The sequence below is a fragment of the Snodgrassella sp. M0110 genome (genome assembly GCF_016101465.1).
In the GTDB taxonomy this organism is placed as follows: Bacteria; Pseudomonadota; Gammaproteobacteria; order Burkholderiales; family Neisseriaceae; genus Snodgrassella; species Snodgrassella alvi.
In genome coordinates this window covers 57672-173014 of sequence record NZ_JACFQM010000003.1, presented here as the reverse complement: position 1 = coordinate 173014, position 115343 = coordinate 57672, and the positions used below count along the sequence as shown (strand labels likewise).

The 115343-nt window shown below is 40.3% G+C and carries 107 protein-coding genes and 2 tRNA genes (1 of these 109 only partly in view); 65 read left to right on the top strand and 44 right to left on the bottom strand.

The genetic code is table 11. The annotated features are described in order from the left end of the window. Positions 1-279, bottom strand: the 5' end (the start) of a protein-coding gene (modA, locus tag H3T84_RS05735) for a molybdate ABC transporter substrate-binding protein (protein WP_198218508.1). Its footprint begins 489 nt before the window's first position; only the first 279 of its 768 coding nucleotides appear in the window; its start codon is at positions 277-279; the stop codon falls past the left edge of the window. Positions 280-743: 464 nt separating this feature from the next. Here modA and fdnG point away from each other — a divergent pair, with 464 nt between their 5' ends. The 7 genes from fdnG (at position 744) to H3T84_RS05700 (ending at position 9632) form a co-directional block, all read left to right on the top strand. Further along, complete coding sequence (gene fdnG, locus H3T84_RS05730) at positions 744-3851, top strand: formate dehydrogenase-N subunit alpha (RefSeq protein ID WP_198218507.1); 3108 nt, start codon at positions 744-746, stop codon at positions 3849-3851. A gap of 12 nt (positions 3852-3863) precedes the next feature. After that, a complete protein-coding gene (gene fdxH, locus H3T84_RS05725) occupies positions 3864-4778 on the top strand; it encodes a formate dehydrogenase subunit beta (protein WP_037476001.1) in 915 nt (304 codons plus the stop codon). Then, the gene (locus tag H3T84_RS05720) at positions 4778-5437 is read left to right on the top strand and encodes a formate dehydrogenase subunit gamma (protein WP_025330240.1); all 660 of its coding nucleotides are present in this window, start codon (positions 4778-4780) and stop codon (positions 5435-5437) included. The genes fdxH and H3T84_RS05720 overlap by 1 nt, the downstream gene beginning before the upstream one ends. Before the next feature lie 141 nt (positions 5438-5578). Beyond that, positions 5579-6379, top strand: coding sequence for a formate dehydrogenase accessory sulfurtransferase FdhD (gene fdhD / locus H3T84_RS05715; RefSeq protein ID WP_198218506.1), 801 nt, complete (start codon positions 5579-5581; stop codon positions 6377-6379). 100 nt (positions 6380-6479) lie between these two features. Next, a complete protein-coding gene (locus H3T84_RS05710) occupies positions 6480-7805 on the top strand; it encodes a cation:dicarboxylate symporter family transporter (protein WP_037393559.1) in 1326 nt (441 codons plus the stop codon). A gap of 245 nt (positions 7806-8050) precedes the next feature. Continuing rightward, positions 8051-8980, top strand: a complete 930-nt coding sequence (locus tag H3T84_RS05705; protein ID WP_198218505.1) for a formate dehydrogenase accessory protein FdhE — start codon at positions 8051-8053, stop codon at positions 8978-8980. Positions 8981-9068: 88 nt separating this feature from the next. Then, positions 9069-9632: a hypothetical protein gene (locus H3T84_RS05700; RefSeq protein WP_096765753.1), complete on the top strand. Its 564-nt coding sequence runs from the start codon at positions 9069-9071 to the stop codon at positions 9630-9632. Here H3T84_RS05700 and H3T84_RS05695 read toward each other — a convergent pair whose 3' ends face one another. After that, positions 9633-10181: a TetR/AcrR family transcriptional regulator gene (locus H3T84_RS05695; protein ID WP_198218504.1), complete on the bottom strand. Its 549-nt coding sequence runs from the start codon at positions 10179-10181 to the stop codon at positions 9633-9635. A gap of 262 nt (positions 10182-10443) precedes the next feature. Here H3T84_RS05695 and H3T84_RS05690 point away from each other — a divergent pair, with 262 nt between their 5' ends. Further along, a complete protein-coding gene (locus H3T84_RS05690) occupies positions 10444-10842 on the top strand; it encodes an HPP family protein (RefSeq protein ID WP_198209655.1) in 399 nt (132 codons plus the stop codon). Positions 10843-11111: 269 nt separating this feature from the next. On the opposite strand, the gene H3T84_RS05685 is transcribed toward H3T84_RS05690, so the two are convergent. Continuing rightward, the gene (locus tag H3T84_RS05685) at positions 11112-12179 is read right to left on the bottom strand and encodes a hypothetical protein (protein WP_198218503.1); all 1068 of its coding nucleotides are present in this window, start codon (positions 12177-12179) and stop codon (positions 11112-11114) included. 87 nt (positions 12180-12266) lie between these two features. Between H3T84_RS05685 and H3T84_RS05680 the strand changes: the two genes are divergently transcribed. Continuing rightward, entirely contained in the window at positions 12267-12836 is a 570-nt protein-coding gene (locus H3T84_RS05680) for a TetR/AcrR family transcriptional regulator (RefSeq protein ID WP_198218502.1), read from the top strand. A 204-nt stretch (positions 12837-13040) separates the two neighbouring features. On the opposite strand, the gene glp is transcribed toward H3T84_RS05680, so the two are convergent. From glp to H3T84_RS05660, 4 genes are read right to left on the bottom strand one after another with little or no spacing between them, the layout of a single operon-like run. Further along, positions 13041-14231: a gephyrin-like molybdotransferase Glp gene (glp, locus tag H3T84_RS05675; protein ID WP_198218501.1), complete on the bottom strand. Its 1191-nt coding sequence runs from the start codon at positions 14229-14231 to the stop codon at positions 13041-13043. Continuing rightward, complete coding sequence (locus H3T84_RS05670; protein ID WP_198218500.1) at positions 14228-14839, bottom strand: molybdenum cofactor guanylyltransferase; 612 nt, start codon at positions 14837-14839, stop codon at positions 14228-14230. The genes glp and H3T84_RS05670 overlap by 4 nt, the downstream gene beginning before the upstream one ends. Beyond that, positions 14830-15291 (bottom strand): molybdenum cofactor biosynthesis protein MoaE, encoded by a 462-nt coding sequence (locus tag H3T84_RS05665; protein ID WP_198218499.1) that lies wholly within the window; start codon positions 15289-15291, stop codon positions 14830-14832. The genes H3T84_RS05670 and H3T84_RS05665 overlap by 10 nt, the downstream gene beginning before the upstream one ends. 1 nt (position 15292) lies before the next feature. Continuing rightward, positions 15293-15541 carry a MoaD/ThiS family protein gene (locus H3T84_RS05660; protein ID WP_198218498.1) on the bottom strand — a complete coding sequence of 83 codons (249 nt, stop codon included), beginning with the start codon at positions 15539-15541 and terminating at the stop codon, positions 15293-15295. Between the two features lie 186 nt (positions 15542-15727). On the opposite strand from H3T84_RS05660, the gene moaA reads away from it, so the two are divergent. Beyond that, entirely contained in the window at positions 15728-16702 is a 975-nt protein-coding gene (gene moaA, locus H3T84_RS05655) for a GTP 3',8-cyclase MoaA (RefSeq protein WP_037393542.1), read from the top strand. Between the two features lie 71 nt (positions 16703-16773). Here moaA and H3T84_RS05650 read toward each other — a convergent pair whose 3' ends face one another. Beyond that, complete coding sequence (locus H3T84_RS05650) at positions 16774-18417, bottom strand: lactate permease LctP family transporter (RefSeq protein ID WP_198218497.1); 1644 nt, start codon at positions 18415-18417, stop codon at positions 16774-16776. A gap of 622 nt (positions 18418-19039) precedes the next feature. Between H3T84_RS05650 and H3T84_RS05645 the strand changes: the two genes are divergently transcribed. From H3T84_RS05645 to H3T84_RS05625, 5 genes are all read left to right on the top strand, one after another. After that, the gene (locus tag H3T84_RS05645) at positions 19040-20656 is read left to right on the top strand and encodes an inorganic phosphate transporter (RefSeq protein ID WP_198218496.1); all 1617 of its coding nucleotides are present in this window, start codon (positions 19040-19042) and stop codon (positions 20654-20656) included. Between the two features lie 176 nt (positions 20657-20832). Continuing rightward, on the top strand, positions 20833-21969 hold the full coding sequence (locus H3T84_RS05640) for a polyamine ABC transporter substrate-binding protein (RefSeq protein WP_198218495.1): 1137 nt from the start codon (positions 20833-20835) through the stop codon (positions 21967-21969). Positions 21970-22423: 454 nt separating this feature from the next. After that, positions 22424-23176 carry a 5'/3'-nucleotidase SurE gene (surE, locus tag H3T84_RS05635; RefSeq protein WP_037393579.1) on the top strand — a complete coding sequence of 251 codons (753 nt, stop codon included), beginning with the start codon at positions 22424-22426 and terminating at the stop codon, positions 23174-23176. Next, complete coding sequence (locus tag H3T84_RS05630) at positions 23170-23847, top strand: protein-L-isoaspartate(D-aspartate) O-methyltransferase (protein WP_025330257.1); 678 nt, start codon at positions 23170-23172, stop codon at positions 23845-23847. The genes surE and H3T84_RS05630 overlap by 7 nt, the downstream gene beginning before the upstream one ends. A gap of 456 nt (positions 23848-24303) precedes the next feature. Then, positions 24304-25347 carry a zinc-dependent alcohol dehydrogenase family protein gene (locus H3T84_RS05625; protein ID WP_198218494.1) on the top strand — a complete coding sequence of 348 codons (1044 nt, stop codon included), beginning with the start codon at positions 24304-24306 and terminating at the stop codon, positions 25345-25347. Positions 25348-25417: 70 nt separating this feature from the next. On the opposite strand, the gene H3T84_RS05620 is transcribed toward H3T84_RS05625, so the two are convergent. Both H3T84_RS05620 and H3T84_RS05615 read right to left on the bottom strand, forming a co-directional pair. Beyond that, the gene (locus tag H3T84_RS05620) at positions 25418-26428 is read right to left on the bottom strand and encodes an aldo/keto reductase (protein ID WP_198218493.1); all 1011 of its coding nucleotides are present in this window, start codon (positions 26426-26428) and stop codon (positions 25418-25420) included. Positions 26429-26619: 191 nt separating this feature from the next. Continuing rightward, positions 26620-27588 carry a LysR family transcriptional regulator gene (locus H3T84_RS05615; RefSeq protein WP_198218492.1) on the bottom strand — a complete coding sequence of 323 codons (969 nt, stop codon included), beginning with the start codon at positions 27586-27588 and terminating at the stop codon, positions 26620-26622. A 412-nt stretch (positions 27589-28000) separates the two neighbouring features. On the opposite strand from H3T84_RS05615, the gene H3T84_RS05610 reads away from it, so the two are divergent. Genes H3T84_RS05610 through H3T84_RS05600 form a run of 3 tightly spaced genes read left to right on the top strand, consistent with a single transcriptional unit; the run spans position 28001 to position 29570 of the window. Beyond that, positions 28001-28234: a hypothetical protein gene (locus H3T84_RS05610; RefSeq protein ID WP_198218491.1), complete on the top strand. Its 234-nt coding sequence runs from the start codon at positions 28001-28003 to the stop codon at positions 28232-28234. Positions 28235-28270: 36 nt separating this feature from the next. Next, positions 28271-28552 (top strand): helix-turn-helix domain-containing protein, encoded by a 282-nt coding sequence (locus H3T84_RS05605; RefSeq protein WP_084565432.1) that lies wholly within the window; start codon positions 28271-28273, stop codon positions 28550-28552. Continuing rightward, complete coding sequence (locus tag H3T84_RS05600) at positions 28545-29570, top strand: reverse transcriptase family protein (RefSeq protein WP_198218490.1); 1026 nt, start codon at positions 28545-28547, stop codon at positions 29568-29570. Before H3T84_RS05605 ends, H3T84_RS05600 begins: the two co-directional genes overlap by 8 nt. 262 nt (positions 29571-29832) lie before the next feature. On the opposite strand, the gene H3T84_RS05595 is transcribed toward H3T84_RS05600, so the two are convergent. The 8 genes from H3T84_RS05595 to tsaB form a co-directional block, all read right to left on the bottom strand. Next, positions 29833-30612, bottom strand: coding sequence for an ABC transporter permease (locus H3T84_RS05595; RefSeq protein ID WP_198218489.1), 780 nt, complete (start codon positions 30610-30612; stop codon positions 29833-29835). Further along, positions 30609-31553: an ABC transporter ATP-binding protein gene (locus H3T84_RS05590; protein WP_198218488.1), complete on the bottom strand. Its 945-nt coding sequence runs from the start codon at positions 31551-31553 to the stop codon at positions 30609-30611. The genes H3T84_RS05595 and H3T84_RS05590 overlap by 4 nt, the downstream gene beginning before the upstream one ends. A gap of 465 nt (positions 31554-32018) precedes the next feature. Further along, positions 32019-32095 (bottom strand) — tRNA-Asp (locus tag H3T84_RS05585). A 32-nt stretch (positions 32096-32127) separates the two neighbouring features. Further along, positions 32128-32203: transfer RNA gene (locus H3T84_RS05580), tRNA-Val, on the bottom strand. Between the two features lie 65 nt (positions 32204-32268). Then, positions 32269-34242 carry a monovalent cation:proton antiporter family protein gene (locus H3T84_RS05575; protein WP_174833047.1) on the bottom strand — a complete coding sequence of 658 codons (1974 nt, stop codon included), beginning with the start codon at positions 34240-34242 and terminating at the stop codon, positions 32269-32271. 100 nt (positions 34243-34342) lie between these two features. Next, positions 34343-35209 (bottom strand): uracil-DNA glycosylase family protein, encoded by an 867-nt coding sequence (locus H3T84_RS12425; RefSeq protein WP_037474313.1) that lies wholly within the window; start codon positions 35207-35209, stop codon positions 34343-34345. Continuing rightward, on the bottom strand, positions 35203-35634 hold the full coding sequence (gene rimI, locus H3T84_RS05565) for a ribosomal protein S18-alanine N-acetyltransferase (protein WP_198218487.1): 432 nt from the start codon (positions 35632-35634) through the stop codon (positions 35203-35205). The genes H3T84_RS12425 and rimI overlap by 7 nt, the downstream gene beginning before the upstream one ends. Beyond that, entirely contained in the window at positions 35631-36314 is a 684-nt protein-coding gene (gene tsaB, locus H3T84_RS05560; RefSeq protein ID WP_198218486.1) for a tRNA (adenosine(37)-N6)-threonylcarbamoyltransferase complex dimerization subunit type 1 TsaB, read from the bottom strand. Before tsaB ends, rimI begins: the two co-directional genes overlap by 4 nt. A 258-nt stretch (positions 36315-36572) precedes the next feature. Here tsaB and gluQRS point away from each other — a divergent pair, with 258 nt between their 5' ends. The 13 genes from gluQRS to H3T84_RS05495 all read left to right on the top strand — a co-directional run bounded on the left by gluQRS (position 36573) and on the right by H3T84_RS05495 (position 48976). Continuing rightward, complete coding sequence (gluQRS, locus tag H3T84_RS05555) at positions 36573-37466, top strand: tRNA glutamyl-Q(34) synthetase GluQRS (RefSeq protein ID WP_174833048.1); 894 nt, start codon at positions 36573-36575, stop codon at positions 37464-37466. A 38-nt stretch (positions 37467-37504) separates the two neighbouring features. Then, positions 37505-39208, top strand: coding sequence for a thiol reductant ABC exporter subunit CydD (cydD, locus tag H3T84_RS05550; protein WP_174833028.1), 1704 nt, complete (start codon positions 37505-37507; stop codon positions 39206-39208). Next, positions 39205-40857, top strand: coding sequence for an amino acid ABC transporter ATP-binding/permease protein (locus tag H3T84_RS05545; RefSeq protein ID WP_198218485.1), 1653 nt, complete (start codon positions 39205-39207; stop codon positions 40855-40857). Before cydD ends, H3T84_RS05545 begins: the two co-directional genes overlap by 4 nt. Positions 40858-41237: 380 nt before the next feature. Further along, on the top strand, positions 41238-42782 hold the full coding sequence (locus H3T84_RS05540; RefSeq protein WP_174833030.1) for a cytochrome ubiquinol oxidase subunit I: 1545 nt from the start codon (positions 41238-41240) through the stop codon (positions 42780-42782). A 9-nt stretch (positions 42783-42791) separates the two neighbouring features. Then, positions 42792-43940 carry a cytochrome d ubiquinol oxidase subunit II gene (gene cydB, locus H3T84_RS05535; protein WP_198218484.1) on the top strand — a complete coding sequence of 383 codons (1149 nt, stop codon included), beginning with the start codon at positions 42792-42794 and terminating at the stop codon, positions 43938-43940. Between the two features lie 61 nt (positions 43941-44001). Then, positions 44002-44121 (top strand): cytochrome bd-I oxidase subunit CydX, encoded by a 120-nt coding sequence (gene cydX / locus H3T84_RS05530; RefSeq protein ID WP_174833032.1) that lies wholly within the window; start codon positions 44002-44004, stop codon positions 44119-44121. Between the two features lie 354 nt (positions 44122-44475). Further along, positions 44476-44880 carry a hypothetical protein gene (locus H3T84_RS05525; RefSeq protein WP_198218483.1) on the top strand — a complete coding sequence of 135 codons (405 nt, stop codon included), beginning with the start codon at positions 44476-44478 and terminating at the stop codon, positions 44878-44880. Then, positions 44864-45571, top strand: a complete 708-nt coding sequence (locus H3T84_RS05520; protein WP_198218482.1) for a tetratricopeptide repeat protein — start codon at positions 44864-44866, stop codon at positions 45569-45571. Before H3T84_RS05525 ends, H3T84_RS05520 begins: the two co-directional genes overlap by 17 nt. 208 nt (positions 45572-45779) lie before the next feature. Beyond that, positions 45780-46322 (top strand): hypothetical protein, encoded by a 543-nt coding sequence (locus H3T84_RS05515; RefSeq protein ID WP_198218481.1) that lies wholly within the window; start codon positions 45780-45782, stop codon positions 46320-46322. Positions 46323-46476: 154 nt separating this feature from the next. Next, the gene (locus H3T84_RS05510; protein ID WP_198218480.1) at positions 46477-47244 is read left to right on the top strand and encodes a hypothetical protein; all 768 of its coding nucleotides are present in this window, start codon (positions 46477-46479) and stop codon (positions 47242-47244) included. A 209-nt stretch (positions 47245-47453) separates the two neighbouring features. Continuing rightward, complete coding sequence (locus tag H3T84_RS05505) at positions 47454-47735, top strand: hypothetical protein (RefSeq protein WP_174833037.1); 282 nt, start codon at positions 47454-47456, stop codon at positions 47733-47735. A 361-nt stretch (positions 47736-48096) separates the two neighbouring features. Further along, complete coding sequence (locus H3T84_RS05500; RefSeq protein ID WP_198218479.1) at positions 48097-48459, top strand: DUF423 domain-containing protein; 363 nt, start codon at positions 48097-48099, stop codon at positions 48457-48459. Positions 48460-48487: 28 nt separating this feature from the next. Then, a complete protein-coding gene (locus H3T84_RS05495; protein WP_198218478.1) occupies positions 48488-48976 on the top strand; it encodes a hypothetical protein in 489 nt (162 codons plus the stop codon). Positions 48977-49074: 98 nt separating this feature from the next. Here the strand turns inward: H3T84_RS05495 and H3T84_RS05490 are convergent, their stop codons facing one another. The 4 genes from H3T84_RS05490 to H3T84_RS05475 all read right to left on the bottom strand — a co-directional run bounded on the left by H3T84_RS05490 (position 49075) and on the right by H3T84_RS05475 (position 52883). After that, a complete protein-coding gene (locus tag H3T84_RS05490; RefSeq protein WP_198218477.1) occupies positions 49075-50445 on the bottom strand; it encodes an NAD-dependent succinate-semialdehyde dehydrogenase in 1371 nt (456 codons plus the stop codon). 169 nt (positions 50446-50614) lie between these two features. Next, a complete protein-coding gene (locus tag H3T84_RS05485) occupies positions 50615-51352 on the bottom strand; it encodes a hypothetical protein (RefSeq protein ID WP_198218476.1) in 738 nt (245 codons plus the stop codon). A gap of 401 nt (positions 51353-51753) precedes the next feature. Further along, the gene (locus H3T84_RS05480; protein WP_198218475.1) at positions 51754-52443 is read right to left on the bottom strand and encodes an LrgB family protein; all 690 of its coding nucleotides are present in this window, start codon (positions 52441-52443) and stop codon (positions 51754-51756) included. A gap of 35 nt (positions 52444-52478) precedes the next feature. After that, on the bottom strand, positions 52479-52883 hold the full coding sequence (locus H3T84_RS05475) for a CidA/LrgA family protein (protein ID WP_037474662.1): 405 nt from the start codon (positions 52881-52883) through the stop codon (positions 52479-52481). A 105-nt stretch (positions 52884-52988) separates the two neighbouring features. On the opposite strand from H3T84_RS05475, the gene H3T84_RS05470 reads away from it, so the two are divergent. Together H3T84_RS05470 and H3T84_RS05465 are read left to right on the top strand one after the other, a co-directional pair. Further along, the gene (locus tag H3T84_RS05470; protein WP_232346120.1) at positions 52989-53882 is read left to right on the top strand and encodes a LysR substrate-binding domain-containing protein; all 894 of its coding nucleotides are present in this window, start codon (positions 52989-52991) and stop codon (positions 53880-53882) included. 274 nt (positions 53883-54156) lie between these two features. Beyond that, positions 54157-54501, top strand: a complete 345-nt coding sequence (locus tag H3T84_RS05465) for an antibiotic biosynthesis monooxygenase (protein ID WP_198218474.1) — start codon at positions 54157-54159, stop codon at positions 54499-54501. Positions 54502-54621: 120 nt separating this feature from the next. On the opposite strand, the gene coaD is transcribed toward H3T84_RS05465, so the two are convergent. Further along, the gene (gene coaD, locus H3T84_RS05460; RefSeq protein WP_037474668.1) at positions 54622-55137 is read right to left on the bottom strand and encodes a pantetheine-phosphate adenylyltransferase; all 516 of its coding nucleotides are present in this window, start codon (positions 55135-55137) and stop codon (positions 54622-54624) included. A gap of 936 nt (positions 55138-56073) precedes the next feature. Between coaD and H3T84_RS05455 the strand changes: the two genes are divergently transcribed. The 11 genes from H3T84_RS05455 (at position 56074) to nagZ (ending at position 68248) form a co-directional block, all read left to right on the top strand. Continuing rightward, complete coding sequence (locus H3T84_RS05455; RefSeq protein ID WP_078474340.1) at positions 56074-57261, top strand: efflux RND transporter periplasmic adaptor subunit; 1188 nt, start codon at positions 56074-56076, stop codon at positions 57259-57261. A 3-nt stretch (positions 57262-57264) separates the two neighbouring features. After that, positions 57265-59202, top strand: a complete 1938-nt coding sequence (locus H3T84_RS05450; protein WP_198218473.1) for a MacB family efflux pump subunit — start codon at positions 57265-57267, stop codon at positions 59200-59202. A 102-nt stretch (positions 59203-59304) separates the two neighbouring features. Beyond that, complete coding sequence (locus tag H3T84_RS05445; protein WP_370524026.1) at positions 59305-60678, top strand: TolC family protein; 1374 nt, start codon at positions 59305-59307, stop codon at positions 60676-60678. Positions 60679-61280: 602 nt separating this feature from the next. Then, the gene (dnaQ, locus tag H3T84_RS05440; protein WP_198190189.1) at positions 61281-62021 is read left to right on the top strand and encodes a DNA polymerase III subunit epsilon; all 741 of its coding nucleotides are present in this window, start codon (positions 61281-61283) and stop codon (positions 62019-62021) included. Further along, positions 62018-62725: a 2-C-methyl-D-erythritol 4-phosphate cytidylyltransferase gene (ispD, locus tag H3T84_RS05435; protein ID WP_198218472.1), complete on the top strand. Its 708-nt coding sequence runs from the start codon at positions 62018-62020 to the stop codon at positions 62723-62725. The genes dnaQ and ispD overlap by 4 nt, the downstream gene beginning before the upstream one ends. Beyond that, positions 62722-63204 (top strand): 2-C-methyl-D-erythritol 2,4-cyclodiphosphate synthase, encoded by a 483-nt coding sequence (ispF, locus tag H3T84_RS05430; RefSeq protein ID WP_198218471.1) that lies wholly within the window; start codon positions 62722-62724, stop codon positions 63202-63204. The genes ispD and ispF overlap by 4 nt, the downstream gene beginning before the upstream one ends. A gap of 87 nt (positions 63205-63291) precedes the next feature. After that, positions 63292-63960: a ribose-5-phosphate isomerase RpiA gene (rpiA, locus tag H3T84_RS05425; protein ID WP_037393496.1), complete on the top strand. Its 669-nt coding sequence runs from the start codon at positions 63292-63294 to the stop codon at positions 63958-63960. Positions 63961-64122: 162 nt separating this feature from the next. Next, on the top strand, positions 64123-64773 hold the full coding sequence (locus H3T84_RS05420) for a thermonuclease family protein (RefSeq protein WP_025330291.1): 651 nt from the start codon (positions 64123-64125) through the stop codon (positions 64771-64773). A gap of 12 nt (positions 64774-64785) precedes the next feature. Beyond that, the gene (gene nth / locus H3T84_RS05415) at positions 64786-65427 is read left to right on the top strand and encodes an endonuclease III (RefSeq protein WP_198218470.1); all 642 of its coding nucleotides are present in this window, start codon (positions 64786-64788) and stop codon (positions 65425-65427) included. Between the two features lie 86 nt (positions 65428-65513). Continuing rightward, on the top strand, positions 65514-66983 hold the full coding sequence (locus H3T84_RS05410) for a DegQ family serine endoprotease (protein WP_198218606.1): 1470 nt from the start codon (positions 65514-65516) through the stop codon (positions 66981-66983). A 167-nt stretch (positions 66984-67150) separates the two neighbouring features. Then, positions 67151-68248: a beta-N-acetylhexosaminidase gene (gene nagZ, locus H3T84_RS05405; protein ID WP_232346118.1), complete on the top strand. Its 1098-nt coding sequence runs from the start codon at positions 67151-67153 to the stop codon at positions 68246-68248. A 65-nt stretch (positions 68249-68313) separates the two neighbouring features. Here nagZ and adhP read toward each other — a convergent pair whose 3' ends face one another. Next, positions 68314-69327 carry an alcohol dehydrogenase AdhP gene (gene adhP / locus H3T84_RS05400; RefSeq protein WP_025330295.1) on the bottom strand — a complete coding sequence of 338 codons (1014 nt, stop codon included), beginning with the start codon at positions 69325-69327 and terminating at the stop codon, positions 68314-68316. A gap of 814 nt (positions 69328-70141) precedes the next feature. On the opposite strand from adhP, the gene truB reads away from it, so the two are divergent. The 4 genes from truB (at position 70142) to H3T84_RS05380 (ending at position 72350) form a co-directional block, all read left to right on the top strand. Continuing rightward, complete coding sequence (gene truB / locus H3T84_RS05395; RefSeq protein WP_198218469.1) at positions 70142-71065, top strand: tRNA pseudouridine(55) synthase TruB; 924 nt, start codon at positions 70142-70144, stop codon at positions 71063-71065. An 87-nt stretch (positions 71066-71152) separates the two neighbouring features. After that, positions 71153-71419: a 30S ribosomal protein S15 gene (gene rpsO / locus H3T84_RS05390; RefSeq protein ID WP_025330297.1), complete on the top strand. Its 267-nt coding sequence runs from the start codon at positions 71153-71155 to the stop codon at positions 71417-71419. Positions 71420-71811: 392 nt separating this feature from the next. Then, a complete protein-coding gene (locus H3T84_RS05385; RefSeq protein ID WP_100126403.1) occupies positions 71812-72036 on the top strand; it encodes a hypothetical protein in 225 nt (74 codons plus the stop codon). Further along, positions 72036-72350 (top strand): hypothetical protein, encoded by a 315-nt coding sequence (locus tag H3T84_RS05380; RefSeq protein ID WP_041879136.1) that lies wholly within the window; start codon positions 72036-72038, stop codon positions 72348-72350. Before H3T84_RS05385 ends, H3T84_RS05380 begins: the two co-directional genes overlap by 1 nt. Before the next feature lie 294 nt (positions 72351-72644). Here H3T84_RS05380 and H3T84_RS12420 read toward each other — a convergent pair whose 3' ends face one another. Next, positions 72645-72752, bottom strand: coding sequence for a RepB family plasmid replication initiator protein (locus tag H3T84_RS12420; protein ID WP_110414477.1), 108 nt, complete (start codon positions 72750-72752; stop codon positions 72645-72647). 67 nt (positions 72753-72819) lie between these two features. Then, on the bottom strand, positions 72820-73395 hold the full coding sequence (locus tag H3T84_RS05370; RefSeq protein WP_198218468.1) for an acyl-CoA thioesterase: 576 nt from the start codon (positions 73393-73395) through the stop codon (positions 72820-72822). A gap of 429 nt (positions 73396-73824) precedes the next feature. On the opposite strand from H3T84_RS05370, the gene pnp reads away from it, so the two are divergent. Beyond that, a complete protein-coding gene (gene pnp / locus H3T84_RS05365) occupies positions 73825-75948 on the top strand; it encodes a polyribonucleotide nucleotidyltransferase (protein ID WP_198218467.1) in 2124 nt (707 codons plus the stop codon). Between the two features lie 125 nt (positions 75949-76073). On the opposite strand, the gene H3T84_RS05360 is transcribed toward pnp, so the two are convergent. Continuing rightward, the gene (locus H3T84_RS05360; RefSeq protein ID WP_198218466.1) at positions 76074-77132 is read right to left on the bottom strand and encodes an alpha/beta fold hydrolase; all 1059 of its coding nucleotides are present in this window, start codon (positions 77130-77132) and stop codon (positions 76074-76076) included. Positions 77133-78342: 1210 nt separating this feature from the next. On the opposite strand from H3T84_RS05360, the gene mpl reads away from it, so the two are divergent. Beyond that, on the top strand, positions 78343-79746 hold the full coding sequence (gene mpl, locus H3T84_RS05355) for a UDP-N-acetylmuramate:L-alanyl-gamma-D-glutamyl-meso-diaminopimelate ligase (RefSeq protein ID WP_198218465.1): 1404 nt from the start codon (positions 78343-78345) through the stop codon (positions 79744-79746). 193 nt (positions 79747-79939) lie between these two features. Here mpl and H3T84_RS05350 read toward each other — a convergent pair whose 3' ends face one another. Then, positions 79940-80215, bottom strand: a complete 276-nt coding sequence (locus tag H3T84_RS05350; protein ID WP_025330303.1) for a hypothetical protein — start codon at positions 80213-80215, stop codon at positions 79940-79942. A gap of 183 nt (positions 80216-80398) precedes the next feature. Here H3T84_RS05350 and H3T84_RS05345 point away from each other — a divergent pair, with 183 nt between their 5' ends. Then, on the top strand, positions 80399-81076 hold the full coding sequence (locus tag H3T84_RS05345; protein WP_025330304.1) for a helix-turn-helix transcriptional regulator: 678 nt from the start codon (positions 80399-80401) through the stop codon (positions 81074-81076). 163 nt (positions 81077-81239) lie between these two features. On the opposite strand, the gene clpX is transcribed toward H3T84_RS05345, so the two are convergent. Continuing rightward, complete coding sequence (gene clpX, locus H3T84_RS05340; protein WP_025330305.1) at positions 81240-82502, bottom strand: ATP-dependent Clp protease ATP-binding subunit ClpX; 1263 nt, start codon at positions 82500-82502, stop codon at positions 81240-81242. Positions 82503-82913: 411 nt separating this feature from the next. Here clpX and H3T84_RS05335 point away from each other — a divergent pair, with 411 nt between their 5' ends. The 7 genes from H3T84_RS05335 to H3T84_RS05305 all read left to right on the top strand — a co-directional run bounded on the left by H3T84_RS05335 (position 82914) and on the right by H3T84_RS05305 (position 91014). Beyond that, positions 82914-83864: a D-alanyl-D-alanine carboxypeptidase family protein gene (locus tag H3T84_RS05335; protein WP_025330307.1), complete on the top strand. Its 951-nt coding sequence runs from the start codon at positions 82914-82916 to the stop codon at positions 83862-83864. A 469-nt stretch (positions 83865-84333) separates the two neighbouring features. Further along, on the top strand, positions 84334-85086 hold the full coding sequence (locus H3T84_RS05330; protein WP_198218464.1) for an SDR family oxidoreductase: 753 nt from the start codon (positions 84334-84336) through the stop codon (positions 85084-85086). A gap of 10 nt (positions 85087-85096) precedes the next feature. Further along, positions 85097-85606 (top strand): Fur family transcriptional regulator, encoded by a 510-nt coding sequence (locus H3T84_RS05325; RefSeq protein ID WP_025330309.1) that lies wholly within the window; start codon positions 85097-85099, stop codon positions 85604-85606. 632 nt (positions 85607-86238) lie between these two features. After that, complete coding sequence (locus tag H3T84_RS05320; protein WP_198218463.1) at positions 86239-87363, top strand: sterol desaturase family protein; 1125 nt, start codon at positions 86239-86241, stop codon at positions 87361-87363. Positions 87364-87382: 19 nt separating this feature from the next. Further along, the gene (locus H3T84_RS05315; protein ID WP_025330313.1) at positions 87383-88483 is read left to right on the top strand and encodes an acyl-CoA desaturase; all 1101 of its coding nucleotides are present in this window, start codon (positions 87383-87385) and stop codon (positions 88481-88483) included. Between the two features lie 168 nt (positions 88484-88651). Continuing rightward, positions 88652-89455, top strand: coding sequence for a carbon-nitrogen hydrolase family protein (locus H3T84_RS05310; RefSeq protein ID WP_198218462.1), 804 nt, complete (start codon positions 88652-88654; stop codon positions 89453-89455). A gap of 197 nt (positions 89456-89652) precedes the next feature. Further along, entirely contained in the window at positions 89653-91014 is a 1362-nt protein-coding gene (locus H3T84_RS05305; RefSeq protein WP_041879162.1) for a sodium-dependent transporter, read from the top strand. Positions 91015-91284: 270 nt separating this feature from the next. Here the strand turns inward: H3T84_RS05305 and H3T84_RS05300 are convergent, their stop codons facing one another. Next, a complete protein-coding gene (locus H3T84_RS05300) occupies positions 91285-92127 on the bottom strand; it encodes a class II glutamine amidotransferase (protein ID WP_198218461.1) in 843 nt (280 codons plus the stop codon). A gap of 541 nt (positions 92128-92668) precedes the next feature. On the opposite strand from H3T84_RS05300, the gene H3T84_RS05295 reads away from it, so the two are divergent. Continuing rightward, the gene (locus tag H3T84_RS05295; protein WP_198218460.1) at positions 92669-93172 is read left to right on the top strand and encodes a DUF2778 domain-containing protein; all 504 of its coding nucleotides are present in this window, start codon (positions 92669-92671) and stop codon (positions 93170-93172) included. Continuing rightward, positions 93153-93425, top strand: coding sequence for a hypothetical protein (locus H3T84_RS05290; RefSeq protein WP_198218459.1), 273 nt, complete (start codon positions 93153-93155; stop codon positions 93423-93425). Before H3T84_RS05295 ends, H3T84_RS05290 begins: the two co-directional genes overlap by 20 nt. Positions 93426-93666: 241 nt before the next feature. Here H3T84_RS05290 and H3T84_RS05285 read toward each other — a convergent pair whose 3' ends face one another. Next, positions 93667-94368, bottom strand: a complete 702-nt coding sequence (locus H3T84_RS05285; protein WP_198218458.1) for a DUF3829 domain-containing protein — start codon at positions 94366-94368, stop codon at positions 93667-93669. An 867-nt stretch (positions 94369-95235) separates the two neighbouring features. On the opposite strand from H3T84_RS05285, the gene hslO reads away from it, so the two are divergent. Continuing rightward, a complete protein-coding gene (hslO, locus tag H3T84_RS05280) occupies positions 95236-96150 on the top strand; it encodes an Hsp33 family molecular chaperone HslO (RefSeq protein ID WP_198218604.1) in 915 nt (304 codons plus the stop codon). Between the two features lie 74 nt (positions 96151-96224). Here the strand turns inward: hslO and H3T84_RS05275 are convergent, their stop codons facing one another. From H3T84_RS05275 to H3T84_RS05250, 6 genes are all read right to left on the bottom strand, one after another. Further along, positions 96225-97541, bottom strand: a complete 1317-nt coding sequence (locus H3T84_RS05275; RefSeq protein ID WP_198218457.1) for an aminopeptidase P N-terminal domain-containing protein — start codon at positions 97539-97541, stop codon at positions 96225-96227. A gap of 1 nt (position 97542) precedes the next feature. Beyond that, complete coding sequence (locus H3T84_RS05270) at positions 97543-97911, bottom strand: VanZ family protein (RefSeq protein WP_198218456.1); 369 nt, start codon at positions 97909-97911, stop codon at positions 97543-97545. Between the two features lie 11 nt (positions 97912-97922). After that, complete coding sequence (locus tag H3T84_RS05265; protein WP_198218455.1) at positions 97923-98132, bottom strand: dioxygenase; 210 nt, start codon at positions 98130-98132, stop codon at positions 97923-97925. A 63-nt stretch (positions 98133-98195) separates the two neighbouring features. Continuing rightward, on the bottom strand, positions 98196-98924 hold the full coding sequence (locus H3T84_RS05260; protein ID WP_025330323.1) for a YebC/PmpR family DNA-binding transcriptional regulator: 729 nt from the start codon (positions 98922-98924) through the stop codon (positions 98196-98198). Between the two features lie 170 nt (positions 98925-99094). Next, positions 99095-99574: a low molecular weight protein-tyrosine-phosphatase gene (locus tag H3T84_RS05255; RefSeq protein WP_198218454.1), complete on the bottom strand. Its 480-nt coding sequence runs from the start codon at positions 99572-99574 to the stop codon at positions 99095-99097. Continuing rightward, positions 99574-100674, bottom strand: a complete 1101-nt coding sequence (locus H3T84_RS05250) for a conjugal transfer protein (RefSeq protein WP_198218453.1) — start codon at positions 100672-100674, stop codon at positions 99574-99576. Before H3T84_RS05250 ends, H3T84_RS05255 begins: the two co-directional genes overlap by 1 nt. 155 nt (positions 100675-100829) lie before the next feature. Here H3T84_RS05250 and H3T84_RS05245 point away from each other — a divergent pair, with 155 nt between their 5' ends. Together H3T84_RS05245 and H3T84_RS05240 are read left to right on the top strand one after the other, a co-directional pair. Continuing rightward, positions 100830-101348: a hypothetical protein gene (locus H3T84_RS05245; RefSeq protein ID WP_198218452.1), complete on the top strand. Its 519-nt coding sequence runs from the start codon at positions 100830-100832 to the stop codon at positions 101346-101348. Positions 101349-101358: 10 nt separating this feature from the next. Beyond that, positions 101359-102420, top strand: a complete 1062-nt coding sequence (locus H3T84_RS05240; RefSeq protein ID WP_198218451.1) for a T6SS immunity protein Tli4 family protein — start codon at positions 101359-101361, stop codon at positions 102418-102420. Positions 102421-102449: 29 nt separating this feature from the next. On the opposite strand, the gene H3T84_RS05235 is transcribed toward H3T84_RS05240, so the two are convergent. Beyond that, a complete protein-coding gene (locus tag H3T84_RS05235; protein WP_198218450.1) occupies positions 102450-102842 on the bottom strand; it encodes a helix-turn-helix domain-containing protein in 393 nt (130 codons plus the stop codon). Between the two features lie 104 nt (positions 102843-102946). Between H3T84_RS05235 and H3T84_RS05230 the strand changes: the two genes are divergently transcribed. Both H3T84_RS05230 and htpG read left to right on the top strand, forming a co-directional pair. Then, the gene (locus H3T84_RS05230) at positions 102947-103486 is read left to right on the top strand and encodes an NAD(P)H-dependent oxidoreductase (protein WP_198218449.1); all 540 of its coding nucleotides are present in this window, start codon (positions 102947-102949) and stop codon (positions 103484-103486) included. Between the two features lie 214 nt (positions 103487-103700). Further along, positions 103701-105599, top strand: a complete 1899-nt coding sequence (htpG, locus tag H3T84_RS05225) for a molecular chaperone HtpG (protein ID WP_198218448.1) — start codon at positions 103701-103703, stop codon at positions 105597-105599. 828 nt (positions 105600-106427) lie between these two features. Here htpG and H3T84_RS05220 read toward each other — a convergent pair. The 6 genes from H3T84_RS05220 to H3T84_RS05195 form a co-directional block, all read right to left on the bottom strand. Further along, positions 106428-107801 (bottom strand): amino acid permease, encoded by a 1374-nt coding sequence (locus H3T84_RS05220; protein WP_198218447.1) that lies wholly within the window; start codon positions 107799-107801, stop codon positions 106428-106430. A gap of 82 nt (positions 107802-107883) precedes the next feature. Continuing rightward, on the bottom strand, positions 107884-109134 hold the full coding sequence (kynU, locus tag H3T84_RS05215) for a kynureninase (protein WP_084549772.1): 1251 nt from the start codon (positions 109132-109134) through the stop codon (positions 107884-107886). A gap of 122 nt (positions 109135-109256) precedes the next feature. Further along, positions 109257-110642: an amino acid permease gene (locus H3T84_RS05210; RefSeq protein WP_025330330.1), complete on the bottom strand. Its 1386-nt coding sequence runs from the start codon at positions 110640-110642 to the stop codon at positions 109257-109259. A 161-nt stretch (positions 110643-110803) separates the two neighbouring features. Then, positions 110804-112261 carry an NAD-dependent succinate-semialdehyde dehydrogenase gene (locus H3T84_RS05205; RefSeq protein WP_078474311.1) on the bottom strand — a complete coding sequence of 486 codons (1458 nt, stop codon included), beginning with the start codon at positions 112259-112261 and terminating at the stop codon, positions 110804-110806. 82 nt (positions 112262-112343) lie between these two features. Beyond that, on the bottom strand, positions 112344-113618 hold the full coding sequence (gabT, locus tag H3T84_RS05200) for a 4-aminobutyrate--2-oxoglutarate transaminase (RefSeq protein WP_198218446.1): 1275 nt from the start codon (positions 113616-113618) through the stop codon (positions 112344-112346). A gap of 773 nt (positions 113619-114391) precedes the next feature. Beyond that, positions 114392-114871 carry a hypothetical protein gene (locus H3T84_RS05195; protein WP_198218445.1) on the bottom strand — a complete coding sequence of 160 codons (480 nt, stop codon included), beginning with the start codon at positions 114869-114871 and terminating at the stop codon, positions 114392-114394. Positions 114872-115343 lie beyond the last annotated feature (472 nt).

Below are 115343 nucleotides of genomic sequence, written 5' to 3'. Positions count from 1 at the left end.
GGTCTGAGCCTGATCCATAGTTTGCTGATCAGCAGAAGCAAATACATCTACAGGTGCACCGTTTTGCATCTGCTGAAGCAGCGAGCCTGAAGCTCCGAAATTAAGCAGTACTTTATCTTGAGGATATTGCTGCTGATATGCTTTGGCAATGTCATTAAATGCATTGGTCAGACTGGCAGCTGCTGAAACTGTGATATTGGCGGCAAGTGAAGTAGTGCTCATTACACTCAGGCTGATTGCAGTAACGATAGTAGTCAGACAAATGTGGTTAAAGCGCATATTTTTATCCTTATTTGAAATAAATTATTATCCGGCGCCGGGTCGGGCAATGCCGATTATAAAGGAAAATTATTGCGAAATATACATGGGTATATAGCGATAGACAGTCATAGAGATATGCAATACAACTTATATTTCATACCAAATAAATAATTTATAAATAAATCTGTATGCAAAATATTAATGACTAATAGAAATAATTTATTGGATAAATTATTTCTATTTATTGCCAATGTAATAAATTGTATTTTAATCTATATACTAGGTAAATCCAGCATTTGAATGAAAATCGTAATTATTTATTTACAGTAAAGAATACTGATAAAATTATATAATAATTTAAATAAAGTATTATAATAGGGTCAAATGTTAGTATTAATAAATTTTCTAGCATAATTAGTAAGCAGTGCAGGAGTTGCTTTTCTGCAAATAAATAAAAAAAATTTTATTAGGAACATACACACATGAACCTGACTCGACGCCAGTTTTTTAAGGTTACCGCAGCGGGTGCCGGCGCAACAGGATTAGCAGTCATGGGCATGGCTCCTGCCACAGCCTTTGCTGAAGTCCGCCAGTACAAATTGTTGAGGGCAACAGAAACACGCAATAACTGCACATATTGCTCAGTGGGTTGTGGTACGTTGTTATATAGTCTGGGTGACGGTGCTAAAAACGCCAAAAAGAAAATTTTTCACATAGAAGGTGATGCAGATCATCCGGTCAGTCGCGGCAGCTTATGTCCCAAAGGCGCTTCACTGATTGACTTCGTAAATAGTCCGAACCGTGTATTGCATCCGCAGATTCGCGAGGCTGGCAGCAGCGAATGGAAAGACATCAGCTGGGATGAGGCACTGGATCGTATTGCCCGCCTGATTAAAGATGAACGCGATGCCAATATTATTGAAAAAAATGCTGATGGTGTTACGGTTAACCGGTTGGAAAGTGTGGGTATGCTGTGTGCTTCTGCCAGCTCCAATGAAACCGGTATCCTGACCCAGAAATTCATCCGTTCGCTCGGATTGGTCGGGACAGATTCACAAGCCAGGGTTTGTCATGGTCCGACGGTATCTGCACTTGCTGCTACGTTTGGTCGTGGAGCCATGACCAATACCTGGACCGATATTCAGAACGCCGATTTCATTCTGGTTATGGGTGGTAATGCCGCTGAAGCACATCCGGTAGGGTTTAAATGGGTTATCGAAGCCAAAAAACAAAAAGGCACCAAACTAATTGTTTGTGACCCGCGTTTTAACCGTACTGCCTCTGTAGCCGATCATTACCTGCCAATTCGTTCCGGTACCGACATAGCTTTCCTCGGGGCAGTGATCAACTGGCTGATTAAAAATGATAAAGTACAATGGGATTATGTTAAAAACTATACCAATGCTGCTTTTATCGTAGCTGATGGTTATGGTTTTCATGAAGGTCTGTTTTCCGGACATGCCGATTATACGACTGAAGACGGCAGCGCGGCACCGGAAGCGGCTCCGAAAGGAGCCAAAGGCGGGGCTGTCTATAATAATGCCAGCTGGACATACGAGCTGGATGAAAACGGTTATGCTAAAGCGGATCCGACTTTGGAAAATCCGCGTTGCGTCTGGCAGATAATGAAAAAACATTATGCCCAGTACACCCCGGAAATGATGCACAAAATTACCGGTACCCCGATTAAAGATTTTCTGCTGGTGTGTGAAGCCCTGGGTGCAACCTCGGCAAAAAACAAAGCCGGTACAATTCTGTATGCACTGGGCTGGACTCAGCATACTTATGGTTCGCAGAATATCCGTACTATGGCTATGATTCAGCTGATTCTGGGTAATATCGGTATGCCCGGTGGAGGTGTGAATGCTTTACGCGGCCATTCCAATATTCAGGGTTTGTCTGATCTTGGTTTGCTGTCTACCAGTCTTCCGGGCTATCTGAGCCTGCCTAACGAAAAGAAAAATCCGACTTTTGCTGATTATCTGAAAGTTCAGACACCTACGGCCATGCGTCCGGGACAGCTAAATTACTGGAGCAATACGCCCAAATTTATGGTAAGTCTGCTCAAATGGTTTTTTGGTGATAAGGCTACCAAAGAAAATGACTGGGGCTATGACTGGCTGCCTAAGTGGGACAAAATGTATGATGTGCTGCAAATGACCGAAATGATGTATCAGGGTCAGATGCACGGTTTGCTGGTACAGGGTTTCAATGCCATGGGTTCCTTTCCGGATTCCAACCGTATCATCGAAGCATTTTCCCGCCTCAAGTGGATGGTAGTAATGGATCCGCTTAATACTGAAACGGCTACCTTCTGGGAAAATCATGGTGATGCGCATGACGTAGATTCCCGCTCTATCATGACGACAGTGTTCCGTCTGCCTGTCCCTTGTTTTGCAGAAGAAAATGGTTCGATTGTCAATTCTTCACGCTGGCTGCAATGGCATTATGCCGGAGCCGAAGCTCCGGAAGAAGCCAGAGCCGATCTTGAGATTCTGGCTGATTTGCATTTACGTATTAAAGCTCTGTATGAGAAAGAGGGCGGTAAAGTACCTGAGCCGATTTTGAACCTGAGCTGGCCGTATAAAGTACCGCATTCACCTACACCAGAAGAAATGGCACAGGAATCCAACGGTTGGGCACTGACGGATATTAAAGACGAGCAGGGTAATATTATCGTGCCTAAAGGCGGGCAACTGGATAGCTTTGCTCAGTTACGCGATGACGGAACAACGGCCTGCGCATGCTGGATTTTTGCCGGTTCCTGGACTAAAAACGGCAACCAGATGGCACGGCGTGATAACAGCAATACCGGACTGGGTAATACCCCGGGTTGGGCATGGGCCTGGCCGGCAAACCGCCGTATTCTGTATAACCGCGCTTCCTGCGATCCGTCCGGCAAAGCCTGGGATCCTGACAGAATATTAATTCACTGGGACGGCAGCAAATGGATTGGTGCGGATGTGGCTGACTACAAGGCAGATCAGGCACCTGACACCAATATGAATCCGTTTATTATGAATGAAGAGGGTGTTGGTCGTCTGTTCTGTACCAAAAAACTGGTAGATGGCCCGTTTCCGGCATTCTATGAGCCTACTGAATCACCAGTTGGTAAAAACCTGCTTTATCCTAAAGTGATGAATACACCCGCAGTGCGCTTGTTTGACAGCGTTAAAGGTCGTATCGGCAATAAAGATGAATTTCCTTGTGTCGGCACTACATATCGTCTGACAGAGCATTTTCAGTTCTGGACGAAATCCGTGAAATTGCTGATGATTGCTCAGCCCGAACAGTTTGTTGAAATCAGCGAAGAGCTGGCAGCACAAAAAAATATTGCTAAAGGCGATACGGTTAAAATCAGTACTAAGCGCGGCTGGGTAGAGGCTAAAGCCGTGGTAACCAAACGCCTGCGTCCGTTAGAAATTAACGGGCAGACCGTCCATCAGATAGGTATTCCCCTGCATGGTGGCTGGGTGAATGTTGGTGAGAAAAAACAGTTTCTCATTAACACACTCACACCATTTGTTGGTGACTGCAATACACAGACACCAGAATACAAAACTTTTTTATGCAATATCGAAAAAGCGTGAGGGGAATAAGTCATGGCTTTACAATCTTTGGATATAAAACGTCGTTCGGCTACTAATCAGCTCACGCCGCTACCACAGGCAAGAAAACCCATTGAAATTGCCAAACTGATCGATGTTTCTACCTGTATAGGCTGCAAAGCCTGTCAGGCAGCATGTTCGGAATGGAACGACATTCGCGATGAAGTTGGCACCAATCATGGTGTATACGATAACCCGATTGACCTGAGTGCCGATAGCTGGACGGTAATGCGGTTTTCTGAAACCGAGCAATACGGCAAGTTGGAGTGGTTGATTCGTAAGGACGGCTGTATGCACTGTTCTGACCCGGGCTGTCTGAAAGCCTGCCCGTCACCGGGTGCAATCATTCAGTATGAAAATGGTATCGTCGATTTCCATCAGGAAAACTGTATTGGTTGCGGTTACTGTATTTCCGGCTGCCCGTTTAATATTCCGCGTATTTCGAAAAAAGATAACCGCGCTTACAAATGTACCCTGTGTTCCGACCGTGTGGCCGTCGGGCAGGAACCGGCCTGTGTGAAAACTTGTCCTACCGGTGCTATTCATTTCGGCAGCAAAGAAGACATGAAGTCTTTGGCCGGGGAGCGTATAAAAGACTTAAAACAGCGCGGTTTTGAGCAGGCAGGACTCTACGACCCGCAGGGTGTGGGCGGTACCCATGTTATGTATGTACTGCATCATGCGGATAAACCCAGCTTGTACCATGGTCTGCCGGACAATCCGCGTATCAGTACCACCGTTAAATTATGGAAGAGTATGCTCAAACCGATAGCAGCATTTGGTATTGCTACCGCTGCTTTTGCCGGCTGGCTGCACTACATTACCATTGGTCCGAATCGCCCTGATGATGATGAAGAACAGGTTCTGAATCGCGAAGGCGAAATCCTCAAAGATAAAGGGGACGCATAATGAAAAGATTATTAATTCAGCGATATAAAAAATCCGAGCGGTTTAATCATTGGGTAGTAGCCGGCTGCTTTGTGCTGCTAGCTGTTTCCGGTCTGGGTTTTTTCTATCCGTCTTTTTTCTGGCTCACTGAAGTTTTCGGTTCTCCGCAATTGGCACGTATCCTGCATCCGTTCATCGGAGTAGTGATGTTTCTGGGCTTTTTTATCCAGTTTTTCCGCTATGTAAAATATAATTTTTTTGAGCGGGATGATATTAAATGGTTACTGGGAATTAAGCATATTCTGCTGGGAAGAGAAATTGGTGATACTGGCAAATATAATGCCGGACAAAAATGTATGTTTTGGCTGATGTCCATCAGTATGGCACTGCTGCTTATTAGCGGGCTGATTGCCTGGCGGCAGTTTTTTTCCGGATATTTTCCAATTTGGGTGGTACGTATCGCTTTGTTGGTGCATTCTGCCTCTGCTATCCTGCTGATTGTCGGTATTATTATTCATGTATATGCCGCATTGTGGATTAAAGGCACAATTCCGGCAATGGTGGAAGGGGTGGTTAGTCAGGAATGGGCGAAAAAGCACCATCCGCGCTGGTACCGCGAAATGATGGCAAAAAAAGAAGCCAAAGCGCAGCAAAATTCTACTTCACAGACAACTGAATAATTTAGATAATCATCATCAGTAGTACTGTCTGTATGACGTATTGTCTTACAGACAGTAATATTTTATCTTCTTGCATGACCCAGTTAATATGTCAGTACAAATTTTTTCCGACTGTTGCTGGCTCATAAATACAGAAACCTCATGAATTATACCCCCGCCCAAAATCGCACTGTCTGGGTGGCACAGGCTGGAGAATGCATTAGTACCAGTGATAATATCAGTGCCGAAATCCCGGTAGCACTTGTTTATAACGGTATCTCCCATGTCGTATTAATGGCTACGCCCGCTAATATTGCCGAACTGGCACTGGGTTTTAGCCTGAGTGAAGGCATCATTGAAAATGCAGAACAAATTTATGCGATTGAAGTTACTGAACATCTGCATGGAATTGTGGCTGAAATTGAGCTGGCCAGCGCAGCCTTTGCACGTTTGAAAAGTCGCCGTCGCCAGATAAGCGGACGCACCGGTTGCGGACTGTGCGGTATTGACAGTCTGGCAGCTGTTCAGCCAGAATTAAAACCGGTTTTACGCGATTGGCATGTAGAATTTAGCATAATCGGGCGTGCTTTGACCGATTTTAACCATCATCAGCAGCTGCGGGCGCAAACTGGTTCAGTTCACGGCGTGGCGTGGGCTGACAAGGCAGGTAAGATTGTAACCGTCCGTGAAGATATTGGCCGGCACAATGCTTTAGACAAGCTTATTGGCTGGGGATTGCATGCAAAAGTGGATTGGAAGCATGGTTTTGTGGTATTGTCCAGTCGCGCTAGTTTTGAAATGGTAATGAAATCAGCAATAACCGGTATCGGGTGTATCGTGGCCGTATCTGCGCCCACCACCTATGCCATTGATTTGGCTCACAAGGCTAATATCACGCTGGTGGGTTTTGCGCGTCATAATCGCCAAGTAATTTATACCCATCCTCAATTTTTTCATCCTTAACGCATGTTTAAAACAAAAAATAATAGAATATACTCTATTGTTTTTGTTTCGCTTTTTAGATTGAATAAGAACTATATTACCACTTACAGTAAGGACGACTATGTTATCGATTATCAAACGATATAGCCGTAATTTGGCCTGGCAAATTTTAATCGCACTGATTATGGGGGTAGCACTGGGATTATATCTGCATACTTTTTCAGATCCTTCTCATCCCTACTACAAAACCTATCAGTCGTGGGTAATCAATGTATTACAACCGATGGGGGATATTTTTATCCGCCTGATTAAAATGATTGTGCTGCCCATCATTCTCAGTACGCTGACATTGGGTATTGCCGGACTGGGTAACTCCAAAAGTCTGGGTCGACTGGGCGGTAAAACCATTCTGTATTTTGAAATTATCACTACTATCGCCATTGGTGTGGGTTTACTTTTCGGTAATCTGTTTCACCCGGGTAGCGGCATTGATATTTCCAATCTGCACCACAGCAATGTCAGTCAGTACGTACAAAAAAGTGAAGCACTGGCCGAGAAGCCTCATGGTCTGGTTATAATGATTCTGGACATGATTCCGCATAATATATTTGATTCGCTTAGCAGCGGTGAAATTCTGCCGGTAATCTTTTTCTGTGTGTTTTTTGGTCTGGGCTTAACTAAGCTACCTGATAATCAGCGCCTGTTCTTTTCAGATTTTCTGAAAGTGATTTCAGACGTAATGTTCAAAATCACCAATATGATTATGCGTTACGCACCTATCGGGGTATTTGGTCTGATGACTGTTACCATCAGTAAATTCGGTTTCGGTTCGCTGATTCCGCTGATGAAACTGATTTTAATAGTTTATCTGGCGATGATAGTATTTACTCTGGTGATTCTGGGTGGCGTGGCCTATTTCTGCCGCTTTAACATTTTCACTATTATCAAAATCCTGAAAGATGAGCTGATAGTGGCTTTCTCAACCTCCAGCTCAGAAACTGCGCTGCCAAAAATGATTGAGAAAATGGAAGCATATGGCGCGCCGAAATCTATTACCAGCTTTGTGATTCCTACCGGATATTCATTTAATCTGGATGGTTCTACGCTGTATCAGAGTATTGCAGTTATCTTTCTGGCACAGTTATACGGTATTTCTCTATCGGTTAGTGATCAGGTAATGATTGTGATTACGCTGATGGTGGCTTCTAAAGGTATTGCCGGTGTCCCGGGTGTATCGTTTCTGGTACTGTCTGCCACGCTGGCTACAACATCCATACCGTTAGAAGGTTTGGGCTTTATTCTGGGTATCGACCGTATTCTGGATATGGGACGTACAGTAGTTAATGTAATCGGTAATGCTCTGGCTTCACTGGTTATTTCGCGCTGGGAACATGATTTTGATGATGAAAAAGCGCGGGAATATGAGAAATCACTTGGTATTAAATAATTAGTTTTTAGTAATAAAAAAGGTTCAGAAATTTCTGAACCTTTTTTGTTATCCGATTCATCACATTTTGAAAAACAAATTGATAAGAGACATTATCTTTCTCTATCGATAAAATATAGAAAATCGTAGACAGTAAATCCAGACAGAATACCTATTTTTGGTTAAACTTGGTTATTTAATTTGTTGATAATGATAACGGTACTATTACCTGAACAAGTAATATCGTTATATAACCGCGTTGATACATGAAAACACAAGCAACACCAGAAACCATACAAGCACAGGAATTTTTTCACATCCCGTTCTGGCAGCAGCCTCCTGTTGATATTTTCAGCCGGCGCGCATTGCGGCTGAATGAATTGGCTGTAAAAGACAATAGTGACTGGCAACCATACTTACAGCTACTGGCTGTTATCAATAATGCTCAGCAAAATTTACTTGAGCAATATGCACAGGAAGCCTGGGTAATTCCTGATACTGATAAAGATGAAGTTCCGCTTACACTGACATTACTAAGTGCCAATAGAGGCCTGACAGAGCGTCTGTTTACCGATTTACATGCTTTATTGCAAGCAGATTTGTCACCAACTGCTCAGCAAGTATGGAAAGAGTTATTGCAGCTCGACAGTGAAAGCCGCAACCAGTTATGCCAGCATGCATTTAATCAGCAGCTCGGAATAGCTCAGCAGGATTATCAGGTCTGGGTAAATGCAGTGGTGCAGATTGTTTATACTCATGCAGCGTTAAATCTGGCGGCTACAACGGTAAAACCTTTGTCTGAACCGGGTTTTTGCCCCTGCTGTGGTACTGATGCTGTGGGTTCAGTAATAGTCGGTCTGGGTGAGCTTGAAGGGCTGCGCTATTTGTGTTGTGGTGTATGCAATAGTCGATGGCACAGTGTACGGGCACGCTGTAGTTTTTGTGATAATAGCCGTGATCTGGGCGTACACCGGATTGAACAGGTAAAAGAAGGTGTATTGGCTGGTGCAGAGGCGGAATGCTGCCCCAGCTGTCATGCTTACCGTAAACGTTATCGCCTGGCCAAGCAACAATATGCTGATCCGATTGCTGATGATTTGGCCTCTTTAGCTCTGGATATACTGTTGAATGAAGAGGGATGGCAGCGTGGCGGAGCTAATCCGTTTTTACTGATGGGAAAAATACCCAGACATTAAATTAAGCTAAAGCTGTTTGGCTTAAATAAATAATAAGGAGTCAAACAGCTTAAATAAGAAAATCGGATCTAACAGATGGATAATAAAGATGAAAAAAGCGGAGAAGTTTTTTTCCAGAGTAATTGGTCCTTTAATTATCGTATTGGGGATAATCTGTTTAGCTGAAAGTAAAAGCAATCACCAGCACTATTATCTTCCTTTGCAAAATAAAGCCAAATATCTTTTATCATTGAATTGTGCACCAAACCAATGCACTACACAGGGGAAGATGATATATAACCATTCGGAAAATATATCTGCTAAATCCATCAGTACACCAATTTATCATTTTCGCTATTATTTCCAGATAGCAGATAAAACCTATATTAATGATGATTTGCGTGTTTTTAGTGAAGGTTTTGGTTTTAACAAAGCGGGATTGCGCTATTTTCCTGCAGGTGGACTGAATTCAGCTGAATTTTTTTCAGAAGAAATCATTTTTGACCGGGATAATCCAAATATAAATTTACCCGTGACATATGCAAAAGTTCTTCATGAGATTCCCAGCCCTTATGGCTTTTTTGAAGGATTTTTTATTATTATTGGAGGAATTATTCTTACTCTAATCAGCTATTGGAATAAAATTTTTTTAAAAAGCAGGCTTGATAAATAATTAAAGAAGTATTTCTGATACCCAATTAAAACTATTTTTTATTATTTCATCGTAAAGTAATTTATTATCTTTATAAATAAGACTGATATTACTGAGACCTTCTAATATCACCATTAATTGATTGGTTATTGTCTCATTTTGTGGGTGTTGCCGGAGTTTATCGCGGATTAGATTTCGAATAAATTCTTTATGCTCCATAACCAGCTCTTTTATTGCATTGTCGTTATGGATTTCTTCTCTTGCTCTGACAAATAAGCAGCCATTAAAATCGTCTTGATTGTACCAGTCTAAATGCCATTTAAATATCTGAATAATGGACTGTTGCTGGTCAAGATCAGCTATTGCTTCGGTAAGTTCTTGTTTAAATCGCAAGTCTCTTAGTTTTAAAACTTCAAAGATTAAATTGTCTTTATTGCCAAAATGTTTATATAGCGTTGTTTTAGAGCAACCTGACTGGTCTCTTATTTCATCGACTCCTACATTGCCAAAACCCTTTTGATAAAAGAGTTGTTCTGCTGTATCAGCAATTAATCTGTATGTTTTTTTCATTTATTATCCAAAGTGTTTGATAAGTGGACAGATCTGTACTATTATAAAAATGAACAGATTTGTTCACTTTTGTGCTGGCACTAATTGCTAACACTCAAGCTAATCTTATAGGATATAAAGAATAATGAAACCATTTTTTTTCGGCAAGGAGAAACTGCCACCAAAGCCCACAAATAGTGAATTATTGCAAAGTCTGACCGGTGGTTTCGTAGCTATATTTTTTCTGATCTGGTTTAGTCAGGTCACCGGCTATACTTTAATAATGGCACCATTTGGAGCAAGTTGTGTGCTCTTGTTTGCTGTATCTCAGTCACCACTTGCGCAGCCAAGAAATGTCATTCTGGGACATTTAATTTCAGCTTTTTGCGGGTTACTGTTTTTAAAACTATTCGGTCATGATGTTATTATTATTGCCTTGGCTGTAGGCATAGCAATTATCGCTATGCAATATTTTCGGGCAGTGCATCCACCAGCCGGTGCTAATCCATTAGTCATTTTATTAACAGCAGATAAAATAGATTATGATTTTACTTTTCTGTTGTTTCCAGTTCTGTCCGGGTCAGTAATATTGGTAGCAATTGCTTATTTAGTTAATAATTTTTTTAATCAAACGCATTGGCCTGTCTATTGGCTGGCACTCTTTAAAGAAAAAGAAAAATAATAATAATAAACCTATCATGTTGTTATCAGTAAATTGAAAAAACTTTGTGATACTTTTTTGGCGCAGAAAATTGGTCAGAAGGGTAGGTAATCCAGTGTATATCAGCTTATGATAAGCTCGTACTATCCGCTGAATCAGCTGTTAAAAAAATCTTAGTTGAAATGATTTATTAATCATTTTATGTGCTGATTAATAAATCATATTTTTATTGTTTAAAAAAATATTTCAGAACTTATTGCCTGAAGACTTCGATAAACTTCAGATAAATATTAGTCGAAATCGATTTTCACGCCTTCTTTTTTAAGTATATTAATTGCAATATTCATATCCGGCAGTGTTTCGCCGAAGTAAACCCGATTAGATAATTGCTGAGTGAATATCGAATGTATCTGGTTAAATGCACCAATAGCGGTGAGATGGGACTGACCTTTAGGATCTGTAATGGATAAGACGGATTGAGCTGGTCGATTGGCCGAATCTGTGCCTGTGATATTGATTAAAATGCGGTGCTCATCACCTTTACCCGGATTGTATAGCAGTTTCTGGCGAAATGTTTTAAAACGTTGCGTTGAGATTAAACGCCAGAAGCCACTATGAATTAATACATAGAAAAGACGGTTGGTTATATTGCTGTTAAAACCAATTCGTGTGGATACTGATCTGGCTTGGGTTAACATTGGCAAGGTTAACTGATCAGGTGTATCGAAGCGATAAACCCGAAAACGTTTTTTATCTGTAAAGCTGACCAGCCTGCCATCTGAAAATGGCATACAGCTTTGAGTGTGTCCCTCGGCGATGACTTCAAAAGGAATCAGCATTCTGTCCATATAATCTACAGAATTGATTCCTGAGTTATCTTGCATAGAATAGAGAATATTAATATCTATACTGTTTATCTGCTTGAATTTAAGTGTGTGCCGGAGTATCAGGCTGGCAGCTACACCAGCCATCCATGTGGAAGAAAATACTATGGGAGCATGCAACTGGTCGAATGTATGGGTATAGGTAATCGCTGTTTTTAATTTATCCGTCCAGCGAGTAATATCAAGATAGGCAATCTGATTTTTGATAGCAAAATGCAGTACGCGGTTATCGGGATCATTGGCCAGGGTTACAATTAATTGGGGCCGGATATTGACTGGAAGCAGTGGAGCATTGATATCGAATTGTATTGCAGATGCTTTGGATAAGGTACTGGCAAATGCAGCTGCAGTATGTATATTGCGCCCGCCAATAATAATATGTACATCCGGATAATATTGATTTAACAGTGCCGCTACTTGTTTGCCTACTACACCATAGCCACCGATTAATAATACTGACAGCTGATTGTTCATGCAGACTTTCTATTTTAGGTTGATTGACCTAAAATAATATACTAAATAATTTATTTTTGGTCAATTGACCTATTTATAAAAATCATGATGGCTAAATTATCTCCAAAAAAACAACAAATACTGACTACTGCCGCGCGGTTGCTGGCGACACGGGGCGGGGTGAATTTCAGTATGCGGATAGTGGCAGATGAAATGGGAATACGGTTAAGTAATCTGCAATATTATTTCCCTACGCTGGAAAAACTCTTTAGCGCGCTGGTTGAAAATATGCTGCAACTGGTTGAGCGGAAAATAAATCTTGCGCTAAAAAGTGATGCTGAAACGATGAGTGTACTGATAGATATCATTTGCTCAGAACTTGATGATGTTTACAATTGTCAGTTAATGTGGGAAATCTGGGCACTATCTGAACGAACAAAAGAAGCTCATCATGCTATTGATTCGTTTTATCAGGAATATTTAAAAAAAATAGCTTGTTTCGTCCAATCACAGAATACTTTACTCAATAATGATGAAATACAGCGGCGTGCATTAATCATTGTTAGTTTGCTCGAAGGTATATGGGTGGTTGCGGGGAAAAAACGCTCAGGCATTGAGTTGGATAAAATTAAGGCAGATTTACTGCACACGATTAATCTGATTATCAGCAGCACCTGATCACGATGCGCAATATATTTATAAAAACAAATTGAGCAGTAATTTAAACCAAATATAGTCGGCCATTAGCAAATTGAAATTCTGCTCGGGTTATCAGATTATTTGGCTAATCAGATAATAAAATCAGAAAAATCCTGATTATATGAAAGCCGGAAAAAGCTCTCTTGCTTTTTCCGGCCTTATTTTTGCTGAATAATTTATTTTTTATATCGGATAAACTGTCAGCCACTGTCCCTGCTGAATATCAGTTTGTGCGGGAATATCGATTAATACCTGTGCATTCACGCAACCGGAAAGCATATGTGAACCCTGTTTATTTAATGGAATAACCTCCGGACCATTATTGGTAAAGCGTAAGCTTCCGCGCAGGAATTCGCGTCGTTTTTGCCGGTTCGGGATTATGCTGAAAGCAGCTTTGGCCTGATAGCATTCGGGTAGTGCTTGCAGAATATGACGCCCGGCGGCTGTTTGCAGTGCCGGTAGTCCAAGCAGTTTGAAGGTAACAAAGCTGGCTACCGGATTGCCGGGCAGAAGCATGACGCGACATTCACCGATACAGCCCCAGCCAAAGGGTTTACCCGGTTTTATCGCCAGTTTCCAGTGTTCTATACTGCCTAATTGTTGCAGTGCCGGTTTAACCAGATCACGATCACCTACAGAAGCACCACCGGAAATAATAATGCTGTGGCTGCTGGTGGCGGCTTTGGAAAGGGTTTCGGTGATGATATCGAGATTATCAGGCAGAATACCGCCGTCAATGATTTCAATAAATGTGTAAGTTTGAAGACAGGCCAGCAACATGGGGCGGTTACTATCATATATCTGATGTTGCTGTAACTGGCTATTGCCGCTTACCAGTTCATCACCGGTGGTAAATACGCTTACACGCAGTTTTTGGTAAACCTGTAGTTCGCTGAATCCCTGTGAGGCGGCCAGTCCGATTGCCTGAGCATTAAGTAATACACCTTTTTCCAGTAAAGTTGCCCCTTGTTTCAGCTCTTCGCCCTGACGGCGAATATTTTCATTGGCAACGGGTGTGCTGGTGCAGCTGAGGGTGAGTCCTTCAACGCAGGTGTTCTCCTGCATAATTACTGCATCAGTATTTACCGGAATTCCGGCACCAGTGTAGATACGCATAGCCTGACCGTGTTGCAGGGTTAGCTGTCGTGTATCTCCTGCTGCGGCTGTATCGGTTAGTTGCCATTCAGAGCAATCGAGTCCGCATATCGCATAGCCGTCCATAGCGCTGTTGTCGAATGCGGGAGAGTCTGTAGTAGCTATAATACTTTGGGCGAGAATACGCCCGGCAGCCTGATTAAGCGGTACGGTTTCAGTATCGACTATGCGGCTTGCCTGTTGTAACAGGGCTTCCTGCCCTTGATAAAAATCCATCATAAGGTTGTTTCTCCGCTGCGCATGCTGGTAAACATTGCGCTGCTGTTATAGTTGGTAAACGGAATACTGTCGGCAAAGGTAACGATAGCATGCCGGTATGGCAGAATGACGGAGCGGACACTGTGTTTGCCAGTGCTGTTAAGCTGTTGCCGGATATGCTGTAAGTGACGACGCCGCATCTGACAAACGACAGGGTGCAGAGTGAAAGAATCTGCGGCGCAAACAATATCAAGTTCAGGCTGGCCGGATAGTTTCTGATACAAACCGGCAATGATATCGGTGTTGAGTAATGGCAGGTCACACGGTACTATTTGCAGATATTCAATAGATTCCGGTAAATGTTGTGCAGCACTGATAATACCGGCAAGTGGACCCATTCCGCTATAGGCCGGCAGATCAGAATATACGGGATAGCCGTATTTTTCTATTCGGGCAATATCTCGGTTGGCACTGATAATAATGTGCTCGCTGCAGTGACCAAGCTGATGCAGAATATGTTCCAGCAATGGCTGACCATTTAGTGTCAGCAGGGCTTTATTGGCACCACCTACACGGGTACCGAGTCCGCCGGCCAGAATAATCAGCCCGAGATTTGCATTTATTCCCATGACTGTGTGCGCAGCTGGTCTGTATGTTTCATTTCTACCCAGTGCTGCTGACCATTGGCAAAACATTCTTTTTTCCAGAATGGTGCTTCGGTTTTGAGGTAGTCCATAATAAAATGATTGGCCTGATAAGCATGTTCGCGATGGCCGCTGGCAGTAAGTACCAGTACTATTTGTGCGCCTACTGGTAATTCACCCACACGATGAATGACGCAGGCGTAGGGTAAAGACCAGCGTTCGCTGGCACGGGTGATGATTTTGCTGATTTCCTGCTCGGTTACTTCCGACATATGAGTGAGATACAGATGACTCAGTGGTTGCTGCGGGTTATCGTTGCCGCGCACTTTACCAATAAAACTGACTACAGCTCCACAATTCGGAGCACTTTGTTCAGCCAGTGCCAGCTCATGACTGAGGTTGAAGTCTTCTGTCTGTATTTGTATGCGTGTCTGCATTTTAACCTCCGGTTACTGGTGGTAGCAGTGCGATGCTGTCTCCGTCTCTAATGGCTGTGTTGCCATGCTGAATAATATTATTTACAGCAATTTTATATACTTTTCCCTCGGCCAGTACCTCGGAGAACGGTATTCCGCGCTGCCGCAGATAGGCGAGCAGGGTATTGCTGTCATCAAAACTACATACAAGCTCTTCCTGTGCCATACCCAGTTCTTCGGCAAAGCGTGCCAGATAAATAACCGTAATCATGATAAAGACATAGTTAAACCAATAATCGTTTATTATGCCGTGTTTTTTCTTTTTGTGGCAGATAGCTGCTGCTAATGCTATTGGATTTAAGTAATAATTTAGGATAAAATGCCGTTCTTTTCTTAATTATTCCAATCATTTGCCTTACTCTGAAATTTTTTCTGATAACAGGCTTTTACCTATCTCATGCTGATTGACCGCTTCAACAGACGTATTGATTATTTACGAATTTCGGTAACGGATAAATGTGATTTGCGCTGTACTTATTGTATTCCGCAGGGATTCACAGAGTTTGAAAAACCGGTCAACTGGCTGTCGTTTGCTGAGATTGAGCGTGTTGCCGGCGCATTTGCCCGTATGGGTGTGTCACGTTTCCGTTTAACCGGCGGCGAACCGCTATTGCGCAAAAATCTGCCCGATCTGGTTGCACGGCTGGCGGCATTGCCCGGGGTTTCAGATTTGTCGTTAACCACCAATGGCACGCAACTGGACAGGTTTGCCTATGATTTACGCAAAGCGGGACTAAACCGGCTGAATGTGAGTCTGGATTCACTGCGGCGTGAATGTGTACAGGAGATTTCCGGTAAGGATAGCTTTGATAAGGTAATAAATAGTCTTCAGACGGCACGCGATGCAGGCTTTGAGCAGATTAAAATTAATATGGTGCCACTGCCGGGGGTTAATACCGGTGATATAGAGGATATGGTGGCGTTCTGTATTGCCAATGGTTTTATTCTGCGCCTGATTGAAGTAATGCCGATGGGGGTAAGCGCCCGCGGACTGGATTATTTTAATTTACTGGAACTGATTGAAAATCTGCGCCCGAAATATCAGTTGCATGAAAGTAAACGTGTCTATGGCGGCGGTCCGGCTAAATACTGGGAAAGTGCGGATGGCCGATTTACTTTAGGACTGATTACGCCACGTTCCCAGCATTTCTGTGCCACCTGTAACCGGGTACGTATGTCTGTTGATGGGACATTGTATTTGTGTCTGGGGCAGGAACAGAGTATGGCATTAAAACCTTTATTAATGGCAAATTGTTCTGATGCTCTGCTGGAGCAGGCAATTCAGCAGGCAGTGGATTTGAAACCGGAAAAACATGAATTCAATGAAAAACCGGATAAAATTGTGCGCATTATGGCCAAAACCGGTGGTTAGTATCCTGGTTATTGCTGTTACCGGAAACCAAAAGCCCGCTCAGGAGAGCGGGCTTTTGGTTTAGAAATAAATCAGAACAGGATGAGTGTCCACGGTAACAGATAAGTTTGTACGACGGTAAATAAGCCGGCGATTACACAGAAAAGCAGGCTATGACGTACGGTAAAGCGGAACAGATCTGATTCTTTACCGGCCAGACCCACAGCAGCGCAGGCAATGGCAATAGACTGCGGTGAAATCATTTTACCGGTTACACCACCTACTGAGTTAACTGCTACAGCCAGTACCGGATCCATACCTACCTGCATAGCAGTATTAGCCTGCAGGGCGCCAAACAGAGCATTGGCAGATGTGTCTGAACCAGTGAGGAAAACGCCTACCCAGCCAAGGAATGGTGAGAAAAACGGAAATGCTTTGCCGGTATCAGCCAGCGCCAGAGCCAGTGTGGAGGAAAGACCGGAATAATTAACCACGTATGCAAAAGCCAGTACCAATCCGATAGACAGTACGGGGTAGCGTAAGTCGTACAGAGTATGTTTGAATGTGTCGACAGCCAGACGTGGTTTTATTTTTAATAGCAATATGGAAATAATGGCAGCCAGCAGTATGGATGTGCCCACTGCTCCTAACAGATTAAGTTTAAATTCGGCTGCGATAGGAGTGTTTTCTGTTACGATAGGTGCGGTTTTAATCACCAGATTATTAAGCCACGGCCATTGAATTTTAATCAGGCTGAATGAGTTAAACCATTCTTGCAGCGGTTTGATTGTCCAGACCGCAACACAAACGGTCAGAATAATGAAAGGCGACCAGGCCAGGGCAATTTGTTTGGCGCAGTATTCTGAAGTACCGCGTTGTTTTTCAGGCTGCTGCATGCCGCTGAACGTAAATATCTGTTTCGGCTGCCAGACCCGAAGAAACAGTGCCAGACACACCATACTAACCAGGGCAGATGTAACATCCGGCAATTCAGGTCCGACAAAATTGGCTGTGATGAACTGGGTAGCGGCAAAAGAAACACCGGAAACCAGTAAAGCAGGCCATGTCTGACGAATACCGCGCATCCCGTCCATGATGAATATCAGATAAAACGGAATAACGACAGACATCATAGGTAACTGCCGGCCGGCAAGCTGGCCGATATGAAACGGATCAATACCTGATACTTGTCCGCCAACCAGAATCGGAATGCCCAGTGCGCCGAATGCTACTGGTGCGGTATCGGCAATCAGACACAGTCCGGCTGCATATAATGGTTTGAAACCAAGACCTACGAGTAGTGCTGCACTGATGGCAACAGGTGCACCAAATCCGGCTGCACCTTCCAGAAAAGAACCAAAGCAAAAACCAATCAGCAGCAATTGCAAACGCTGATCTTTAGTAATAGACAGAATAGATGAGCGAATGATGTCAAACTGCCCGCTTTTAACCGTAAGATTATAGAGAAAAACTGCGGTAATAATAATCCAGGCAATTGGCCACAGACCATAAAAGAAACCATACAAGGCAGAGGAAAGGGCGAGAGCAACCGGCATTTTATATGCGGCAACAGCCACGATAATTGACAGAATCAGCGTAATGGCTCCGGCAACGTGGCCTTTCATGCGAAAAACAGTGAGTGCTGCAAAAAAAAATATAATTGGTAAAAGGGCTGCCAGCAATGTGAGATAAATGCTGTTACCTAATGCCGAGTAACTTTGTACCCATTGGTGCATATATTTCTCCTCAATGTATGAGTCTGTGTGTGATAAGTTGATTGGTATGTGCGTTTTTGAAAATGCTGAGTACTATTAATTTTTTTAATGCTAACTAATGCATAATGCCTTGCAGGCTGTTACTTTAAAAAATAAAAATGTTAACGTCAATGTTTGTATTTTATATTTTAATCTTTGTAATTAAAGCCGATGCGGCTGAATAAGTCTTTTTTCTGGTCAATCAGAAGATAAATTTAGAATGATAATATATTAATTATTTATTTTGTTTGATTTTAGTATCTGAGAAAGCAGATTATTTTTGATTATTGCCTTGTTTGATCGGGTAATTTATAACTATATTGTTAATTTTATGTATGCTAGTGATAGCAGAGTTTAATTACTGTCTGTATACTGATACAGCAGAATAATAGATGTACAGTAATTGATTACTGTACGGCAAGAATAATATGAATGTTGTGCTGGCGCAGAAATGCAGCTGTTTGTATACAGATTGTCTTTTATCAGCCAAATTTGGGTCATAAGGAGAATTCCGGCATTGGCAATAATATTGTGTTTGTCACAAAGTTGTCATGTTGGTCTTTTACAATAAGTCAGGGTAATTCCTAACATTAGGGAGAAAGCTGTGTCTGCTTCGTCTGCGGCTTCGTCGTCTGGGGCAATTATGTCTGCATCTAGTAAAACCAGTAAAGTAAGTAAAATTTTATTCCTGCTGATACTAATGGGTGGTCTGGCCTATGCCGGCGTTTGTATTTATCATGATTTGCAGGGAATTCCCACTTCTTCATTGTTGGTATATGCCTTATTAACAGTAGCACTTCTGATTGCGCTGGCGTTTGAGTTTGTGAATGGTTTTCATGACACCGCCAATGCAGTGGCCAGTGTTATCTATACACGTTCGCTTAAACCCAATACTGCGGTAATCTGGTCTGGAACGTTCAATTTTCTCGGGGTGATGCTGTCTACCGGTGCCGTGGCTTATGGTGTGATTTCTTTACTGCCGGTGGAGCTGATTCTGCATATGGGCAGTGATGTTGGCTACGCGATGATTTTTGCTTTGCTCTCAGCAGCCATTATCTGGAATCTGAGCACTTGGTGGCTTGGCTTACCGGCTTCCAGCTCGCATACCCTGATTGGTTCAATCATCGGTGTAGGGGTGGCTAATCAGCTGATGTCGGCACATCAGGGAACCAGCGGTGTAAGCTGGAATCAGGTAATTAATGTTGGTGAATCGTTATTATTTTCGCCGTTACTCGGTTTTATTCTGGCTGCTTTGCTGTTAATTCTGTCTAAAAAATTATTGCGTATCCCTGCTTTATATAAAGCACCGGAAAATGATATGCCACCACCATGGCCGATTCGTCTGCTGCTGATTTTTACCTGTACTACAGTAAGTTTTGCCCATGGCTCAAATGACGGACAAAAGGGTATGGGTCTGATTATGCTGATTCTGATTGGTACCGTGCCCATGGCGTATGCTCTTAACCATACTGTACCCAAGGAAGAATGGGCAAAATTTTCAGCCCATTCAGTGGCTGCACAGAAAACCATCCATGATTTGCTGCCAGCGGGCTTTGTGTTGCAACAAGGGACAGATGTGCGGGCACAGGTCACGGCTTTAGTGGAAAATAAACAGGGTACGCCGGAACAACTGGACGCACTGGCACAGTTGGTAGAAATTGTGGCGCATGATGTGAGTAAAAGCGACAGTCTGCGTAATTTACCGCCTGAACAAGTAGGTAATATCCGCAACGATATGTATCTGGTGTCTGAATCAATGACCTTATTGCAAAAAAATGCCCTGGTTCATCAATACAGTCTTAATCCGATACAGATGGACAGTTTAAAGACATATCATACGTCAATTGATCATGCCACTAAGTATATTCCGGTTTGGGTAAAGGTACTGGTTGCACTGGCACTCGGACTGGGTACACTGGTTGGCTGGAAACGGATTGTGGTAACAGTGGGTGAAAAAATCGGCAAAACCCATTTGTCCTATGCGCAGGGGGCTTCTGCAGAACTGGTAACGGCCGCGCTGATTTTTGCTGCCGATCGCTTTGGTCTGCCAGTAAGCACAACACATGTACTGACTTCCGGTATAGCCGGTACGATGGCTGCCAATAAAAGTGGTCTGCAGAAATCCACAATTCGTAATCTGGTAATGGCATGGGTACTTACTCTGCCGGTTTCCATTCTGCTGGCCGGAGGCTTATTCTGGTTTTTTCGGATGATATTCTGAGTATGTATTACTATTTGTGTTCTGAGTGATTACAAACTCTGTAATAATTTGCCAAATGCACTTGCATGGTGCGGTATTTCACAGTTTAATGTCGGTTTAGTGGTGGCTGTGCTGGTGCACGTCATAGATACTTGCTTCCTCCCGTTATAACGGGGCATACAAATTGGAAATCGTGTATGAAAAAATTACTGGTATTGTCAGCTATCGTAAGCTTGCTGATAGTTGCCTGCTCGGATGCCGGTACAGCAAATAAAGATGCTGCTTCCAATAACGGAGTCATGAATCCGACTGACCAGCTTAATATCTATAACTGGTCTGATTATGTTGATCCCGATACAGTAAAAAGTTTTGAAAAAGAAAATAATATCAAGGTTCGTTACGATTATTATGATAGTAACGAAACATTGGAGGCCAAGATTCTGATTGGTCGTTCCGGCTATGATCTGGTTGTACCATCCATTGCCAATGTCGGCCGGGAAATTAAAGCCGGTGCTTACCGGCCGGTAGATAAAAGCCAGCTGTCCTATTACAATAATATCGATCCGAATCTGTTGAAAATGATGGATAAAGTAGATCCGGGTAATAAATATGCAGTGCCTTATTTCTGGGGTATTAATACTATCGGTATCAATACTGCTATGGTAGAGAAAGCACTTGATGGCAAATTACCGGATAATCTCTGGGATCTGGTATTTAATCCGGAATATACGCATAAACTGAAAAATTGCGGTATTTCTCTGTTTGACAGCCCTACAGAGCTGTATCCGCTGGCTTTGCATTATTTAGGTAAAGACCCGAACAGCAGTGAACCGGATGATATCCGTGCTGCAACCAATCTGATTAAATCCGTACGTAATGATGTGAAACGTTTTAGCTCATCAGGCTATATTGATGATATGGCTCGCGGTGATCTGTGTGTGGCTACCGGTTACGGTGGTGATTTAAACATCGCTAAAAAACGTGCTGAGGATGCTAAAAGTGGCGTGCATTTACAGGTGCTGGCACCGAAAGAAGGGGTTGGAATCTGGGTTGATTCGTTTATGATTCCTAAAGATGCCCAGAATGTAGCCAATGCTCTGAAATACATCAATTACACACTCGAACCTAAAGTTGCAGCGAAAAATGGTAATTATGTGACTTTTGCACCAGCCAGCAAACCGGCACGGGCACTGATGAGAAGTGAAATTGGTAGCGACCCCAGCATATTTCCCACTCAGGAAGTACTGGATAAGAGTTTTATCGTATCACCGAAATCACAGGATGCTGTGCGTCTGGCTGTGCGCCTGTTCCAGCAGGTAAAAGCAGGGCAGTAGTTGTTTGATATACGCACATGCAGATTTCAATAAAAAACGAATCGTTCCGGTTCGTTTTTTATTTAGGATGATTAGTTTATCTTGGAGAATCATCGGAACATAACACTCTTTGTAAGAGTGTAGTATGCTGGTAATGGCAGAATCGTTATAGATATTAGCTGTCAGAATATGGGTAAACACTTATAATCAGAGGCTACAGCGCCAGTTCTGATTGTTGAAGGTCAGACAAAATTTGAGAGTGAATATCAGCATATTTTCATATAGCAAATAGTAAATCAATGAAATTATCAGTCATTATCGGAAGTAATGGTTTTTTATTCATTTAAAATAAAAGTTTGTTCTGAAATTTTTACGTTTAACCTTTAGTCTGACTGGCTGCTCACGGCCGGATAAAAAGTGTAAAGGGCAGCAGAGTTAGCGGGATAAAGGTTTTAAAGTTTTAAATTGGATGGTTATGAAAATTTTAATTTGTAATGATGACGGTTATTTATCAGATGGGATCGCTTTACTGGCACAGGTAGCATCTAAATTTGCTGAAATAAGAGTTGTTGCTCCGGAAAGTGATCAGAGCGGCGTAAGCAATTCATTTACTCTGAACCGGCCTCTGTCGATTAAAAAAGCCGCAAACGGATTTTATTATGTTAATGGCACACCAACCGACTGTATCCATGTAGCTATGCATACCATGACTGACTTTAAACCTGATTTGGTTTTGTCCGGTATTAATCATGGTGCCAATATGGGTGATGATGTGCTGTATTCTGGTACAGTGGCTGCGGCTACTGAAGCTTTTCTGATGGGTATACCCGCACTGGCATTTTCAATTAATGATCGCAGCGGTGAGTACTGGGCAACGGCTGAAAAAGCCGTCATGACTATTCTGGAAAAAGTATGTGTACAGCCGCCGGCTGAACCGGTTTTATGGAATGTTAATATTCCGGCTGTAAAAGCAGAATCAGTGCAGGGCTATCGTGTGGCTAAACTGGGGCGCCGACACCATGACCAGTGTATTGTGCCGTATAGCAGTCCTCGCGGCGAAACCCTGTATTGGATTGGTGGCGTAGGTGCCGCTGATACTCGCTGGCAGGAAACTGATTTTAGTGATAACGAAGCAGGTTTTATTACCATTACGCCATTATCGCTGGACTTAACTAATTATCAGCAAATGGGTGCAGTCAGTACATTTTTACACGACATACAATGGTGACAGAAGTGGGACAGGGCGTAAGCTGGACCGGATATGAATTCCGGCGTGCACGAATGGTAGAGCGGCTGAAACAGATGGGTATTACCCGTGCTGAAGTATTGGCTGCTATGTCTGCTGTGCCGCGGCATGTATTCGTTGAAGAGGCTTTGCGCTCTCATGCTTATGATGATATGTCTCTGCCGCTGGGTTTAGGGCAAACTATTTCCCAGCCATATACGGTCGCAGTCATGACGCAGTTATTGTTTGCCAGACGGCCAATACAAAATAATCTGCGGATACTTGAAATTGGTACCGGTTGCGGTTATCAGACAGCTATTTTACAGGCACTGGGTTTACGTGAAATTTACTCAATAGAGCGTTTGCGTCCGTTGCATGAGCGTGCCAAACAGAATTTACGTGCAGTACGTTTACTGGCTCATGCACGGCTGGTCTGTGGAGATGGTTATCTGGGTTTGCCGCAGGAAGCACCTTTTGATGGCATTATACTGACAGCTGCGCCGAAAGAGGTGCCTTTGCCTTTATTACAGCAACTTTCAATTGGCGGGCGTATGGTTTTACCTCTGGATGAAGGCGGGGTGCAGTTTTTATGGGTAATCGACAAAACTGCTGAAGGTTTTCAGGAAACCTGTGTGCAACAGACTTTATTTGTACCATTGGTAAATGATAATTAAACCAAAGGCATTCTGTCATTTTATTTTGCCGGTTTACATAACCACTTGAATCCAGGCATAGATACAATGCCTGTCAAAATGACTGATCCCGTTTACTCTCAGAAGAGTCTGAAAGAGTAAACGGGATCACAGTATCAAATAACTGAAACCATTAAATGTATAAAAAATAGCTATCGTTATGAAATAACGAATAAATAATATGGGTTATGACGAAACCGGCTGCTACTGTGCATTGCTTGATGAAAAACTCAGTAAATAGCGTAAAATAATCTTGTCTTAATATTTTTTAATGAAAAAAATAATGATGGCAAAGAGTTATTGCTAAACAATACAGAAAAAGCCGGAAAAATTCTTTGGCTCCTTCCGGCTTAATCTGAATAGTACTGATTCACTATGTTATATAAAGTGATTTGGCTGTCAGAAACAGGTAAATCACAGTAATCTGGGAAAATAACTATGAAAGTAGCAGTATTCGTTGAACCCGGAAAAGTAGCTATACGGGAAATGGAAAAGCCGGTTATTCAGAAACCTACTGATGCCATTATTCGCATTGTTCGTGCCTGTGTTTGCGGTTCTGATTTATGGTGGTATCGCGGAATCAGTACCTGTGAGCCGGAACGAATTGTCGGCCATGAAGCTATTGGTGTTGTTGAAGCTACCGGCAGCGCAGTAACTCATGTCCGTAATGGTGATTTTGTTATTGTACCGTTTACGCATGGTTGTGGCCATTGTGCTGCCTGTAAGGCAGGTTTTGATGGTAATTGTCAGAATAAAGAAGATGAGCGCAATGGCGGGTATCAGGGTGAATATCTGCGCTTTACTAATGCAGACTGGGCTTTGGTGAAAATTCCCGGTCAGCCACAGGATTATTCAGATGCTGTTTTAAATTCGTTACTTACTTTGGCCGATGTTATGGCTACTGGTTATCATGCTGCTGCCAGTGCTGAAATAAAGTCAGAAGATACGGTAGTGGTGATGGGTGATGGAGCGGTAGGGCTGTGCGGAGTCATCGCGGCGAAACTGCGCGGCGCTGAACGAATTATTGCAATGAGCCGCCATCCTGACCGAGCAAAACTGGCAGAGGAGTTCGGAGCAACTGATATTGTGCCTGAGCGTGGCGATGAAGCGGTAGAAAAAGTGTTGTCGCTTACCCGGCAGGCTGGTGCTGATGCAGTATTGGAGTGTGTGGGAACTCAGCAATCACTGCAAACAGCAGTTGCAGTAGCCCGTCCCGGAGCAATTGTTGGTTGTGTTGGTATACAGCATGACACAGAAATTAAAACCAGCGATGTTTTCTGGCGGAATATCGGATTACGCGGCGGTATTGCCAGTGTCACCACTTATGATAAAAATTTATTACTGCAAGCTGTATTAAATGAAGAAATTCAGCCGGGGAAAGTATTTACCCATCGGTTTGATTTAACCGATATTCAGGCTGCCTATCAGGCTATGGATCAGCGTAAAGCAATTAAATCATTAGTTATTGTCAGCCATGAATAGATAACTCCCGCAGCTTAACAAGCTGCGGGAGTTATCTGTATGAACGGCAACGCTTATTCTATCTGTCTGATCAGAAAATTCCTTTCATGCCTTCCGGTGTATAGCGTTCTCCCTGAATATTGATATGATTTTTCAGCTCGTTCAATATCTGAATATCTGCTGTATCCAGTTTTAACTGGCAAGCCTGATTATTTTCATTCAGGTATTTTTCACTTTTGGTTCCCGGTATCGGTACAATATGTTCCCATTGAGCGAGCAGCCAGGCCAGTGCGATTTGACCCATAGTGCAATTATATTTAACAGTCATGGGTTCTAATGCCTGAAGCAAACGTTTGTTATGTTCCAGATTATCATCCTGAAAACGTGGGTTGGTACGGCGGAAATCATTTTCAGCCAATTCATTTTTATTCTGAATTTTACCGGTCAGAAAACCACGCCCGAGAGGTGAGTAGGGTACAAGACCGATATTCAATTCTTTTAGTAATGGCAGCACTGAATCATCTTCTATATGACGTGTCCACAGCGAATATTCTGTTTGCACCACATCAACCGGATGAACTGCATGGGCACGCTGCAAAACAGGGGCAGAAACTTCACATAAACCGACATGGGCTATTTTCCCTGCCTGTACCAGTTCTGCCAGAGTCTGCATCGTATCTTCAATTGCAGCATTAGGATCTAAACGATGAATATAAAATAAATCGATCTGTTCAATGCCAAGTCTGGCCAGAGAGTCATCGCAGCATTGTTTAATATATTCAGGGTGGTTATTAATGCTGCGGTTATAGCCGGAAGTATTGTTTCTATCAATACCGCATTTGGTTGCGATAGTAAGTTGTGCCCGTACTGAAGCAGGCAGAGTTTTCAATACTGCACCGATCAGTTTTTCGTTTTCACCCCGACCATACATATCTGCTGTGTCAATCAGCGTAACACCGCTATCAATAACTTTGTGCATCATTGTGCGGGCATGTGCTGTATCCATATCACCATAAAATTCGCTCAGACCCATTGCTCCATAGCCCATTGCAGATACGGTAATGTTTTGTCCAAGTTTTCGTTGTGGTAAAGAATGGCTCATTATTTTCTATCCTCAGATTAGTTATATCTGAAACGCTTAATCAAATAATGCTTTTATTCGACTGCGGTCAGATAATTGTTAATTACTGATAGTGATAGTAAATAATTAACCTTGCTAAGAGAAATATAAAATCATTGATATAAAAAATATATCAATGATTTGAATTTCACAACCTTCCGGAAATATACATGTCACAATTGGGTATCAACTGTATTATGGTGCTTAAAATACTCAATAATGGTTTGTGTCACAGTATTTTCAGCCTGCTGATGCCAGAGCAGATGTATATCGATTGATAGTTGCTGTTCATATTCAGTAGTTAATTTTTTATATACTACTCCCGGGATATGTGCCTGTGCCATAGAAGCCGGAAGTAATAACATGCCTCTGCCCATGGCAATTTCCATCAGCATGGTTAAAAAATTAGGTAATTTCGGTTGTAAAACTAGAGAAGCGGTTAAGTTGCTGATAACTTTTTGCAGTTGATCATACAATCCCGGATTCTGGTAACGTTTACACCAGTACAGAGGTAAGTCTGTTACCGTATTTAAATTTATTTCTTCCTGTGAACAGGCAGGGTGGTTTTCAGGTAAGGCCAGTACTAGTTTTTCCTGATAGACTAATAAACTATTTGCCTGATCATTATTTTTTTTATAATCTGAAATAATAATCAGATCAATATTGCTTTTATTAAATTCAGCCAATAGCTCTTTTGAAGAATAGTCCTGCTGCAAAAGATCGATGTTTGGCTGGAATTTACTAATAAATTCGCTGAATAGCGGAATAAAATTAAAACCCAGAATTTTAGTTATACCGACAGTTATTCTGTCTGTTGAATAATTATTAACATTGGTTATGGCCAGAGATAAACCTTCCAGCCAGTTTCTGGCTTTGTCTCTGAATTGTCTTCCCTGTTCAGTAAGCATTACATAACGGGTATTACGTACCAATAAAGTAGTTTGCAGCTTTTCTTCCAGCTCTTTGATTTGCATCGATAACGGGGGCTGACTAATACCCAGTCTGCTGGCAGCCTTGCGAAAATTGCCTTCTTCACATACTGCCAGAAAATATTGCAATTGTCGGACTGTTGGCAGATGCCGACTGTAAATGGCTGAGTTATCGAGATTATGTTCTGTCTGAGCAGGTAATTGATTATACATATTTCCCCTACTATATCTTATAAAGACTAAAATTAAAAAAAATATTACTAATAGTAAATAAATTTGACAAACATTATGAGTATGTGTATTATAACAATATAGATGGATGTACCGTCCATTTCGATCTTTAATTTTATTTTGTATTTCTTTAGTTCAAGTATTGTTGTAGAGAATTAACCCATTTGGGTGCCACATTGTGGAAATTTACTCTGTGTGAAAAGAGATGGCCAGAATCCCAAAATAAGTTGAGCGAAAAGCTAAGCAAATTGGAAAATGGAAATCGCTAGAACAGAAAAAATGACAGGTTGTTGTCGCGTGTAGGTGGGCTCTTGGTTGCTAATCGTACTAAACCGACAATAATACTTGAAATGACAGGGCAAGTTTTTTGCTCGGTTTAATTTAAGGAAATACTATGAAACAAAATGAAATTAAAGAACTTATTTGTTTAGTTGAATTAATTCTGGCAGATAAGACGAATACGATTAGCGACGATGCTCGAAAAAAGCTAGAAAAACTACTTTTAGAACTAAGAGAAGGTAAAAGTGAATTTTCATTACTATCCTATTTAGAAGTTATTTGCAGAGTAATGACGTTTATTGATCTAAGTTCTAGATTACTGGAGTTGCTGGAAAAGTATTTTAGCTAATTAGAGCGGGAGCCCTACATTCGATTTGGAAGAATAATGAATATCGGTAAAGCAATAAAATTTTGTAGAGTATCAAAAGATATTTCATTAGAAGAATTACAAAATCTGACTAATTTATCACAATCTTATCTCTCACTAATAGAAAATAATAAAAGAAAGCCTACCTTAGATACGATTGAAAAAATATCTAATTCTCTAAATGTCCCAATAGAAATTTTGGTATATTTAGCATCTGATAAAAGAGAATTAAATTTGTCACCAGATATTGTAAAACTTTTTGATGAACATATAATTAATTCTATCAAGCATAATGATTAAACCACAATTATTTTACTATCCTCTAGCTGGAATACAGTCAATTGAATCATTAGCTAAGCACCTTGATATTGATTTAGATAAATTAACATATTTATTAGAAAATATAAACTCTCAATATATAGGTCCTATTTTCATAAAAAAATCCAATGGTGGCTCACGACCAATTTATCGATGTAGACCACAATTAAAATATTTTCTTAAAAGATTAAATTCTAAAGTATTTAAACTTGTCCATTACCCTAATTTTTTATATGGTGCTCTTCCTAATAAAAGTATTTATACTAATGCATCTCAACATTTAAATGCAAAAGTAATGTGTAATTTTGATATCAAATCATATTTTACTACTATTACTTTTGATCATGTATTTGATATATTTAAAAATTTTTTTCATTTTTCAACAGAAGTTTCTAATATACTTGCAACTTTAACAACTATCAATAATCAAGTTCCACAAGGATCACCATGCAGTACTTATATTGCAAATTTGGTTTTTTATCGTTCTGAAGTTAATGTGGCAAATAAATTAAAAGATAAAAATTATGTTTATACTAGATTTATTGATGATATAACTGTTTCATCTCAATATAAAAAGACAAAAAAAGATATAGAGGAGGTACATACAATTGTAATAGGAATGATAAGAGCGTATAAATTTAGTTTACAAACTGAAAAAAGATCAATAGCACCTAGTCATAAATGCCAGATACTAACAGTAAATCAAATTAATATTGTTAAATCTAATTTATCAATTTCAAAGGAAAATAGAAAAAAGATAAGAGCTGCTGTGCATGAATTAAAATGTAATTTAAATGATAATAACATAGAATTTGTGGTTAAAAATTTTGAGAGCGTTTACGGAAGAGTACAATATTTAAAGAATATACATATAAAAGAAGCTCAAGGAATGCTTAAGCAATTAGAACAAATTCGAAGTAAGATTCTTAAACCATTGCAAATTTATAAATATAGAAAATTGAAAGAAGCTATTCGAAAAAAACAGGGATATAAATTATGAAAAATAAATCATATGGTTTATAGTTTTTAATAATTTTTGGTTATTTTATGTATATAAATGCATAATTGATAGTGATAAACTTAATATTATTAAATATTTTTAGTTTGTCAATTATATTTACATATATATGTTTTAATAAATTTCTAAATAAAGATTTTGAAGTCTTTATCAAAGACCAGATTTGAAAACCATTAGAATATAATTATCTAAATATATTTTGTAATCTGGTCCGTGTTCGTATTAAATATAGTAAAAATGAAAATTAATTTGATAATGAAATATCCCGCCGTCTGAATATCAATGTGGCTATCAGGAAAAAGATCAAGACATAAGCAATATTGGCTGCCAAGGTAATAGAAAATTCACTCTGTACGGGCTGGTCAAATGTATTATTAACTGTATTAGAAATTAACTTAATCAGATAGCTGTTTACATATAATGGATTTAATTTGTATATCCATTCGTCACCAGGTACATGAATATTATAATAATTGATCATTTCCCACAGACGGTCAGCAAAGAAACCATATACTATACAGAAACCGGTAACGAGCGGACTGCTGTTAAACATAGAAGAAAGCATCAGAGCAAAAGCAGTAAAAAAAATTATTGTAGCTAATATGCATAAGCTGTATATTCCAATATACTTTATTATGATGCTAAATTCCGGTATATGGTGAGTTGTCAGTATTTGTAATAATAAACAAATAATTACGGATATAATCAGAAAAACAGGCATTAATAAAGTAATCGCCGCGATTTTAGCCAGTAATATTTTGTAACGCTGATAAGGACGGGTCAGAATAAATTTAATTGTTCCTTTGGATATTTCAGAGCTTAAAATATTAGATGCATAAATAATAGAGATAAATTTAATAAATATGTAACAAATAATAATACTAAATGAAAATACTTCGTCACTGTCTTCTGAATCTAGAGAACTAAAATGAAATATTAGTACCAATAAAAATATTGTTGTTATGATACTGACACTTCGGGTATTTTTAATGTATTTACGCCATTCATTGATTAGTAATTTCATTTATTGCCCTTTTTTTGATTATCGTTTTTTATGGTTTGCAGAAAAGAATCTTCCAGAGAGTAATGAGTCAGCTTCAAACCGATTAAGGGAATATCATGTTGAACAAGAAGTCTGGCAATTTCTGCACGCGGATCGTGGTCAGTCGAATTAGTTGCAATTTCAAGATTATTGAGCTGACGGGTAACCTGATACCCGTTGTTTAGCAAAATTTTTTCTGCCGGTGCTAAATCTCCGTCTACTTCGATATGAATAATGTTATTGGATTTACCCAGAAAATCACTCATTGTTCCCGCATAGACCTGTCTGCCCTGATTAACGATAAAAATATCATTAACAATTTCCTGAAGCTCAGAAAGCAGGTGGCTGGAAATAATAATGCTGTTTCCATGCTGGACAAAATTTTTCATCAATGTACGAAAATCTTTCATTCCTTCCGGATCAAGACCATTCATGGGTTCATCCAGAATTAATACTTTAGGCTGATGAATAGTTGCGTTTGCGACGCCTAATCTTTGGCGCATACCCAGAGAATAGCTTTTGACTTTTTGGTGTTCTGCACCTTTAAGCCCGGTTCTAGTTAATGTTTGCATTAAATCATCTTTACTGATTGACTGACGGCTCATATCAGCAAAGATTTGCAGATTATTAAAACCGGACATGTAATTATAGAATTCCGGATTTTCAATGATGGTACCAAGATTAAAAGCTGCTTTTTCAAAGTCTTTTTGTATATTGTGCCCACAGATTTTAATGTCTCCGGAAGTGGGAAACATCAGACCTGTGAGTATTTTCAGCATAGTGGTTTTGCCGGCACCATTGGGGCCTAAAAAGCCCATAATCCGACCGGGTGCAATCTTGAAAGAAATGTTATCCAGAATCTTCCTGTTTTTAATTTTTTTGCTAACGTTTTTAACTTCAATGAGATAATTGATTTTTCCCACTCTAAACCTTTCTTGTTCAGGGAGTTAAATTTATTGACTTTGTCGATGTTATATGAGTAAAGCAATACCTGTCTTTATGGTATACGGAATTTTTATTTTCCTTATTTATAATAATGTATTATACATAATTTAACAATATTAAAATGTCTGGTTTATTGATGGTTTATTCAGTCCGGACATGCTGAATATAAATTGAGTGTTGTTTTTGAATTTTTTTATGTAATGAATCAGATAAATAGCTGAGCAGAAAAAATCTGACCGAAATAACTTATGCTGTAACCAGAATTGTTTAACAGAAAAAAATTCTGGTAATGATGATATATAAATGGTCTGATTAAAGGATATCTATTCTATAAAGATTATGTATTTGAATATTCAGGTTTGCCGTAATAGGTCGTTTGAAAAATGTTTGTATATAATGAATAATAAAAAAGCACAGCTTATGCTGTGCTTTTTTATTTTATTTGGCGCGGCGGACGGGGCTCGAACCCGCGACCCCCGGCGTGACAGGCCGGTACTCTAACCAACTGAGCTACCACCGCGCAAGTTTTATGCAATGCATAAAACAGAAAACTGGTGGGTGATGACGGAGTCGAACCGCCGACATTCTGCTTGTAAGGCAGACGCTCTACCAACTGAGCTAATCACCCCTGCTTGGGAAAGACGCTATTAAACCAGATATGCTGGTCTATGGCAAGTGTTAGTTATGAAAAAATTAGTTTGTACCTTGTAGTGACCAGTTTTCAAAGAGAATTACTTTGTCTCTAGGACCGAGCACAACGAGCGTATCTTCTTTTTTGAAACGGAATTCAGAGTTGAATTCACGTAACTGATGGGTATTACGGCGTACGGAAAGCAATTTGACCTTCAGTTTATCCAGTGGAAGATCATCCATGCTTTTTCCCACCAGAAAAGCGTCAGGAGGCAGAGTGAAAGCCTGACGGAAAAAATGGATATTTTCATCTGAGACAGTGTCGTCACTGCCGGCAAATAAGCCTTCTAATGCCTGGTAGCGGTTTTGGCGAATACGCTGCATGATTTGATAGACTTCATCAAACGGCTTGCCTGAGCTTAATAATGCCTGACTGGCGAGCGTAAGGCTGGATTCTTTCTCATCAGAAACGATATCGTCAGCCCCCATATTGGTCAGTACAGAAATATTGTCGTCGTTGGTAACGCGTACGATTACCGGCATGGTAGGAGCAATCAGCATAATATTATTGAGAATATGCTTGGTCTCTGTCATATTGTTGATGGTAATCAGTACGGTATTGGCACGTTTTAACCCGGCAGCCTGTAATACTTCCTGCCGTTTGGCATCGCCGAAGGTTACCGGCTCTCCGGCAGCTTTGGCTGTGGCAACCCGTTCAGCATCCAGATCAATGGCATAGTAGGGTGTCTCCTCCTGTTGCAGGATACGGGCAATGCTCTGACCACAGCGGCCGAAGCCGATAATGAGGATATGGTCAGATTTGCTCATGGTATCTACCAGTATGCTTTGTAAATCAACTGCCTGTTCGTCCCAGCTGCGTTTAACCAGCAGTTTGTTGATTTTATCTGCACTTCGCATAATAAAGGGTGCCAGTATCATGGAAAGCAAGATAGCGGCAATGGCTGCCTGTTGCAGCTCAAGAGAAATGAGTTTTAATGCGCCGCTAATGGCCAGCATAACAAAGCCGAATTCGCCGCCCTGTGCGAGATACAAAGCTGTTTTAATACTGTCGCCGGTATTTTCTTTCATGTAGCGGCTAATGCCAAATAGTACCGCTGCTTTAAGAATAATCAGCAATGCTCCCAGTATCAGTATCATTAACCAGCTTGATTGTAAAACTTGTATATTCAGTTTCATGCCGATGGTAATGAAGAAGAAGCCGAGCAGAATGTCCCGGAAAGGGCGAATGTCATCTTCCACCTGATAGCGGTATTCGGTTTCAGATATCAGCATGCCGGCAACAAATGCACCCAGGGCCAGTGACAGACCGGCCAGCTGTGTAAGATAAGCAACGCCAAGAGTGACCAGCAAAACGTTAATCATGAAGAGTTCACTGGATTTAGTGCGGGCAATCAGACGGAACCACGTTGGCATGATTTTGCTGCCGACTACCAGCAGCAGACCTAAGGCGAGTGCCATGGTAAGCAGGGCTTTGCCCATTTGCAGGACCAGACCGTCACTGCTGTGAGCCAGAGCAGGTAATAAAATCATCAAGGGAACCACGGCAATATCCTGCATTAGCAGTACGCCCATAATCATGTGGCCGTAATGCTGCCCCAGTTCATTTTTCTCTACCATGATACGGCTGACAATAGCTGTCGAAGACATAGTCATGGCTGCAGCAAGGGTAAACGCCCATGTCAGCTGAATGCGCATGGCCGCAAATATAATAAAAAGGATAAACAGAGTAAGTGCAACCTGTAAGCCGCCTAAGCCCAATACCAGTTTGCGCATGGCTTTAAGTTTGCCGATGGAAAACTCAAGCCCGATGCTGAACATAAGAAAAGTAATGCCGATTTCTCCGATAAATTCAGTAGCATGACTCTGATTAATTAAATGCAGCCAGCCGGGGCCGGCGATAAAGCCAACCACTAGGTAGCCCAGCATGGCGGGAATTTGCAAACGTCGGCAGATGATGGAGGCCAATACGGCTACCAATAGAATCATCACGACAGGGCCAAGAGAAATATGCATAATATATTGATTTTATTTAATTAAAATTTAATTATCATATTTTAACACAGATGTTTTGGCTTGTGCGGACTTGTATCTTATAAAGATGCATTTTTTTGACAGATTATTGTAAATAATTGCGCAATTGTTTAAGTGCAGTCCATGCAGTGGCTTTTAAATGGCTTTGGCGCAATAATCGTGCGGGATGAGGTGATATTACGTAAGGAATATTGTGCAGATTCTGTGCCAGTATTGTCTGGTCAAGCTGGCTGAATATCTGCCCGAGCAGCAGAATAGCCTGAGGCCGGATATGTTCGATCTGAGTACTCAGATAAGGCAAACAGGCCTGCAGATGCTCATCAGTAATACGCAGGCTGACATTAGGCGCACACTTTACCTGACTGGTAAAAAAAACTTCTTCAACAGTAATATTGATGGCTGCCAGCATATTGCTGAGCAATTTGCCAACTTCTCCGCTGAAAAGCTGTCTGCTGCTGTCGTCCGGCGGTGCAGGATTAGAGCTGATGACCAGAAGCCGCGCATTGCTTGCACCATATCCCGGTAGCGGGGTGCAGCGCTCCTGATGTAAATTACAGCGGGTGCATGCGGCCAGTGTTGCCGGAATGGATTCGAAGCTGATATTTAATTTATCATTTGTGGTAATGGGGCTGATTTTGCTAGTGTTATCTTCTTTAGCAGTCTGTTTTACAGGTTTAGTTGGCGGCTGATTAATAATTTGCCGGAGTGCGTCACGATGCCGGCTGGCTGGCTGAATTGCAGAAATATCAACCGGTGGACTCGAGTAAGAAGTTCTCACTGGTTGTGGACGAACAGAGCTGTCCGAAGCAGAACGCGCAACAGGCCGAGTATTGTTTTTTACTGGCGTATTTGTTTCCGAAACCTGGGAAGGTATCAGATAAGCAGTTTGTGATAACCACATGGGGCCGAGACCCAATGCTTCGTGCAGATAAAGATAGCGGCTGTCTAGCATGGTTTTTCCATTAATACAGCATCATCACCATTCTGGTAATAATTTTTACGTATGCCACAGGATACGAAACCATTGTTCGTATACAGTTGTAGTGCACCGGAATTGCCGGCACGCACTTCAAGCAATATCCGGCTCAGATGCTGTTGCTTTGCATGCTGGAATAAATGTTCCAGTAATTGTTGTGCATAACCCTGCCGTCTGAAATCAGGATGGGTCTCAAGCAAATGAATTTCGGCTTCCTCTGGCAGTTTTTGCCAGACCAGCATGCTGACAATTCCATGCACAGGCAGATCGATTACCCATACCGGCTGTGGTGCATAAACGGTATTGGCCAGTTGTGTTGCAGACCATGGTGCCGGATTACACTGTTGTTCAAGCTCGTGCAAAGCGGCGATATCGGCGAGAGTGGCGGCACGGATATTCATGCTATCTGACTCGCAGTTCGTCTGGCAGCCTGTTCGGCAGCTGTCAAGGCAATTTTATTACGGACATAATGCAGGCTGGCATGAGCAGCATCAGTTGCTTTGTAACGACCGGATAAGGCCAGTTGCACATACTCCTGAGCTCCGGGCATAAGATTCTGTCCTGATACAGGTAAAGTGATATTCAGCCCGTAAGCGTTACCGATACCTGTAGCCTGATGCTGACTGGCCGGCAGAAAGATGCTGTCGGCAGTACCCACCAGATAATCACTCAGTCGTTTATGATTATAGGTGTCATACCAGGCATAGAATAGTTCGTTCATACGTGCATCTGTTGCTGCCAGTACACAAGGCTGATCCGGTGCGAGAGCAGCTACAGCATCCAGACAGGGAATGCCAATCAGTGGCAGGCTGAATGGCAATGCCAGACCAGTGGCTACACCCAGACCGATGCGTAATCCGGTGAAAGCACCGGGACCCTGTGCGTATATGATGGCATCCAGCTGAGACAGTATCAGTCTGGATTCTGCCAGTAGCTGCTGTATACGCGGTAATATCAGTTCAGATTGTTTTGCACCTGCTGCTTCGCAGATGCTGTCAGTATGTCCGTTGTGATGCAGTCCCAGCGACAGATAACTGGTGCTGGTATCGATAACAAGCAGACGGGAATTGTTACTAATCATAATATGTTAATGTGTTCGGATAAATCGGATTATACCTTTTTATGCCTTTATTTTTTAGGATTAAGTATTGTGCCAGAGTAATGTCATAGTTAATGGCAATAAATACTGCTTTTGGGTAATTTTTTGCTAAATAACTGTTTATATTATAAATATGATTATTAAATATGGTAGTTGGTTTGTACTTTTTCAGAGGTGATGTTAAGTTATTCGCTGTACTGGCTAAAATTGATTTAAGAATGGATATCATTTGTGAATGAGTTGTACGTGGGCCGCTTTGCTCCCAGTCCTACGGGTTTGCTGCATATAGGTTCACTGCTGACTGCAGTAGCTTCTTATCTGGATGCACGCAGCCATAATGGGCAATGGCTGGTTCGAATGGAAGATCTGGATCCGCCCAGGGAAATGCCCGGTGCGGCAGCAGCTATTCTGTCCGCACTGGAAGCATTTGAACTGCACTGGGATGGTGAAGTAGTGTATCAAAGCCGGCGCCATCACCTTTATGCTGCAGCTCTGGCGCGATTGAAAGCTCAAGAACTGGTGTATCCGTGCTTTTGCAGCCGTAAAATGGTACAAGCTGAAACACAGGGAATAGGGGTGGATGGTATAATTTATGGCGGGCGCTGTGCATTTTTAAGCGCAAATATGCATTTGTGCACAGAGAAAACACCAGCCTGGCGTTTACGTACCAGTACAGATATAACTGGTTTTGTAGATGAAATACAAGGCAGTGAACAGCAGTGCCTGAGCAAAGATGTAGGTGATTTTATTTTGTTAAGAGCGGATGGTTTCTGGGCTTATCAGCTGGCGGTCGTAGTGGATGATGCAGAACAGGGAATCAATCATGTAGTACGCGGTCAGGATTTGTTATTATCTACCCCCCGTCAGATTTATTTACAGCAGTTACTGGGTTTTTCACAGCCGGCTTATGCTCATTTGCCGCTGCTGACTAATACACTGGGACAAAAATGGTCAAAACAGACGCAGGCTCCGTCATTGGATTTGCGCCAGCGTGAAGTTTTGCTACGACAGGTTCTTACTTATCTCGGGCAGCCGCCTGCTCCGGAAGTAGACAGCCTGTCTGATTTGCTGAGCTGGGCAGTGCGGCATTGGCAGTTGTCGCTTGTATCACCACAAGCGATTGCAACAACTTAATGCTGTTAAAGCCTTTTAGACAACAAGGGAGAACAAGATTGGCCATTAGAAATTTACATGCATCTGCTCCGCGATTTTATCTGCGTTTATGGCAAAAACAGCAACACCGTTCCTACCGTCTGGCTTGGGTGCTGATGATCACCGCAGCAGTACTGATTATTCTACAGAGCGCATTATTGGCTAATTTGTTTGCTCTTTGGCTTAACGGGGAAAATATAACTGCGACCTTATTCCAGTTTTTACCTTATCTGTTTATCTGCTGGTTATTACGGCCACTGCTGAATTATTTTAAAGAGCGTTTGCTGTTGCGGGCGAGTGTGTCAATCAGGCTGCAATTGCGCAGCCAGTTAATGAAAGCACTGGCTTTACTGGGACCTGAGCGCAGCCAGTATGGTAGTGATGGTGCACTGTCTGCAATTTTACTGGAGCAGGTGGATGCTCTGGATGGTTATTTCAGCCGTTATGTTCTGCAACAGCAGCTTGCAGCGCTGATGCCGGTACTGATTGCCGCGGCTACCTGTTTTTATAGCCCTTTTGCTGCTGCGCTCTTATTGCTGACTGCGCCACTGGTTCCGATTTTTATGATTTTGCTCGGACAGGCGGCAGCACGTAAAAATCGTGCGCAGTTTTCAGCACTGGCGGCTTTAAGCGGACGTTTTCTGGATTTGTTGCGGGGGCTGCCCACGTTACGTCGTTTAGGTGCTCAGTTGCAGGCACAGAAAACTATTGATGCCGCTGCTGAATCTTATCGGGTGCGAACAATGGCGGTATTACGGCTGGCATTTCTGTCTACAGCCGTTCTGGAACTGTTTGCTTCACTGGCAATCGCACTGGTGGCTGTTTATCTGGGTCTTGGATTGCTGGGCGTATTGCCCTGGGCAAACGGACAAATACCGGTACCTTATCAGGGTGCCTTATTTATTTTATTGCTGGCACCGGAATTTTATGCACCACTGCGTCAGCTGGGTGCTGATTATCATGATAAAGCTAAGGCTGAAGCAGCAGTAGAAGCATTAATACCACTATATAAAGTGGTTGAAGATATATCGGCTGCTCCTGAGGAAGTTGATTTTGTATTACAAACCCCGCCATATCTGCGTGCAGAGTATCTGGTGGTATACGGACGTGATGAACGTATCCGTTTGCCACAGTTCAGTTTTTGTGTAGAAGCTGGCGAACGTGTTCTGCTCAGAGGAGCAAGTGGCAGTGGTAAGTCCAGTCTGCTGCAGGCATTACTGGGATTTGCTCCTTACTCAGGTTCTTTATGGATAAATCAGCATAATTATGCTGATTTGAATCTGCCACTGTTGCGGCAGTCGATAGCTTATCTGGCACAGACACCACCGATATTGCCACTATCAATTGCAGAAAATTTGAGGCTGGCTAGTCCCGATGCTACAGATGAAGAATTGCAGCAGGTGTTGCAACAGGTCGGGCTGTGGGCATTAATACAACGTTTACCCGGTCAAATGGATACGCAATTGGGCGAGCGTGGGCGTGGAATGTCCGGCGGACAGTTGCAAAGACTGGCGCTGGCACAAATGCTATTGCGCAAGGCACCGTTATGGCTGCTGGATGAACCAACTGCTCATCTGGATGCACAGACAGCATCGGAAATTATGCAGTTACTGGCCATGCTGAGTATGGGTAAAACAGTGTTACTGGTTAGTCATGATATCAGTTTTGCAGGATGGGTAGACCGGGAAATTATGCTGACTGACCGGCAGGAGCAATTACGATGAAACGTTATCATTTGTTATGGTCACAACAGCAGTTGAAATTGTCCAATTTATTGCTCAGTCGCAAGAGTGCCTGGTTACTGGCGTGGCTTCTGGGCCAAGTAACGGCTATAGCCAGTATTGCTTTGCTGGCCCTGTCCGGCTGGTTTATTACTGCTGCCGGGCTGGCCGGAATAATAAGTCTGGCAACAGCTTATACCTTTAATTATTTTACACCGGCAGGGGTGATTCGTTTACTGGCGATTGTGCGTACTGCCGGGCGCTATGGTGAGCGTCTCGGATCACATGATGCAGTGCTGGGACTTCTGGCAGATTTACGCAGCGGGCTGTTTTCCCGACTGGCTGCAGGTAAGCAACAGCAACAAAATTCTATGCGGCAGATGCATTCTTTACTGAGTGATATTGAACTGTTAAATAACTGGCCGCTTAATGTTGTGTTGCCATGGTTATGGGCTTTAATCATGCTGCTATGTATTTTGTGCCTGGCCATAATAGTGGCTGACAGCAAACTGGCGCTATATCTGTCTATTCCTTTGTTACTGGCAACTGTCGTGATTCCCGCTGTGGCTGCTCTGTACGGACAAAGCTGGGGTAAACAGCAAACCGGACTTGCTGAAAAGCGGCGTACGGCCTTACTGCAACCGCTTGAAGCAATAACAGCTTTGCTGCAGTGGCAGCAATGGTCGCGTTTTGCAACGATTTTTCATGCCGAAGATGAATATTATGTCACTGGTCAGCTGCATCAGCAGCAACTGGCAGGAAGAGTAGTATTGTTGCAGCAGCTACTGCTGGCTGTAGCTGTAGCTGTTTTGTTGTGGCAGGGAAGTGAGCTTCTAGTGATTCAGAAGCTTTCGGCGGCCATGTTGCTGGCACTGGTTCTGGCAATATTCGGGTTTGCAGAACTGGTACTGGTACTGGGTATAAATATGATGACTTATGGTCTGTGTCAGGCTGCATGCGTCCGCCTTAATACAATTGTGCCGGAGCAGACGGTTGAAGTAACGGAAAAACAGACTTTACCTGCAAAACTGCATTTGCAGGCAGATGCTTTACAGGCACGCTGGCCGGATGCACTTAACGGAGCCGAAAATATCAGTTTTAATCTGGTGAATGGTGATATTCTACTGCTGCAAGGGGTTTCAGGGGTTGGAAAATCAACTCTGCTGGCAGTTTTAGCGGGAGAGCTGGAGCCGTCCGGCGGGCAGTTATATTGTAATCAGCAGCCTTTTTCAGTATGGCAGTGGCAGGGTGAAGTAGGTTATCTGGCTCAGCAGCTGGACATATTTGATTTAACTCTGGCTGAAAATTTGCGTTTGGGGAAAGCTGAAGCTAACGAAGATGAGCTTTGGTCAGTACTTTCCAGCGTCGGACTGACTGTGTGGGCTGAAAATCAGCCTCAGCTTCTGGATACACCTCTGGGTGAGTATGGAGCCGCTGTGTCTGGCGGACAGGCACGGCGTATTGCTCTGGCGCGTTTACTGCTGCGTCCTTATAAAATATTGATTCTGGATGAACCGTTTGCCGGTATTGATGAGCAGACCCAAACAAAGCTGGCTTTCATGTTGCAGCAACACCAGCAGCATGGCATTCTGATTGTAGCCAGCCATCAGGCTAATCCCTGGCCTGATGCGCAGATTTTGTCAATAAATTGAAATAATTCTGCATATAATTTGTAATTAAATTACTTTTCGAGCAGCCTTATCCGGCTGCTTTTTATTTGATTTAAATCAAATTAATTACTTAATAACAGATTCTAACAAAATACATTGAATTATAATTTTTTATTATATATTTTTATCATTTATAATGAGAAACTGAAATATATAATTATTTTTGATATTAGAAGTTTTGTTTATTTTGATATTTATATATTTGATGTAAATTTAAAGAACTATATTTATGTGTTAAATCTGCGTGTCAATTCATATTTACAATTTTTATAGAATATTTTATTCTATTTAATTGAAGTATTTATCAATGCCGGTTTGATGATGAATGTAATTTTATTAATATAAATAATGGGAACAAAGCCATGGATTTAGTGGAACTGTCAAGGCTGCAGTTTGCTCTGGTCGCGCTTTATCATTTTTTGTTTGTGCCGCTGACACTGGGGATAGTGTGGATTCTGGTAATAATGGAATCCACTTATGTGTTAACCGGTAAACAAGTATATAAAGATATGACGCGGTTCTGGGGTAAATTGTTCGGCATTAATTTTGCTCTGGGTGTGACTACCGGTATAACAATGGAATTCCAGTTTGGCACTAACTGGTCATATTATTCGCATTATGTGGGTGACATTTTTGGTGCGCCATTGGCTATTGAAGCGCTGATGGCTTTCTTTCTGGAGTCCACTTTTGTAGGCTTGTTCTTTTTCGGCTGGGATAGGCTGAGCCGGCAGGGCCATCTGTTTGTTACCGTGCTTATGGCACTAGGTTCCAATCTGTCTGCATTGTGGATTCTGGTGGCCAATGGCTGGATGCAGGATCCGGTAGGGGCGCATTTCAACTTTGAATCAATGCGTATGGAAATGACCAGTTTTACTGACATTTTCCTGAACGAAGTAGCGCAGAATAAATTTGTACATACCGTCTCTGCCGGTTATGTAACTGCAGCGGTTTTCGTGATGTCTATTTCTGCGTGGTATATGCTGAAACGTCAGGATGTCGAATTTGCCAAGAAAAGCTTTCGTATTGCCGTAGCTTTTGGTGTGGCTTCAATTCTGTCAGTTATTATCCTGGGTGATGAATCCGGTTATACCGTAGGAAAATCACAGCAAACCAAAATGGCGACACTGGAAGCCATGTGGGAAACAGAACCGGCTCCGGCTTCGTTTAATCTGATTGCCCTGCCAAATGAGGAGACAATGGAAAATGATTTCGCTGTCAAAATTCCATGGGTAATGGGTTTAATCGGTACCCGGTCACTGGATAAACAGATTCCGGGAATCAAGGAAATCATTGCTGAAAATATTGGACGTATTCGCAATGGCCGAGAAGCAGTGATTGCGCTGGAAACATTGCGTCAGGATCGTACAGATGCACAAGCACAGGCTGCCATGAAAAAATATGGTGATGATCTGGGCTTTGGTTTACTGCTTAAATCTTATGTGCCGGATGTGCGTAAAGCAACTGAAGAAGATATCGCGCATGCTGCGCGGGAAACTATTCCGCGTGTAACTCCGATGTTCTGGAGTTTCCGCATTATGGTATTCTGCGGTTGTATGCTGCTGTTACTGCTTGTTGTAGCATTTTATGCTTCGGTTAAAAATAATTTTGCAGAAAAACGCTGGCTGCTTAAATGGGTGTTCTGGAGTTTGCCATTGCCCTGGCTGGCCTGTGAGGCGGGGTGGTTTGTTGCAGAGTACGGACGCCAGCCATGGACAGTATATGGTGTGCTACCGACTAATCTTTCTGCCTCTTCGCTGACCGCTGCTAGTCTCTGGGGATCAATTTTCGGTTTTGTAACCCTGTATTCAATATTACTGACTATAGAAGTGTATCTGATGGTACGGTTTTCCCGTCAGGGCCCGGGTTCACTGGGTACAGGACGTTATGCTAATGAAGCAGAACATTAGGAGTAGACCATGGAATTCTTGGATTATTCGGTATTAAAATTCATTTGGTGGTTGTTGCTGGGTGTTCTGCTGATTGGCTTTGCCATTATGGACGGACAGGATATGGGGGCAGGGTGTCTGCTTCCGTTTGTCGGCAGAAACGATAACGAACGCCGTGTAGTCATTAATTCAATAGCTCCGCACTGGGATGGTAATCAGGTGTGGTTTCTTACAGGTGGCGGTGCTATTTTTGCGGCATGGCCGTATGCTTATGCAACAGCATTTTCCGGCTTTTACTGGGCAATGATGGCTGTGCTGTGGGCAATGTTTTTCCGTCCGGTAGGATTTGACTATCGCAGTAAAATCAATAATGCTCGCTGGCGCACAACTTGGGACTGGTTATTGTTTGTCGGCAGTTTTGTTCCGCCACTGATTTTCGGTGTGGCTTTCGGGAATCTGCTGCTGGGTGTGCCATTTCATTTTGATGATGATTTGCGTTCTTTCTACACAGGCTCATTCTGGGCTTTGCTCAATCCTTTCAGTTTGTTGTGTGGTGTGGTATCAGCTGCAATGATTACCTTTCATGGTGGGATTTATCTGGCTTTACGCACTGATGATCAGGTGAGAAAACGCGCACTGCGTGCCAGCACAATAGCTCTAATTGTTGTTGTAATCACATTCTCACTGGCCGGTATCTGGGTCAATATGGGGATTAATGGTTACAGCATGGTTGAGGGAAGTTATTTGCCGGGAGCTTCACCTGATCCGCTGAATAAACAGGTGGTCAGTGCTACTGGTGCATGGATGAATAACTACCAGAAATATCCGCTGCTGCTAGTGATACCGGTGCTGGCTTATGTTGGCTTTATAGTTGCATGGCTGCTGGCAAAGAGCGGTAAGAATTTTGTAGCATTCTGGTTTTCAGCATTGGGTCTTGGCGGCGTAATCAGTACAGCCGGTGTATCCATGTTCCCCTTTATTATGCCTTCAAACACTGATTTACGCTCCAGCCTGACGGTATGGGATGCCAGTTCGAGTGAATTTACTCTTAAAGTTATGCTGGTGGTAGCATTAATTTTCGTGCCGCTGATGTTGTTTTATACCAGCTGGTGTTATCGGGTGATGCGCGGTAAGGTAACTACCGACATGATTCGCAAGAACGATCATAGCCTGTATTAAATTTAGCTTTGTCTGCCGTGGTGTTATCCGGCAGACAGACTCGTAAAACAAGGAGTATTTTATGTGGTATTTTGCCTGGTGTTTAGGTATTGGTTTTGCCATATTACTAGGAGTAGTAAATGCATTATGGGGTGAGTATCAGCAAGACAGAGATACGCTGGATCAGCAGTCACAACAATGAAATAATTGCATATCAGTCTGATACACTCTGTGTCTGCAACAAAATTAATTAAATTAAAAAAGTTCCTTTGGTTTGCTGTATACCGGTTTACGGGTATACAGCTTTTTCTTTTTATGAATAATGCTACTAAAATTAAAGCATAATCTGCTGACTATGCTTTATCAGATGGTTATCAGTCCAGCCGTGATCTGAGTGGCCGCCTAGGTGAGGGTAAATCTAGTTTTGATAAATGGACATGGCCACTGGTACCAAGTAAAACGAGCCGTCGAGATTAGCAATTAAATACCGCCATACGTTAGTTTTTTCCAAAAATATTTAAATATTTTATAATGAAGAAATTAAGAAGCTTGCATAATGAAAAAAATAATTTTTTTATCGCTCATTCCACTATTCCTAGTTAATAATGTTTTTGCCAATAATCAAAAGGAATACATTGATATTACTGGAATATCGTCAGCTACTTTTAATAGTTCTTTTTGTTACTCTTTACGCATTGAATATTATCCAAATGGTCAAATTAAAGAACAAGGTTGCCAAGGGCATTATAATGCGGCAGGTATTTTTATAGGTAACTGGTATGAATATGATTTATCAGGTATGACTGTTCGCATGAATTATTATCATCCTGATGAGTTTGGCAAAGATTATAAGATCATTACAATCTACGATAAGCATGGTAAGGTTTTAACTAAGAAAATATATAATTATGATAATTTATATGAAACTGAGGAAGAAGAACTCAATGAAATACCTCAATAAAAAACTTATCAACGCAGTTTTATTTACTTGCATTTTCTGGGCAATATCTTTTGCAAAGGCTGCTAGCAGTAACGAAAATAATTTAATCATTAAAGCAGCAAATGGAGATAAAATTGCTCAGTATCATTTAGCAAATTTGTTGTTATCGAAAAACGTTGATGAAAAATATAATGATAAAATTTTTTATTGGTATCAGCAATCAGCAGAACAAGGATATGCAGAAGCTGAATTTGCTTTATCTGTTATTTATTCAGAGCGAGGTGACTCTCAACAATCGCTTATTTGGTTAGAAAAAGCCGCAAAACAAAATCATACAAAATCTCAATATAAATTAGGCATAGATTATCTATTTGGATTTGGTGTTGAAGTAGACAATTCAAAAGCATTATATTTTTTAGAAAAATCGGCTGAACAATATTATATACCCGCCCAAGTTGAATTAGGTAATTTATATTTAACAACTAGTGGATTGGGTTCAGATTTAGATAACTACAAAAAAGGGCTTTATTGGTATAAAAAAGCAGCAGAAAAGAATAATGGGTTTGCTCAACTTAACTTAGGTATTATTGAAATGGCCCAATCAAATTACCAGCAAGCATTATTGTGGCTTAATCAGGCTTGCAAAAATGATTTAACTGATGCTTGTCGACTTGCCTCTGAGATTATGACAAAAATAGCCTCTAAAAAATAAATAATTACCTATTAGATTTTTAGATAAGGTGAATATTTCTAGAAATTAATCTAACTTGAGAAAATAAAAAGTGCTTATAAATAAGTATTCACAATTTAATTATGAATGTTGTTGGTGACAGGGCTAAATCTAACATATTCTATGCAAGGATAAATAACCATATTCCTCTATTTTAGAAAGGAATTCTCATAAAAAATAAGGTAACTCTATGAAATTTTTAATTTTACTCTTATTGATTTTCCCTAAATTAATATTAGCTCAAGAGGTATTTATTGATTCTTCGAATAAAGAATATTTATATTTAGGAAGTACACAAAATAATAAACAGAGTTTTATGGATTTAAACACAGGAACGATAGATTGGATAAATAAAGCCAAAGTAGAACGAATGCAACAGATAGGTATGCTATCACCAGCACAATTTTGGAATAAAGTTACCAATAATTCAATCGGGTTTTATGCAAGTGGCTATGAACCATTTTGGAAAGCAAAAATAACTAAAAATAGATTACAGTTTTTTCATTTGAAAGAAGACAACATAGCAATAAAAATCGATATAAAAAACTCTAATTTAACATATGATTTTGTTGCTTTTTTTTACTCACAAAATGGTGTGATTGGATTAATCCGAAATCTTGATAAAAGATCTAAATGTGCTCTCAATATTGATGAACCTGATTCAATTTATGAAATTTTTATTAATTATAAAGGTGAAATTTTTGAAGGTTGTGCTTATTTAGATAAATTATAAAGAATATTTTAGATATTATCCTAACATTAATGAATAAAAATTTGAAATGAAAACAATTTTTTGTAATAGCGACATATAATTAATGTTTTAGAAAATAAATCTTCATACAAAGACAAATCAATATATGTCCGGCATGAATTTATTAGGAAAGAATATGTTTCGTTATTTTTATTTATTAATTTTTCTATTTTTATCATTTATCTCGTTTTTAACAAAAGCTGATCCTACTAAAACCTGGATTGTATCGAAGGTATACATTAGCGATACAATTCATACAAAAAAAGTAACTACAGATGATCCATTGTATCTTAATAGAATATTTGAATTAGATGATAATAGTATAAAAACTAATGTTTTTTCAGACAGTAATATTGAAAATTGCTTAAATTACAAGATTAATAAATTTAAGATTAATTTTGATGAATTACTTAATAATAATATGGCAAGAAATAAAGATGAAACTCTGACAGCAAAATCTTTTGATATTGAAATAGAGCAACCAATAAACCAAATAGATATTTTTTGTCCCAATATCAATGAAACCTGGACACTTTTTGAGAAAAAAAAGAATGAATATTTAATAATAAATACTTATGATTCAATCTTAGAGTTAAAAAGCATAGAAAAAAAGAATGTTAAACCTGGTTTTTCTTGTCATGATGCCAAAAAATTATCCGAAAAACTAATTTGTCAAAATATGTATCTTTCCGGATTAGATAAAAGTATTCATGATATCCTTTTGAATATAAGAAAGGATTATGTCTATAATGATGCTGTGGAATTGTTTGGTGAAATTTACAACAGACAGAAAGAATTTATCAAAAAAAGAGATTTATGTACTGACGAAAAATGTTTAATGGATATTATGTCTGAATACACTATTGAGTTACATAATGATATGCCTTTAATCATCCCTTATTAATAAACCCTGCTGGATGAGTTGTAGCATGGAGAGGCTATCGTATTATCATGGAGATGGGGTGAATTTAGATCATGATTCTGGCGATAGTATTCATTTAAATGATCTGCGCATTATGGTTTGGCACACAGTAAACTTACAGAAATATGCTGGAAAATCTTAATCTTTTGTATTAATATAAATATCTGAGGTAATCTTCGGAAAGGAATCCGATGAATAAATATATACGTAATAGCCTGATTTTTTCAATTGGCTTAGCTGTCGCAGCAAGTGTTAGTGCTAAGGAAATTAAAGTGGCTAGTAATAACACTGCATATACACCGGAAGATGTACAGAAACTGGCCAGTACTGCAGTAAAAATGGGGGTAAAAGAACCTCTGAATATGAATGTTGCTTCCGGTAATCTCATTGTTACCGGCAGTAGTGACACTAAATGTATTTTTAGAGTAGGTACAGCGAAATCGCCACAAATTAGTGGTATCAGCTGTAAATAATTAGAAAACAGCTATTACAATTAAAAGATGAAAAACTGACCTGTTTATAGTAACTGGTCAGTTTTTTATTTGTAATAGCATTATGCAAATTAGAAGAAAAAAGTGAAAAAATTAATGTATCTTGGAAAAAATTTTACTCATTCATTTTTTTATAAATTTATTTTCAGTAATAAAATTTTTTCTTTAGCTTTTATTTTGGTTTTTACTTGCATTAAGAACAGAAAACGTGAATTTGCCATGATTGTATTAGTGTAAGTAATTTGAGATTCAGTAAAGCGACCTTTATACTCCGATTATCTGAGTAGCTTGTCTGTAATCAGTCAGGCACATTTACGGTTTAATTGAATAATGGGGAATTGATATGTGGTTAGGTATTGCAGCGGTTAATCTGGCTTTGGCGGTAATGCTGGGTGCATTTGGTGCACACGGATTAAAACATATGGCCAGTGTGCAGCAACTGGAGTGGTGGCATACTGCAACACAGTATTTTTTCTGGCATGCACTGGGATTACTGGTATTAGGTGTGCTGGCAAAAGCGGCACCGGTATTTATGGTAAAAATGCCATTTTTTTTGCTACAGCTGGGATTGATTATTTTTTGTGGTTCACTGTATCTGATGGCTTTGGGTTTGCCTCGCTGGCTTGGTGCAATTACACCGATTGGCGGTGTTTTAATGATTGCCGGCTGGCTGACTCTGGCATGGCTGGCTTTTAAGCAGCAGTAAAATTTACGCAACCTGACAGGAGGTAGCTATGCGCGGTAACGTTTATTCAATGATAATGAGTTTCTTGCTGGCAGGCAGTCTGTGTGCTTGTAGCCATTCAGCAGCTGTCACAGCTAATGGTTCTGCTCAGGTTTTCAATCAATCAGTGACACCAGTTACTTATCAGCTGGCCAATAATTACTTTATTAAAAATAATGTAACCGGATTAGTACCAAGACACATTAGATCATCTGCTGAATTTACCCGTTATTTCGGTATGGCTGAGACTATGGGGAAAAACGGAAAACCAACTCCTATTGATTTTGCGTTTCAGGATGTAATCGTATACGATGCAGGAATTGTGCAAAAGCAATTGGAAATTACACCCTTAACATTAAATCATGCTCAGGATAAGCTGATATTAGATGTACGCATTCGTTCTGGAGCAAGACAGAGTTATCAGATGCATCCGTTTATACTATTGATTGTGCCTAAAAACTTACCTGATAAAGTGGAATTCAAATTAAAGCAACCATAAGCAGAAAAGATATGGATGGTGTTTTGTGGCCAGTAACTGGTTATTATCTAAAAAAAGCAGTCTGTATAAACAGACTGCTTTTTGCATAAATAGGCGGATTAGTCCTGTGCTAGTACCACAAGTTTGTGATTAACAAATTCTTTAATACCTAGATCACTAAGCTCGCGCCCATAGCCCGAATATTTAACTCCGCCAAATGGCAGTTCAGCTACGGAATCACCGAAACGGTTAATAAATACCATACCGGTTTCAATTCGCGAGGCCAGATTTTTGGCGCGTTCAATATCTTTACAGAAAACGGTTCCGCCCAGACCAAAATTAGAATCATTAGCCAATGTAATTGCTTCTTCATCATTTTTTACAACATACAACTGTGCTACAGGTCCGAAAAATTCTTCGAAATAGGCCGGATTATCCCGGCTAATATCCGTGATCAGTGTTGGGGTAAAGAAATTATCTTTAGCTGGCTGGTTACCGCATAATACTTTAGCACCATGAGCAATGGCTGCATCCAGCTGTTCTTGTAGTGTTTCTTTGCTTTTACGAGATGAAAGGGGTGCCAGGGTAGTCTTTTCATCCAGGGGATCGCCCATCACTACCTGGGCAAAATCTTCCTGAACAATCCGGGTGAATTGTTCAGCCACTTTTTCATGCACTATAAAACGTTTTGCTGCAATACATACCTGACCGGCGTTAAACAAGCGTCCTGCTACTGCGGTATGTGCGGCGGCTACTACATCTGCATCATCTGTGACAACGAATACATCATTACCGCCCAGTTCCATAGTAGATTTTTTCAGTTTACTGCCAGCCTGTCCGGCTACAATACTGCCGGCACCTTCTGAGCCTGTCAAAGCCACACCCTGTACGCGTTTGTCACCGATAATGGTTTCTATCTGCTCAGGGGTTACAAACAGATTGGTATAAGTACCGGCAGGTGCCTGAGCTTCATGCAGTAGATCTTCCACCAGTTGCGCGCATTGCGGAACATTACTGGCATGTTTGGCTACTACCGGATTACCGACAGCAATAGCCGGTGCAATAACCCGGATAAGCTGGTAAATGGGAAAATTCCATGGTTCAACAGCCAGAATAATACCGATAGGATGATGTTCTACCCAGCCAGTACCCAGTTTGCTCGGATAGGTTAACGGTTTCAATAACTCGGCAGCCTGTTTTGCATAGTACTGAACGATTTCTATGCAATTAACAACTTCATTACGGCTTTCTGCAATGCGTTTGCCCATATCCAGAGTGATAATGCGGGCAATTTTTTCCTGATGCCGTGTCATAATTTCAGCCAGGCGTTGCAGTAAGGCCTGTCTTTCGCTGATATTTTCCGGTTGCGACCATTCAGACTTATATAAAGCATGTGCCTGAGTCAGTGCGTTTTCTACTTCAGCATCTGTATGATTGGAAAAAGTTCTGGCCAGCTCGCCAGTAAACGGATTGATAGATTGATAAGCCATGTTCAGCTATCCTCCACAAGTAAGATTGTAAGAATATTTTGTCTGTAAAAATGCAGAGCAGAAGAAAGCAGCTGTCTGAATCATACTGAAACAGGTTTAATTCGATTAATAAATGTTAACAAAAGCTGCTAATGATTGTACGGCAGAGGAAAAGTTGCTGTAAAGAAGCTTATAAGGATGAATGTAGTGGTTTGGGTAAAGGATATTCAACACCATTATAATGTAATGTGTATTTTCTTTTTATTGACTTAGTTACTTCTTCAACACATTTCCCTTTTTTATTTAATTTACCAATTTGTTTTTGTTCATTATATGAAATAATCAAATCTTTATAATTATTGGTTGTGTTTTTTCCTAATAATAAAGCAGCATTTTTGCTATGGAATTCAGCAATACAATTATCATCCAATTCACCACCATCGTTTTTTAATAATAACTTATTAACAACTAGATTGAGTTTTTCATTTTTTTGCACATAGAGATTAATTATTTGTTCAGAGAAAGGAAAAATACGGGAATAATTTCTAAAGTTAGCACGAATACCAAAAGCTCGGGATTCATTATTAAGCTGATAATGAGCAGTATCGATTTCAAAATCAGTTAATTCAACAGCGTCACTATAAAATGCATCCTGTTCCCATTTATGAGCAATTAATTCACCACTTTGCGTATCCACAAGCAAAACATCAAGATCATAATAAATTGTCCCTTCGATTTCATTAGGAATTGGTAAAACCACAATTGTTTTACTTTTATCAGCAGGCCATATCTTACAAACTGCATTATCACTGCCGCGAGAAGAATGATATTTTTCAAGTAAATGATTAATCCATTTTTCACAGTTAGCACTACTTATCATAGGAAAGCAAAGAGTGATGACTAGTAATAATTTTTTTAAATTTTTCATTGGGTATTTTTTATTATTAGTAAGAATTTACTTTTAAGTGAAAATGTAATATTGCCTATAGTTTTTGATTCTTTCGAATCTAAACAAAAAATTTAATGAAGTTAATTGAATTTCAATTAAAATTTACATAATTAATTTACATAATTTGTATTGGAACATTAATTAAATTTATAAATATAATCACTCCGTGATTTTACTCATGTAATAAGAGGAGCTAGCATTATAATTTAGATTGATAATCTAAAACATTCTAATTTTTAATATCTTCTTTATATAACACGAAATAATTTCAATCTGATCATCAGAATCTTCTATTTAATGAATAAAATTCATTGCAACAGAAGCATTCAGTAATGTTGGTTTGGCACTTAAATCTGATTTGATGCTAATAGAATTTAGTATCACAGCCAGACTATGACTCGTACTACGAAGGGGCCGGCCAGTACCATAAATAAACCAGCCAGAATCATAGTCAGGCTGGCAACCACGCCTTCATCAGCATTACGCTGAATTGCCCGAGAAGTACCAAATCCATGTGCGGCATTACCAAATGCAGCACCATTAGCCAGATGCAGACGGCTGCGGCTTAATGCCAGTGTGATATCACCGAAGAGCATACCTGCCAGTCCGGTTATAATGGTAAATACAGAGACCAGAGCGGCAGAGCCATGAATTTTATTTGCCAGCTCAATGGCAAACGGAGTAGATATAGAACGGGCCATCAGGCTATAGGTCACTTCGTGGTTAAAATGAAACAGACGTGCCATCAGATAAGCGCTGCCCACCCCGACAAACATTCCAACGATAATTGCTGTCATCAGAATCGGTAACTGACGTTTCATTACATCACGATATTGATAAATCGGAATGGCAAAAGCAACAGTGGCCGGACCAAGTAAACCGGAAATATACCGCGTATATTGATTGTATTGGGCATAGCTGATATTAAGCCATTGCATGACAGCTATGGTTAATACACTAAAAGTAATAGCGGGTGACAAAAATATAACCGGTTTAGCGCGATAGCATTTTTTTGCCAGTGCATATAATGCGATTGTCCAGATAAAACAGCCGGCAGCAATTATATTCATAACAGATATCCAGTAAAAATTTATTGTGTGGCAGTCTAAATATGGCGATGTTTAATCCATGCCCGGCGCAGGCGATAACAATATTTAAGAGTAAGTGCAGTACTGCTCATTACCAGGAATGTACCTATGACGATGCTAATAATCAGCTGCCATCCTTCAGCTGCAAACAATGCTTTATATTGCACTACTGCGATAAGAACAGGCATAAAATACAACATTAATTCGCCCAGTAAAGCCTGAGCACCGCTGGCTAACCAGGACAATTTCAGTATATTTAGCTGTAATAAAAGCAATACCAGAACTAGCCCGATTACACCGCCAGATAAGGGAATATGTGTCATTCTTTCGATGCCTGACCCTATCAGCCAGAATAAAATGATTAATAAAATTTGTGCGCATATACGTAAGCAGTTTGTCTGACGAAGGTGTAACATATTCATTTTGGCTTTTCTCTATAACCAGTTATTGAAAACTTACCATTATAATTAGTCTTATTAGGCATAATATGAATTATAATTTTATTATTATTCTTTTTTTGAATATTTATGATTGATATAAAGGCACTTCAGTGCTGGGTTGCTCTGGTTCAGAATCACAGTTTTTCAGTTACTGCGGAAAAACTGGCACTATCCCAACCGAGTGTAAGCAAGATTATCCATGCACTTGAAAATGATTTAAACGTAGCCTTATTGCAAAAAGGCGAAAACGGACGCAAGCGCCAGGTGCTGCCAACGGAAATTGGTCAGTGTGTATATGAACGTTCTCTGCAGATACTTAATCAGGTGTCGCTGCTGAAACAGGAGGTAGAAGATTATCGCGAACTTAAATCGGGTATGTTGCGTATCGGAATGTCGTTATTGGGCAGTCGTTTGCTGACGCCGGCTTTTTTTCGTTTTCATCAGCAATGCCCGGATATTGAACTGGCTTTTATTGAAGCAGGTACTCGTGATATTGAAGCTGCATTGCTAGATAACCGTTTGGATGTAGGGCAGTTGTTGTTACCCGTTAGAGATGAGTTTGAACATATTCCTTTATGTAATTATCCGATGATGGTGCTGTTTCCGCGTAAACGCCTGGTTCAAGTATCAGAATCCATGTCGTTACGCAGTCTGCGAGATGAATCTTTTATTTTGTTTAGTCGTGGATTTGTTTTGTATGAACGAATTGTCAATGCCTGTCGTGATCAGGGGTTTGAGCCAAATGTAGTTTGCTGTACCAGCCAGTGGGAGCTTTTACGTGATATGGTAGCAAAAGAAATGGGCATTGCTTTACTACCCAGTTATTATACGGATGAATTTGACGATAAAATATTTGCAGCTGTTCCGTTAACTGATCCGGCTATTAACTGGAGTCTGTCCATGGCATGGCCTCGCCACAAAAAACTGACACCGGCTGTAAAAGCGTGGCTTAGAGTAATCAAAGAGGAATTTTCACGTTAATAATCAGAATTAATTGTCTGCTTAAGTCGTATAAATAGCAGGGGAGTGAAACAATGCCGGGTAAACTTATCATTAATTAAAATAATCGCCAGAAATAAGATTGTTTATCTTTACTATTTATTTGATAATGTTGTTTAATATTAATAATTGTTATTATAAAGATATTCAGCTGATAAGTTAGATTCAATAAATACCTTAAAAATACTCTGAAAACCAGTTTTGTAACTCCTGTTTCACCTCAAATTGCTGCAATCTAAAATATGAAAGGTTTTTCATGATCAGCAAAGTATTCGGAATACCTTATTATGCTGTTGTATTTACTTCCCAACGCAGCCATGGTGATTTCGGTTATGCGGAAATGGCACAAAATTTATTAAATGAAGCTGAAAAAATGGAAGGGTATTTAGGAGCAGATAGCGTTAGAGATGCGGAAGGAACAGGCATTACCGTTTCATACTGGCGTATACTTGAGGCTATTAATAAATGGAAAAACCATACTTTACACATGGAGGGGAAAAAAATGGGTATCAAGCAATGGTACGAAGAATATTCAATCCGTATTAGTAAAGTTGAAAATGAAAAATTTTTTGAATCTTGTGATTCAAACTCAGATGAATAATAAGGTAATTGGTAATAGCTTCTTATCCGTCTGAGCTTATTATTTATAAATCTGCATCAGTGCAGAATCAGTAGTTTAACCATACATTCTGGTCGCGATTGCTCAGACCATTCAGTTTATTCAATTCTCAGAGTACATATGGTCCTGCATAATTTTTTCATAAACTGCATCAGGGACATAACGGCGAATCATGGCCTGCCAGTTTTGCGGTCCGACCATGCCTTTTATCATGGTTGATGATACTTCGGCATATTCACGCGGTGGTATCAGGAAAATAGTGGAAATTTCCGGCTGTAAGTCATGATTGATATGGCGCATGGAACGCTCATACTCATAATCAGAAGCGGTACGAATACCACGGATAATGAAATCTGCACCAATACTGCGCGCATAATTAACCAGATACTGATTTTGAAAACTGGAGATTTTGACATTGGGAAAATTTGCCGTGATAGCCTGAAGCATTTCTTTACGTTCTTCAACTGAATATGTGGCATTTTTTTCCGGATTCACGCCAATAGCGACGATTAGTTCATCAAATAATGGCTGTGCTTCACGAATCATCCACAGATGGCCATTGGTAGGTGGATCAAAGCTGCCGGCATAGACTGCACGGCGGATGGTTGAGTTAGTCATTATTGCGTATTCCGAACTGCTTTTTGTCATGCGAAAAAAATTAACCTGTATGCTGATATTTTGCTGTTGCGTATGAATAATTTAATTATAAACAGTTATTGCTTTTCAATGATTTTATTACAAAGCTGCGCAGCTTAATCAGTTGCGTCTGAATTGTCAAAGCATAATTATTTTTTATTCTTAACAGAAAACGTTAAGCCTGATATTGATAAATGGTGGTTAATAAATGCAGTTATATTTCTGATACTTAGAGTAAAAATCTTGTAAACTTGCCGTGAAGTATTTTGAAACTATAAGTGGTAATATGTAAATAGATTGCCTGGTGGAGTGTTTATTTTTGATAAAGGCAATGAATTAAAAAGATAATAGGAAATAGTATAAAATAATCAATTTTACTGCAATAGTATACCGATTAGTTGGTTTATCTAGTTATTTTGCCATATATGAAACCTCAATCAGGTTTTTTCGTTGTGTATCACTGGAATATTTTCTTTACCAAATTTATATCAGATTAGTGTTTATTTTGTTATTTTGTTTAAAATTGAAATCTTTTTATATTTTTCTATTGTTTTTTTAGTGGCAGTTTCTCTTAATAACTACTATGTTTCAGAGATTGAATTGCAGCATGGAGTATTCAGACTTTAATCAGATAAATATTGAATGTATTTTCAGTTTGGCAATGTGTTAGTGTTTATTTGATTGAAATTATTAAAATTTTAAAATTATATTTTTGTTGATAAAATAAAAATGATCACATATATGGTTTTAAATCTGTATTGTTTATCATTTGGTATTCATAATTAGTAACAGAAATGAGATATTAATTACTAACATGATATATTGATGAGAATGGTTTTCATCCTTTACAATCTTAATCTTTTTGCCACTATTGATTAATTAGAGCAAAATTTGAGTGATATACGGATTATTAAGCAAATGAAAAAAAAATGGGTTAAAAGGTTTGTATGGTTGTTAGTCGTGGTGGTGCTGGCTGCTGTTGTATGGAGCCTGTTTTTTAAGCCTAAAGACCAGATGAATTTTGTGACAGATGATGTTCGCCGCAGCGATATCATGCAGACAGTTAATGCCACAGGAGAAATTGCGGCGGCACAATTGGTTGATGTCGGTGCTCAGGCTTCTGGCCAGATCAAAAAACTGTATGTCAAACTGGGCCAGCAGGTTAAAAAAGGTGATTTGATTGCTGATATCGATTCCACTACCCAGTTAAATACCCTCAACACTAATAAAGCTAAGCTGGATACTTATCGTGCTCAGCTGGTATCTGCTCAAATTGCATTGAAAATGAAACAACGTGCATTTGACCGTGAACGCGCGCTGATGGGGCAGGATGCTACCTCTAAAGCAGATTTTGATAATGCTCAGGATAATCTGGCCGCAGCACGGGCTAACGTGGCTGAGCTGAAGTCACAAATCCGGCAAACACAGATTGCCATTAATACTTCAGAAGCAGATTTAGGCTATACCCGCATTACTGCTCCAATGGACGGTACAGTTGTATCCATTCCAGTAGAAGAGGGACAAACTGTGAACTCCAGTCAGAATACGCCAACGATTGTACAGCTGGCTGACTTAAGCAAAATGCTGAATAAAATGCAGATTGCCGAGGGCGATATGAGTAAGGTTAAGGCAGGAATGCATTTAACTTTTACTACGCTGGCGGACAATAACAAAGTGCGTAAAGCTACTCTTGAAGCAGTAGATCCGGGGTTAACCAAGATGTCTCAGGGAAGTTATGACACCAGTACGGATACAACTGATACAGCTATTTATTACTATGCCCGGGCTCTGGTTCCGAATGATGACGGCACACTGCACATCGGGATGACTACTCAGAATAATATTTTTGTGAAATCTGTTAAAAATGTACTGACTGTATCGAATCAGGCAATCAGGCATAACCGTGGTAAAAAAGTGGTGAAGGTGCTGGGCGATAATCAGCAGGTTCAGGAAAAACAGATTGAGACTGGTATTACAGACGGTATGCGCACAGAAGTGAAATCAGGCCTGAAAGAGGGTGACCGGGTAGTTTTATCTGCGCTGAGCAAGGCAGACGCCAAAAATGGTGTCAGCAAAGAACCTAAAATGCGTGGTCCGAGAATGTAAGCCATGAGTTTATTGGAAATTAAGGCAATCAATCGCTGGTTCGGCACTGGTGAAAACCGGGTTCAGGTGCTCAAAGATATTAATCTGAGCATAGAAAAAGGCGATTTTGTAGCTATTATCGGTCAGTCTGGTTCGGGTAAGTCTACTCTGATGAACATCATTGGCTGTCTGGATGTGCCGTCCAGCGGTTCGTACAAAATTGATGGCGTAGAAACTGCTGCTATGACCGCAGATGAACAGGCCGCTTTGCGCCGTCGCAGCTTTGGTTTTATTTTTCAGCGCTATAACCTGCTCGGCACATTAACAGCACGTGAAAATGTAGCCCTGCCGGCTGTATATGCCGGTATGGAATACGATGAACGAATGAAACGGGCGGATGAGTTGCTGGCTCAACTCGGGCTTGCCGGTAAGGAAGAAAACCGTCCCAGTGAACTGTCCGGTGGTCAGCAGCAGCGGGTAAGTATAGCCCGTGCGCTGATGAACGGCGGTGAAATTATTCTAGCAGACGAGCCAACAGGTGCGCTGGATACCGGTAGCGGAAAAAACGTGATGGAAATCCTGCATAAACTGCATGATGCCGGTCATACCATTGTGATGGTTACACATGATCCGACGATTGCTGCTAATGCTAACCGGGTAATTGAAATTAGTGACGGACGGATTATCGCCGACCACAGTAAGAATACAGATATTCCGCCCAGCAATATTGAGAGTATTAAAGAGCATAATTCATGGCATTTTTACCGTGATCAGTTTTTTGAATCTTTTCTGATGTCTATTCAGGCGATTATGGCGCATAAGATGCGCTCGTTTCTTACGATGCTCGGCATTATTATCGGTATTGCTTCAGTGGTGTCGGTAGTAGCACTGGGAAGAGGGTCGCAGGAAAAAATTCTTGAAAACATCAATGCTATGGGCACAAACACGGTTTCCGTATATCCGGGTTACGGATATGGGGATCGCCGTTCTTCCCGTATTAAAACGCTGACTGTTGGTGATGCAGAGGTTCTGAAGCAACAGGATTATGTTGACAGTGTCACTCCGGGTGTTAATACCAGTGGTACGCTGACTTATGATAATCAGTCTCTTTCAGCTCAGCTATACGGTGTAGGTGACCAGTATTTTGATGTACGCGGTATCAAGCTTGCTTTTGGCCGGCTGTTTAATGAGGATGATGTAACTCAGAACAGTCAGGTAGTCGTAATTGATGACAATACCAAAAACAAATTGTTTGCTGATGGTACTAATCCGCTGGGAAAGGTTATTCTGTTTAATAAACGGCCATTGCGTATTATCGGAGTAACAGAACCTAATAATAACGGCTTTTCGGACAGTGACAGTTTACAACTGTTTACTCCTTATACCACGCTGATGAACCGGATTTCCGGCTCTAAATACATTACTTCAGTTACGGTAAAGGTAAAAGATAATGTCAATTCACAAACGGCAGAAAAAGGCATTATTGAATTACTGAAAGTACGTCATGGTACAGAGGACTTTTTTACCCGTAACAGTGACACTATTAAGCAGACAATTGAAAGTACTACCGGCACCATGACTCTGCTGATATCAAGTATTGCGCTGATATCTCTGGTCGTAGGCGGTATCGGGGTGATGAATATCATGCTGGTATCGGTAACCGAGCGGGTGAAGGAGATTGGTATACGCATGGCTATCGGTGCACGTCAGCACAATATTCTTGAACAGTTTCTGATTGAAGCGGTGCTGATTTGTCTGATTGGCGGGTTGGTTGGTGTACTGTTTTCGTTTGCCATCAGTATGCTGTTTAATTTGCTGGCAACAGATTTTGCTATGTCATTCTCAACAATTTCTATTGTGATGGCTGTACTTTGTTCAAGTGTAATTGGTGTGCTGTTTGGTTTTATGCCGGCAAAACGTGCATCGCAGCTTAATCCTATTGACGCGCTGTCACGCGATTAATTGTGTTGATGCTGAAATTTAAATCTGGCGGAAATGGCTGTACTGCATTGATAAATGCAGTAAGCGTCAGAATAAAAAGTTACGATGATGAGAGATAATTTTGTGAAAAAACGCAGCGCAGTATGGATGCTGAGTCTGAGTCTGCTGTTAACCGCCTGTGCTACGCATAGTTCCTATCCGCAGCAAAGCATGCATAAAGCCGGAATGCTAAGCAGTGCAGAAATTGCTGCGCAGTATCAGGTTAATGCTAACTGGTGGGAAATTTACCATGATGAAACTCTGAATCAGCTGGTAAATACTGCGCTGGCTAATAATGTTGATTTGCGTCAGGCAGCACTGACAGCTGAAAAAGCACGTTATAGTGCCCGTCTGACAGCAGTAGACCTGGTACCGAATGCAAGTGGTTCTCTTGGCGCCAGCAGCTCCAAAGATTTGAAACATGGCGGGGTGTCCAGCCGTAATTTTACCGGCCAGCTCGGATTAAGTTATGAGCTGGACGTATGGCAGAAAATTCGTGCCAATACCAATGCGGCACGCTGGAAATATCAGGCCAGTGAAGAGGATCTGGCCGCCAGCAGACTCTCACTGATTAATAGTGTCGTCGATAATTATTTTCATCTTGCCTACATTGATGGTGCAATCAGTTTAACTAAAGACAGTATTGAACAATACCGGCAGATTGCCAGAATCTCTCAGGCACAGTATCAGGTAGGTAAAGTCAGCAGCATTAATGCTACTAATGCCAAACAATCGTTACTGAGCGCAGAGAATAATCTGACCTCATTGCAGCAGAACCGGCTGGAAGTATTGCAGAATCTGCATAATTTACTCAATCAGCGTCCGGGTGAGGTAACGGATATTCAACCAACATCTTTAAATCAGATTCATTTGAGTGAAGTGAATCTGAATGTGCCATTGTCTGTACTGGCTAATCGCCCTGATTTACGTGCGGCAGAATATCGTTTGCAATCTGCTTTTTCCAGTCAGCAGGCAACTAAACGTAGCTGGTATCCGAGTATTAGTCTGAATGGTGCGGTTAATTCGCGTTCTGAGGCTGCTTCTTCGGCTTTACATTTTCCAGTCGGTACGGCAAGTGTTAATGTAAATTTGCCTTTTCTCGACTGGCAGACTCTATATTGGCAAAACAAACAGGCTAAGGCAGATTTTGAAAGTGCTAAACTGACTTTTGAACAATCTCTGACTACAGCCCTTAATGAAGTTGAACGCTATTACCGGCAATACACGCTTAGCCGCAATACACTGGCCAATAATGAACAAAAATACCAGTACGATTTAAAAAACAGTCGCTACTACCATGCCCGCTATCAATACGGTACTAATCCGCTTAGTGACTGGCTGGATGCATTGAATACTCAGTATTCTTCGGCACAAAATGTGTTAAACAACCGTTATAGTGTCCTGCAAAATGAAAATCTGATTTATCAGGCTATGGCCGGACGCTATCAGCCGCAATAATATTCAAGCCGGCCTGTTTGAAAATATACAGGCCGGCTTTTTATAGGTTAGTTGATAATTGAATTATTTTTCTGTTTTCATTACACTAATGACTAACAAAAAAAATCGCCCCTCAAAAAGGGGGCGCAAAAAGGAACACAAACCACTACCAATAGAAAAGTGCTAAATAAATTGTTGAACAAAAACAATATATTTTAAATCTGTGAGTATGTTCAGAAATTGCTGCAAAATATTTGTGAATATTTGTGTCGTTTCGTGAACATAGATGCATCATAAACAAATTATTTTCTAATTGCAAATGATAGTTATTATTATTTGCAAAAATAACTGAGAATTTTATTTATAATTTTGTTTTTAAAAGAAAAATAAATAGTGGTATATATACCCGTTAATAGAGACTATGACAAAAAATACTAAAAAATAATGTTTTATCCGGATAAAACCGCTTGATGACTATTAGTTTGTAATAGTCATCTGTTGGATTTGCCTGCTGAGTAATTTGTTTTACCGGTGCGGACGGCTGTTATGCACCGGAGTTGATTTTTTAGTATTATCGGAGTTTTAAGTCAGCGGTGTTCAACCGCATAAAGCATTGAATCAATATGCGTCAAATTATTCTTGATACTGAAACCACCGGACTGTATGCAAACAATGGTGATCGCCTGATTGAATTTGCCGGTGTAGAAATGGTAGACCGGCGCCTTACCGGAAATAATCTGCATCTGTATATTAATCCTGAGCGCGATATTCCAGACGAAGCTGTGGCAGTACACGGAATTACACTGGAAAAGCTACAGGAAATGAATGCACCGGTGTTTGCCGGTGTGGCTCAGCAGATTGCCGACTACCTGCATGGTGCCGAACTGATTATTCATAATGCTGTGTTTGATGAAGGCTTTCTGGATATGGAGTTTGAGCGTCTGAGTATGCCCAAAATTAAAACGATTACCAGTGGGATAGTTGATACGCTCAAAATGGCTCGTGATAAATATCCGGGACAGAAAAATTCGCTGGATGCTTTATGTACGCGGCTGGAAGTAGACCGCAGTAAACGTGTACTGCATGGTGCGCTGATTGACTGTGAATTACTTGGTGAAGTTTATCTTGCCATGACCCGAAGCCAGTTCAGTCTGGTAGATGAACTGATGGCCACTGCTGCTGCCAGTGAAAATCAGATTGCAGAAAGCAAATATCAGATAAAGCATACTGGGTTAACAGTAGTGGAACCCAGTGCAGAAGAACTGGCTGAACATGAAGCTTATTTGCAGGCGTTGGATAAAATAGTTGGTGAACCCTGTATGTGGCGGAAATGGCAGGAAAATAACGGAGATAAATCTGTATGACCCGGCATGTAGTGCTGATTCCTGCCGCGGGTGTCGGAGCACGATTTGGTGCAGGATGTCCGAAACAATATGTTACTTTGGCCGGTCAGACTGTATTACAGCATACAGTGTCGCGACTGGCACAAATCAGTGCAATTGATCTGTTTTTGATTGTTGTATCAGAACAGGATGAATATATCGATGCTGTCTATCCGGCAGATTTATTACCGCCGGATGTGCATATCCTGCGTTGTGGCGGAGCGACGCGGGCGCAAACTGTGCACAATGGGATTGTGCAGGCGCAAAAATATTTTAATGTACAGGATAACGACTGGATACTGGTACATGATGCCGCTCGTTGCTGTGTGAGTACGGATTCTGTAAAACGTTTATTAGCTGCTGTGCAGGATCATGCAGTCGGCGGGTTACTAGCGCTTCCCGTAGCAGATACCCTTAAACAGGCAGATGAGCAAAAGCAGGTGAGCCGGACAGTGAACAGGACAGGTTTATGGCAGGCTCAGACTCCACAAATGTTTCGTACCGGTATTCTGGCCAGAGCACTGGCACAGGCAGATTTGGATGTAATTACAGATGAATCTTCTGCCGTAGAGGCGCTTGGTCTGACTCCATTACTGGTAGCAGGGGATATACGCAATCTGAAACTCACCAGTGCACAGGATGCGTTACTGGCTAGCTATTTTTTACAGCAGGACACCATTAAATGAGTTCTTTAAGAATTGGTCAGGGTTATGATGTGCATCAGCTCGTTAGCGGGCGGCCATTGTTACTTGGCGGCGTAAAAATTCCTTTTGATAAAGGTTTGCTTGGTCATTCTGATGCAGATGCGCTATTGCATGCGATTACCGATGCACTGCTGGGTGCAGCTGCTTTAGGTGATATTGGCAAGTTTTATCCGGATACAGCTGCTGCAAATAAAGATGCCGATAGCCGTGTACTGTTACGCGGTGCCTGTGCTGCCGTTCTGGCTGCCGGCTGGCGTGTGGTCAACGTTGATAGTACGGTTATTGCTCAGGAGCCGAAATTGCGTCCTTATATAGATCAGATGCGCATAAATATTGCAGCTGATTTGAATATAGCTGTGGATGCAGTAAATGTTAAGGGTAAAACCAATGAAAAATTAGGCTATCTGGGGCGGAAAGAAGCTATTGAGGCTCAGGCAGTCGTATTGCTGACGGCAGTTTAATCCTGTTGCGGCATCAGTTATAATTTCGTGCAGGAATAATTATTGTTTGAAATGTACTTAAAGTTAAGCTGATCAAGGAGCAGTAGAATGGCCACACAGGATGAGTTGAAACGTCAGGCAGCGCAAAAAGCTGTTGAATATGTCAATGAAAACGAGTATCTGGGTATTGGTACCGGTTCTACCGTGTATTTTTTTATTGAGGCACTGGCACAAAGTAAAAAGCAGATTAAAGGTGCAGTATCCACATCTGCTCTGACCAGTGAAACTTTAAAAAAATTTGGTATTCCGGAAGTAACACTCAATGAAGTGAATGGTTTACCGCTGTACATTGATGGAGCTGATGAAATCAATCATTTATTGCAGATGATTAAAGGTGGCGGCGGTGCATTGTTAAATGAAAAAATTGTTGCCAGTGCTGCTGAGAAATTCATTTGTATTGCTGATGAAAGTAAATATACCAGTCGTCTTGGCCATGTATCGTTACCAGTGGAAGTGACACCCAATGCTCGTTCACTGGTAGCGCGCCGGCTACTGAAACTTGGCGGAGAGCCTGAACTGCGTCTGGGTTTTACTTCTGATCATGGTAATCAGATACTGGATGTAGCTAATTTGAACTTTGATGAGCCAATTAAAATGGAAGATGCCATTAATAAGATACCCGGTGTAGTGGAAAATGGTTTGTTTACTCACCATCCGGCTGATTTACTGGTGCTGGGTTGCAGCGATGGTGTCAAGGTATTAACTGCCAGAGTTTGAATTCGCTGCACAGAAGTATTTAATATTACAATTAATTAATATCTGCGCAGCCAGTTACCTGAAAAAAGGGTAGCTGGCTGCTGTTGTTTTAAGGGTTTATTTTACTGTCTGTGGTTTATTCTGTTCATGCCGGGCATATTTAACAATGTGGTTTTCTGATAAATGCATAAAAGAAAAAAAATTCTGACTAACTGGCGTAAAATTCTGGTCTGGGTGGCTGTTATTCTGACAATCGCTAAAGTGTGGTTGCCGGAAAGTATAATTACACCTTTAGCGGAATGGACACAGAAAGCGGACAGTATTGTGCGCTCTGTACAGGATTTACTTAATGGTAAGCCGCCTGTAAGAGGAAAAAAGTGGGCAGTAGCCAGTAAAGGACGCTATTCCGGTAATGTTGACAGTGTGCATGACGGAGATACTGTGCATATCAGAGACAAGGACGGGCATATGCATAAAGTTCGTCTGGCTAATATTGATGCGCCGGAAATCAAACAAGCTTATGGTATAGCCAGTCGCGATGCCTTAAAAGCACGTATTGAGGGTAAGTATGTTGATGTCAATGTGGTTGCTATAGATCAGTATCAGCGTGAAGTTGGTCAGATTATATTGAATAATGCAGATATTAACTTATGGATGGTTCAGCAGGGATATGCATGGCATTACGACTCAATTGCTAAAAAGCAGCAGGATCGATTAGGTTTTGGCCGTTATCAAAGTGCTCAGATACAGGCGCGCCAAAATCGTCTCGGTTTATGGCACAATGCCAGTGCAATAGCACCGTGGCAGTTTCGTCAGCAACAAAAAAACCGATAATGGTTTAATTTCATGAATGCACAAAAGCGCAAGAAAATATTCACTCGTTTGCAGGCTGTCTGTCAGAATCCGACTACAGAGCTGATATATCATTCACCATTTGAATTATTGATAGCAGTTATGCTCTCGGCACAGGCAACAGATGTTTCTGTCAATAAATGTACTGTACATTTATTCCGAATGGCACCCACAGCACAAGCCATGCTGGAGTTAGGAATAGATAAAGTTATGGAGTGTATTCGGACGATCGGTTTATATAAAACCAAAGCCAAACATGTGATGGAAACTTGCCGGATTCTGGTGCAGCAGTATAACGGAGATATACCGCAAACCAGAGAAGAGCTGGAGGCATTGCCGGGAGTAGGGAGAAAAACGGCTAATGTTGTCCTGAATACAGCTTTTGGTCATCCAACGATTGCAGTAGATACGCATATTTTCCGGGTATGTAATCGTACTGGTCTGGCACCGGGTAAAACGGTACGTGAAGTTGAGGATAAATTAATGCAGGTGGTGCCGAAACAGTTCAGACTTAATGCACATCACTGGCTTATTTTACACGGACGTTACATATGTAAAGCGCGTAAACCGCTGTGTGAGCAATGTCTGATAAATGATTTGTGCGAGTACCCGGCAAAGTCGACTTTAACCGTCTGATTGTGTAACTTAACGCCTCTTTTCGTTACAATATTATTAATCTTTGCTTGTGTAAGAAAACAAAAAAGTTAGGGAAGTGGATGCGGATAAATCGCAAATATATGTTGACGGCAATTTTGTCAGTGTTGTTGGTAGCAGCAGGTTGTGACAGGCTGGAACAATGGTTTGGTAAAAATAAGGACGGTCAGGGTTTTGTGAAGGAAATACCTGCCGGTACTGATGGGAACAGCAATCAGGTAGCTATGTTGTTGCCCGATTTTACCCGGCTGGTCGACCAGCAAGGTCCGGCAGTAGTCAATATTCAGGCTACACGCAATAACCGTAATATCGATAATGAAGCCGGTCCGGATGCTTTGCCTGACAATGATCCGTTTTACGAATACTTCAAACGCCTTTTGCCAAATGTACCGCAAACCCCGCAGGCAAATGATGATGAATATAATTTTGGTTCAGGTTTTATTATCAGTAAGGATGGTTATATTCTTACCAACACTCATGTAGTCAACGGTATGAATAATATTAAGGTTTTACTGAATGACAAACGTGAATTTCAGGCAAAACTGATTGGTGCTGATGCTCAGTCTGATGTTGCATTATTAAAAATCAGTGCAAATGAATTACCGGTTGTAGAACTGGGTAATCCTGAAGAATTAAAAGTCGGAGAATGGGTAGCGGCCATTGGTGCGCCGTTTGGTTTTGATAATAGTGTGACTGCCGGCATCGTTTCAGCCAAAGGACGCAGTCTGCCGGAAGAAAACTATACGCCGTTTATCCAGACTGATGTGGCTATTAATCCCGGAAATTCAGGTGGACCTTTATTTAATCTTAAGGGACAGGTAGTAGGAATTAACTCACAGATATACAGTCGCAGTGGTGGCTTTATGGGTATTTCTTTTGCCATTCCGATTGATGTGGCCATGAATGTAGCCGAGCAATTGAAAACATCAGGTAAGGTACAGCGTGGTCGGCTTGGGGTAGTTATTCAGGAAGTCAACTATAATCTGGCCAAATCTTTTGGTCTGGATAAAGCCAATGGTGCGCTGATTACTCAAGTTGTTGCCGGCGGACCGGCAGCTAAAGCAGGCTTATTATCCGGTGATATCGTACAAAGTGTGAATGGCGATGAGCTAAAGAATTCAAGCGATTTGCCGGTGAAAGTTGGTTTACTTCCACCAGGTAAGCAAATCGTTCTGGGTATCTGGCGTAAAGGTAAAAAAGAAGAAATCAAGGTAACGCTGGATAATGTGTCTCCGGCTGTAGCTAATCCGGCCAGTTCTGCCAGTAGTACCATTATGCCAACTGACGGAACCAGTTTTGCTGAACACCGTCTCGGTCTGGTATTGCGGGCAACAGCTCAGGGGCTGATTATTGAAGACATCAGCGGGCTGGCTGCACAGGTAGATTTACGTCGTGGCGATATTATTATCGCCGTTGGTCAGAAACTGGTACATGATGAAAAAGATTTTGATAATGCAGTAGCAGCCAGTGGAAAAAATGTACCTCTGTTAATCAGGCGTGCAAACAATACCCTGTTTATTGCTATGATGCTGCCGTAATTTTTTCATAAAGATACAGTCCTTAGGATATGTTCTAGTTGGGTCATCAGTTAATCGCACAGGTCGTTTACACCATTATGCAGGTTTTATTAATTGTTCCATCGTTAATGATGGATCACTTTCTGGTCAGACCACGCGATTCATTCAGAAAAATTTTGGAATAATTTATGTTGTCAGTACATCCCAAAGCATTAGCACGTGGTCCGGTTATGGCTGATGTGGCAGAGTTCAGGTTAAGTGATATCGAACGTGAACGTTTATGTCATCCGGCCATTGGCGGTGTGATTCTGTTCCGGCGCAATTATCAGTCCCGTGCTCAGTTAACCGAGCTGGTTACGGAAATTAAAGCATTAAGAACACCGGAGCTTATTGTCGCTGTTGATCATGAAGGCGGGCGGGTACAGCGCTTTATTCCCGAATTTACCCGATTGCCGGCCATGCGTACTCTGGGACAGTGCTGGGAGCAGCATGGTGCAGCAATGGCCGACAAAATGGCCGAAACGGTAGGCTGGGTACTGGCTACTGAATTACGTGCCTGTGGCATAGATTTATCATTTACGCCTGTTCTGGATTTGGACTGGGGTGAATGTGCTGTTATCGGTAATCGCAGTTTTCATCAGCAGCCGGCTGTAGTCAGCTCTCTGGCAGTAGCTTTGCAACGTGGTCTGGCTCGTGGTGGTATGGCTTGCTGTGGCAAACATTTTCCCGGGCATGGAGCCGTCAGTGGTGACAGCCATCTTACTTTACCGGAAGATAACCGCAGCTGGGAAGAGTTATGGGCTGATGATATTCAGCCATTTAAAGATCTAATTCATAATGGTATGCCGGCACTCATGCCCGCACACGTGGTATACCCTAAAGTTGATCCGACAGAACCGGCAGGATTCTCCACTATCTGGCTAGGTGGTGTTTTGCGCGATAAAATGCAGTTTGACGGGGTAATTTTCTCTGATGATTTAACTATGGAAGGAGCCAGCTGCGCCGGTGATATCCATGCACGTACAGCGCAGGCTTTTGGTGCCGGCTGTGATATTGCTCTGGTATGTAATAAACCAGACTGGGTAGATAATCTGCTGACCGATTTTGTCTGGCCGGATATCAGCCGGCTGGCACAGCGCTGGCAAATGATTGCCGGTAAGGGGAGTGCAACAGAATATATTGCTACTATGCAGACACCTGAATTTCAGGCAGCTCAGCAACTGGTAGCCAGTCTGGCCTCTGCTCAGGATACTCTCAATGGTGTTCAGGTAGGCGAAGCCTGCTAATTAATTTTCCGGACAACAAAAAAGCCATAGTCAGACTATGGCTTTTTTAAACTGCCTAACAGATATCAGGCATTTTTAAAGTCGATTACCATACGACCAGTAAACTTACCGGCAGTCATTTCATCGAAAATATCATTGATATCTTCCAGAGGGCGCATAGTTACTTTTGGTACTACTTTACCTTCTGCACCAAACTGGAATGCTTCACGCAAATCTTCACGTGTACCTACCAGTGAACCTACCACTTCAATACCATCCAGAACCAGACGCGGAATATTCAGATCCATAGTGTCAACTGGCAAGGCTACAGCAACAATACGTCCGCCGGCACGAACAGAGGCTACGGCTGAATTGAAAGCAGATTTAGCTACAGCTGTAACCACAGCAGCGTAAGCACCACCTACTTTTTCCTGAATGATTTCTTCTACTTTTTCTTTAGCAGGGTTCAGAGTCATATCTGCACCCATTTCGCGTGCCAGCTCAAGTTGTTTTTCATTAACATCAATAGCAATTACTTTAGCATTAAACACGTTTTTGGCATACTGCAACGCCAGATTACCTAAGCCACCAAGTCCATAAATCGCAATCCACTGACCCGGCTGGATGTGTGATACTTTGATTGCCTTGTAGGTTGTCACACCGGCACAGGTAATACTGCTGGCTGCTTCAGAACTCAGTCCGTCTGGTACTTTAACTGCATAATCTGCTACAACGATACATTCTTCAGCCATACCACCGTCTACAGTATAGCCGGCATTTTTAACTTCACGGCAGAAGGTTTCGCGACCACTGTTGCAATATTCACAATGTCCGCAGCCTTCAAAGAACCAGGCAACACTGGCACGGTCACCCACTTTTAAAGAAGTAACATCTTCACCTACAGCAGTTACAACCCCAATACCTTCATGTCCCAGTGTTACACCAGTTACGTCGCCAAAATCCGCATTTTTTACATGCAAGTCGGTATGGCAAACGCCACAGCATTCCATTTTCAGCAATGCTTCATTGGCTTTCAGCGGGCGTACAGCTTTATCCTGGATGGCAACTTTTTTGTCTTTTGTTACTACGGCTGCTTTCATAATGAACCCTTTTCATCAGTAAAGAAGAAGTGTTTAGTCTGTTAGTTTCTGTTCTCAGATAAACAGACCGGTACAACCAGAAAATCATTTACCGGATAAAATCGATACCGGTATAAATATAATCCTGAATAAAAATGACAGAAAAGTATACAGAGGTGTAAATGTACCTCATATTACCGATTAAATGTCATTTAAAACAGGATTAAAATATTTATTTTCTACCAGTTATTCTGACAGATATATCAGTGCAGTACCAGCACTGGTATATAAAATAATTGTAACTCTAAATAAAGCATCTGCGTAAGACTTAATTGCAGCAAAATACCATATACTTATAAGAAATTTTAATAAATTTCAATGATTCCTTTTTGCTATTATCCTACTAATCAGATCTGCTCAGGTAAGAAAACATAAAATCTGCATAGAGGCTGCACACCTAAATTAAGACAATAAGACAGTATGCAAAATTAACTATCACATGGGTAAACATCGCTGGAAATCAGGAATAGTATGACTGCCAGCATATACATCTGATTCATACACCTATCTGGGTTCGCTGATTTCACTGATAGTGAAATCTGGTAATTATGTCATCTGTGTGTATCCTGATAAGATGCTTTTATAGTCAGTTTTTAAGTTTGAAAATATAGATGTCCGAAGTTCTGTTATCGGCGGAGCAGGAATTTTAAAAGCCAGTACTGGTTCTCAAGCCTGTTTCTAATCGAAAAAGCCACTAATCCTGAATAGGCCGGATAAAGCATGTTATGATGCGCTCGCCTAATGATCCTGAAACTGAAATTAGATAAACAATATCATGAATACCCAGACTAGCCGGCGCAAACGCGTTCTTAATGGCGTGCTGTTACTCGATAAAGACAGCGGAATGAGCAGTAACAGTGCTTTGCAGCGGGCGCGCTTTTTATATGGTGCGGCCAAAGCAGGGCATACCGGTGTACTGGATCCGCTGGCAACAGGTTTGTTACCCGTATGCTTTGGAGAGGCAACTAAATTTGCTCAGTATCTTCTGGATGCAGATAAAGCTTATATAGCGACTTTACAGCTGGGTGCGGCTACCAGCACAGGTGATGCTGAAGGTGAAATCGTTGCCACTTCCGATACTGTGATTACACTGGCGCAGGTACAGGCAGCCATTTCTGCTTTTAGTGGTGAAATTACTCAGACACCGCCTATGTATTCAGCTATTAAATATCAGGGCAAGCCATTATATGAATATGCCCGTGCAGGTATCACCATCGAACGGAAAAGCCGCCAGGTAACGATTTATCAGATAGATATTATTGACTTTACTTTCCCGCGGCTGGTTATCAGTGTGCGTTGCAGTAAGGGAACGTATATACGTACTCTGGCTGAAGATATGGCCAAATATATGGGAACTGTAGCGCATCTGACTGCATTACGCCGCACTGCTACTGCCGGCTTTACCATTGAACAGACTCATTCACTTGCTGCAATCAGTAATCTGGATGAAGCTGCACGGGATAACTGGCTTTTGCCTTGTGATGTACTCGTACAACATTTTCCGGCTGTCACTCTGAATGATAAAGATATTTTGCAGTTACAGCATGGTGTAGCCGTGCATTCTGAGCAAAATTATGGCACAATGTGCCCCTTGCGTATTTATGCTGTTGATGGCCGCTTTATCGGGCTGGTGCAATATCAGGCTGCCAGCAGGCGTTTGAAAGTGCTGCGTCTGATGAATACGGCTTATATCAGTTAAATATGTATCCGGAGTTGGTATTTGTTAATGACATATATTAGCTTGGCCAACTTGTCTGCCGTAAGGCTTTTTTTAAGAGTAAATTACATGTTATCTGTTGAACAAAAAGCACAAATTATTAAAGATTATCAACGTGCCGAAGGGGACACTGGTTCTTCTGAAGTACAAATCGCGTTATTGACTTTCCGTATTAATGATCTGACTGGTCACTTTAAAGCTAACCCGAAAGACCATCACAGCCGTCGTGGTCTGTTGAAAATGGTTAGCTCCCGTCGTCGTTTGCTGGCCTACATCCGCCGCACTAAACCGGATACCTACCGCGAATTGATTGCACGTTTGGGTCTGCGTAAATAAGCATTCTCCATCTGAAAAAAAGCCGTCTTTTTAAAGACGGCTTTTTTATACCTTATCGTACCTTTCTATTTTGAGCGAACAACAAAGGCAATTGGCCAAGACATGGACAGCCTTCGGGATGTCTATAACAAGCTTAAAACAACGGTAGAGAACAGGTTGAGCGTGCGGCAGGATACTTGACCAGAAGGGAACTGAAAGGGTTGCGATTGCGCTGAGTAATGATAAAGATGATGACGAACCAAGTATGTGACAAAATTGAAACAAAATAAATTTTAACGTATTGACTTATAATTTAGTTAAAGCGTTTAATTTCTTTATCAATACTGGCAGTTTTAAGTATATCAGCAGTAACTGCTACCGCTGCTGACCAAAAGCATTCTAGTGTAACTAGTATGTTGAGTAGTAAGAAACAGAATCAAAAACAAGATAATGAAGGATTGCTGCGTTTATCAGTAAGTCAGCTTAAACGGTGCAGCCAGCAACATAATCGTTGTACTGAAGGCCTTATTCCTAATATAGGGTTTCATCAGTGTTATGCAGCCTATACGTATTGTCTTGGCCCTGATAGTGGAGGTATTTTTGACTTACCTGGAGGGGCGGCGAATCATGATTGGTAATGGATATGGACAAATCAGAGTTTTCTCATGAGCAACTAGTTGAGATTAACCAGAGAGCTAATGAATTAGGTAAGGCTCTTGATCAATTTGCTCTAGATTTACGACATAAATATCATTTTTACCCTGATCTAACTGTTCATGCATGTGGAACAGCTTTAGGTAATATGATTAACATAAATATGCTTGTCTATCATCTGTGTCCTGAATTAGCACCACCATATTTACATGGTACTGATTATTCCGTTGTTGTTGAAAGGATCAAACAAGAAAAACAAGAGTTTGATAATGAGATAGCGCGATATGAACAGAAATAGGCTGCAAAATCTTTGTAAAATTAAAAAAAGCCCCAAACGGGGCTTTTTTTGTTTAGCTTACAGTCTATGACTTAATCGCGCTTCAGCATGTGCCATAAAATTTAATAGCTCGCTTATGATACAGACAGCTTGTAATTGTCGTAGCGCCCCTGTTTCAAGCCACGTTTTATCTTCTGCCAGAAAGAGCAGGCAGCGGCATAAGCACTATAACTAATACCTTGCACGCTAAATGCTTTAGCTTTCTGTTTTTGGTTAAATCTTAGCTGTATCCAGCGTATTTCGCGCTTACATTTTCTAAAATGAAATATCAATATTAAAATCAGTATTGGTATTGATTTGTTCAACTGCCGGAGCAATTACGAATTTTTTAAGGCTACTAATTTCTTTGTATTTGTCGCCAATAGCCTTGAATCAAGGCTGAAAAATCAATACTACACACCGGCAGAAGAGAAATGCAAACAAATCTGAATTATCCTATTTCGTTATATAAATCGGGATTTAAACGCGCATTCTGTGTCTGACACCAGTCCAGATGATCCTTATTTAAATGAAAAGCTTTTGCCTGAAATTCTTTCAAAGCTTCCTGCTGTTCTATCTTGCGAGTATATGAGCGTACAAAACGGCGTACTTCATTGGATGTTTCCAGAATCAGACCGGGTACAGACTGTGGCTTACCAGTGGCAGAATCAATGGCGACCATGGTGAAATAACTGGAATTACTATGACGAATTTCTCCGGTAACCAGATTTTCCGCTTCTACACGAATACCAATCATCATGGACGATTTGCCTACATAATTGACTCGCGCTTTAATGGAGACCAAATCACCCACATAAATTGGCGTACGGAAATTAACAGTATTAATAGCTGCTGTTACCGTTACAGAACGTGAGTGTTTACAGGCACATGCATACGCGGCCTGATCCATTAAGGCCAGAATACGTCCGCCAAAAATAGTGCTGTTTGCGTTGGTATCTTCCGGATGCATCACAACAGATAACAGTACATCACTGTCAGTTGGTTTTTTATACAAAAATTCAGACATTATTTTGTCCTCAATAATACAGGTACAGCCAGATCCGGTTGAACCAATATGGTGATTTACATTAATAAAATCAATTCTAACATACAAGCAAATAGTTTTAATATTAATGATTTTTGGTAAAGAAAAAATGTTTGGTCAATAGAAATATTTTTATGGCAGATTGAAAAAGACCAAAAATGCATATCCTGAGCTTAACCAGCGTCGTGACAGTCATTGAGTTTGCGATAAGGTAAAAAATATATGTTAGAATTTGACCATAATACAAAATGTATTTATAGCCTGTTACAGGCTTGATTAAAACCTCATTAATAATCATTTTGCAAATCACGCCCGGCCAGAAACCCTACCTATGTATATGCCTGTTACGTGTACATTGTTAGGTTTTTTAGCAGGTGCGGTATCTGCAAAAAATTAGAATGGAAAAACAATATGTTTGATAAACACATTAAAACCTTTCAATACGGCAATCAGACAGTTACTTTGGAAACTGGTGAAATTGCCCGTCAGGCAGCCGGTGCAGTAAAAATTTCCATGGGCGATACTGTGGTACTGGTAGCCGTTACAGCTGCTAAAGAAGTCAAACCTGGTCAGGATTTCTTTCCGCTGACCGTAGACTATCTGGAACGCACCTATGCAGCCGGTAAAATTCCGGGCGGATTTTTTAAGCGGGAAGGCAAACAGAGTGAAAAAGAAATCCTTACCAGCCGCCTGATTGACCGTCCGATTCGTCCTTTATTTCCGGAAGGTTTCTACAACGATATTCAGATAGTTGCCATGGTAGTATCAGTTGATCCGGAAATTGATTCAGATATTCCGGCTATGCTAGGTGCTTCAGCTGCACTACTACTAACAGGTGTACCTTTTGCCGGTCCGATTGGTGCAGCTCGTGTCGGCTATGTCAATGGTGAATATGTTCTTAATCCGACTAAAACACAGCTGGCTCAGTCACAACTGGATTTAGTTGTTGCGGGTACAGAAAAAGCCGTATTAATGGTGGAATCTGAAGCAGATGTACTGTCTGAAGAAACCATGCTGGGTGCAGTAGTATTCGGTCATGAACAGATGCAGGCAGCCATCCGTGCCATCAATGAATTTGCAGATGAAGTTAATCCGGAAATGTGGGACTGGCAGGCTCCTGTTGCTGATGAAAGCCTGATTGCCAAAGTACGTGAGCTGGCTGGTGCAACAATTGATGAAGCATTCAAAATCAAGCAAAAACAAGCCCGTACAGCAAAACTAGATGAAGCATGGTCTGCTGTTGAAGCGGCTTTGATTACCGAAGAAACTGATACATTACTGGCTAACCAGATTCGCGGTATTTTCAAAGATCTGGAAAAAGAAGTAGTTCGTGGCCAGATTCTGGAAGGCCAGCCGCGTATTGACGGCCGTGATACCCGTACTGTTCGACCTATTAATATCCGGACCGGCGTGTTACCGCGTACACATGGTTCTGCCTTGTTTACCCGTGGTGAAACTCAGTCACTGGCTACAGCAACACTGGGCACTCAGCGTGATGAACAGATTATCGATGCTCTGAGTGGTGAATATACCGACCGCTTTATGCTGCATTACAATTTTCCGCCATACTCAACCGGTGAAGTAGGCCGTATGGGTGCACCAAAACGCCGTGAAATTGGGCACGGCCGTCTGGCAAAACGTGCACTGCTGGCTGTATTGCCTGATGTTGAAGATTTCAGCTACACCATGCGTGTGGTGTCTGAAATTACTGAATCCAATGGTTCTTCTTCCATGGCCAGCGTATGTGCCGGATGTCTGAGTTTGCTAAATGCCGGCGTTCCTTTGAAAAGCCATGTTGCCGGTATAGCCATGGGTTTAATCCTGGATGGCAATAAATTTGCTGTACTGACTGATATTCTGGGCGATGAAGACCACCTTGGTGATATGGACTTTAAAGTTGCTGGTACCACTACAGGTGTGACTGCTCTGCAAATGGATATCAAAATTCAGGGAATTACCAAGGAAATCATGCAGATTGCACTGGCTCAGGCGAAAGAAGCTCGTTTGAATATTCTCGGACAAATGCAGGAAGCAGTAAAAGGTCCGCAAGAATTATCTGCACATGCACCACGTTTATTTACCATGAAAATCCATCAGGACAAGATTCGTGATGTTATTGGTAAAGGCGGTGAAACCATCCGTGCATTAACCGCAGAAACCGGTACTGAAATTAATATTGCCGAAGATGGTACAATTACCATTGCAGCCAGCACCAGTGAAGCAGGAGAAGCGGCCAAACGCCGTATTGAAGAAATTACTGCTGAAGTAGAAGTGGGTAAAGTATACGAAGGCACAGTAATCAAGATTCTGGATAACAATGTTGGTGCTATCGTATCAGTTATGCCGGGTAAAGACGGCTTGGTACACATCAGCCAAATTTCACATGATCGTGTGAAAAATGTAAGCGATTACCTGCAAATTGGTCAGCAAGTTAAAGTAAAAGCACTGGAAATTGATGATCGCGGCCGTGTACGCCTGTCAATCAAAGCTTTGCTTGAAAAGGCACCGCAAGAACCAAAACCGGCTGAAAATTAATCATTAATATTGAGTATTCAAGACTGCCTTACATGTAAGGCAGTCTTTTTTTGTAGCAAAATAGGAGTATTACATCATTTATAAGGGGTATAACCTATTATAAGAATAATAAGAAATTGCATCATTTAAAGCAGTTTTTTGAAATCAGTTTTATAATTTGAAAATGTCTTAGATAAAAAATCAACAATGAGATGAGTAATTTCACGATGAATCTCACTTCTATCCCGACTGCCGCCATCCTTACAAATAATTCCTTCTCCTTCTTTTTCTTGATTCAATCTATCAATTGCATTAGATTTACAAATTTGGATAAAACTAAAATGCATTGCATCTGGAATAATGATATAAGTTGAGGACGATTTTGGTAGAAATTCTTGTACATAACCCGATTCAAGTTGTGTATTTGTATCACCTATATCAACTCCTGCACCAATAATAAGAGATGGTATTTTGATTTTTTGTAAGCTTTCAATGGTAAACCCTCTTGTCAAACCAGCATCCAATGATACGAATGCTTTTATCCTGGGGTCTGACATATTCTTATTAAGCTCTGAATTTGCCAGACCAAGTTCAGATATCAAATGACAAGCTTTTAAATATGAATATTTATTACAATCTTTCTTAAATGACTCTGTATCAAATCTGGCTCCGGAAAGTGCAATTACTGACCAACCACCAAGCGAATGGCCTATAGCGGAAATCTGATTTAAATTAATGATATTTGAGAATGTTTGATTTTCAGCCAGCGCATCAATAGTTTTACTTAAATCTTGCGGCCGTAACCATAGTTTGGCTGACTGCTCAGTATTCTGATCAAATCCAGTTGTCCCCGGATGATTAGGAGCTGCAACAATATATCCCTTTGTAGCTAATGCATGTGCAAGCCAACTTAAATTTCGCCAGCTCCCACCGTAACCATGTGAAAGTAAAATTAATGGCGATTTAGTATTCTTTATTTCTGGTACTGCATCAGCAATAACTTCAGAACCATCAAAAATAGCATTATCAGCTATAGTTATTGAATTTTGCCTATTATTAGTGGCATACCAAACAGCAATATCTAGTGGCCTTCCATCATGTATATCATAGTGAATTCGCTTAAAGCCAATATGTTCTGAAGCGTTGGAGATAAGTGGAAAAAGTAAAATAAATGAATTGATAAAGCAAAAAAGTAATTTAATCATAGCATCCCTCTTTAATAAGGGAGTGTTGTTATAATAATTTCAAATAATATAATAAGGAATAAATCAAAGCCATTATCAAAGCAGTAATCAATGTTCAATATTCCGTTATATAAATCAAATTCAAATCCGGAAATGAATATAAAAATCAGCGTTTACTTGTTTTTTATGATAAAGATAATCAGCTTTTCAGAAAACCATTCCGATTAACATCATAACGGTGGAAACTTATCAGCATTTCAAAATATTCAACAAGCTCAACAAGTAATACTAAATTTAATATGTACTAAAAACTATATCTGTTATAGATATGAGGGCTATGCTGCTGTTTGCAAACAAATATTGTCAGAGCAGTTTATGTAACGGAATCAAGGAAAATTGATTCAGTTATGATTTGCTGATTAAAAAATAGGCAGTTAAATTTAATTTATATATAACAAGAATATAAATTACTTATCCACAGTTTATGTGCAACACCATCCCAATAATCACAGGAATAATGTGTATTTATTCATCTTATCGTATACGCTGACAGATACGTGGATAAAGACTGGGAAAACAATATCAGGTATTATGATTGTGGATAAACTAAAATATATTTATTATATTGACAGGATTGAAGATTTACTTAAGTATATTTTATGATTTTCCGCCTTTAATATGGATACTATCTAAAGCTGAAAAAATATCGAAGCAGATTTTGACAAGTACAAGTTGCGAAAATTTGATAGTTCATCAATATTGTATGGAACACAACATGTAAAAGTATAACCATACAGATGCTATTATTATTGCTGTGACAGAAGTTTCCGAACTAAGCTTCAAATCAGGTTTTATCAGAAGCAGGCTGACATTTAAATTTCAACAAAAGGAATATCTTATAAAAGTCCCGAACTTTATTCTTGTCGCGAAATGGAAAAAAAGAAATCTGAAAAATATCTTTCAGCGTTACATGATTAAATATTCATAAAAATACCAAATAATTATTTCTCAGTATCAGCAGATAATAATATATTTCATAATCAAATATTTCTAATGATCCAATACGAACTCTTTTAAATTAATCACAATAGTCTATTTTCTGTTTTTCAGTGCCGGCTTTGTATTTTGAATTTAATTTTAGCGGTGACAGTGTACAGAAAATACAAAACAGCCATGTAGTAAATATGAGGAAAGTCTATAATGCTGGTTTTCATCGCATAGAGACAGAGAAATGCAGCATATCCATATCATTGGTATCGGCGGAACATTTATGGGGGGAATTGCCGCTATAGCCAAACAGGCAGGCTATCAAGTAACTGGTTGTGATGCCAAAATGTATCCGCCCATGAGTACACAGCTGGCTGATTTGGGCATTGATGCGGTGGAAGGATTCGAAGCAGCACAGCTGGACAGTTATCCTGCTGATATTTATGTAATTGGTAATGTTGCCCGTCGCGGCATGCCTGTCATTGAAGCCATCCTTAATCGTAACTTACCTTATACTTCCGGCCCGCAATGGCTGGCTGAAAATATTCTTCAACAGCACTGGGTACTGGCAGTAGCCGGCACTCATGGTAAGACAACGACAGCCAGTATGCTGGCATGGGTGCTTGAAGATGCTGGTCTGGCTCCCGGATTTCTGATTGGCGGGGTACCGCAAAATTTTGCTGTATCAGCGCGCCTGCCTCAGGTACCACCGGCTGAGCAATCCGCATCTGAACCAGAGTGCAGTCCGTTTTTTGTCATCGAGGCAGATGAGTATGACACAGCTTTTTTTGATAAACGCAGTAAGTTTGTCCATTATCGTCCGCGTACGGCAATTCTGAACAATCTGGAATATGATCATGCGGATATTTTCCCCAATCTCGCAGCAATTCAGACTCAGTTTCATCATTTGATTCGTACAATTCCCAGTGAAGGGCTGATTGTTGTTAATGAACAATCGGCTGCACTGGATGAAGTTTTACAGCAAGGCTGCTGGTCAGAAGTAGAAGGTTTTGGTCTGAATAAGGATTGGCAGATTGGTGAAATTTCTGCAACCGGTGGCTTCGATGTACTCTATCAGCAACAAAAGGTGGGACATATAGAGTGGAAACTACTGGGGCAGCATAACCGTATGAATGCACTGGCAGTAATTGCTGCGGCACGTCATGCAGGTGTGTCAATCCGGCAATCTTGTGCAGCATTGTCTCGTTTTGAGAATGTTAAACGGCGCATGGAAGTCAAAGGTGTTGTTAACGATATTACGGTTTATGATGATTTTGCTCATCATCCGACAGCCATTGCCACAACTATTGCCGGTTTGCGTCAGAAAGTTGTTAATGCACGTATTCTGGCTGTGCTTGAACCACGCTCTAATACTATGAAGCTGGGTACCATGAAAGCTGCTTTATCTGCCAGTCTGGCGGAAGCTGATAAAGTATTCTGTTATGCCGGCGGGGTTGATTGGGATGTTGCGGCTGCACTAAGTCCGTTACAGGATAAAGTAGCAGTTTTTCAGGATATGCAGTCACTGGTTGAAGCTATCACTGCACAGGCAGAGCATGGGGATCATATTCTGATCATGAGTAATGGCGGCTTTGGTGGTATTCATCAGCAATTACTGACTCAGTTACAACACAAAGCAAATAATTAATTATTTTTGTACTGAATTCAAGGTAAAACAATAACCCCTGTTCAGATTTTCTAAAGGCCGTAGCTATCTGTTATTTCAGGTACTCAGGCTTTTATTTTATGTGCGTTTTAAAACAGTGCAGTAACAGGGTAAATATAAAAAATAATGAAATTACGTGATTGATAGTACAACAGAAGCAGAGCGATACAATATTTCAGGAAGCCTCATAAACCGTAGCTTTTGCCATTTCAGTATGATTCATTTTTCCGTATGCATTTTGCCAGCTTTGTGCAGCTTCACGCTGGTCACAGTTTTTGGCTACTTTAATCTGGGTTGGATTCATTTCAGTATAAGTTAAATTCGCCAGATGCTGGCAGTCCAGCGTTTGCGAAATCAATGCCGCAGGAGCTGTAGCACGAGCTGGTACTGAATGAAAATTGCCCAGCAACAATAATAAAGCCATTAACCCATATATTTTTAATAATTTCATAATCCATTCCTTATTTAGAAAAATCTAATAAATTGTTTAATTTTTATTATATTAATTAGAAAAAAATAAATATTCAAGAAATTTATTTCTTAAATATTTAGTTACTTTTCATTTTTCTAAAAATGAAGTATAATAAAAACAAATTTATTGACGATATTTCTAAGAAATTGCCGGAATTTGTGCATGCAAACATTTAAAGACCGTCTGGCTTCACTGTGGCCAGGTGAGCGCCAGTCTAAAATTGCCACAGACATTGATATGACTATGGCCGGTTTCAGTCGTATCTGGCATGAAGGCGGGTTACCCAAAGCAGAAACCCTGAAACGTATCAAAGAATTAAAAGGTTGCAGTATTGACTGGTTGCTGACCGGAGAGGGGGAGCCCTTTCCTGAACAACAAACTCAGGCAGCACATGATACGCTGGGTAATCCGGTGAATACTGAAGATTTTGTTTATGTACCGCGTTATGCAATTGAAGCAGCTGCCGGACATGGTAGTTTAGTTGCTAATGAAAAACCGATGTTTACCATGGCGTTTCGCAAGGATTGGATAAATTCAATGATTAGCCCTGAAGTTAGTGGCTTGTCAGTGATTTCGGTCAAAGGCGATTCAATGGAAGGTGTACTCAATGACGGGGATACCATTCTGGTACAGCAAATGAATCATATACGCCGTGATGGTTTGTATGTACTGCGTATTAACGATAATCTGCTGGTTAAGCGTTTACAGCTGATGCCGGGTAATGTAGTGAATGTTATTTCTGCTAATGAAGCCTATCCGAGTTTTGAAATCCGGCTGGATAGTGAAAGTGATGATGTACAAATCATCGGTAAAGTATTGTGGTTTGGCCGTTATCTGTAATGTTCTGATAATAAAATTTCATACTGAAGAGCCAGTTTGATAATCCGGGTATTACTGCAGACACATTATTAACCGGTTAACTCATTTATTCTGGACATGAAAAACCGTCTGAATTCCAAAATTCAGACGGTTTTTTTATGCACGTAAAATTCAGCTTATGGTTTTAGCCTTTATAAGCACTGCCATCAGCCAGTAACCATTCAGGTTCAGCACCTTTATCAATTACATCCTGATTAACAACCACTTTTTTTACATCGTTTAAATCCGGCAAAGCATACATAGTATTGAGCAACGCTTTTTCTACAATTGAGCGTAGGCCGCGGGCACCAGTTTTGCGCGCCATGGCCAGCTTGGCAATTGCCCGTAATGCAGAGGGTTGTACTTGTAGCTCCACACCTTCCATCGCAAACAGAGCCTGAAACTGCTTAATTAATGCATTTTTAGGTTCGGTAAGGATATTAATCAGTGCATCTTCATCCAGCTCAGTGAGCGTTGCAATAACTGGCAGACGGCCGATCAGCTCGGGAATCAAACCGAATTTAATCAGGTCTTCCGGTTCTACCGTCTGAAATAGTTCGCTTACATTGGTATTTTCGTCTTTGCTGTGTACCGCAGCACCAAAGCCGATACCACCCTTTTCAGTACGCTGACGGATAACTTTTTCCAGTCCGGCAAATGCACCACCACAGATAAACAGAATATTAGTAGTGTCTACATTAATAAATTCCTGATTAGGATGTTTGCGTCCACCCTGTGGCGGCACAGATGCAACAGTTCCTTCTATCAGTTTAAGTAAAGCCTGCTGAACACCCTCACCGGAAACGTCGCGGGTGATAGAGGGATTATCACTTTTGCGGGAGATTTTATCGATTTCATCGATGTATACAATGCCTTTTTGTGCTTTTTGTACATCAAAATCGCATTTCCCCAATAATTTAGTGATAATCTGTTCCACATCCTCACCAACATAGCCGGCTTCGGTAAGTGTGGTGGCATCAGCCATCACAAACGGAACATCCAGTTTGCGCGCTAGAGTCTGAGCGAGCAGAGTTTTACCGGAACCGGTAGGTCCAATCAGCAGAATATTGGATTTAGACAGCTCTACCTGACCTTCTTCCTTACCCAGACGCAAGCGTTTGTAATGATTATATACCGCTACAGCCAGTGATTTTTTTGCTGTTTCCTGTCCGATTACATACTGGTCAAGATTAGCAACAATCTCTGCCGGAGTAGGCAGTTTTTCCTGTCCGTCTCCGTCAGCTGCCGGCATGCCATTCTCTGTAGAAGAAGCACCCGGATTATGTAGCATTTCATTGCATGTATCCACGCACTCATTACAGATTAATGCGTTTTCACCTTCAATTAAATTTTTAACTTCGTTTTCAGGTTTACCGCAAAACGAACAATAACGAATTTCTTTACTCATAAACAGGATTTCATCAAGAAAATAGAGCTTATATTGAATGCCGGACCAAATACATAAGTGATATCGTATCGGATTCAGCCAAAAAACGAGTATATAGTTTTATCAGGCTGATATCAAACTGAATGCTAGTGTGGTTTTAATCACTGAAGAAATCAGTTTGATAATGAAAATCTGATTAAAATATCGTTTATAAACACCTTTTTTAGCCAAATATAATAAGAAAATACCGGCCGTAAGCAAATTTGTCTTATAATTAGATTGAGAAACAATATTTTTATTGAATAATTGGACGTTAAAAACTTCTTTCAAACACAGATAATAATTATGTCTGTGTCTCTATTGCGTCCAGTATGAAGTAGTATTCTCTTAAGAAATAAATTACCCTGATTCAGGGTCAAAAAGGAAGTTATCATGTCATGTTTATCACGTCTGCGTCGCTGGCAGTGGGTAAGCCTGTTAAGCAGCAGTCTGTTTTTTGCAGTACCTGCTGTGGCCGGAGATATAGATGTTCTTGGTCAGTTTATCGAACAAAAGCAGGCAGGTGGTCAGTCTGACACGCTCAGTACATTTATCAGCAACCATCCTGACGCCAGTCTAGAAACCCGTGCACAGGTTGCCGGTCCTTTATTGAGCTCACAATCGGCACTGATTATGAATAATCAGACCGGTGAAATTCTTTACCAAAAAAATATCAATCAGGTACGTTCAATTGCATCCATTTCTAAGCTGGTTTCAGCAATGGTAGTGCTGGATGCCAATCAGAACATGAATGATCAGATTACCATCACAGATGCCGAAATTGACCGGCTGAAAAACTCAACCAGCCGTCTGTCTGTTGGTACAGTAATGACCCGGCGTGAGCTGTTGCATATTGGTTTAATGAGTAGTGAAAACCGGGCAATCCATGCTCTGGCACGTACTTATCCGGGTGGTATGCCGGCATTTGTAGAAGCCATGAATAATAAGGCAGCTGAGCTGGGAATGACTAATTCACGTTTTTACGAACCAACCGGGCTTGATCCGCGCAATCAGTCCACTGCACGGGATTTGGCTTTGCTGGTGCGTGGCGCCAGTCAGTATCCGCTTATCAGACAATATTCAACTGACAATTCCGGTTCGGTATACACCAGTAATGGCAGAGTAGAGCAATATCACAACTCCAATGCGCTGGTACGCGAAGGTTTATGGCCTATCGCGCTGCAAAAAACCGGATATATTCGTGAAGCAGGTCGGTCTATGGTGCTGCTGACCAGTGTTCAGAACCAGCCGGTAACCATTGTTTTACTGAACTCTCCCAGTTCAACAACCCGCGTAAGCGATGCCCGCGCTTTACGTTCATGGGCGATGCAGCAATCCTTATAAACCATATATCTGTTATCAAAGAGCCCCGTTAGCAATAACGGGGTTTTTTATCAATAAATCAATCCGTTTATATCGTAATGTAACTATCAAAGCAGTTAATTAACATGATAGAAAGCCAGACATAACGAATTAACATCAGCAACTGAAAGTAATTTAACAGATATGATTAATAGCGTTTTATAAATGAGTCAGTTGATTCGTCTGCATCTTTTGTTTGTAAAATAATGGGCAAGGCATAGTTTCCGAGAATAGTACTGAGTAAAAAGCTTAATCATCAGTGTAAAATATTGGTTCTGAGACTGATAAATATTCCTGAGGGATGAATGAATGGATGTCACCGGTTGATAAACAAGACTCGGTCGTAGCAAAATAGAAATGTAATACCATAATATTGGAAATCGAATAAATATTGACTTATCTCATAAGGGACAAATAGAGGTGTTATCTTTAAACAGAGAAAGATACTGACATGGCAATATTAATTACAGGTGCTTCTGTAGGATTTGGCGCAGAAATGTGTCGTGTGCTGGTTCATGCCGGTTACCATGTTATTGGTGCCGCACGGCGGTTGGATAAGCTGCAAGATTTACAGACAGAACTGGGTGCACAGTTTTTACCATTACAAATGGATGTAGCCGATAAAAGCAGTGTAGATAATGCATTAGCCTCCTTACAGGGTACTTGGGCGGATATTGATTTACTTGTGAACAATGCCGGGCTGGCGCTGGGCATGGAGCCGGCTCAGGAAGCAAACTTTGCTGACTGGGAAACCATGATTCATACCAATGTTCTGGGTTTAACTTATGTCACCCGGCAAATATTGCCACGTATGGTAGCGAAAAATAGCGGCTATATCATTAATCTGGGATCTACTGCCGGATCATGGCCATATAAAGGCGGTAATGTTTACGGTGCTACCAAAGCTTTTGTACGCCAGTTCAGCCTGAATTTGCGTACTGATCTGGCCGGTACCCGCATACGAGTCACCAATATTGCCCCCGGTTTATGCGGTGATACTGAATTTTCCAATGTACGCTTTCGCGGAGATGATAAACAGGCTGCTGCCGTATATGAAAATATCAGCTATCTGCAACCGGCAGATATTGCCAACACCGTATTATGGCTGTATCAGACTCCGGCACATATGAATGTTAACCATATTGAAATTATGCCGGTATCACAAACCTTCGCCGGTCTGAGTGTAACCCGTGATTTGGCTTGAGGTTTGAGTCATGACGGATAAACTTGCATGGTCGACAAGAACCACTGAGAAAACGCGTATATTGGCTCAATGTGAAGCACAAGGTGTAACCATTACTCAGTTGCGCGCACAGGTTTTGGATATCGTGCTGAGCATGAGCGGAGTGATTAAAGCTTATCAGGTTTTGGCTCATATGCAGCAAAGTAGTCACAACACAATTGCCCCACCGACAGCGTACAGAGCGCTGGATTTTTGGACCGAGCAAGGTATTTTGCACAAAATTCCGGCGATTAATGGCTATATATTATGTCGGCATGCTCAGCATGATTGTGGTGAACAATGCCAGCCGGATCATATTCATCACAGTGATTTTGTGCTGGTATGTAATCAGTGCGGGGCTGTGGATGAACAAAGTATGAGCCCGGAATGGTTAGCTTTACGACAGAGGGTAGCTGATAGCGGATTTATACTTAATGACGAACATATTGTTTTGACTGGTATGTGTAGTCAGTGTCGTACTCAAAATGAAAACTTTAAATAAGTTATTCAGTCAGTTTTGGATTCTTAAATCGGTTGAAACTATTCCTTTATCTTTTATGCATAAGAAACGCCGAATTATTCGTGAAAAAATGGTTAATTAAACAACATTATTACCTATACATTCTCAAAGAACTAAGTGAAATTACCTATCCGGATGGCGTTTTATAATGTTGAATGAAAACTATATGCACTAAATTTTGTTGTTATAGCAAATATCCTACTAACGGAATAAATTGTGCCCAAACAGTAATAAAGAAAAACAAATATAGATTACATTAGATTGTTGCGTCTGACATTATTTCCATTATTTATTGTATGACATGCTATCCTGTAATAATTAAATAGGATTGAAAGCGATATTGTCATATCCGATTATAAGCCAGCATTTAAAATAAATGTTAAATCAAGTTTTTTTATGATAAATAAAATTAGAAAATTTGATCTAGAGTAAAGTATCTAATTTTAATATCTGTATTATGAAGTCTGTCTTTGAACTTTTAGAATTTAATTCTTAAAAGATTATAACTATTATTTGATCTGATTCTAAGCAATCGCTGAACTACGGTAGCTAACAGGGAATATAGATTAATAAATAACAGTTAATATTTTACCAATTAAGTTATTGGAAGCAGAATGAATACATTGACATTCCCTATTATCTTTATGCTGGTTTGTATCTATATTGAAGCAATATTATTGAAATGGATTAAAAAGCAGAATATTAATTGGCTTGATATTATCTTCAATTTAAATTCTGGGCATATTGTTTTGTGGTTATTCAGAGGCCTGGAAATTTTATGTTATGCCTATGTTTATCAAAATTGTAGTTTAAATTTATTTTCTTCAACCCCAGTCTTTTATATATGGATATTTGCCGTCTTTGCCTGGGATTTTTGTTTTTACTGGCAGCATCGTTTATTACATACTTTTCGTTTGTTATATGCTGTTCATTTAATTCATCATCAGGGTGAAAATTTTAATCTATCCTTGGCGGTCAGAAATTCCTGGTACTCTTCTTTACTGTCTGCTGTGTTTAATGTTGGTTTAGCTTTTCTCGGATTACCTACCGAAATCTTCTTAGCAGTTTCTATGATACATTATTCTATCCAGTTTTTTAATCATAATGATTTCACACCCCGACTAGGCTTTTTAGAGAAAATTTTTGTCACGCCCAATCATCATCGTGTGCATCATATTAATGACAGATATTATTCTAATCGCAATTTTGGTGGTTCATTTATTATATGGGATAAGTTATTTGGTAGCTATGCGGAAATGCCGGAAGGTACGGTTAATTATGGTTCTCCGGGTGTGAAAACATTTAATCCGTTATTGGCCAGTAATTTTCCATTTATGCAAATATTTAAAATTCGTTTTCAACCTTCTTCGTTTCCTAACAAATTTGTTATTTCAAATTTACTCATGACTTTAGGTTCAACAGCATTGTTTATTTTAGCTATTAGTTATATCTATACATATGGGTACGGTTTGAACGATATTAGTTTAACTCAATATATATTATTTGCTTATCTGGCTGGTGGAACAATTTTTCTGGGCGCGATGTCCGAAGGTCGCTCGTGGGGAATAATAGGCTGGATAATATTAACTTTAACTATGCCTTTGTTATTTTTGTATGGATTTCAATGGCATCAGACCTACTGGCAAATTACTATGGTACTGCTGAGCATACATGGCATCATTATTTTCATTAACTGGATAAGAGTGTATCGAAAATCTTTGCCTGTAATCGAACCCTAAAGCCGAGTACGGATAAAATATGAGATCTGAATTAAGAGAACTTGAATACAATTCGCAACAGGATAAAAGTTTAAAAAAAGCTCTTAATGATGCTTTGCAAGAATATCTGACTACACATCAAGATCATCGCTATGCTGACAGGGGTATGAAGTTCAAGTTGGCAATACTTTGTCTGTTTTGTGCTGCAAGCTATATTACGGCATTACATCAAAGCTCAGTAATTTGGTTTTCATTATTTTATTTTTGCTATATTACCTTTGCGCTGCTGCTGGCTATTAATGTAGTACATGATGCTTCGCATAATGTTTTTTTCCGTTCCGGACGAGCAAATAAATGGTTAAATTGTCTTATTACCATTCCCCTGGGTATTGATCCAGACTGTTGGCGTGTTCGTCATGTTATTCAACATCATCCTTACACTAATGTTGAATACTACGATTTAGATATTGATTATAACGGAGTGTTGCGACAGACTCCGTTTCAGGTACATTATTGGTTTATGCGCTATCAGCATTATTATTGGCCAATAGTAGCAGCAATGACATTTCCGGCAATTGTCTGGTGTTTTGACTGGCAGGACAGATTAGGTCTTAAGTTCAATGTTAAAAAATTTACTAGCCAGGGCTGGAATGGATGGATGGTATTTTTACTAGCTAAATGGGTACATATTTTACTGGCGTTCATTTTGCCGGCTTGGGTATGTCCACAATTCAATTTTAGCTGGATTGTATTGGTTTATTGTTTAAGTCAAATGTGTTCTTCTTTGATATTTGTCATATTGATTTTAGGTAGCCATTGGGCTAAAGCTACTTTCTATCAGGCGCCGGAAAATGGACATTTTATGCATGGACGTTTGCAGCATGCTTTTAACACAACGCTCAATTGGCATCTAAAATATGGCTGGCTTGAATATTGGCTGGGCGGATTGAATTTGCACTTAACCCATCATTTATATCCCGGTGTTAGCCACCGGCATTATCATAAGCTGACTCCTATTGTGGCGGATATAGCACAGCAATTCAATATTTCGTATCAGGCTTTATCTTTAATCGGTCTGTTTAAATCCCAACAGGAATTTCTGAAGAAAATGGGAAGCAATTATCGAGAAAATCAGTCGTAATATTTGCTGTTATCCGTGCTAATCAAAGTAAAATAAATCCGCATCTGCCAACGCTTACAAAATTAAGACCAAAATTCAGATAATCTTGTTGAAAAGAGAATAATTTGCCAGACGGCTATGTTACGGTTATAAAGAGCATAGATGAGGATAAAAATTCGGGAGTAACTGATGCAGAATGTAAAAGTAGCTATAGTGCAAATGGTATCTGGTACTCAGGTAGCAGAGAATGTGTGCACAATGCAACGATTGGTGCAACAGGCAGCTGCTGAGGGTGCGGAGTGGGTAGTATTACCTGAATACTGGCCGATAATGGGTAAAGACGAAACAGATAAAGTAGCTATAGCTGAGGTTTTTGGAGATGGGCAATTGCAAACAGCTTTGAAAACTCTTGCTGCTGAACTGGGGATCATATTATTTGGTGGTACCATACCTTTACAAAGTACGGATAAAACCAAAATATTTAATACCATTCTGGTGTACGGGCGCTCAGGAGAGTTGCTGGGTTTCTACCATAAAATGCATTTGTTTGGTTACACTGGTGCCAATGAGTCTTACGCAGAAGCCGATACAATACTGCGAGGCATGGATGTACCGGAGCTGAGAATTGATAATATCGCAGTGGCACAGGGTATTTGTTACGATTTACGTTTTCCTGAATTTTTCCGTGCCCAGCTTCCGTTTGAAGTACTCGTGTTACCGGCAGCATTCACTTATACCACGGGTAAGGCACACTGGAACACATTATTAACTGCCAGAGCAATTGAAAATCAGTGTTATGTGCTGGCGTCTGCACAGGGTGGGCAGCATCAGAATGGCCGCCGTACATATGGCCACAGTATGATTATTAATCCATGGGGAGAAATCCTTGCTTCTTTGCCAGAAGGAGAGGGGGTTATTTGTGCAGAGCTGGATACTGAATTTCTGCAATCAGTACGAACTAAGCTACCGGCACTACAGCATCGACTGTTGTAAATATGTTTTTTAAGTTAGTATTTTTTGAACCAGCCTGAATTTAATCCATATTTAAGCCCAATATTTGGACATAATGTCTGAATAATGGGCTTAATAGTTTCAAAAACGGTACATTCACAATCATTTCTTGTCCAAAAATGCGATTCATGGCATGATTATTGATTAAAGTTTGAATTAAGAAGTAAGGGGCAGTAGCGATGAGTGGCGGAACAAAGAAAAAGTCGCATTCTCAGTGGAGCTCGCGGATGGGGTTTATGCTCGCCGCAGCAGGTTCAGCAGTTGGTTTGGGTAATATCTGGAAATTTCCCTATATGGCCGGTCAGATGGGCGGTTCAGCATTTGTACTTACCTACCTGATTTGCATGTTTGTGATTGGTTTGCCTATTCTGGTGGCTGAGTGGCTGATTGGCCGTCGCGGGCAGAAAAATCCGATTCACACCATGGAAGATGTAGCTGCTGATGAAGGGCAATCTAAATCATGGCGCTGGGTAGGTATTATCGGCGTACTTGGTTCATTCCTGATTCTTTCCTTTTACAGCGTTATTGGCGGGTGGGCTGCTGATTACATTTTTCTTGCCGGTACTGGTACTTTTAAAGGTTTAAATGGCGAAGGAACCGGTCAGGTCTTCCAGCAATTTCTTGGTAGTGTAAGCCATTTACTTACATGGCATACCGTCTTCATGTTTGCTACCGCCTTGATTGTAGCCATGGGTGTAGGTGCCGGTTTGGAACGTTCTTGTAAAGTGATGATGCCGGGGCTGGGTCTTTTATTGATTGGTCTGGTGGTTTATGCGGCTGTTGTCAGCGGACCTTCATTTGGTAAGGCTTTTGCTTTCCTATTTACTCCTAACTGGTCTGCTATTACCGGTAAGGCAGTACTGGCGGCATTGGGGCATGCATTTTTCAGCCTGTCTCTGGGCATGGGTATTATGATGGCTTACGGTTCCTATCTGGGTAAAGATGTGAATCTGATTTCTACAGCACGTACTGTAGTTATTCTGGACGTTATTGTTGCCATGTTATCCGGTATGGCCATTTTCCCGCTGGTATTTGCCAATGGTCTGCAACCGGGCGAAGGTCCGGGTCTGATTTTTGTTACCTTACCTATCGCTTTCGGCAATATGGCCGGTGGTACTATTATTGGTGTTGTATTCTTTATTTTCCTGACTTTCGCCGCCCTGACTTCCTCAATTTCATTGCTGGAGCCGACAGTTGAGTTACTGGAAGAAAAAACTCATTTGGGACGTAAATCAGCGACTTTAGTAAGTAGTTTGTTTATCTGGGCATTGGGTATTGCCTGCCTGCTGTCTTTTAATGAGTGGCAGGATATTACAATTTTCGGTAAAAATATATTTGATTCTCTCGATTATCTGACCAGTAAGCTTATGTTACCGTTAACCGGTCTTGGCACCATTGTATTTGCCGGCTGGATAATGAATCAGGAAAGAATTCGTCAGGAGCTGAATTTAGGCCAGGCTGTATTTGCTTGTTGGAAAGTGCTATGCCGTTATGTTATTCCGATAGCTGTAATAGCAATTCTGATTTATGGATTTATGTAATCAATATATAGTTAATATTCTCATATCTGAGTAAAAGAAAATCCCGGAATTATCCGGGATTTTCTTTTATGGATTCACTAATTACTATAGAAAATGCTTGAAAACAGATATAGATATTTAATAAATATTTGGATTTACATCAAATATCTGCAATTGTTACTATGCTTTAATTTGGTTTTAATCCATTCTGGATAAATTACATAAGACATAAGATAGTTCAGTTAATAACAGATTTTCTGAAATTTTAGTTTCTTAGTTCAATTTAATCTGTTACATGCTGACGCCGGCTTTGCGTGCGATGGCCAGACCATCTTCTACACTCATATATTGAGCCGGCTGGATACAATTGCGCAAAACAATTTCTCCCTGGCTGAACATCACCAGTTCATTAACCGCCAGTTGTTGCCACTGCTCATTACAGGTAAGCGGTAATGTGGCAATTACGGCTACACGATCATGTGGTGTAGTAACCGCGGAAAAATCAATAGCTACGTCTTCATCTGCCAGAACAGCTTTACCAAAAGGTGCCTGCCGGATAATATAAAAAAGCAGGGTACTGGCATGGGCAATTAACCAGTCACCATTCGAAAGCATATAATTAAATAAACCATACTGACGCAGCTCAGCAGTAATTTCTGCTATAGCATTAAATAAAACTTCTCGCGAAGGCTTGTGACGAAAACGCTGGCGTAACTGCTCAAGAAGATAGCAAAAGGCCTGCTCTGAATCCGTAGTACCTACCGGGTTAAAATATTCACCTTCAGAAGGATTAAAACGGCGCAAATTGCCATTATGTGCAAACACCCAGTATTCTCCCCATAACTCGCGTACAAATGGATGTGTATTTACTAAATGCACTTGTCCCTGAGTAGCTTTGCGAATATGGGCTATTACATTTTCCGATTTGATTTTATATTGCTGCACCAAATCTGCGACAGGTGAGCTGGCACAAGGCTTATCATCCTGAAGCAGGCGCACTCCGTGCCCCTCGAAAAAAGCAATGCCGAAACCATCTGCATGGCTGTCAGTGAGACCTCCCCGCAAACGAAAACCTTCAAAAGAAAAGACAATATCAGTAGGGGTATTGCAATCCATGCCTAACAACTGGCACATGTATTATTTCTCCATAGATAAATCAACAATGTAATTTTTCATATTTCACCAAATAAAGATTATATATCGTGATTGTATTAATTCCTGCTTTATAAATATAAATCCTTTTGCAAAACGCTAACTATAGTGATATCAGCCTTAATGCTATCAGGGAAATAAGCTAATGCATACAAATAATTCTTAGAAAGATATATATTGTTATGTTGAAGCTATTTAAGAAAAGCAGATAAAAAATAAAGATGGTAATAGTTATTAAATGTGGATGAAAAAATAATTTTAAATGAATGCTGTGATTTGAAAATTATTAGGTTTAGAGGTTTTTTGATATTATTTATTTAGTATATAAATGATTAGGATTTATTAAATTTTATAAATTAATTTTCTATTATTGATAGATAAATTATAACTTAAAATTAAGTAATTACTTAATTTTATGCTAATATTTAACTAACATTAATTGTTGTTAATTTTTATTGTATAATTACATTCAAGTTATCTATTGGTTTATTTTATAAGAGAATATTTAATGATTTCCTGCGAAATGAATTATAATAATGTAAGTAAAGATGGTAAATATATTAAATTAATATGTAAAAATGTAGGAGAATTTGATGTATTTTCAGGTGCTTCTCCAATGACAAATATTGCAGAATGTGCTTTTAAAATAAATGCAGCTCTGCCACCTGGAAATTATTGGATTGTGGATAGACCTTTTAGTAGTATTTATGGCGAGGCAATAGCAATATACAAAGATTTGAAAAATGGAACAAATCATTGGGAATGGTTTGGATTATATAATGATATTACAATGAGTGACTCTTTATTTGTCAATGGCGTTGAAAGAGGATCATTTAGATTGCATCCATTACGTCCGGATGGTTCAGGCGTGTCATGGGGATGTATAACTTTTCGAAATATTTCTGATTTCCAAGAGCTAAGAAGCGCCCTTCTTACTACACAAAAAATGAGGATAAAAAATAAAATCTTGGCCTATGGAAACGTTATAGTTACAGGGAGTACTGATTATGCCAAGTGTAAAGAGTAAATTAGTATTTTTTATTATTTTATTTATATTTATCTATATTATTTTGCTATCACTAATATTCTTTATAGATGCTTTATGGAAGTTAATGGAGAAAATATCATTTTATATCGATGGAATATTGAACTCAACAGGAATTGCGCTGGCTGATGGAGAATTAGATCCGGCTGGGTTTTGGGTGGTTTTTGGAATTCCTTTATTGGCTGCATTTATTATTACTTATTGTATAAAAAGATTCGTTAATTTTCATAGTTAGCATAATTTTTAAGTTTAATTTAATAAAAATCTTTTTATAAACTATATGAGTAAAAGTTATGGTTTAAATTTCAATGCTTTAGTAAATTTTAAGCTAGAGTTGATTAACTAATAATTTGTAGAAATCAATTTAATTATGTTGTCGATTAATATAAACAGTTACTTGAAAGTTAATCCAGTCTCTTTATTCATATTCAAGCGGTATAAATTTTACACCGCCTGTTTTTTAATCAATTAATTGATTATATCATTATATTTTTTATTAATGATTTTTCTTTATCATTTAATCTATCAATCTCTTGATAAATATCTTTATCATGTAATTTTTTTATGACAATTTTCATCTGATTAATGATTTGGGGTAAGTAATCCACAAATCTGTCATAGTAAATATCATTTAAAGCTTGCTTCTTAATTTCTTCATCCTTTCCTTTAATTGTCATTAGTTGATTAGCAATGGCTTCTATTTGCTGAATTTTTTGTTCAACTGCCGCTTTATCCAGATTTTTGAATTGATTTTTTTCTTCAGATTTCTCATTAATCAAGGTAACAACTTCATTTATTGAATCCATCATATCTATGCAATTATATTTAAATGTTAAACCTTGATTTTTTATATCTAATTTTTGTATATCATGAGTTTCTTTATAAAATTTATGATAAGCAGCACTAGCAGCCATTTTTGCTGAAATAAATTCACCATATGTATTTATTATATTATTAAGTAGCTCTGGTTTTTTTTTACAGTCATCAAGCTTATATTCATTGTTATTGTAATAATTATATAGTTCATTTAAAGACAAAGCTAATTTACTATATCGCTCAGTATATACTTTACCAGCTGCATCAAGTTCAGATAATTGAGGTTGGAGTTTTATCAATTTTTCAATAAGTGTATTGTAATTATTTATTGCTTTATCATCAATACGTTCATGACCACTCATTATCTTTAAATATACGTCTGGATCTTTTTGGATGGTTTGTAAATTACATGTATTATTTTATCACCGCATAAATCTAATACTTTTTTAGCCTTAGATTCTATATAGTTTAAATTGGACGAATAAATCTGTATATCTAACTTATTCTCTACATCGGTAATTTGATTATTAAAAAATACTTAACCAAAGATTTGCTTTTTCTGCTTGTGCATATACTTGTTCAATATCATCAGTCGATTTATTTCTTTTTAAATGAGACGATGCTGAGTCAGTTTGTTCTGCTGCTTCGGATTGCTTATCAGCTGAATTTTGTTTAGATTTATCATTACAACCATCTGATACTTAATTTATAACAGTCATTATTGATTAGCGCATTATATATAATGATAAGTGAATATTAAATATAACAATTATGTGATTAAATAATAAAATTTAACTATAAAATTGATAAATGACTAATCCATTCATCTTGGGATGATTTCTGTTAAACAAATTTATGAAAAATTGTGTTGTATAGAAAAAACATTGAGCATAAATTGTTTAGTGAATATCTGAGTGCTCTTTTATTATCCGATTTTTTTTATGTATGGATCTAATGGATTTCCTGTTAGTAATTTATTTTGCGTTTAAATATCACTATATTTTTTGATAAATATTTTTGAATAAGTATCAGATAAATCTGAATGTAATAAATGATTCTATAAATAATATCAATATTTTTTAATTAAAGATTAATTATATTTTCACCTATGTAATACTAAGTTTAGTTGATAACTAATCAGAGAATTATGATTCTGGCTAAAAACCATCTGACTTGATTTTTTCACTGACGGAAGCATATTGTTTGATTATTTTGCCAGGATTGAAATGATGACAGAAAATAAGATGGTGCAAACAGATCAGTTAACGAGGTTTATGTTTGATGACTGTCCTGTACGTGGTCTGCATGTGAATTTGCAGCAGGTATGGCGGCATGTGGCAGAAAATAAAATCTATCCTAAGGCAATTCATCAGGCTCTGGGTGAGCTGACTGTGGCTGCGGTATTGTTGGCCAGTAATCTGAAATTTGATGGTAATCTGATTGTACAGGTGCAGGGTAAGGGCGTTTTGAAAATGCTGGTGGCGGAAGCTACATCGGCAGCAACCTGCCGGGCAACAGCTCGCTGGGATGAATCTGCTGTCATTGATGACAATATGACACTGGTAGATTTGCTTGGTGAAGGAGGAATGTTTGTACTGACTTTGCAGCCCTCTCAGGGTGAATCATGGCAGGGTATGGTGGAGCTTAGTGGTAGCAGTATTGCTCAGATGCTGATGAATTATATGGCGCGTTCCGAACAGCTGGCTACGTATATTATGCTTGCTGCGGATGATGAGCATGCTAGCGGTCTATTACTGCAAAAGTTACCCGAACAGGATATAGATGAAGATAGCTGGACAGAGTTATCAGCTTTGTCTGAGACGCTTACGGCGGATGAGTTGTTGCGGCTGGATATGCAGACATTGTTATTCAGGCTGTTTCATGAGCATGAGCTAAGGGTGTTTACACCTCAGAATGTTGAATTTTCCTGTACCTGCTCGCGCGCTAAGGTTGGTGATATGCTGCTATTGCTTGGCGGGCAGGAAGTAGGTGAGGCTGTAGCGGAGCAGGGTAGTATTGAGGTGAACTGTGATTTTTGTCATGCACGCTATGTATTTGATGAGGCAGATGTGAATTCTTTGTTTGGTACTGATATTGTGGCTACTGCGCAGGAGGAACTGGCCGCACGTCAGCTTAATCATTAAAAGTACATTTATAAAAAATAGTCGGATAAATGTTATCCGGCTATTTTAATGGCTAATACTGATCAGATTCTGATTTAGTGCTGCATCAATGTTTCGATTTCTGCGGTAGTTTTAGGTACAGAAGCAGTGAGTACTTCATTACCGGTTTCTGTAATCAGAACGTTGTCTTCAATGCGGATGCCAATATTATGAAATGCCTGAGGTATATCATCTGCTGAGCTGATATATAAACCTGGCTCTATGGTCGTTACCATTCCCGCCTGAAGCAAAATAGGCTGTTCATTGCTGTCAAAACGGCCACCAACATCATGAACATCCAGTCCGAGCCAGTGTCCGAGCCCATGCATATAAAAACGCCGATAAGTCTGAGTTTCAATATTCTGCTCTAGACTGCCACGGAGTATGCCCAGATCAATCAGTCCCTGGGTTAGCATGCTGATGGCTGTAGCACTGATATTCTGCCAGTTTGCTTGTTTTACAGTAGAGGCAATGCTCGCCTGGTTAACAGCCAGTACTATATCGTAGATATCTTTTTGTGCACTGCTGAAACGCCCGCTGACGGGAAAGGTGCGGCTAATATCACCAGCATACATCTGGTATTCGGCACCTGCATCAATCATGAGTAAATCATTTTGCTGCAACTGACAGTTATTGCTGACATAATGCAGACAACAGGCATTTTTGCCACCGGCAACTATGCTGTTGTACGATGGATAGCGTGCTCCGCGTTGCATGAATTCATGCAGAATTTCTGCCTCTACCTGATATTCATACTGACCGGCACAAGTAGTCTGCATGGCACGAATATGAGCTTGTGCACTGATTTCTGCGGCAATGCGCATGATCGACTGTTCATGTTTATCTTTGATAAGACGCATCGGATCAAGGATGCTGGCCAGATTTACCAGACTGTCAGGTGCAATCGTACTGCCATTGGCACTGCGATAATTGGCTATACGGGCAATTTCATACCATAATTCAATGAGCTTAGGGTCATTTTCAGGATATAGTCCCCACAATGCGAAGAGTCGTCGGTGACCAGTCAGTGCTTGTTTAAGCAAAACCGGCCACTGGTTGATATCATCAGCTGAGTCGAAAGCAAATTGCTCTCGTGCAGCTGTATAACCATAACGGAAACCGTTCCAGATTTCGTGTTCAGGGTCTTTATTGCGGCACAGAAGAGTGGAAGTGTGTTCACGTCCATTCAGTATCAATGCTGCTCCGGGCTCAGGAAAACCGGTCAGGTAATGAAAGTAGCTATCCTGTCTGAAGGGGTATTCTGTGTCATTACTGCGGCGTTGTTCCGGAGCGGCAAATATAATGGCAATGCCATCTTCGCCGATTTTATTCAGTACAGTCTGACGGCGTTGCTGATAAACGGTAATATCCATTTTAATATTTCTCCCTGCTGCTGTTGCGGCGAGCTGTTTGTATTTGACGAGCCAGCCAAAGTGCCAGTGCGGCACCGATGAGATCGGCCATTGCATCCATTATATCGCCCTCACGTTTAGTGAACAGTGCCTGAATAATTTCGCTGGAAGCAGCCCAGATAATGGCAGTTATAATTAACAGGCGTAGCGGAATTGTGATGCCGGCACTGAAGCAGGATTTGGACAGGAGCCAGAATTGGCCGAAAAATAAGCCAAAGTGACAGATTTTATCAAATTGCGGAATAGGTACCGGATTACCGCTTGCTTTGAAGAATAAAAAATACAGGCTGGCCAGAAACCAGATGACGGCAAGGAACAGCCATTTATTCATGCATGATGATTTCATAATGAGTCTGTTTCAATAAGCCATTGCTGACACAGGGTAGCCAGACGGTTAAATTTACTGCCGCGCTGTTGAAACAATTGTTGCCATAATTTTACTGTATGTATATCTGGTGCTTCATCAAGGCTGCATTCGTTGAGCCAGAAATCTAAAACTTCAGCGCATTCACCGGCAGAAGCTGTTTGAAAAAGTTTGGTTATAGCTTGCATGAATCAATGGTAATAATATGCTGTTAATGATAAAAACGGACTGAGTAACAGTCCGTTTTATGTTTACTCAGTTTCCAGTACGGCTGTAGTATAAACGTTCTGAACATCATCAAGATCTTCAAGTGCGTCTAGTAAACGCTGCATTTTTTCAGCTTCTGCTCCTTGCAGAACGGTTTCATTAACTGCACGCATGGTTACTTCGCCATCAGCCGCGTGCAAACCCGCTGCTTCCAGTGCTTCTTTAACACTGCTGTACTGATAGGGTTCGGTGATGACTTCTTTAGAACCATCTTCCTGTACGATAACGTCTTCAGCACCTGCTTCGAGAGCAGCCTCCATGAGAGTATCTTCATCCACTTCCGGGCTGAATAGTAAATAGCCCTGATGAACGAACTGAAAAGCTACTGAACCGTCTGTACCAAGATTGCCGCCATGTTTGGTGAAGGCATGACGTACATCGGCTACGGTACGGGTTTTATTGTCGGTCAGGCAGTCTACCATTACTGCTGCTCCGCCAATGCCATAACCTTCGTAACGCAGTTCTACATATTCGACACCTTCAAGATTACCTGTACCTTTATCTATTGCCCGCTGAATATTATCTTTGGGCATGTTGGCATCAGTGGCTTTATCCATTGCCAGACGCAGGCGTGGATTGGCATTTGGATCGCCACCGCCCAGACGGGCTGCAATGGTAATTTCTTTAATCAGGCGGGTGAAGATTTTGCCGCGTTTGGCATCCTGACGACCTTTACGATGCTGGATATTGGCCCACTTACTATGTCCTGCCATTTTAAATTCCTTATTGCTGTGTTGATTTTACGTACCAAAACAATGCCAAAGCTGAGCGCTTTGGCAAGTTTTAATACCATCAAATAATTGAAATATGGTATTAATTTTACCATATTGCTCTTTTATTGAGTAGATTCTATCTGGATAGTATAAACGGCGGGTAATCTGGATTACTGTTTGCCTGCTGAGGTTTGCCAGTATTTAAGCCATGCCTCGCAGCCGGCATAGATAATGGTGCAGGTTTCTGTAAAATTACCGCTGAAATAAGGGTCTGGTACGTAGTCATATTTGCTATCTGGTAATAAATCGGTAATTTTGTAGACTTTATCCGGACGGCTACACCCAAAAATACGGGATAAGTCCTGCAGGTTTTTATCATCCATAGCAATAATATGATCGTAAATGGCAATATCCTCCGGCCTTACTTCACTACTTTGAAAATCATTAGTACTGATTTGTTTTGCATGCAGAATTTCTTTGGTGCCTGAGTGCATGTCTTCGCCATTGTGCCAGCCGGAAGTACCGGCACTGGCAATTTCAATCTGTTCACTCAGACCTTTTTTTGTTACCAGGTCGCGCAGAATGTATTCTGCCATGGGAGAACGGCAGATATTACCCAGACAGACAAATAATACTTTAGTTGCAGCCATCAGTGACTCCGTGGAAAAAGTGGGTTATGCCCGACCATATTGATAGATTGGGCATAATTAGGCAATTGGGCCTGTGCACTGATTGGTTCATGTAACAGGCGAATATTTTCAACATTGCACTCAGCCAGCAGATCAATGAAATTTTGTATTATGCTGTCAATGTTGTCTGCCTGTGTTAGCGGCCAGCGGAAAATTTGTGGCTGGAGTTCAAATACACTGTCGGTAGCATTGAAACCAAATAATATATTGCCGCCTTCCTGAGCAGCAATAACTACACCAACCCGCGGACTTTGCAGGCGAATCGACCGGATAGCATTAGTCGTAAAGACATCACAGGCCATTCGCAGACGCATGGCACTGCCAGAGCGTAAGGCGTTTAATGGTGATTGTGGCGCAAGCGGGTTGATAAACAGCGTAGCACCGGCTGTAGCCAGATGAGTTTGCCAGACTTGCATGAGCGGCAGGGCATTATCTGCCAGATTGCAGTTAAGGGCAGACTGAATGTCTGGTCCGGAAAAGCCAAGGGCATAAAAAACCTGTACTGATTGTCCGCTTTCAACTATCAGTGGTGTTTTAGGTAACTGACCGAGAAAATCTGCGGCCATTTGTTGATTTTGTTTAGCAGCATACCATTGACTGGCTTTGATATGGGTCAGGGTAGTATCACTCACAAGATGAGATGCCCATTGAATTTTATTCCATTCATCAGACCATGGACGGTTTTTGAAGATTTTAGTAATGGCTTCTGCGGGTATGCTGTCTGGCAGAGAGATATTTTCTTTAGCACCACCTACTATTATCACGGGCAAGGCCAGCCATTGTACTTCTGTCTGATTACGTGCTTGTAATACAGTTTCCATACTGTTCCACAATGCATTGTAAATATCACTATTGGCCGCCATAGCCAGTGCTACAGAAAGGTTGGTATAGTGATTTTGTGCCAGCATACGGCTGATTTCAGTTTGCAGGCTCTCACGGGCAAGGGTAGTTTGTGCTTTTGATGTAGGTGTTACTAGACTGGCTGCATGCAGCAGCAGTTCGTTTTTAACCTGATCGGTAGGAAATGCGCGGGTATCAGGCAAACAATGATGGGTGTTCATGATGTTGATCGGTTTTATTTAGTAGACTTAGTAAATATTCTATTGTAACAAATATGATCAATAAAACTCCCTTCATAAAACAACATCTGGTTAAATATGCATTAGGCTTATAGTTTTTACACTATAATATACCCGTTAGAACCTTTGCCTATTAATTGCGCAAACAAATTTGGCAAAGTTTATATGGTGAAGGTTTAGAGCAAGCTATTGAAGTTCCTGAACTGGCTAGTAGTGTAAAAGCCATTCAATCAAGAGCTAAAGCGAACGCTGATATTTATGAATCGATTTTTCCATTTATCCCAAGTAATTATCTTTATAAAAAAAATAGAGAAGTTAAAGTAAGATCTTTTGCATCAATATGGCCAGACTTAGATTATAAAAAATTAGATAATTATGTTAAGGAAAAATACAATAAAACAATGGAAATGGCAAATGGAGACCCTAAAATTAAATCTGAAGTACGTCAAAAGAAAAGCATGCTCGAAGACGAAACGATCAAGTATTATTTTGAAAAAGAATTAAAAATGCCATTTAATCCTGTTTTTTGGCAAAACTACGATATTAATCAATTTACTGAATTACAACAAATCAAAGGGTATATTACCCTGTTGCCCATTCACTGGACTGAAGGTGAAAATAATGCCATTCCTTACCATATCCGGTTAGTAACATAAGGATAACAATATGAAAAAAGCTATTTTATTAACAATTTGTATGGCTATCAGCAGTATTACGCAGGCAGCTGATTTAACATTTAAAACAGAATGCATTGGTTCTTATTCTATTGATCTACCTAATAATATTGAAGTAGCATTATATCCTACCAATAAATTTTTTGAACCTAAAACAAGATTTCCAGTCTACTTTTCTGATGGTAAATGGGCAATTTTATCAGCTTTCAATTATAATGATAATAATTTAGTTATAACTGAAAAGTGGACTGATCAACAGTTATTAGATGCTCAAAAAAGATTGGAAGCTTCTATCGAAAATATTAAAAGGAAGAATCCTGATCATTTAGTTAACTCATGGAAAAGCAAAATAAATTTTGGCTTTTATTCTACAGTAGCTTCTCGCGTAATTTTTATTTTAGAAAATCGGATTTACTCTTTTCGGACTTCAAATAATTACCAAGGTGAGGAAAAAGATTTTGCATTTTACAAACAAAATGCCAAATCAATTATCAATAATTTTAGAACTCGAGAACTGTTTGAAGTGCCTAAAGAAGCAGGGAAATGTATACCCTATGGTTTTGTTGCTGGTAATGATAAAACGATGCCAATTAATATGACGGTCTCTTTCCGCTTAAATGAACATCCCGATATTGTAATTTCATTTTCAGAGAGTACATGGTCATTTACTAATTCATTGAGCTTTAGCAGCAAAGATGAAATCAATCAGTTTTGGAATACGAATTATGATATTAATAATGATAACATTAAAAATATCAAATTATTAGGCTTTCCCTTTAAGTATCGAGATATTAAGATGGATGGACGAAAAGGATTAGCAAGCTTCGTGGAAATACGTTATAAAGATAACGCTCCGTCTGATTACGGTTACTATAGTATTGTCGAATATGATCCAGTAGTTAAACAAAGTTCAAAAAATTACCCATGGTTAATTATGTCAGTAATCGGCAAACAGAGCGAATCCAAAGGCAAAACTCCACTGACGAAAGATGAGATATATGAACTAGCAAAAAAAATTGAAGCCTCAATTAAACGAAGAGCAACAGAGCAATAATTGATCATTAAACCTATTATGATAAAAATTTAACGAATATTTTGTGCCGTTGAGTTAGAGATGTCTTCATCATTTCGTTGCGCAATTGTAAGTGCCCATGAACATAGTTCGGCTAACGCAGGACAGACTTGATGACCTAAAGGACTTAGTGCGTAAATGACTTTTATTGGTGGTTTTTCACCAAATACTTGACGGGTAATCAGGCGATCTTTTTCCAATTGTTTAAGTTGTAGACTTAATGTCATTTTGGTAATTGCAGGTATATCTTTCCGTAATTCATTAAAACGTTTCTCACCGTTTTTAAGGTAATGCAAAATCACACTTTTCCATTTCCCACCAATTAAATCCATCGCCATGCTGATTGGGCAATCATAATATTTATCATTATAAATGATTTTACTTGATTTGATTTTTGTTCCCATTATGACCTCACTATCTATTTTGATAGATATTGTCATAAAATAATTTTTAAGTAAACTATTTATACCAACTATAAAATTGATAGTTTAAATAACAAGGACATATTATGGCATTAATCATATTGGCTCATCCCAATACAACACAGTCTATTGCTAACAAGACAATCGTTGACACGGTAAGTCAAAACTTACCAAATAGTGAAATTCGCAATATTCATCAGTACTATCCTAATTACAATATCGATGTTAAAGCTGAACAAGTGGCATTATTACGGCACGATTTTATTGTGTTACAGTATCCAATGTATTGGTATAACATGCCTGCAATTTTAAAAATATGGTTTGATGAAGTTTTTACCTATAATTTTGCTTATGGTTCACAAGGTGATAAATTAAAAGGTAAAAAATTATTACCTAGTCTAACTATTGGGCAGCCTGAACAAAATTTTCAGCAAAATGGCCACTTTATGATGGATGATCTATTACAACCTGTTAAGCAGTCAGCACAGTATGCTCAGATGGTCTATCTTGAGCCTATTTTGCTGTACGGTGTTTCAACAGTGTCTGGGCTCAGTCAGCAAACTATTGCGGATAAAGCGCATCAACATAGTTTGAATTTGATTGATAGAATCAGGCAGGGAAAATAACGTTTTAGTTTTATCGACCGGTTTAGGCATAAAAAACCAGACGCTAAGTCTGGTTAGTTTTGTCTGAAATGTAATACTGATATTTGTCTGATATTTTGTGCTTGCGGCAAAAGCTGTACAACAAGCAAACATATGACTGTCTGGCTTGAAACTGAATTGTGCTGCCCATATTTTGAATTAACAACAATCATATATTTGGGCTTTTGAGAAAATTATGAAACAGACACACAGTTTTCAGACTGAAGTAAAACAGTTGTTACAGTTGATGATTCATTCTTTATACAGCAATAAAGAAATCTTTTTGCGGGAACTGATTTCCAATGCTGCCGACGCGTGCGATAAATTGCGCTTTGAGTCTCTGAATGATGCTTCTTTGCTGGGAGATGATACAGAATTCAGGATTAAGGTTACTGCTGATGCAGAAGCTAAAACCATTACTGTATCTGATAATGGTATCGGTATGACTGAAGCCGATATTATCGAACATCTGGGCACCATTGCTAAATCCGGTACCAAAGCATTTCTGGAAAAACTGACTGGCGACGATAAAAAAGATGCCAATCTTATTGGGCAGTTTGGTGTAGGTTTTTATTCTGCATTTATCGTGGCTGATAAGGTAACTGTTGAAAGCCGCAGGGCAGGTGCCGCAGAAAATCAAGCTGTACGCTGGGTGAGTGCTGGTGACGGCGAATTTACTGTTGAACCGATTAGTAAGTCTGCCCGTGGTACAGATGTAATTCTGCATCTTAAAGATGATGAAAAAGATTTGTTGTCTGACTGGACTTTGCGTCGGATTGTAACGACTTATAGTGATCATATTTCTGTGCCGATTTATATGAAGAAAGCGCCTGAATATGATGAAGAAGGTAATGTAAAAGTTTCAGATGAGCTGGAAGTGGTTAATCAGGCTCAGGCTTTATGGCAGCGGCCGAAAAATGAAATTACCGATGAGCAGTACCAGACTTTCTATCGTCATGTATCACACGATTATGATGATGCTTTAGCGTGGACACATTTTCGTGTGGAAGGACGGCATGAATACACCGGATTGCTGTACATTCCGAAACATGCACCATTTGATTTATATGAGCGTGAACCTAAAAATGGTGTACAATTATATGTAAAACGCGTATTCATTATGGATGATGCGAAAAAGCTGATGCCTTCTTATCTGCGTTTTATTCGCGGAGTGATCGACAGCAGCGATTTGCCTTTGAATGTATCCCGTGAAATTTTGCAGGAAAGCCGTGATCTCGATGCAATTCGCTCTGGCAGTGTTAAAAAAGTATTGTCTCTTTTAGAAGATCTGAAGAAAAATCAGCCGGAAAAATATACAGAATTCTGGCAGGTATTCGGTAATACACTGAAAGAAGGTATTGCTGAAGATTTCACTAATAAAGACAAAATCGCTGGTTTATGCCGGTTTGCCTCTACGCATAATGATAGTAGTGAGCAAAATGTTACTCTGGCTGATTATATTGGTCGGATGAAAGAGGGGCAGGAAAAAATTTACTATATTACTGCTGATAGTTATGCTGCTGCTAAAAATAGCCCGCATCTGGAAATTTTCCTGAAAAAAGGTGTTGAGGTATTGCTGCTGACTGATCGGGTAGATGAGTGGGTGGTTAATAGTTTATCTGAATTTGATGGCAAGGGTTTGGTAAGTGTAGCCAAGGGTTCACTGGACTTAGGTAATCTGGCTGATGAGGAGGAAAAAGCAGCCCAGGCTAAAACAGAAGAAGACAACAAGGAACTGGTAGAGCAGATTAAAACTGCTCTGGGTGATAAAGTTGACGCTGTTCGTGCCACTGCCCGTTTGACAGAAAGTCCGGCATGTCTGGTTGTTGGTGAGCATGATATGAGCCAGCATCTGGCGAGAATGCTGGAAGCTTCCGGCGCAGCCGGTCAAATTCCGCAGACCAAACCAACACTGGAAATCAATCCGGATCATCCTTTGATTAAGAAAATTGCTTCTGAGCAGGACGAAGTACAGCGCAATGAACTGGCTGAGCTGGTATATGATCAGGCTTTGCTGGCTGAAGGCGGTAAACTGGAAAATCCGGCGGCATTTGTCAAACGCATGAATCATTTATTGCTGACACTTAATCAGTAATATTGTTTTTATCAGACCAAAAGAGCTGCTTTCATATAAGCAGCTCTTTCAATTCATTTATAAAAATTTTAAACAAAATGTTCAAATTTTCTTAAAAATAATTATTTATATTATAATTAACTGCTTTTTGTAAAAAATGAAATTTTTTGGTTTTAGCATACTTATAAATTATTTATGGATAATAATAGTAATTAAAAACCATGTGATTCTTCCGATATGGCACTTAGTGAAGCATGGCTGTTTGGATTTAAGTTTTATGAAGAGAATGGATTACCTAAATTTAAATCCATTGAGCAGTTTCAGAAAAATTATAATAATTTACCGTGTGAATAAAAGTTTAAGTTAAATAGAAATATATTGGCATTTTTAGTCTATAGTATTTTTTTATATTTAGCTATGTGGCGTAAAGCTATTTCAATGATATTCTGTTTAATGGTGCTTTATTTTATTATAGTGATGTTTATTCCGTTTAAACCTTCTACTGGTATTAGTGTGGGCGATTTTTCAGCCAGAATGTTTTTTTGGATTCCGGGTTAATTTTCTTATTACTTACATAAAGTAAAAAATCAAAAACTTTCAATATTTTTGAAGGATTATATTAAGTAATTTAATAATCTAAACAATATCTAATTTCTAAAATGACTATTTACTGAATCTCAGTAAATAGTCATTTTATTATCAATATGAAAATATATTTTTTAATATATAAATTTTTATGTGGCTCGGATTTTTCCAGTCTGATATTACAAATGGCATTCTATCAATTTAATAACAGCATCAATGCCCGCTGGCATTGATGCTGTGAGGGTATATACACTTAGTATTTATTTATTTGTACTTTTTATGGTATATTTGAATAAAATATGCCAGAATTAAAAATGCCAGAAAAGGCACGCCAAATAATAAAGTAGCATGGAATATCGGGGTAAACCATGTGGTGATCATGATGCTGATGATTGCCAATAAACCGGCTATAGTGACAAATGGAAAACCGGGTACACGGAATTTCAGTTTTAGCTGCATCCGCTGCATCCGGATGCGAAAACACAGATGTGTCAGAAATACAGCCCCCCAGCTGAATAATGCACCAAACATAGACAAAGCTATCATAACCGGAAAAGCCGTTTCCGGATTTAAAATATAAACCAGTGCGGCGACAGCAATACCGGCAGAAGATAAAGCCAGTGCATTCAGTGGTACGCCATTACTTTTTACTTTACCGAATATTTGTGGTGCTTCGTTAGCACGAGACAGACTGAACATCATACGAGTGGCAATATAGAGCATACTGTTCATGGCTGAAAGTGCAGCAACAATGACAATAAAGTTCAGAATACTGTCGGCAAATGGTATACCTACATTTTTCATTACGCTGACAAACGGGCTGGTGCTTCCTTCTTTAATTAATTCCTGCCACGGTACCAGCATGACAATCAGACTGAGTGCAAGCAGATAAAATATCAATAGCCTTGCAAAAGTTCCTTTAAACGCGGTTTTAACTGCCTGTTCAGGATTGGTGGCTTCACCTGCGGCTATAGCGATCATTTCAATACCGAGATAGCTGAATATGGAAATAATAACACCGGTCCAGATACCGGAAAATCCATGCGGAGCAAAGCCGCCGCTAAACATGTTTTGTTCAATTCTGCTGATACTGCTTTGCGTTAGTAATACACTGATGGCCAGTACAATAAATACGATAATGGCAAAAATTTTAATGGTGGAAAACCAGTATTCAACTGAACCGAAAGCTTTGACACTATAGGCATTAACGCCGATCAGACAGCATGAAAACAGTGCAATCCATATCCATGAATCAACCTGTGGAAACCAGAACTTCATGTATTCAGCGATGGCTGTGACTTCTGTACCCACAGCCAGAACAATACAGGCCCAGTAACTGTAACGCACCAGAAAACCGGACAGAGGATGCAGATAAAATTCAGCATACGCACCAAAAGAACCCGAAGTAGGGTGCTGCACAGTCATTTCTGCCAGACATCCCATTAAAGCCAGTGCAATCATGCCGCCCAGTGCATAACTGATGATAACAGCAGGACCGGCAAAGCCAATGGCAAATTTGCTGCCCAGAAATAAGCCGGTTCCTATTGCTCCGCCAATGGCAATCATGCTCATCTGACCGGCGGATAGCTTTTTGTGTAATCCTGTTTCCCGAGACTGAATACGCTCGAAATTACCCATCGTTTTTCCTTAAGATGAGAAGCATAAGCCGAGCAGAATATTCATGCCCGGCCTGTACCTGTGTGGATTAAAGAAATGCAAATCAGGTTACCTGTCCGCGCGTGTGAAACTGTGGCTGTGCCCACTCCTCATTAATTAATACCTGTTTCAGATGCTGAACAGCATGCCAGATATCGGTATAGCTCAGATACAAAGGTGTAACTCCCAGGCGAATCACTTCCGGTTCGCGATAATCTCCGATTACACCGCGGGCAATCAGAGCCTGAACTATGGCATAACCATGAGGGTGACGTAGGCTGACATGGCTGCCACGGTGAGCATGTTCACGCGGTGTAATCAGCGTTAAATTATGTCCGGCACATTCCTGCTCAGTAAGGGCAATCAGTAAATCAGTTAGTTGCAGAGATTTGTGCCGTAATGACTGCATATCTGTTTGCAAAAAGATATCTACGCCGCTTTCTATCAGGCTCATAGATACAATTGGCTGTGTACCGCATAAATAACGACGGATATTGTCTGCGGGTGTATAGCTTTCAGCCATATCAAACGGCCGCGCATGACCCCACCAGCCGGATAATGGCTGGCTGAATGCAGTCTGATAACGCTCATTTACCCACAGCATAGCAGGTGCGCCGGGTCCGCCGTTCAAATATTTGTAAGTACAACCAATAGCAAAATCACTGTTACTGGCATTCAGATCAATAGGTACAGCACCGATTGAATGACACAAATCCCAGATAAGTAATGCACCATGCGAATGTACCAGTGCATTGTTTGCTGCCATGTCATGCAGGTAGCCGGTACGATAGTTAACATGAGATAACACTACAACAGCAGTGTTTTCATTAATACGGGCGGGCAGATCTGCCGGTGTATCTATTAGATGAAGCTGATAACCCTGATTAATCAGAGCCATGAAACCTTCAATCATATAAATATCGGTAGGGAAAGAATCACGCTCAGCGATAATGATTTTACGATTATTGTCATTATTCTGCTGAATATGGATGGCTGTGGCCAATACTTTAAACAGATTCAGGCTGGTTGTATCGGTAACAACGGTTTCATTTTCCTGAGCACCAATCAGCTGACCGACTTTATTGCCTAATCGAACCGGTAAATCCCACCAGCCGGCTTTATTCCAGCTATTAATCAGATCAGTACCCCATTGCTGATTAATCACTGCCTGAGCATTTTCTGCAGCTTTTCTGGGTTTCGCACCCAAAGAGTTACCATCCAGATATATAACCCCTTGTGGTAATTCAAACTGATTTTTTAGGGGAGCCAGAATATCGGCGGCATCCCATTGCTGACATTGTTCTAGTGTAATCATTTTGTGCCGGTTAAATTTCAAAATGAATAGTGTACTGAATTGTTGCCAGTTATGGCGAATAAAATTTAAATTAATTTATCCGAATATTTATCTTAATCAATCTGTGTCAAGATAGATAAATATTATTCTGTTTTATTCTGCTGGCTGCCGATTTTAAATATTTGTGCCACTATACCCATTATCAGGATGATAGCCGCCAGTATGCTGGTATATATTACTTCATATTTATAGGTTCCTTCGATAATCATAATAATAATCGAAGCAATAATCAGCCCGATAACCAGATAAGTCAGCCATGGAAAGCACCACATTTTAAATGTCAGTGTCTGCCCTTGTTTTTCCAGTTTTTTACGCAGAAATAATTGTGAGCAGCTGATAGCGAGATAAACATACAGGGCAATCGTACCGGTAGCAGTCATCAGTACATCGTAAACATCCATTTTGGAGGTAGCGGTGAGATATACTGCAAACAGGGTAAAGATACAGGAAATAAGCACGCCAATTTGCGGACTGCCATTTTTCGAGGTATAGGACATGATCCGATGAGCATCGCCGCGTTTTGCCAATGAATATAACATGCGCGAACAGGTATACAGAGCTGAATTAAAACAGCTTAAAACCGAAGTAAGGACAACAAAGTTGACGATATGACGTGCCTGAGGAATTCCCAGAGAGGTTAATACTACACTGTATGTTCCCCATGTGGCATCATTCAGCCGCGGGTCGTTATACGGAATCAGACAAACGGTAATAAAAATCGAACCTACATAAAACAGGATGATGCGCCAGACAACAGATTTTGTGGCTTTACGAATTTCTGTAGCCGGATGGTTGGATTCTGCAGCAGCAACAGTAACGATTTCAGCACCAATATAGGCAAACATAACACCCAGCAATGCTGTTACCACAGATGATGATCCTTTAGGCATGAATCCCTGATCAGTTAAGTGTGTCCAGCCTTTTGCATCTGCCTGACCCCACGGCCATAAATAGATAATAGCCAGACTGCCTACAATCAGAAACAATACAATGGCGACTACTTTGATTAAAGCAAACCAGAATTCAAATTCCCCGTAATTTTTAACATCCATCAGATTGATAACAACCAGAGCTACGGTTACTGCCAGCATATAGCTCCAGATGGGAAATACAGGAAACCAGTTATTAAGAATTTTACCGGCTACATAGGCTTCCCAGCCCATGAGCAATGCCCAGAAAAACCAGTATAACCAGCCAATGCTGAAACCTGCCCAGCGGCCGATAGCAGTATCGGCATATGTGGAAAAAGAACCGCTATCTGGATGCGCTACAGCCATTTCTCCTAACATGCGCATAATCAGCATGACCAGAAGACCGCCGGCACCATAGGCAAGAATGGCTGCGGGTCCCGTATGGTAAATTACAGAGCCGGAGCCAATAAATAAAGCCCCTCCGATCACGCCGGCAATAGAAATCATAGTCAGATGGCGTGATTTAAGTCCGTTTTTCAGTGTGGATGATGTGCTCAAATTAATTCTCCTTTGGAAAGAGTAATATCAGACTGAAACGCCTTTAGCTGGCTGAATTCAGTCAACAACGCCCCATCCTGATTTATGCAGTGCATTCAGGATTTTTATAATTATGAAGAAAGCGGCAGCGAAGCAGATTATGGCTGCCGCGGATTCAGGAATTACTGGTCAATGCCGGCAAGAAGTACATATTTAATTTCAACGTAATCTTCTATACCGTATTTAGAACCTTCCCGACCAAGACCGGATTGCTTGACGCCGCCAAAAGGTGCTGCTTCATTTGACAGCAGTCCTGTATTGATGGCTACCATGCCATAATCCAGATTTTCGCTGACGCGTACTATTCTGCCGATATCACGGCTGTAGAAATAACTGGCTAGCCCGAATTCGGTGTCATTAGCCCAGCTGACAACTTCGTCTTCGCTTTCAAAACGAAATACCGGCGCCAGCGGACCAAAAGTTTCCTCACGGGCAACTTTCATGTCCTGAGTAACATTTTTCAGTAATGTAGGTTGGAAGAATAATTCACCGTGATTATCTGCGGTTCCGCCGGTAACGATTTCCGCCCCTTTGCCAATAGCATCAGTAATATGTTCCTGAACTTTGTTAACCGCACCTGCATCGATTAATGGTCCGACAGTTACACCCTGATCCAGTCCGTTGCCTATTTTCAGTTTGGCAATGGCCTGAGCCAGTTTATCCACGAATTCATCATATACAGCACTTTGTACGTATAACCGGTTTGCACATACGCAGGTCTGGCCGGCATTGCGGAATTTGGAAATCATCGCACCTTCTACGGCTGCGTCGATATCAGCGTCATTGAAGACGATAAATGGTGCATTACCACCCAGTTCCATAGATACTTTTTTTACAGTACCGGCGCACTGAGCAATCAGTTTACGACCTACTTCTGTAGAACCGGTAAAACTGAATTTTTTTACCCGATCGTCTTCAGTTAATACTTTACCGATTTCACTGGAGCTGCCGGTAATGACATTGACTACTCCGGGCGGGATGCCGGCACGCTGTGCCAGCTCAGCAATGGCCAGTGCAGATAATGGTGTTTGTGAGGCCGGACGAATAACAAAAGTACAGCCGGCAGCCAGAGCCGGAGCAATCTTGCGGGTAATCATCGCATTCGGAAAGTTCCATGGCGTAATGGCTGCACATACGCCGATTGGCTGCTTAAGTACCATAATCCGTTTGTCGTTTGACGGCGCGGGTATGGTGTCACCATAAATACGCTTGGCTTCTTCTGAATACCATTCCAGATAAGATGCACCATAGGCAATTTCACCTTTAGCCTCAGCCAGTGGCTTCCCCTGTTCTGAAGTCAGGATAATGCCCAGATCTTCCTGATGCTGCATCATTAGTTCAAACCAGCGGCGCAGAAGATTACTGCGCTCTTTGGCTGATTTGGCTTGCCATGGTTTCAATGCTGCATGTGCTGCTGCTACAGCACGTTCAGCTTCTGCTGTACCCATGCGGGGCACGTCTGCCAGATTGTTTCCGGTAGCCGGATTGATAACTGAAATAACTGCGCCATTATCGGCGTTCAGCCATTGTCCATTTATATAACACTGGGTTTTTAATAATGCAGAATCATGCAATTGCATAGTTTTTTCCTAAAAAAACTGAAACAGACATGACAGGCTGCAGGTAAAATATTCTACCGGAGCAGCCTGCAGACAATGAATATTATTGAGCCTGACGCAGGGCAGTTTCAAGTATATTCAATGCTTCATCAAATACATGATCTTCAATAGTAAGCGGATAGAGACAACGAATTACGTTGTAATACTGTCCGCAGGTCAGAATCATCAGACCGTTTTCCAGCGCCAGTTGCTGTACTTTTTTGGTACGTTCAGCATCTGGTTCTGAGGTGGCGGGTTTAACTAATTCAATGGCGACCATAGAGCCCGGTCCGCGTACTTCTGTAATAGACGGAATAACTTCTTTTAAATTGTTAAAGCGTTCTTTTAATCTGTTCCCCAGAATATTGGCGCGCTCACACAGTTTTTCTTCTTCGATAACATCAATAACTGCATCAGCAGCAGCCAGTCCCAGCGGATTACCGGCGTAAGTGCCGCCCAGGCCGCCTACCACAGGAGCATTCATTATGGCTTCTTTGCCTACTACACCGGAAAGTGGAAAACCACCGGCCAAAGATTTGGCAATGGTCATTAAATCTGGCTGTACGCCGGTCAGTTCGGTAGCAAACATTTTTCCGCTACGGGCAAAGCCGGACTGAATTTCATCAAAAATCAGCACAATTCCATGTTCATCCGCCAGCTGGCGTAAGGCACGCAGAAATTCATTTGGTGTAACATTAAAGCCGCCTTCACCCTGAACTACTTCGATAATAATAGCAGCAACATCGCTGGGCGCCAGATGGCATTTGAAAATATTATGAAGACCGTGCAATGCATCTTCAATGCTAACGCCATGCAGTGCATTCGGATAAGGTGCATGTACGATATCAGCAGGGAACGGCCCGAAATCTACTTTATAGGGTGCGATTTTGCCGGTTAAAGCCATAGTGAGATTGGTACGGCCATGAAAGGCACCGTTAAATGCGATTACACCACGTCTTTTGGTATAGGCACGGGCAATTTTAATGGCATTTTCAACAGCTTCAGCACCAGAGGTAACAAACATTGTGCGTTTGTCGCCGGCAATAGGTGCTCTGGCATTAATTTTTTCGGCAACCTTAGCATACAGCTCATATGGAACAGTATTAAAACAGGTATGCGAAAATTTCTGCAGTTGATCAGCTACTGCTTTTTGTACTTTGGGATGCAGATGACCAGTATTCAGAACGCCGATACCTCCGGCAAAGTCAATGTAACGCTTACCTTCAGGAGTCCAGAACTCAGCGTTTTTAGCGTGATCAATATAAAAATCGCACATGAAACCAACGCCACGAGGAGCTGCGGCCAGTTGACGCTGACGAACATTGCTTGTTTGACTCATAATATTTTCTCCAAAAAAGTGCAGACCGGCCTAAGCAGGTTTTTACTAATATCAACCGTATGATATGTGTTCTGACAATATAATTAACTGACTGAATCTATCAGTCTTATAATTGATTGGTTTATTCGGTTAAATTACGGGATTAAATTTATACTGTCAATCTGGGTAAATATTCTTCTAACGTAGAATATAAAAAAAAATTCAATAAGAATGAAATTAAATGTTTTTATAATTGGTATTATTGGCAATTAATATTAATTATAAATATTATTTTAAAAATTAATTGCTTAATTTATGCTTATATTCTTAATTGCTGAGCGTCTGCAAGCAGGCAAATAAAGTGCAGCCTTATTTGATTATTGATTTCAAAGATGTATAGATGTCAGTGTTAATTAAAAAGGCTAAACCGATTGGGTTTAGCCTGATAGATATTGGGGGCGTGTAGTGTTATTCAGTTAAAACTAATCAATACTGCTGTTAAGAAACTATTTTTGGTATGGACTGGTTTAGCAATAATGAGACAGAAAATAAATAAAACAGATACCATTGCAAGTGCAATCGCATAAATCATATGATAGCCGAAGTTGGCAGAAATTACGTCCTGTAACAAACCAAGCAGAATAGTACTGTATAAAGGCAATTGTTAAACAAATTAGAAATTAAATAGTTCAATTGGGAAGCTGATCCTGAAAATACAAGATGCAGACATTGGCACCCTTGATTAATTTTAATTTTTATTGAACATGTCGAAGTAGGTTTGGTTAACGAAACAACTATTGTAATTCCCACTCATTTTTGATGTCTTCAATTGATGGATTAGATTTTACTTTACCATTTACAAATACCAGCGGAAAAGCCATTGTTTTGACATACTCAACTCTGTCAATCATCTGATTTATTTCTCTTTCTGACATTTTGGCTAGATTATGATTGAAAGTGTAACCACTAATTCGGTTAGCAGGAATATTCTGTTTATTTAATTCTGTAGCCAGATAATCAGCAATCTTTGCCTGTCGTGACGGACAATTGATTGGAGCCATAATGACAATTCCCTTACTTCCGGGAAGATTAACTGATATATCCAGAAAACCATATTGATCAGTTCTGGATTTGATATCCTGATCAAAATCAAAATCAGTACTGGAGTTGATATCCTGAACAAATATTTTTTTTTCTTGTTTGCTTTTATGCCATTGATAACCCGCAAAACACAAGGCAAAGAATGCTACTATTGTTAGAATAAATCTGTTCATTAATCTTCCAATTTTTGAGATTATCCGGTTATTTACAAATGTATATGCTTAATATCAAAGTAGAACCAAGCAAAAATAAAGTACGGGTTTATCAATTGGTTTTGCATCATGCGGATTGTAAACTTTCCTTGTTCTATTCGCAATATTTTGTATATTAATGTTAATTAAAAAAAACAATTTGTTAAATTCAAATAGGCTTTTTATCACTGAATGACGGAGAATTTATTTTTCTTTCTAAATTGTTTGAGTAATTCAGAGAAGCTCCTATTATTCTTTTGATAATAACTTTTGTTAATATATGATTTTTCCCAAACACCCACATTGCAACCAAACCTGTAACTATTTAGCGCCTTCAATGATGGCATCTTGAGTATGTTCAATAATTTTGCTACTGCCTGACTATCAATCAAAGGGCTTACGTTAACACCTGCATCCATACCGTGACTAAGGTCAAATTGTTGATAGTTTCTTA

What these genes read in the sequence shown, in the direction of transcription:
- fdnG (WP_198218507.1), top strand. Translation starts at nt 744, where the DNA reads ATGAACCTGACTCGACGCCAGTTTTTTAAGGTTACCGCAGCGGGTGCC.
- fdxH (WP_037476001.1), top strand. Translation starts at nt 3,864, where the DNA reads ATGGCTTTACAATCTTTGGATATAAAACGTCGTTCGGCTACTAATCAG.
- H3T84_RS05720 (WP_025330240.1), top strand. Translation starts at nt 4,778, where the DNA reads ATGAAAAGATTATTAATTCAGCGATATAAAAAATCCGAGCGGTTTAAT.
- fdhD (WP_198218506.1), top strand. Translation starts at nt 5,579, where the DNA reads ATGAATTATACCCCCGCCCAAAATCGCACTGTCTGGGTGGCACAGGCT.
- H3T84_RS05710 (WP_037393559.1), top strand. Translation starts at nt 6,480, where the DNA reads ATGTTATCGATTATCAAACGATATAGCCGTAATTTGGCCTGGCAAATT.
- H3T84_RS05705 (WP_198218505.1), top strand. Translation starts at nt 8,051, where the DNA reads ATGAAAACACAAGCAACACCAGAAACCATACAAGCACAGGAATTTTTT.
- H3T84_RS05700 (WP_096765753.1), top strand. Translation starts at nt 9,069, where the DNA reads ATGAAAAAAGCGGAGAAGTTTTTTTCCAGAGTAATTGGTCCTTTAATT.
- H3T84_RS05695 (WP_198218504.1), bottom strand. Translation starts at nt 10,181, where the DNA reads ATGAAAAAAACATACAGATTAATTGCTGATACAGCAGAACAACTCTTT.
- H3T84_RS05690 (WP_198209655.1), top strand. Translation starts at nt 10,444, where the DNA reads ATGGCACCATTTGGAGCAAGTTGTGTGCTCTTGTTTGCTGTATCTCAG.
- H3T84_RS05685 (WP_198218503.1), bottom strand. Translation starts at nt 12,179, where the DNA reads ATGAACAATCAGCTGTCAGTATTATTAATCGGTGGCTATGGTGTAGTA.
- H3T84_RS05680 (WP_198218502.1), top strand. Translation starts at nt 12,267, where the DNA reads ATGGCTAAATTATCTCCAAAAAAACAACAAATACTGACTACTGCCGCG.
- glp (WP_198218501.1), bottom strand. Translation starts at nt 14,231, where the DNA reads ATGATGGATTTTTATCAAGGGCAGGAAGCCCTGTTACAACAGGCAAGC.
- H3T84_RS05670 (WP_198218500.1), bottom strand. Translation starts at nt 14,839, where the DNA reads ATGGGAATAAATGCAAATCTCGGGCTGATTATTCTGGCCGGCGGACTC.
- H3T84_RS05665 (WP_198218499.1), bottom strand. Translation starts at nt 15,291, where the DNA reads ATGCAGACACGCATACAAATACAGACAGAAGACTTCAACCTCAGTCAT.
- H3T84_RS05660 (WP_198218498.1), bottom strand. Translation starts at nt 15,541, where the DNA reads ATGATTACGGTTATTTATCTGGCACGCTTTGCCGAAGAACTGGGTATG.
- moaA (WP_037393542.1), top strand. Translation starts at nt 15,728, where the DNA reads ATGCTGATTGACCGCTTCAACAGACGTATTGATTATTTACGAATTTCG.
- H3T84_RS05650 (WP_198218497.1), bottom strand. Translation starts at nt 18,417, where the DNA reads ATGCACCAATGGGTACAAAGTTACTCGGCATTAGGTAACAGCATTTAT.
- H3T84_RS05640 (WP_198218495.1), top strand. Translation starts at nt 20,833, where the DNA reads ATGAAAAAATTACTGGTATTGTCAGCTATCGTAAGCTTGCTGATAGTT.
- surE (WP_037393579.1), top strand. Translation starts at nt 22,424, where the DNA reads ATGAAAATTTTAATTTGTAATGATGACGGTTATTTATCAGATGGGATC.
- H3T84_RS05630 (WP_025330257.1), top strand. Translation starts at nt 23,170, where the DNA reads ATGGTGACAGAAGTGGGACAGGGCGTAAGCTGGACCGGATATGAATTC.
- H3T84_RS05625 (WP_198218494.1), top strand. Translation starts at nt 24,304, where the DNA reads ATGAAAGTAGCAGTATTCGTTGAACCCGGAAAAGTAGCTATACGGGAA.
- H3T84_RS05620 (WP_198218493.1), bottom strand. Translation starts at nt 26,428, where the DNA reads ATGAGCCATTCTTTACCACAACGAAAACTTGGACAAAACATTACCGTA.
- H3T84_RS05615 (WP_198218492.1), bottom strand. Translation starts at nt 27,588, where the DNA reads ATGTATAATCAATTACCTGCTCAGACAGAACATAATCTCGATAACTCA.
- H3T84_RS05610 (WP_198218491.1), top strand. Translation starts at nt 28,001, where the DNA reads ATGAAACAAAATGAAATTAAAGAACTTATTTGTTTAGTTGAATTAATT.
- H3T84_RS05605 (WP_084565432.1), top strand. Translation starts at nt 28,271, where the DNA reads ATGAATATCGGTAAAGCAATAAAATTTTGTAGAGTATCAAAAGATATT.
- H3T84_RS05600 (WP_198218490.1), top strand. Translation starts at nt 28,545, where the DNA reads ATGATTAAACCACAATTATTTTACTATCCTCTAGCTGGAATACAGTCA.
- H3T84_RS05595 (WP_198218489.1), bottom strand. Translation starts at nt 30,612, where the DNA reads ATGAAATTACTAATCAATGAATGGCGTAAATACATTAAAAATACCCGA.
- H3T84_RS12425 (WP_037474313.1), bottom strand. Translation starts at nt 35,209, where the DNA reads ATGCTAGACAGCCGCTATCTTTATCTGCACGAAGCATTGGGTCTCGGC.
- rimI (WP_198218487.1), bottom strand. Translation starts at nt 35,634, where the DNA reads ATGAATATCCGTGCCGCCACTCTCGCCGATATCGCCGCTTTGCACGAG.
- tsaB (WP_198218486.1), bottom strand. Translation starts at nt 36,314, where the DNA reads ATGATTAGTAACAATTCCCGTCTGCTTGTTATCGATACCAGCACCAGT.
- H3T84_RS05545 (WP_198218485.1), top strand. Translation starts at nt 39,205, where the DNA reads ATGAAACGTTATCATTTGTTATGGTCACAACAGCAGTTGAAATTGTCC.
- H3T84_RS05540 (WP_174833030.1), top strand. Translation starts at nt 41,238, where the DNA reads ATGGATTTAGTGGAACTGTCAAGGCTGCAGTTTGCTCTGGTCGCGCTT.
- cydB (WP_198218484.1), top strand. Translation starts at nt 42,792, where the DNA reads ATGGAATTCTTGGATTATTCGGTATTAAAATTCATTTGGTGGTTGTTG.
- cydX (WP_174833032.1), top strand. Translation starts at nt 44,002, where the DNA reads ATGTGGTATTTTGCCTGGTGTTTAGGTATTGGTTTTGCCATATTACTA.
- H3T84_RS05525 (WP_198218483.1), top strand. Translation starts at nt 44,476, where the DNA reads ATGAAAAAAATAATTTTTTTATCGCTCATTCCACTATTCCTAGTTAAT.
- H3T84_RS05520 (WP_198218482.1), top strand. Translation starts at nt 44,864, where the DNA reads ATGAAATACCTCAATAAAAAACTTATCAACGCAGTTTTATTTACTTGC.
- H3T84_RS05515 (WP_198218481.1), top strand. Translation starts at nt 45,780, where the DNA reads ATGAAATTTTTAATTTTACTCTTATTGATTTTCCCTAAATTAATATTA.
- H3T84_RS05510 (WP_198218480.1), top strand. Translation starts at nt 46,477, where the DNA reads ATGTTTCGTTATTTTTATTTATTAATTTTTCTATTTTTATCATTTATC.
- H3T84_RS05505 (WP_174833037.1), top strand. Translation starts at nt 47,454, where the DNA reads ATGAATAAATATATACGTAATAGCCTGATTTTTTCAATTGGCTTAGCT.
- H3T84_RS05500 (WP_198218479.1), top strand. Translation starts at nt 48,097, where the DNA reads ATGTGGTTAGGTATTGCAGCGGTTAATCTGGCTTTGGCGGTAATGCTG.
- H3T84_RS05495 (WP_198218478.1), top strand. Translation starts at nt 48,488, where the DNA reads ATGCGCGGTAACGTTTATTCAATGATAATGAGTTTCTTGCTGGCAGGC.
- H3T84_RS05490 (WP_198218477.1), bottom strand. Translation starts at nt 50,445, where the DNA reads ATGGCTTATCAATCTATCAATCCGTTTACTGGCGAGCTGGCCAGAACT.
- H3T84_RS05485 (WP_198218476.1), bottom strand. Translation starts at nt 51,352, where the DNA reads ATGAAAAATTTAAAAAAATTATTACTAGTCATCACTCTTTGCTTTCCT.
- H3T84_RS05480 (WP_198218475.1), bottom strand. Translation starts at nt 52,443, where the DNA reads ATGAATATAATTGCTGCCGGCTGTTTTATCTGGACAATCGCATTATAT.
- H3T84_RS05475 (WP_037474662.1), bottom strand. Translation starts at nt 52,883, where the DNA reads ATGAATATGTTACACCTTCGTCAGACAAACTGCTTACGTATATGCGCA.
- H3T84_RS05470 (WP_232346120.1), top strand. Translation starts at nt 52,989, where the DNA reads ATGATTGATATAAAGGCACTTCAGTGCTGGGTTGCTCTGGTTCAGAAT.
- H3T84_RS05465 (WP_198218474.1), top strand. Translation starts at nt 54,157, where the DNA reads ATGATCAGCAAAGTATTCGGAATACCTTATTATGCTGTTGTATTTACT.
- coaD (WP_037474668.1), bottom strand. Translation starts at nt 55,137, where the DNA reads ATGACTAACTCAACCATCCGCCGTGCAGTCTATGCCGGCAGCTTTGAT.
- H3T84_RS05455 (WP_078474340.1), top strand. Translation starts at nt 56,074, where the DNA reads ATGAAAAAAAAATGGGTTAAAAGGTTTGTATGGTTGTTAGTCGTGGTG.
- H3T84_RS05450 (WP_198218473.1), top strand. Translation starts at nt 57,265, where the DNA reads ATGAGTTTATTGGAAATTAAGGCAATCAATCGCTGGTTCGGCACTGGT.
- dnaQ (WP_198190189.1), top strand. Translation starts at nt 61,281, where the DNA reads ATGCGTCAAATTATTCTTGATACTGAAACCACCGGACTGTATGCAAAC.
- ispD (WP_198218472.1), top strand. Translation starts at nt 62,018, where the DNA reads ATGACCCGGCATGTAGTGCTGATTCCTGCCGCGGGTGTCGGAGCACGA.
- ispF (WP_198218471.1), top strand. Translation starts at nt 62,722, where the DNA reads ATGAGTTCTTTAAGAATTGGTCAGGGTTATGATGTGCATCAGCTCGTT.
- rpiA (WP_037393496.1), top strand. Translation starts at nt 63,292, where the DNA reads ATGGCCACACAGGATGAGTTGAAACGTCAGGCAGCGCAAAAAGCTGTT.
- H3T84_RS05420 (WP_025330291.1), top strand. Translation starts at nt 64,123, where the DNA reads ATGCATAAAAGAAAAAAAATTCTGACTAACTGGCGTAAAATTCTGGTC.
- nth (WP_198218470.1), top strand. Translation starts at nt 64,786, where the DNA reads ATGAATGCACAAAAGCGCAAGAAAATATTCACTCGTTTGCAGGCTGTC.
- nagZ (WP_232346118.1), top strand. Translation starts at nt 67,151, where the DNA reads ATGTTGTCAGTACATCCCAAAGCATTAGCACGTGGTCCGGTTATGGCT.
- adhP (WP_025330295.1), bottom strand. Translation starts at nt 69,327, where the DNA reads ATGAAAGCAGCCGTAGTAACAAAAGACAAAAAAGTTGCCATCCAGGAT.
- truB (WP_198218469.1), top strand. Translation starts at nt 70,142, where the DNA reads ATGAATACCCAGACTAGCCGGCGCAAACGCGTTCTTAATGGCGTGCTG.
- rpsO (WP_025330297.1), top strand. Translation starts at nt 71,153, where the DNA reads ATGTTATCTGTTGAACAAAAAGCACAAATTATTAAAGATTATCAACGT.
- H3T84_RS05385 (WP_100126403.1), top strand. Translation starts at nt 71,812, where the DNA reads ATGTTGAGTAGTAAGAAACAGAATCAAAAACAAGATAATGAAGGATTG.
- H3T84_RS05380 (WP_041879136.1), top strand. Translation starts at nt 72,036, where the DNA reads ATGGATATGGACAAATCAGAGTTTTCTCATGAGCAACTAGTTGAGATT.
- H3T84_RS05370 (WP_198218468.1), bottom strand. Translation starts at nt 73,395, where the DNA reads ATGTCTGAATTTTTGTATAAAAAACCAACTGACAGTGATGTACTGTTA.
- pnp (WP_198218467.1), top strand. Translation starts at nt 73,825, where the DNA reads ATGTTTGATAAACACATTAAAACCTTTCAATACGGCAATCAGACAGTT.
- H3T84_RS05360 (WP_198218466.1), bottom strand. Translation starts at nt 77,132, where the DNA reads ATGATTAAATTACTTTTTTGCTTTATCAATTCATTTATTTTACTTTTT.
- mpl (WP_198218465.1), top strand. Translation starts at nt 78,343, where the DNA reads ATGCAGCATATCCATATCATTGGTATCGGCGGAACATTTATGGGGGGA.
- H3T84_RS05350 (WP_025330303.1), bottom strand. Translation starts at nt 80,215, where the DNA reads ATGAAATTATTAAAAATATATGGGTTAATGGCTTTATTATTGTTGCTG.
- H3T84_RS05345 (WP_025330304.1), top strand. Translation starts at nt 80,399, where the DNA reads ATGCAAACATTTAAAGACCGTCTGGCTTCACTGTGGCCAGGTGAGCGC.
- clpX (WP_025330305.1), bottom strand. Translation starts at nt 82,502, where the DNA reads ATGAGTAAAGAAATTCGTTATTGTTCGTTTTGCGGTAAACCTGAAAAC.
- H3T84_RS05335 (WP_025330307.1), top strand. Translation starts at nt 82,914, where the DNA reads ATGTCATGTTTATCACGTCTGCGTCGCTGGCAGTGGGTAAGCCTGTTA.
- H3T84_RS05330 (WP_198218464.1), top strand. Translation starts at nt 84,334, where the DNA reads ATGGCAATATTAATTACAGGTGCTTCTGTAGGATTTGGCGCAGAAATG.
- H3T84_RS05325 (WP_025330309.1), top strand. Translation starts at nt 85,097, where the DNA reads ATGACGGATAAACTTGCATGGTCGACAAGAACCACTGAGAAAACGCGT.
- H3T84_RS05320 (WP_198218463.1), top strand. Translation starts at nt 86,239, where the DNA reads ATGAATACATTGACATTCCCTATTATCTTTATGCTGGTTTGTATCTAT.
- H3T84_RS05315 (WP_025330313.1), top strand. Translation starts at nt 87,383, where the DNA reads ATGAGATCTGAATTAAGAGAACTTGAATACAATTCGCAACAGGATAAA.
- H3T84_RS05310 (WP_198218462.1), top strand. Translation starts at nt 88,652, where the DNA reads ATGCAGAATGTAAAAGTAGCTATAGTGCAAATGGTATCTGGTACTCAG.
- H3T84_RS05305 (WP_041879162.1), top strand. Translation starts at nt 89,653, where the DNA reads ATGAGTGGCGGAACAAAGAAAAAGTCGCATTCTCAGTGGAGCTCGCGG.
- H3T84_RS05300 (WP_198218461.1), bottom strand. Translation starts at nt 92,127, where the DNA reads ATGTGCCAGTTGTTAGGCATGGATTGCAATACCCCTACTGATATTGTC.
- H3T84_RS05295 (WP_198218460.1), top strand. Translation starts at nt 92,669, where the DNA reads ATGAATTATAATAATGTAAGTAAAGATGGTAAATATATTAAATTAATA.
- H3T84_RS05290 (WP_198218459.1), top strand. Translation starts at nt 93,153, where the DNA reads ATGCCAAGTGTAAAGAGTAAATTAGTATTTTTTATTATTTTATTTATA.
- H3T84_RS05285 (WP_198218458.1), bottom strand. Translation starts at nt 94,368, where the DNA reads ATGAGTGGTCATGAACGTATTGATGATAAAGCAATAAATAATTACAAT.
- hslO (WP_198218604.1), top strand. Translation starts at nt 95,236, where the DNA reads ATGACAGAAAATAAGATGGTGCAAACAGATCAGTTAACGAGGTTTATG.
- H3T84_RS05275 (WP_198218457.1), bottom strand. Translation starts at nt 97,541, where the DNA reads ATGGATATTACCGTTTATCAGCAACGCCGTCAGACTGTACTGAATAAA.
- H3T84_RS05270 (WP_198218456.1), bottom strand. Translation starts at nt 97,911, where the DNA reads ATGAATAAATGGCTGTTCCTTGCCGTCATCTGGTTTCTGGCCAGCCTG.
- H3T84_RS05265 (WP_198218455.1), bottom strand. Translation starts at nt 98,132, where the DNA reads ATGCAAGCTATAACCAAACTTTTTCAAACAGCTTCTGCCGGTGAATGC.
- H3T84_RS05260 (WP_025330323.1), bottom strand. Translation starts at nt 98,924, where the DNA reads ATGGCAGGACATAGTAAGTGGGCCAATATCCAGCATCGTAAAGGTCGT.
- H3T84_RS05255 (WP_198218454.1), bottom strand. Translation starts at nt 99,574, where the DNA reads ATGGCTGCAACTAAAGTATTATTTGTCTGTCTGGGTAATATCTGCCGT.
- H3T84_RS05250 (WP_198218453.1), bottom strand. Translation starts at nt 100,674, where the DNA reads ATGAACACCCATCATTGTTTGCCTGATACCCGCGCATTTCCTACCGAT.
- H3T84_RS05240 (WP_198218451.1), top strand. Translation starts at nt 101,359, where the DNA reads ATGAAAAAAGCTATTTTATTAACAATTTGTATGGCTATCAGCAGTATT.
- H3T84_RS05235 (WP_198218450.1), bottom strand. Translation starts at nt 102,842, where the DNA reads ATGGGAACAAAAATCAAATCAAGTAAAATCATTTATAATGATAAATAT.
- H3T84_RS05230 (WP_198218449.1), top strand. Translation starts at nt 102,947, where the DNA reads ATGGCATTAATCATATTGGCTCATCCCAATACAACACAGTCTATTGCT.
- htpG (WP_198218448.1), top strand. Translation starts at nt 103,701, where the DNA reads ATGAAACAGACACACAGTTTTCAGACTGAAGTAAAACAGTTGTTACAG.
- H3T84_RS05220 (WP_198218447.1), bottom strand. Translation starts at nt 107,801, where the DNA reads ATGGGTAATTTCGAGCGTATTCAGTCTCGGGAAACAGGATTACACAAA.
- kynU (WP_084549772.1), bottom strand. Translation starts at nt 109,134, where the DNA reads ATGATTACACTAGAACAATGTCAGCAATGGGATGCCGCCGATATTCTG.
- H3T84_RS05205 (WP_078474311.1), bottom strand. Translation starts at nt 112,261, where the DNA reads ATGCAATTGCATGATTCTGCATTATTAAAAACCCAGTGTTATATAAAT.
- gabT (WP_198218446.1), bottom strand. Translation starts at nt 113,618, where the DNA reads ATGAGTCAAACAAGCAATGTTCGTCAGCGTCAACTGGCCGCAGCTCCT.
- H3T84_RS05195 (WP_198218445.1), bottom strand. Translation starts at nt 114,871, where the DNA reads ATGAACAGATTTATTCTAACAATAGTAGCATTCTTTGCCTTGTGTTTT.